The sequence below is a fragment of the Enterococcus quebecensis genome, assembly GCF_001730365.1.
Lineage (GTDB): Bacteria > Bacillota > Bacilli > Lactobacillales > Enterococcaceae > Enterococcus_L > Enterococcus_L quebecensis.
Genome location: NZ_MIKB01000003.1, coordinates 1 through 98124 on the forward strand (window position 1 = coordinate 1; position 98124 = coordinate 98124).

The window sequence follows — 98124 nt, forward strand, 5'->3', positions numbered from 1 at the left end:
GGGAACTCAGGAACAGGTTATACAGTGACAGGTACAGCGCCAGCAGGAGATATTGTAACAATTAAAAATTCTGGTGGTACTGTTATTGGTACAGCAACAGCTGATCCAAGTGGAAACTACACAGTAACTATTCCAACAGGAGCAGCATCACCAAATGAACAATTAACAGCAACAGCGACTGATGGAGCTGGAAATACAAGTGCGGGTACACCATTTACAACACCAGCGGATCCAGTAGTTGTTACTGCCCCAACAGTAACAGGAGTAACAGGTACATCTGCTACTGGTTATACGGTAACAGGAACAGCAACTCCTGGCGATACAGTATCCATCAAGAATACTGGTGGTACAGTGATTGGTACAGCGGTAGCGGATGCAGGAGGCAACTACACAGTAACTATTCCTGCCGGCTTAGCAACACCAGTTGAACAATTAAAAGCTATTGCATCTGATCCAGCTGGAAACCAAAGTACAGCTACACCATTTACAACCCCAGCAGATCCAGCAGTTGTTACTGCCCCAACAGTAACAAGCGTGACTGGAAACTCAGGAACAGGTTATACAGTAACAGGTACAGGGACTCCTGGAGATACAGTAGCAATTAAGAATACAGGTGGAACAGTAATTGGTACAACAACCGTAGATCCGAGCGGAAACTACACAGTAACTATTCCAAGTGGAGCCGCTACGCCAAGTGAACAATTGACAGCTACAGCAATTGATGGCGCTGGAAATTCAAGTACAGGCACACCATTTACAACGCCGGCGGATCCAGCAGTTGTTATAGCACCAACAGTAACAGGAGTAACAGGTACATCTGCTGCTGGCTATACAGTAACAGGAACAGCAACTCCTGGAGATACAGTATCCATCAAGAATACTGGTGGTACAGTAATCGGTACAGCCGTAGCGAATGCAGGAGGCAACTATACAGTAACTATTCCAGCTGGCTTAGCAACACCAGTTGAGCAATTAAAAGCTATTGCATCTGATCCAGCAGGAAATCAAAGTACAGCTACACCATTTACAACCCCAGCGGATCCAGCAGTAGTTACTGCACCGACTGTAACAAGCGTGACTGGAAACTCAGGAACAGGTTATACAGTGACTGGTACAGCGCCAGCGGGAGATATTGTAACAATTAAAAATTCTGGTGGTACTGTTATTGGTACAGCAACAGCTGATCCAAGTGGAAATTACACAGTAACTATTCCGACAGGAGCAGCAACACCAAATGAACAATTAACAGCGACAGCGACTGATGGAGCAGGAAATTCAAGTACAGCTACACCATTTACAACCCCAGCAGATCCAGTGGTTGTTATAGCACCAACAGTAACAGGAGTAACAGGTACATCTGCTACTGGTTATACGGTAACAGGAACAGCAACTCCTGGCGATACAGTAACTATTAAAAATACAAATGGTACTACTGTTGGAACAGCTGTTGCAAATGCAGGAGGAAACTACACAGTAACTATCCCAACTGGGGCAGCAACACCAGTTGAACAATTAAAAGCTATTGCATCTGATCCAGCTGGAAACCAAAGTACTGCAACACCATTTACGACACCAGCAGATCCTGTTACAGTGGCAGCACCAACTGTTCAAAATGTGACTGGGAATTCAAAATCTGGTTATACAGTAACAGGAACAGCAACAGCAGGAAATACTGTGGAAATCAGAAATGCAGCTGGAACAGTAATCGGAACCAGTGTTGCTAACTCTAGCGGCAACTATACAATTATGATTCCAGTAGGTTCTGCAACGGCTCAGGAACAATTAAAAGCTGTGGCAAAAGACGGAAGTGGCAATACAAGTACAGCGACACCGTTTAATACACCAGCAGATCCAGTTGTTATCGTAGCTACACCGACAATAAGTAAAGTAAGTGGAAATTCACTAATTGGTTATACAGTTCTTGGTAAAGCAACTCCTGGAAATAAAGTAGAGATTCGTAATTTAGATGGTACTCTTCTAGGTCAAGCAGTTGCAGGATCAGATGGTGTCTTTGAGATTAAAATCCCTATCGGATTTGCATATCCTAGTCAAGCTTTAAAAGCAATCGCAAAAGATAGTGATAATAATCAAAGTGCGCCAGCTAACTTTAATTTACCACCTGATTCACTTTCAAGATCTGTCACTCCACCAAAAGTAATTAGTGTGGACGGTAGTTCAACAACAGGTTACACAGTAACAGGAACAGCAGATCCTGCCGATGAAGTTAATATTTATAATGAAGACGGCGTATTGGTAGGAACAGCTGAAGTAGGGGATACAGGGAACTATACTGTACAAATACTAATTGGCAAGGTAATGCCTAATGAGAAAGCTACTGCAGTTGCTGTTGATCCAGACGGCAATCAAAGTGTTCCAACAGAGTTTCTCATCCCAGCTGATTCTAATTCTGGAAACGGCAACGGAAATGGTAACAATAGCGGTAAAGGAACGAGTGGTATTTTAACTAGCAATGGCAAATATGGTTCTCAAAAGGATCTCCCTAATAATGGAGAAATAGTTAGCAATTGGGGATTACTTGGAGCATTGTTACTTGGCGGTTTAGGATTATTCACCTTCAAACGTAGAAATAAAAAAGAAGAAGAATAAATCATTAAATTAGCCTTCTATAAGGGGAAACATGAGGTAGGATAAATGTCCTATCTCATGTTTTTTTCAGGTAGCAGCTGATTTTTCAATCTTTAAGTGTTTTTCAGAATGATTCTTTCTTTCTGGTCTTTTTTATCGTAAAATAGCATTATATAAAGAGAAAGGGAGGATATATGCATGCCAATTCGTGTTCCAAAAGAACTGCCAGCAATTAAAGTATTAGAAAGAGAGAAAATTTTTGTAATGGACGAAGATCGTGCTATGCAACAAGATATTCGCCCTTTAGAAATTTTAATTTTAAACTTAATGCCAAAAAAAGTTGAAACAGAAGTACAACTACTACGACTTTTAAGTAATACACCGTTGCAGATTAATGTAGAATTTCTACACATGAGCAGCCATGAAACCAAAAATACGTCTAGTGAACATTTAAAACGTTTTTACCATCAATTCGATAAGATAAAAGAAAAGTTTTATGATGGATTGATTATTACAGGAGCACCTATTGAGCAATTTCCCTTTGAACAAGTTGATTATTGGGAAGAACTACAAAAAATTTTTCAATGGAGTACAACCCATGTTTTTTCAACATTGCATATTTGTTGGGGAGCACAAGCTGGCCTGTATTTTCATCATAATATCGATAAATATTTGTTAGAAGAAAAGTTGACAGGTATTTATCATCATGATGTATTAGAGCCAACTTGGAGCATTTTAAAAGGATTCGATGATATATTTTTTGCTCCACATTCTCGGTATACAGAAGTTAGAAGAAGGGATATAGATAAAATCAGTGAATTAGAAGTTTTGGTTGAGTCAAAAGAAGCCGGCATTTTTTTAATTGGAAATAAAAATAATCGAGCATTTTATGCAATGGGCCATTTAGAATATGATCGAGAAACATTACAACAAGAATTTGAACGCGATCAACTAAAGGGACTCCATCCGAAGCTACCTGAGAACTATTTTCCTAAAAATAATACTGATTATTTCCCGCAATTACGATGGCATATGGCAGCATCATTGTTATTTTCTAATTGGTTGAACTATTCAGTTTATCAAAATACGCCATATGATTTAACTAATTTATTAGTGTAATAGAGGTTATTCAGCTGAGACGAAGCTTGTTTGTTTTAGCTTTGTTCTTGAAGGGATTGGAAACGCTATCTTATTTTGGTTTTTTCACTATAATTCGATGCATTCTCTTTTCTTTTTATTGAAAATAAACGTATTATAGAAAGAAAAGGAGGGAGATTTCAGATTTTTACAGTAGTAGAGATATAATGTTTAAAATCTAGAAAATTTAATTAGCTAGAAAGATTGTTGTGTTAAGTGTTAAATATGATTAAATTAAGTATAGTAAGGAGAATAATTATGAAAATACCAAAAAGGTTTTTAGCGGGTTTAGTAATTGCAATTATGTTTTTATTTTCATTTGTTCCAGTATTCGCACAAGAGATAGGATCTATTACAGCACCGTCAGGGATAAAAGCGGTGATTGTGATCCTTCCATTAATTTTAGTTTTAGTATTGTTATTCCGTAAAGTTGATATGATTATCGCTGGTTTTGTTGGTGGAGTTCTGGCGATGATTATTGGAGGAATTGGGTTAGAACAAGCCAATAAACAATTACTGGAAACGATACCTACAATGTTGGGTATTACTGTTCCAATAATCAATTCAGCAGTCGCGATGGCCGTTTTTAAATCTGGCGGCTACTCGGCAGCATTAACATTAGCTAAAAGAGGGACAAAAGGTAAGGTAGAATATGTTTCAGCTTTCATAGTTGTATTGTTAGCAGCAGCAACGTATATGTCTGGAATTGGAGGTGGCAGCGCAATGGTCATAGCACCACTAGCTTTTGTAGCTGTAGGTGTTGTTCCTGAGTTAATCGCAGCAATGTCACTCGCTGCAGCTGTATCCTTTACAACATCACCAGCATCACTAGAATCAAGTATCGTTTCCAAATTAGGAGATTTTAGTGTTGCGACCTACGTTTCGAATATGCGTCCAATTTGGCTGCTATTTTGTGTTTTAGCAATTATTTTAGCTTTTTGGGGAACAAAAAGACGGAATATCGGATTTAAGGAAAATGCAGATGATGAATATGCAACAATGAGCAATAAACAATTATTCAAACTAACTTTACCAGCTATTTTTTTACTTTTTGCTGTTATTTTCGGCCCTATAGTGAATGACCTTGTAGGATTCCCTTTGTTGACACCATTAGTTTATATGGTCTTAACAATTGCACTGATCTTTATTTGTACACGTTTTACTTTAAACGAGTCTGTTGAAGCTATGGTAGACGGATCAACTTACATTTTAACGAGATTATTTCAAGTTGGGATATTTCTTGCTTTTATCAATATTATTGCTCAAACAGGAACATTCGCTGTAATTGCTGGTATTGCAAGCGCTGCACCAACAATAATCATGGTTCCTGTTGCAATTTTAACTGGGATCTTAATCGGTATTCCAGCTGGCGCATATGTGGGTTCCGTTTTAACATTGGTTTTACCAGTTGCAGTATCATTAGGATTTTCTTCGATTGAGCTAGGATTAGTTGCTGTAGGTGTTGGTTTAGGTAGTCAAATGAGCTTTGTTAATATAACAATGCAGGCACTATCATCTGGTTTCCAAATTCCAATTCTTGAAGTGGTAAAAGGAAACATAAAATGGATAAGCGCAGCCTCTATCATTTTAATCGGTATTGGTTTCTTCATTTAATATAAAAAACGGGGTGGAAAAAATGGATATATTAATTAAACAAGCAAGACTAAACGATGGTGAAGAATTGCAAGATGTTGGAATTAAAGATGGTAAAATTATTGCTATTTCAGAAAAATTGACGACAGATGCAGTTACAGTGATTCATGCTCATGGGCGTGTCTTAATTCCTGGTTTGGTGGAAAGTCATATTCATCTGGACAAAGCATTAATTGCTGATAGAAAACCAAATAAATCTGGTACTTTACAAGAAGCAATCAAAGTTACAGCTGAATTAAAACCAACATTCACCGAAGAAGATATCTATCAACGGGCAAAAAAAGCGTTGGAAATGATTATTTCTCACGGAGTGACTGCTGTCAGAACACATGCGGAATTCGATCCAGCACAAGGTTTTTCGGGTTTTAAAACAATCATGAAATTAAAAGAAGAGTACAAAGATTTAATCGATATGCAAATTGTTGCATTTCCTCAAGAGGGAATTTTTAAAGCGCCAGGCACTGAAAAGATGATGTATGAAGCGATGGATATGGGGGCTGATGTCGTTGGGGGGATTCCTTATAACGATGCACCAGCGGAAAAACATATTGATTTAGTGTTTGAAATCGCAAAAAAATATAATAAAGATATAGATCTTCATCAAGATTTTAGTGACGAAGCAACAGATATTTCCATTGAGTATTTATGTAAAAAAACAATTGCAGAAAATTATCAAGGAAGAGTTTCTGTAGGACATTTAACGGCATTACACGCATTAGAACCAGAGCGATTAGAAGATATTGTAACATTGATGGCAGAAGCAAAAATCAGTGTAATGGCTCTTCCGGCAACTGATTTACATCTTGGAGCTAGAAATGATCAGTACAATGTAAGAAGAGCGGTAACACCAATCAGAAAGTTACGTGATGCTGGAGTGAATATGTGTCTGGCAACAAATAATATCCGTAATGCATTTACTCCATACGGCAACGGTGATTTGATGCAAATTGCAATGTTAGCCATTCCTGTGGGGCACCTTGGCGGAGCAGACGATTTACCTACAGTTTTACCAATGATTACAGCTAATCCTGCAAAAGCATTAGGTCTTAGTAACTACGGTATTCAAGTTGGGAACAAAGCTGACTTAGTATTGTTGGATACAAAAGTTAAAGCTGATGCAATCATTGATATACCTGAGAGGAATTTTGTTATTAAGAATGGTAAAATTACCGTTGAAGTAAAAAAAGAAGTAACTATATTTAAATAATTGATCTCAAATAGCTAACTATAAATATGTTTATAGTTAGTTATTTCTTTATATCAAGATATTAAGTTACTATAAACATATTATGTAAACTGTTAACTTGTAAATAAAAGCTCATCATTCTCAATTAAAAATATCAATTGAGAATGATGAGCTTAAATGCTTGTTAATGCATACGATTATATGATACTCTTTATTATATAATAAAGAATATTGGAGGTATAGGTATGAAAGTTATTGTCTTAGGTTCATCTCATGGTGGTTATGAAGCAGTGGAGGAATTATTAAACCATCATCCAGATGCAGAAATTCAATGGTACGAAAAGGGCGATTTTATTTCTTTTCTGTCTTGCGGAATGCAACTTTATTTAGAAGGTAAAGTAAAAGATGTCAATTCTGTTCGTTATATGACTGCTGAAAACATGGAAAATAGAGGAGTTAGTGTCTTCTCAAATACAGAGATTACTGCTATCAATGCGGAGGAACATCAAGTTACTGTGAAAGACTTATTGACGAATACAGAACGTATTGAAGCATATGATAAATTAATTATCAGTCCAGGAGCAATTCCTTTTGAATTAAACGTTCCAGGCAAAGACTTAGAAAATATCTATTTGATGCGTGGTAGAAAATGGGCCATCAAATTGAAAGCGAAAACAGTTGATCCCGATGTGAATAATGTAGTAGTTATCGGCAGCGGATATATTGGTATTGAAGCAGCGGAATCCTTCGCTAAAGCTGGCAAAAAGGTAACGGTTATCGATATCTTAGATCGTCCATTAGGTGTCTATTTAGATAAAGAATTTACTGATGTTCTGACTGAAGAAATGGAAGCGAATAACATAAAAGTGGTTACAAATGAAACTGTTCAAAGTTATTCAGGAGAAGGACGGGTTCAAAAAGTTGTAACTGACAAGAATGAGTATGAAGCTGATTTAGTTGTGGTCGCAGTTGGCGTCCGTCCTAACACTGGCTGGTTGAAGGAGACATTGGAATTACATCCTAATGGTTTGATCAAAACAGATGAGTTTATGCAAACAAGCGCTCCTGATGTATTTGCAGTAGGTGATGCAACTTTAATTAAATACAATCCTGGTGAAACTGAAGTCAATATTGCTTTAGCAACAAATGCACGAAAACAAGGTCGCTTTGCAGTGAAAAACTTAGTAGCTCCAGTAAAACCATTCCCCGGTATTCAAGGTTCATCAGGTTTAGCAGTTTTTGATTATAAATTCGCTTCAACAGGAATTAATGATGAAATGGCCAAAAAGCTCAATAAGAAAACAAAGTCAAGCTTAGTTGTTGAAGATTATTTAATGGACTTTAATCCAGATAAACAAAAGGCTTGGTTCAAACTTGTTTATGATCCTGAAACAACGCAAATTTTAGGAGCCCAATTGATGTCAAAAGCGGATTTAACAGCAAATATCAATGCTATTTCTTTAGCAATCAAAGCAAAAATGACGATTGAAGATTTAGCTTATGCAGACTTTTTCTTTCAACCATCATTTGATAAACCTTGGAATATTATCAATACAGCTGCTCTAGCGGCAATGAAAAATGAACAATAAATTAGTTTTAAAACCTGATACAAAACCATAAACAGTTTTGTATCAGGTTTTTTTACGGTTTTAATGGAATGAAGTAGTATTATTAATCCAGAAACAATAAAATGGAATTTTAATGATAACAAAAAAGTCGTTAGAATAGATTTGCCAACTCTTGTTTCTCTTTATTATTAATAATTTCCCCATTTTAAATTTACTTAAGTTAAAATATTTCATATATATTGATTTAATAACTCGTATTATTTAATATTAAGATAAACTAATTGTTAGTATTAATTTTATTATCTGTAATATTTGTTCTTTATACTCAATCAAGTAATACAAAAAGTGTATAAGGAGAGATACGATGTTTAAAAAAGTGTTAGTATTGTTTTTCATTACTTTATCTGGAGCAATTATTCATAGTGAGGAGGTTCATGCATCTGAAATAGAAAACAATCAAGTAATCTCAAGTAGAGCTATTCAAAATGATAAGTATGAACCAACGGGTAATCAAGATGTAAGATACCCTCAAATTGTAATTAGAACTAACCGAACACCGGAAAGAACAGATATGAATGATGTGATTAAAAAAGCAGATACTGCGGCAGATCAATATCCATTTGAGGATAAAGAGAATAGAGCTAAAGCTGTAACACAAGAACTTACGAAAGAATTCGGTAGCGGTAGATTTGGTCATACTTGGATTATTATATTTAATAGTAATAAAAAAGGGGATGCAACAACATATGGTTATCACGAGAAATATGGTTTTGTAAAAAATGGAACAGCTGGGGACAGAAACGACAATCCAGAACGTAAATTTCACGTTGAACGTGTATTACCACTTGATGAAAATATGACAACCGAAAAATTAGAAAAAGAAATTATACCAGCACTGAATGAACAAAGTGCTGAGGTTGGAAAAATCATGGGAATTCCTATTGAAAATCCTTCTAATGGTGCGTATACACCAATAAATAACTGTGCTTGGTTTGCTGGTAATGTTTGGAATTCTGCAACAAACAATGGTTTACTTTTTACTCAAAATTTTGATGGAGTGACTCATGGTAATTATTGGGGTATGCCGTTTTTATCAATGGTCAAAGAAATTGCTGACCCTGGAATGGTTGCTGAAAGTTTGGCTGCTTTTTAATAAATAGTAAAAAAACTCAAAAAGTTAGACCTTAAAATCTAACTTTTTGAGTTTTTTTGTATGTCTGAATTTAAACTTAAAATTGTCTATGACTACTTATCTGGTCAAGAAGGCACACTGCATCATTGATTGGGAATTGGCTCAGAATGTATCTCAAAAAACTGCATATCTATAAAAAGTCTAATTTTTTTGGTCACTACAAGAAGAAATTTTTTGTAGTCTTTTATTAGTGTGTTAAGAATGGTAGGATTGAAGTAAATAACTTGAAGTGGTGGGGAAGTTGATGACGATTATACTAAAAGAAATGGACGCAACTGATTATGAAAAATATCTCTCTTTTGCAATTGAAGATTATGCTAAAGATAAAGTAACAGCGGGAACTTGGAATGAAGAAGAAGCAATTGATTTAGCAACGAAAAGTTTTAACAAGCTTCTTCCAGAAGGCAAAGATACTAAAAATGACTATCTCTATTCGATTGAAGATAATTCACTTGATAAAAAAGTCGGATTTTTATGGGTTCATTTGAATAAAACACTTTATGGTTCAAAGTTATTTATTTATGATTTCATTGTGTTTGAAGCATTTAGAAATTTAGGTTATGGCAAACAAACAATCACTTGTCTAGTTGAAAAAGCTAAGAAAATGGATGTATCACAGATTGACTTGCATGTATTCGCTCATAATAAAGGGGCAATCCATTTATATGAACAAACTGGTTTTGTAGCGACAGATATTAGTATGTCAAAACAGATAAAATAAAGAGTCTTTTAAAAATGTTCGTTTGAAATGAGGGAATCAATGAATCAGTATTATTGTAGAAAAATCATAACTGAAGTAATTCAAAAGCAACACTAAAGAAGGAGTGGAAAACAGGTTGAAGAAATTGATCTCACTACTAAAATTAAAAATAGAGGGGAAAACTGAATTAGTTTTAAACCGTACTTGTTTATATTTTAGGGTCACCCTTATTTAGTTTTTTAGGAGAATATGACACTATTTTCGAGCAATCGCTAAACACTAAAATTTCGCTAATAATTTCTTTTTTTTACTCGTAATAAAAGTTTTTACGCTGTATTATGGGTAAATCTTCTCTTTTTATGAGAATGCAAAGGAGACATTTTTATGGAATTTAGTAATTGGCAAGGCTTGACACAAAGTGAAGTAGAAGAACGTCAAAAAGAGTTTGGATTAAATCGATTAGAGGAAAAAAAACAAGAACCCTTTTATTCAAAAGTCGTTAAGATTATTTTGGAACCTATGTTTTTGCTGCTGATCTTAGCTGGTCTTATTTATTTTTTCCTCGGTGACCCATTAGATGGTATAGTTATGTTGACGTTTGTATTTGTTATCATTGCTATTGAAGTGATTCAAGAATGGAAAACAGATCAAACGTTACATGCGTTAAAAGATCTTTCTGCCCCAAAAATAAAAGTTATCAGAAACAATGAATCTATTGAGATTTTGAGCGAGGAACTTGTGCCTGGGGATATTATGCTAATAGAAGAAGGCAACAAAGTGCCTGCTGATGGGTTTGTTGTTAAAGCAAATGATCTTAGAGTAAATGAATCTTCTTTAACTGGTGAAACAGAAGCAGTCTGGAAAAAAATGGCTGAATCTAAAAAGTCTCAAACAAAGGATTATTGGCGTAATGATTATGTCTATACAGGTACTTTAGTCACTACAGGTAGTGCGACTATTTTGGTGAATACTACTGGGACTAATACTGAATTTGGTAAAATTGGAAAGCATCTCGTTACGGTAGAAACTGAAAATTCGCCACTAGATAAGCAAATTGGCAAATTAGTCAAAGTCTCTGCTATTATCGCTTTTCTCTTACTTTGTGTAGTTTCCGTGAGTACTTTTTTTAGTGACACTAGCTTAGAATTAAAAAATCGAATCATCCAAAGTATTCTGTCAGGTATAACAATTGCTATGGCTATGATTCCAGAAGAACTCCCTGTTGTTTTGACTGTATTTTTGTCTATGGGGGCATGGCGATTAGCTAAGAAACAGTCTTTAGTTCGTAAGCTTTCAGCTGTTGAAACGATGGGCGCGATATCTGTTTTAGCCGTTGACAAAACTGGGACAATTACTGAAAATAAAATGACAGTATCGAACGTTTGGGCTTTTGATCCAGATGAGACAGATCGATTAAATGAAGTGATGGGGTTAGCGAGTGAAACTGATCCATATGATCCTATGGAAATAGCTATTTTGGACTATAACGAGAAAAAAGGGTGGAGTAAAGAAAAATTATTCAATAGTCCACTAGTCACAGAGTATCCATTTACAGATGAAATCAAGATGATGGGGCATGTTTGGAAAAGAAATAATCACATAGAAGTTACAGTAAAGGGTTCTCCAGAAAGTGTCTTGCGTGTCTCAGATATAACAACAGAAATGAGAGAAATAATTCAGACTAGAATAGATACTTTCGCCAAAGAAGGGTTGAGAGTCATTGCTGTTGGTGAACAAATTATTGATACAATAGATAAAGTCCCTGAAACAATTGAAGATTGTTCACTAAAATTTCTTGGATTGATTGGATTAGCTGATCCGCCCAGAAGTGGAATTGAAAAGGATATTGAAGAATGTATAGAAGCAGGCATTAACGTTGTCATGATTACTGGTGACAATGGTATGACAGCAACCTCGATTGCAAAAAAGATAGGAATTAGTAATGCTGATAACTTTTTAACTGGTTTTGAATTAGACCAAATGAATGATAATATGCTAGCAAAAAAAGTAGAATCTGTAAATGTTTTTTCAAGAGTTACACCAGAGCATAAAATGAGGATCATCAAAGCTTTCAAGGAAAACGGTGAAGTCGTTGCTATGACAGGGGACGGAGTAAATGACGCTCCAGCTCTTAAATATGCTGACGTTGGTATTGCCATGGGCAAACGTGGTTCAGAAGTCTCCAGAGAAGCAGCAGATATCATTTTACTAGATGATAATTTTTCAACAATTGTGAATACTGTGAAAGATGGGAGAAAGGTTTACGATAATATTAAGAAAGCAATCGGCTATATTTTTGTCATTCACATTCCGATTGCATTGACCGCATTTTTAGGACCTGTTTTGGGAATTCCTCAAGCAGCGTTATTCTTATTACCTGTTCATGTGGTCTTACTGGAACTTGTGATAGATCCGACTTGTTCGGTTGTTTTGGAGCGTCAACCCAGTGAACCCGATGTAATGAAACGTCCACCAAGAGATCCCAATGCCACTATATTATCACAGCGTTTATTAATTCGAAGCATATTACAAGGAATAATGATCTTCTTTGCGTCGTTCTCAGCGTATTATTATACACTACAACAAGTACCGGCCAATGACGAACTGGCTAGAACGATGGGGATGACAGTGCTTATCATAGCAAATCTATTTTTGGTTCAAGTAAACAGTTCGAATAAATTATTGGGTATTCAGACATTTTTGAAGTTACGACATGATAAAGTAACATGGATTATATTAGGTGGAACCATTTTAGGTTTACTAGCTTTGATTTATTCTCCAATAAATAGTTTTTTAGATTTAGCGCCATTATCATTCATGCAATTACTTATTTGTTTGTTTTTAGGGATGGTATCTGTATGTTGGTATGATGTTGTAAAAATCATTAGAAGTAAAAATCAGTAGTGTAATATGTATATATTGTGAGGTGTGTGCATGGTCAAACTTTCAACTGATAGGAGAATTATAGAGAATTGAATTTGAAAAAAATTACAGAAAACGTACTTGACAAGCTTGATTGCTGGTCTTTTCGACATTTTTACTATTTCATTTTAGCAAAAAACGAGTATTTAGTGTTTTAAAGCGTTTGGACTTATCGAATTCACTACTCATAAATCATTAAATAAAAATAGAGTTTTCGCATGATACACACAAAAACATACATGACTAATGAGTATCATGAATTATTGATTGAAATGATAAAATCTCCTGATTATTTGATTGAGTATCAGGGAGACTATACAAAAGTGAGATATAGCGAAGTTAGGTTTGTTGTGCCCGAGTTTTGATTGAGGTTCATTTTAGATTCATATCTACTTTGTATAATGTATATTATGTTAACTAGGATGAAAAGATAAAGAAAATACGTTAATCGCTTTTACTGCACTCCATCGTTTCTACAAATACAAAAAAGACAGGTACAAAGCTCCTGTCTTTTTTGTAACCACTATTTTAAAGTATTGGTGATAATAACCTTGAGAAATTTTGTTTGAACCGCAACCAATGTGACTGATCTTTAATAATTTCATCCGTCAATAAAATGCTTTGTTCCATATCTTGCTCAAATATTTGTGTTAGTTTCCAAGCAATTTTCGTGTCGTAAATAAATGTACTTACTTCAAAATTCAATGCATAACTTCTAATATCCTGATTTGTTGTACCTACCATAGAGATCTCGTTGTCAATGATCATTGTTTTAGCATGTAAGAAACCGTTTTGGTACATATAAATCTTAACGCCTCTTTTATGAAGATAGTTTGCGTAGTACTGAGTTGCACGATAAATAAAAGGATGATCAGGCATGCACGGAATCATAATGCGTACGTCAATACCGGAACGAACCGCAATCAATAAAGCGTTAATCATGCTATCATCAGGGATCAAATACGGTGTTTGGATCCAGACTGATTTTTCAGCAGATAAGATCATTTTAATGAAGCCACTTTTTAAAATTTCCTCTTCAGAATCAGGACCGTCAGAAACGATTTGTAAAGCTAAATTACCAAGTTCGCTATCTTCAGCGATTTGAAAATAATTTTCTAGATAGTCCATTTTTTGTGAAGTATGTTGTACAGATGCGTTCCAATCCATGATGAATATTTCCTGTAATGAAAAAACGGATGATCCAACTAAACGAATATGGGTGTCACGCCAATAGCCAAATTTCTTACTTTCACCTAAATATTGATCACCAACATTAAATCCACCAGTCCACCCTATTTTCCCATCGATGACTACCATTTTTCGGTGTAGATGGTAATTTAAACGAGTTTTGCTGATCATGTTTTTAGAAGTAATAAAAGGTGTTACTTTCCCGCCAAGTTTGACAAAATCTTTAAAAAACTTTTTATTCGCTCCTGGAGAACCCCATGGGTCATAAATCAGATGAACTGATAGACCTTCTTTCACTTTCTCTCCTAGTAAATCTAAAAATTGATTACCTATCTTATCATTGAAAAATGAGTAGTATTCCACATGAACGGTTTCTTTGGCTTGGCGGATATCTTCAAATAATGCAGCGAACTTTTCTTTTCCATCTGTATAAATTTCCAAGCTGTTTCGCTTACTTAATGGCGATGAATCCATATTTCTAAAGTACTTATTAAGTACACGAGCATCGGTCAATAAATTAATATCTAAAGTACCATTCGCTTTTAAATTGTCTTCATCGACTTTATGTTTGATTTCTGTGATTTTTTCTTTATCGTACGTGGTCAAATTGAAAACTTTTTGCCCATTGATTCCTCTTCCACAAAAAATATAAATAATAAATCCAATACCTGGTAAAAATAATAACGTCATAATCCAAGCTAAAACGCTTGAAATGCTTCTTGGTTTTCTAAAAACCGTAATCAGCGCTGCAGTGGTATTTAATAACAATAACCCTAAAAGTATGATGATAAAAATTCTCATCTGTTTTCATGTCTCCCTCTATATACATAATATATTGATTATAGCAAAAACTAGTCATTCATCCAACAAATATAACATCGCTTATAGCTAATAAATTGTATCTAAAAAATAAAGACTACTTTTAAAAATTTACCTATTCCAATTCCCATCAACTTGTACTATAATATGCTGATATATTTAATTGAAAAGAGGCTTACAACACATGGATTTAAAAATGCTTTTCATGATTTTTGTTATAAATTTTTCTTATATAACATTAAACACTATTCGCTTTATGTTGACAATGAAAGGCTATCGATTGATTGCTCCTTTGGTAAGCATGGCCGAAATAACTATTTATGTTTTAGGGCTAAGCATGGTTCTTAATCGATTAGATGATCCTTTGAATCTAGTAGTTTACGCTTTAGGGTATGCTGTAGGAATTAGTGTGGGAATCAAGATTGAGGATTATCTGGCTTTAGGCTATATTATGGTTACCGCTATTTTGCCATCTTCAACTGAACAACTAAATTTACCTGAAATCTTAAGAGAACACGGCTATGGCGTTACTCAAAGTTTTGGACAAGGACGTGAAGGTGAACGTATGATTTTAGAAATTCTTTCGCCTCGTAAAAATGAACGTAGTTTATACAAACTAATCAATGAAACAGAACCTAGAGCGTTTATCATTTCTTATGAACCTAAGTTTATCTCGGGAGGATTTTGGACAAAGAAAGTACGTAAAAGAAATAATTAATCAAACAACGCCTCCTTCTTTTTATCAATTAGGAGGCGTTGTTTTTTTACTTTTCATATTTTAGTTTACATAATAAAATTATGCTCAACCTATCATTTGAAATAATGAAATGAATTTGTATTTGGAAAATAATCACTAAATAATAAGCTGTATAATTGTTTTTTAAAGAGCACTCGTAGATTTTGATCTTCAATCGATTCCCATAATAAGCTCAGCTCTGATTCCAGTGTATCCAATGACTCTTGAACTACTGCTGAAGGCATGTAGTCCTTAAGAATTGGAGTTGAAAAATAAATTTGGCCATCGTTGCTTCTTTTTAGATCTCCAGTTAATAATAATGTCTCTTGAAATATATTCATTTTACTCTTATCAGACTTATTCCGTTTAGCTGATCGAATCACTTTTTGAATTTGAGGGATAAAATAATTGATATCGACATCACCAATTAAGTGTTGCAATGGCTCAAATTGTTTAGGTAATTCAGATCTTTTAGAAAGTAGAAAGAAATAGTTTGCTAAATCAAATGGGATAATATTGTCTGCGAAGATAGAGACAATATTATTATTAGCATCGCCCTCTTCTATTCTGCTGAAAAAAACAGGAAAACTTTCGGAAGAAAATTCCAGGCCGAAAAAATAATCCCCATTTTCTTCTTCAAAAAGTAAGGACCATAACCATTCTCCAAATAGAAAGTAACTTGCATGTATACCTTCGTTTATAATCATTTGTAAAGCTTTTTTGATTGAGTCGCTGACTTGTAGCTGAGTTTCATCTTTGAAATAGATAGGAAATGATAAAGTGTACCTTCTGTTTTCTCGCTCAAGAAGCTTGTGTTTGATTAATTTGTCCAGATATAATTCGAGATTGCTATTTGTTGGGATATCCGACTTTATTTGCCGTAAAATCACTTCTTGTCCTTGTCGTTCAATAAGATAACTCACTATTTTCATGAACAATGGATCAGAAACGATTTTATTTAAGTTTGCTTCATCTGTATTTGATCCAAAATAGTATACTATATTTTCCAAATTTAACGCACTCCTTTTTATCAAAGTATTAGCAAAAACCACAGACGGACTCTAACTTGCTCCATCTGCGGTTTCACTTAAAAGATCTGTAATTTTTAGCTAAATGCTTCAGTTAATTGAGGAACCACTTGTTTTTTACGTGAAACAACCCCGTTTAAGAATGCACGATTATTTTCTAACGTCACATTAAATGCTGCCTCTACCTTGTTTAGTGAGTCACCAATTACTAATAGTTCAGAATCGCTATTTAAAATATTGGTAATGATCAAAACAAATAGATCGTAGTTTTTTGAAGAGTTTTCATTCTCCATAGCCGCTTCTAGTTCTTCTTGGCGATCTAATACTTCGTTTAGGTCTACTGTGTTGACTTGGGCAATTCGAACATTTTTATCCCCCATTGGGAAGCTCTTAGCGTCTAAATCTAGTAATATTTCAGCAGATTTATCACTTAAATTCGTACCAGCTTTTAACATATCTAAGCCATAACCCTCTAAATTAATTTCTGCAATATCAGCTAATTCATTCGCTGCGTTGATGTCTTCTTGTGTACATGTTGGAGATTTGAATAACAACGTATCTGAAATGATCGCTGATACCATCATTCCAGCAATTTGTTTAGGGATAGTAACATTATTTTCTTTAAACATTTTTAAAACGATTGTACTTGTACAACCTACGGGTTCCGCGCGATAATACAATGGATCAGCTGTTTCAAAGTTAGCAATACGATGGTGATCAACAACCGCAAGGATATTTAACTCTCTAATATCGGAAATACTTTGTTGGAATTCATTGTGATCAACTAACATTACTTGATTTGTTTCTCCAGCTGCACTTTCCACCACTCGTGGTGCATCTACATTAAAATAATCCAACGCATATTGAGTTTCTTCGCTTGGTGTACCTAGTGCTACTGCTTCAGTATTTTTACCTAGTTCTTTTTGTAGATAGGCAAAGCTAATAGCAGCTCCTATTGCATCTGTATCTGGATTTTGGTGTCCAAAAACTAGAATTTTTGACATAATCATGGTCCACTCCTTCTTTTTTCTTCATTACTAATAATAACAAAAAATAGAAAAGAAACAACAATAATAGCTGCTCTTTTCTATTTTTATAAACTATCTTTTAGCATAGCCATTGTAGTCATCAACATGGAGTAGCTTTTTAGCATTTGCTACACGATCGTCTGTTGGTGGTTCAATGCCATCTAATGGATAATCTAAACCTAATTCATCCCACTTGTATTTACCCATTGTATGATAAGGTAGCACTTCTACTTTATCAACATTTTTTAAGGTTTTAATAAAGCTATCTAAACGAATCAGATATTCATCATAATCGCTACGTTCAGGGACTAAAACATGACGAATCCAAACAGGTTTACCAATTTCTGAAAGATATTGAGCCATTTCTAGGATGTTCTCATTCCCTAAAGAAGTCAGTAACTGATGTTGTTCATTGTCAATATGCTTAATATCGAACAATAATAGATCTGTATAGTTCATAAGCTCTTGGAATTGACTAAAAAATGGTTCCTCTCTTGTAAATGGTTTTCCACAAGTATCAATTGTTGTATGTATGCCATTTGCTTTTGCTTTTTTAAATAAGTCAGTTAAAAACTCTAGTTGAAGTAATGGTTCGCCACCACTAACAGTGATCCCGCCTTTTTCGCCCCAATAAGAACGATACTTGGTTGCTTCATCTAATAATTCATCCGTAGTTACTTCACGACCGCCAGAACCAATTTTCCAAGTATCCGGATTATGACAAAACTGACAACGCATACGACAACCTTGCGTAAACACAATAAATCGAACGCCAGGTCCGTCAACCGTTCCAAAATTTTCTGTAGAGTGAATTCTACCAATAACAGGAGTTGTCATTCCTTGTTCCTCATTTCTTGTTGTTTTACTTTAAAATAATTCTTGAGCATCAGAATTTGCTCAGTATTTATTTTAAAAAAGGGATGACGCAAAGTCACCCCTTCAATTTTTGTATATTAGAGTTTATCATGTGATGTTCTAGAAATAACATCTGCTTGTTGTTCAGGTGTTAAGTCACGGAATTTCACGGCATATCCAGATACACGGATTGTTAAGTTCGGATATTTTTCTGGATGAGCTTGTGCATCTAATAATAATTCGTTTGTGAACACGTTAACGTTTAAGTGGTAACCACCTTTATCGAAGTAGCCATCCATTACGTTACGTAAGTTATCAATTCTTGTACCATCATCTTTACCTAAACCATTAGGATTGATTGTTTGTGTATTAGAAATTCCATCTAGTGCACTTGTGTACTCTAATCTAGCTGTTGAGTTAAGTGACGCTAAAAGACCATTCTTCTCACCTAAGAATTTACCATCTTGATAACTTGGGTTAGCACCTGGTGCTAATGGTTTGCCTGCACGACGTCCGTCTGGAGTATTACCAGTTGCTTTACCATAAACAACGTTTGATGTGATTGTTAATAATGATGTTGTTGGTTTAGCATTACGGTACGTATGTTGGCGTCTAATTTGAGTCATGAAGTACTCAAGAATCCAGTTTGCTGTCGCATCCGCTTCTTCGTTATCGTTACCATATGTTGGGAACTCATTTTGAGGAACATAGTCAATTGCTAAACCATCTTCGTCACGGATTACTTGTACGTTACCATGTTTAATAGCCATTACTGAGTCAGCAGCATGTGAAATTCCTGCAATACCAGTAGCAAATGTACGTTGTAAGTTGCTTTCCATGAAGGCTAATTGAGCTGCTTCATAAGAATATTTATCATGCATATAATGGATAACGTTTAAAGTATTTACATACAATTCAGCTAACCAATCCATGATGTCTTTATAGCGATCAATAAACTCGTTGTAGTCTAATGTGTCACCAGTCATAGGACGGAACTTAGGTGCAACTTGCATTTTAGTTTTTTCGTCTACTCCACCATTGATAGCATAAAGAACTGCTTTAGCTAAGTTTGCACGAGCTCCAAAGAATTGCATGTCTTTACCCATAACTGTTGCAGATACACAACATGCGATCGCACAGTCATCTGATCCCCAGTTCGAGCGTAGTAAATCATCATTTTCAAATTGGATAGATGAACTTTGTTTTGCGATTTTAGATGCAAATGTTCTAAATCCTACTGGTAAATGTGAAGAATATAACACTGTCAAGTTTGGCTCTGGTGAAGGACCCATGTTTGTAAGTGTGTGTAAGATACGGAAATCACTCTTAGTTACTAGTGAACGTCCATCTAAGCCCATACCAGCGATTGATAATGTTGCCCAGATTGGGTAACCAGAAAATAGTTGGTTATATTCTGGCGTACGAGCAAATTTAACCATACGTAATTTCATGATTAAGTGATCGATCATTTCTTGCGCTTCAAACTCAGTAATTAAACCAGCTTCTAAATCGCGTTGGATATAGATATCTAAAAAGGCAGAGATACGTCCAATAGACATTGCCGCACCATTTTGTGATTTAATCGCACCTAAATAACCAAAGTACAACCATTGGATCGCTTCTTTCGCATTTTCAGCTGGTAAAGAAATATCGAATCCATATGTTGAAGCCATTTCTTTTAAGTCTGCCATGGCTCTGATTTGTTCAGAAATTTCTTCTCTTAGACGAATAACATCATCAGTCATTACTTTGTTACCAGTATTACTTAGATCTTTTTTCTTCTCAGCGATCAAAAAGTCCATCCCATAAAGTGCAATACGACGATAGTCACCGATGATACGACCACGACCATATGCGTCTGGGAGACCAGTGATAATTTTATTTTTACGAGCTGCTCTCATTTCTGGTGTATAAGCATCAAAAACACCTTGGTTGTGTGTTTTTCTCCACTCAGTAAAGATTTTAGACATTTCATCATCTACTTCGTAACCATTTGAAGTTAAAGAATGGTTTGCCATATTGATTCCGCCAAATGGCATAAACGCTTGTTTCAACGGCACATCTGTTTGTAATCCGACGATTGTTTCTTCTTCTTTGATTAAGTACCCAGGTTCATGAGATGTGATTGTTGCAGGAATGCTGTTATCCATGTCGTACACACCATTTTTTTCATGTTGTACTTCAAATAATTCCTGTAATTTTGTCCATAACTTGTCTGTACTTGGCGCGATTGGTTCTAGGAAAGAATCGTCACCAGTGTATTCAGTATAGTTTCTTTGAATAAAATCACGTGTGTCTACTGATGTTTTCCATTTGTCGCCTTTAAAGCCTTTCCATTGTTCCATTGTGGGCCTCCTTAGTATGCTGAAATCTATTGTAACAGCTTTATGTGATTAGTATAACACACGAACGGTTTTATGCAAGTATTTAATTAATATTATTTGAACTAATTCTAGATATATTTACGATAATGATGTAGAAACCCTTTAAAATAAAGGGTTTCTTGTTTGTGATATCTGTAACTAACTATCGTGATTACAATGTGAAGCATATGAACTCTGTAATACAAAAAGAGCTATCTGTACTAGTACAGATAGCTCTTTTTGTTAATTATATAGAACAGAAGAAAGCGTTATATCGTTTGATCAGTCGGTTTTTCTACTAATTCTGATGTATGCATTTCATGAACTTCCAAAATCTCACCATCTTCTTTTTCATCTAGTATAAATGAACCATTTGATGTTCGATCGTTGATTGGATAGCCCTCAGAATCAATCGTGTATTGTTTGCCATTTTGAGTAGTGACTAATAACTCTAAAGGAGTGCTTTCAGACATAAAGGTTACGCGATGAGGATTCTTTTTCAATTCACGAAGTACCATCAGTCCTCTTTTTGCTCTCCCTAGTTGTGGTAGCTCTTGGGCTAGCATTCGTTTGATACTCCCTCTTTGGGTTAAGATAACGACTGGTGTATCGCCTTCTTCATGTACTAGCAAACCGTTAACAACGTAATCTTGATCTTTTAGATTCATAGCTTTTACTCCCGCTGCTTTTGCACCTACGACAGGTACTTCTTCTAACGGATAACGTAAACCAAAGCCACGATGACTTACTAAAAAGACATCTAAGACTTTTTGTTCGTTTGTCAAATAGACATTTACAATTTCATCTGATTCGGATTTTAGTTTCATGCAATTTGTTGGACGGCTCTTATAGGTTCTCCAAGGTTCAAAGTCAGTCATTTTACTTTGTTTGATCATACCTTCTTTGGTCATGAAAACAAATGTTTTCGTTGGAGAAAGTTCTTTATAGGTATGAACGGCAATAATTGATTCGTCAATTGATAAGTTTAAAATAGTTTGTGAAATATGTTCACCTATTTCTTTCCATCTTAAATCAGGAAGTTCATGGACTGGTCTGTAAATCACATTGGCTTTGTTCGTAATTAATAAAATATGATCCAATGTGTTAACTTCTCCTGTGTAAAGAAGAAAGTCCCCTTCTTTCATCCCGATTTCTTCTGGTTTAGATGCACTATAAGATCGTAAACTACTACGTTTAATGTAGCCTTCATGAGTGACAGTAACAACTACATCCTCTTGAGCAACTAAAACTTTTGTATCGATTTTAATTTCTTGTATTTCATCTTCGATCTGTGTTAGACGAGGATTTCCATATTGTTTTTTAACTTCACGTAATTCTTTTTTCATTACGTTGAATAATTCTTTTTCGTCGTTTAGAATTTTTGTTAATTCTGAAACAAGCTGATTCAACTCTTCTGCTTCTTTTTCAAGTTGAGTGATATCTGTATTGGTTAAACGGTATAATTGCAACGTCACAATAGCTTCCGCTTGTTCTTCAGTAAATGCATAGGCTTTTACTAAGTTCATTTTTGCATCTTTTTTATCTTTACTGCCACGGATTGTTTCGATTACTTTGTCTAAAATCGACAAAGCTTTTATCAATCCAGCAACGATATGCTGACGTTTTTTCGCTTTGTTCAACTCAAACTGACTACGGTTCGTAATAACTTGTTTGCGATGGGCAATGTAGCTGTCTAAAATACGTTTTAGTCCAACTTGTTGCGGCGTCATGTTATCGATGGCTACCATATTAAAGTTATAGTTGATTTGTAATTCAGTGTTCTTGAATAGGTAGTTTAAAATACCTTCTGCGTTTGTGTCTTTTTTTAGCTCGATTGCAATCTGTAATCCTGTACGGTCACTTTCATCACGTACTTCAGCAATACCATCGATTTTTTTATTTAAACGAACTTCATCCATTTTTTTAACTAATGTCGCTTTATTGACTTCATATGGAATTTCAGTGACAACAATCTGCTGTTTGCCACCTTTTAGCGGTTCTATTCTTGTTTTTGAACGAAGAATCACTTTTCCGCGACCTGTTTCATAGGCTTTTTTGATTTCTTCTTTTCCTTGTAAGATACCACCTGTTGGAAAATCAGGTCCTGGAATAAATTCCATCAGTTTATCTAAAGTTGCATTTGGGTGATCAATCAAGTAGATTGTACCATCAATAATTTCGGATAAGTTATGGGTAGGAATTTCAGTTGCGTATCCTGCTGAGATCCCTGTTGACCCATTTACAAGTAAGTTAGGATATTTTGCTGGTAAAACAGTTGGTTCTTTTTCAGTATCATCAAAGTTCCAAACGAAATCGACTGTGTCTTTTTCAATATCCTTCAAAAGTTCTCCGCTTAGTTCAGACAAACGAGCTTCTGTATAACGCATCGCAGCTGGCGGATCACCGTCCATACTTCCGTTATTTCCGTGCATTTCGATTAGAACTTCGCGAAGTTTCCAATCTTGGCTTAAACGAACCATCGCTTCATAAATACTGCTATCACCATGGGGATGATAATTCCCCATGATGTTTCCGACAGATTTAGCGGATTTTCTAAAACTTTTTTCAAAGGTGTTTCCATCTTTATTCATAGAAAATAAAATTCTACGTTGTACAGGTTTTAACCCATCACGAATATCAGGTAGGGCACGTTCTTGAATGATATATTTGGAATATCTTCCAAAACGATCGCCCATTACTTCTTCAAGAGTCAATTCTTGAATATCTTGGCGTTTTTCCAAATTCGTCACTTCCTACTCTAAATCAAATAAACTGATTTCTTCTGCTTCTGCATTCTTACGTTCAGCTTCTTCTCTTTTTTCTTCATCTAATACTTCATTTGAAATAGATGGAGAAATTTCTGTTTCTCCGTCTTTTCTATCTAGAATACTGCCATCTTCTTCTAAAGTGAATTGTACATGGCGTTCAATCCATTTTCTTCTTGGTTCTACTTTATCGCCCATGAGTGTCGTTACACGGCGTTCTGCTTGTGCAGCATCATCTATTCGAACTCGGATCAATGTGCGTGTCTCAGGGTCCATAGTGGTCTCCCACAGCTGATCAGCGTTCATCTCCCCTAATCCTTTGTATCGTTGAAGCATATATCCTTTGCCGACTTGTTCTGTTACAGCAGAGAGTTCTTCATCTGTCCAAGCATATTCTGTTACAGCTTTTTTCCCGATACCTTTTGACACTTTATAAAGAGGCGGCAAAGCAATGTATATTTTGCCAGCTTCGATCAAAGGCTTCATATAGCGATAAAAGAATGTTAGTAGTAAAACTTGAATATGGGCACCATCAGTATCCGCATCGGTCATGATAATGACTTTATCATAATTACAGTCTTCAACTGAAAATTCAGGACCCACACCTGCTCCAATAGTATAGATCATAGTGTTGATTTCTTCGTTTTTCAAGATATCCTGCATTTTAGCTTTTTCAGTATTTAAGACTTTTCCTCGTAAAGGTAAAATCGCTTGGAATTTTCTGTCGCGGCCTTGTTTGGCTGAACCTCCGGCAGAATCTCCTTCGACTAGATATAGTTCGTTCTTTTTAGGATTGCGTGATTGCGCTGGTGTTAATTTACCAGATAAAAGAGATTCACCCTTCTTCCGTTTTTTTCCATTACGACTCTCTTCACGAGCTTTACGAGCTGCTTCACGAGCTTCACGAGCTTTGATTGCTTTGCGTATTAATTGTTGGCTCATTTCGCTGTTTTCTTGTAAATAAAAGCCCATTTGCTCACCAACGACGTTATCAACGGCATTACGAGCGGCAGGAGTTCCTAATTTTTCTTTGGTTTGGCCTTCAAATTGTAACAAGTTTTCAGGAACGCGAATGGATAAAACTGCTGCCAAACCTTCACGGAAGTCACTACCTTCAAGATTTTTGTCTTTTTCTTTTAGTAGTCCAACTTTTCTTGCATATTCGTTGTAGGCTTTAGTCATAGATGACTTCATACCAACTTCGTGTGTACCGCCGTCTTTTGTGCGTACATTATTTACGAAGGAAAGAACGTTCTCTGAATAGCCGTCATTGTACTGATAAGATAGCTCAACTTCAATCCCGTCCTTCTCTCCTGAAAAGTAAACAACGGGCGTTAAGGTGTCTTTTTCTTCATTCAGATAGGTAACAAACTCTTTGATTCCTTCTTCATAATGAAAGATCTCTTCTTTGGGTTCTTCACCTCTAAGATCTGTGATGGCTATTTTCACACCTTTTAGTAAAAAAGCAGATTCTCTTAAGCGTTCAGCTAATGTGCTGTATGAAAAATGTATTGTAGAAAAAATAGTATCATCTGGAAGAAAAATCACAGATGTCCCATTCTTTTTGTTTGTTTTACCAACTTTTTTTAATGTTCCAACAGGTTTTCCACCGTTTTCAAATCGTTGCATGTATTCAAAGCCATCACGAACGATACGAACTTCCAGCCAGCTGGACAATGCATTAACTACACTGGCACCTACACCATGAAGTCCTCCAGATGTTTTGTACCCACCTTGGCCGAATTTTCCTCCTGCGTGAAGAACAGTGAAGATTACTTCTACTGTAGGAATTCCAGATGCATGCATTCCTACGGGCATTCCACGACCAGAATCACTAATTTTAATGCTATTGTCTTTTTGAATTGTTACACTGATTTCATTTCCATATCCGGATAATGCTTCATCGACTGCATTATCAACGATCTCATAGACTAAATGATGTAATCCACGGCTGTCTGTGGAGCCGATATACATTCCTGGTCTTTTTCTTACAGCTTCCAATCCTTCTAAAACCTGGATGGAGGCGTCATTGTACTCATTGTTTACTTTTTTCGCCAAAGAAAAAACTCCTTATACTTGAATTATAGGGCTTTTCGCCACATCATTACAATAATACTCTAAAAGCTCTCAAAAAAAAAGAGCTTTCCTATTCGGTAACTCTTTCTTAAGATTATTTGCATCTATTTAGGCATTTCAGCTAATTCAATTTTAATGCAACGATTCATTATAATAGCATTTCTTCCTGCTTTTTTCAATAGTTCTGCCGCTTCTTCATTTTCCAACCCTAATTGAGCCCAGAATACTTTTGCATCTGTTTCTAAGAAATCTTGAGCAACTTCAGGTAAAAACTCGCTTCGGCGGAAAATATCAACAATATCGATCTGTCCAGGGACATCTTGTAATTGTTCATAAACTTTTTCCCCAAGAATTTCTTGTCCTGCCAGAATTGGGTTCACAGGAATGATCTCATAACCTTTTTCTTGTAAAAGTTTCGCTATTTGATAGCTTGTTCGGTCTTCTTTCCCGCTTAGTCCGACTACTGCAATGCGCTTAGCTTGTCTTAAATAGTCAAAAATTTGTTCTTGTGACGGATTTTCTACAGGCATTTTAGTCATCCTCTCTCATTTTTCTTCTATTTCATTATACAACGAATATTTAATTATTGTTAGCTGTTTCTATTCATGATAAAATAAATGCTAGTTTGAACAGAAAGAGGTTGCTCAATGAAATTTTTTGTGCTATTGGTTATAGCCTACTTATTAGGTTCCATCCCTTCTGGCGTTTGGGTTGGAAAACTTTTTTTTAAAAAAGATCTTCGTCAATTTGGAAGTGGTAATACAGGGACGACAAACACGTTTAGAGTTTTAGGAAAAAAAGCGGGGATTGCTGTTTTGTTTATGGATATTTTAAAGGGTACGTTGGCAACTAGCTTGCCTGCATTATTTTCTTTAGATGTTAATCCGCTAGTTTTTGGAGTCGCTGCTGTACTAGGGCATACATTTCCGGTTTTTGCGAATTTTAAAGGAGGAAAAGCTGTTGCGACAAGTGCAGGGATGATCTTAGCTTATAATCCATCATTTTTCGTTTATTCCGCATTAATTTTTATTATTATGCTATACATTACCAGCATGGTGAGTTTGACTAGTATGATCAGTGCTGTGTTGATTACTCTTTCAACGGTTATTCTCCCCTTTGCAATTCCAGCGATTTTGCCTAAATTTGATTGGTTACTAACAACTATTGCTATAGCTTTGACGATTTTTATTTTTATCCGTCATAAAGATAATATAAAGCGAATCAAAGATGGAACGGAAAGTCGGGTTCCATTTGGTCTAGGTGCTAAAAAAATAATTAAATAGTAAGACAAAAGTCAAGATATGAAGTGAATCATTCATGTCTTGACTTTTTTCATTTATTTGGTTGTAAGTGTATAATGTGTTTTGAAAACATCCGCTGCAGATAGTTTGTTAATGCCTTTTTTATCTACAAGATTACCCGATGCATTTACTTCGTCGGCAATACCGCACCAAGGCTCGATACAAACGAATGGCGCTTCTTGCGGATAAGGAGACCAGATACCTACATAAGGCATATCTGTGTAACTTAAACTAATGCTGTGAGGACTTTCGTCCGTTTCAATAGTAAAAGTATTTCCGCCTTTGGTTTCAAAAATAATTGCGTCGTTTTCGAATAGCTCACGACGTAAATCAAGACTCGTATTGGTTTGACCTAATGTTTTATGTTCAAAATCTGTAAAAGGTCCAACTAAGGGAATTTGAGTTCGAGATTTTTTCGGTGAAAAGCTTAAATAATAATCGTTGAACGTCAAATTTTTCTCTAAAGGAACATTAAATGCCGGATGACCACCTATTGAAAAATACATCTCATTTTTACCAGTATTTTCAACTTGATAAGTGACAACCAGATTTTCTTCTTCTAAGGCATAAGAAAGTATTAATTCAAAATCAAAAGGATACACTTTTTTTGTTTCTTTAGTGCTTTTTAAAGATAATGAAACTAATTCAGAACCATGCTCAATTACTTGAAACAGGCTATCTCTAGCAAAACCATGTTGTCCCATAGGATATGTTTGTTTTTGGTAGGTATACCGGTCGTCTTTTAAACGTCCTACAAACGGAAACAACACTGGTGCACGACGTCCCCAAAAAGTTGGATCACCTTGCCAGATATATTCAATGTCATTCTTCTTTGATTTCAAACTGACTAGTTCAGCACCATCTTCAGCAATTGTTGCAATAAGAAATTCATTTTCAATCTTTAACGTCATTTCAAAGCCTCCTACTTGTTGTCTTTTTCCAATTCTTTAATAAATTGTTTGTTTAAAACTTTCAGATAGGTTCCTTTCATCCCGAGAGATCTAGATTCGATAATCCCAGCTGATTCCAATTTTCTTAATGCATTAACAATTACCGAACGTGTAATACCAATTTCATCTGCAATACTTGAAGCAGTCAATCTGCCTTCTTCTCCATCCAAAGCTTCGAAAATCGCTTGAACGGCTTTTAGTTCGCTGTAAGATAACGTATTAATGGCCATTTGCACAGCTGTTGCACTACGAACATCCGCTTCAATGTTTCTTGATTGTTGATAGAGAATCTGCATACCAACAACTGTTGCGCTGTACTCTGCTAGAACCAAATCTTCATCATTAAATGATTGTTTTACTCTAGCCAAAATAATCGTTCCAAGTCGCTTTCCAGCTCCAAACATGGGTACAATCGTTGTTAAACCAAAAGGATATTTTTCACGTAATTCTACTGGGAAAGCTGTTAAATCACTAGTGATGGAAATATTTGCTTCTGTTTTAATTAAATTATCCACTGCATCTGTATAGCTTTGCGGGAAACGTTTTTCCTCAAACATATGCTTCACACGTGCATTGTTAACATCCAATTTTTCGTTATACCCTAACAAAACTCCTTCGTTGCTAATGATATAGGCATTGCTGTCTAAGACATCCCCCAAAATCATCGCCATTTTGTCATAAGGCAACTCTGCTCTTTGGTCAAATGTATTATTCTGTTGTAATAGTTTGTTTATTTGACGGGTTTTTTCTAATAAAGTAGTCATTTTACTCCTCCTAATTTAAAAATGTATTGTACTTGTTCAGTCTCAATAGAAAAATAAGTCATTGTAAAAAAGCTGTTTTTTGCCTCATTAACCAATATTTTATCGAGAAGTTAGCCGTTGAAACGAGATGATATTAAAGAATATAGCGGCTCAAATCTTCGTTTTGGACAATGCTATTCAGCTTTTCATTCACATAAGCTTCAGTAATTGTGATTTCACCCATTTGCATATCTGGTGCTTCAAATAATAGGTCTTCCAATAAACGTTCCAAAATCGTATGCAAACGTCGGGCACCGATGTTGTCAGTGTCACGATTGACGTTAAAAGCAATATTAGCAATTCTTTCTATGGATTCTTTGGTGAAGATTACATTAACATTTTCTGTTCCTATCAGGGCGATATATTGCTTGATTAATGCATTGTTTGGTTCTGTTAAGATCCGTATAAAGTCTTCCGCTGTTAAATCATCTAGCTCTACACGAATCGGAAAACGTCCTTGTAGTTCAGGAATTAAATCACTCGGTTTAGATAAATGGAAGGCGCCAGAAGCAATAAATAAAATATGATCTGTTTGAATTGAACCATATTTTGTATTGACCTGTGATCCTTCAACAATAGGTAAAATATCTCGTTGTACCCCTTCGCGAGAAACTTCTCCTGAATTTTGTTGGCTTTTTGAAGTGATTTTATCAAATTCATCAATGAAAATGATACCACTGCTTTCAGCTAAACGAATCGCTTCACTATGAATGTCAGCTTCTTTGACGATTTTTGCTGATTCTTCTTTTACTAATAATTCTTGGGCTTCTTTAACTGTTACTGTTCGTTCAACTTTTTTCTTTGGAGACAAAGCACCCAATGTCTCATTTAAATCGATACCCATTTGTTCCATACCGTTATTCATAGCGGGCATCGTTTTCTTAGGTTCTTCTATTTCAATCGTTACTTCACGATTGTTTAACAATCCTTTTTCTAGTTGGTCGAGTATTGACTTACGGTTGACTTTGATTTCCTCAGTTACTTCTTCTTGGGTTTCTTGAGGTTGTTGTGCACTATTGAACATTTGCATCATTTGTTCAAATTGGTTGTTTGATGTTTGTTTTTGTTCTTTTTTGATTCCAGGTACAAGAACTTTTACTAGACGATTATTCGCTTTTTTTAAAGCTTGTGAGTAAACTCGGCTGTATTGTTGTTTTTCAACAATTTGAATCGCATTTTCAACAAGATCTCGCACCATCGATTCTACATCACGGCCAACGTAGCCAACTTCTGTAAATTTGGTAGCTTCAACTTTAACAAAAGGTGCATTGACGATTTTTGCCAAACGTCTAGCAATCTCCGTTTTTCCAACGCCCGTTGGTCCGATCATCAGCATATTTTTTGGAGTTACATCTTGTTGCATTTTTTCTTCCAACTGTAAACGGCGGTATCTGTTTCTTAAAGCTACTGCGACAGATTTTTTTGCAGTTTCCTGTCCGATAATATATTCGTCCAATTCTTTGACGATTTCTCTTGGTGTTTTATTCAATTCATTCATGGTCGCTATCCCCCATCTATAATTCTTCAACTATAATATTATGATTTGTAAAGACACAGATATCTGCAGCGATGTTCAACGCATTTTTAGCGATTTCTTTGGCCGACATCTCCTTGTCTCCGTAGTGTTTCATTGCTCGAGCTGCAGAGAGTGCAAAATTACCACCAGAGCCAATTGCTAAAATACCATCATCTGGTGTGATCACTTCACCTGTACCTGAGACTAGCAACATTTCTTTTTTGTTCATCACGATCAGCATCGCTTCTAATTTTTGCATTGATTGTTGAGTACGCCATTCTTGTGCTAGTTCAACGGCCGCTCGAGTTAAATTACCGTTGTATTCATTTAATTTACCTTCAAATTTTTCTTCTAGTGTAAATGCATCTGCTACACTTCCCGCAAAACCTACAACAACTTCATCATTGTATATTCTGCGTACTTTTTTTGCAGTTCCTTTCATAACAACGGATTCCCCCATCGTTACTTGACCGTCACCGGCCATTGCAAATTTCCCATTTTTTTCAACAGCACAAATCGTTGTTGAATGAAATTGTGATTCAACCATTATAGTTCCTCCTAATTCAAAAGTATAACGAGCTCGTTATACTCCAACAGTAAAAGTCGATTGTGGCGCTTTTTACCACAAGTTATTTTCATCTTTTTCTTGTCGAAGTTAGCTCGTGAAGTTAGATAATGTTAAAAGTAGAGCAGGTTCATTTACTCTTGATCAAAAAACAGGAAAGTATGTTTATGTTTTTTCAACGCTTATTTTGTCTTTTTATCGAGAAGCTGACCTGCAAAATTCGTTGTCTACACTTGTTATGCACGAGGATGAAACGTTCGATAATTTTTTTGTAAGCTTTCTTTTGTTACATGGGCATATATTTGTGTAGTAGATAAGTCAGAGTGACCTAATAATTCTTGAACTGTACGCATGTCCGCACCATTATTAAGTAAATGTGTGGCAAATGTGTGGCGTAACATGTGAGGATGGATATCGCTATTCAACGTACTTTTTTTTATCAACTGGTTTAAAACATACTCGATTCCTGTTGGGGTGATCTGCTCACCATGATGGTTAACAAAAACAAAAGCATGCTCTTGTTGGTATCTTTCCATCAAAACCGCACGTCCATTTTCTAGGTATTCTTTAAGAGCATCTTGGGCAAACGACCCAAAAGGTACATAACGATCTTTATTTCCTTTTCCATGAATAAGTAACACATTTGCAGAAAAATCAATCGACTGTAATGTCAAATTTGTACATTCGCTGACACGGATACCTGTTCCGTAGAGAATTTCCAATAATGCTTGGTTTCTTAACTCTAAAGGTTTCGATCCCTTAGCACTTTCAAATAATGCATCCATTTCCTTTTCATAGAAAAAACGAGGAAGACGTAATTGTTTTTTCTTCATGTGTACGTAGGAAAAAGGGTTTTCTTTGATTACTTCGTTTTTAAGTAAAAACTGGTAAAAGGATCGTAAACTAGCGATTTTTCGGCTAATGGAGTTTCGGCTATATTCTTTATCATAAAGAGTACTCAAATAAGTTCGGATATCTAGGTGATCTACACTTAAATAATCCATATCACCAGAATCTTCTAAAAATTTAAAAAAGTTGAGAATATCTTCTTCATAGGCAATTTTAGTTTTTTCAGAATAACCACGTTCAAGGATCAAATATTGTAAAAACAACTCTGGCCAGTTTCTTTCCTGCATAGAAGTTCCCCTCCAATAAATTACAAAGTAACTTTAGCATAACCATTTTCAAAAAACAAATGAATTGTCAGAATTTAATTAATATTTTCAAATTAGGTAACAATTTATTCAAATTTGATTGTAAAGATTGCTCAATTATAAGGAAAATTTAATCTATGAACAAAAAAACCAAAACAAAAATATTGTTTTGGTCGTCTATTTATTTATCTTGTTCGACTAAATTAAGTTCTTTACTAGCTTTTGCCAATGTAGTCAATGCTCTATCGGCAATGGCTTCGTAGCGTTCTTTTTTATCACGAATTCTTTCAGGCAATTCAGGGAATAAACCAAAGTTAGCATTCATTGGTTGGAAATGTTTGCCTTCTGCATGAGTAATATAATACGCCATACTACCTAATGCTGTTTCTCTTGGTAAAACAATAGGTTCTTGGGCTTTAGCTAAACGAGCAGCATTGATACCTGCTAACAAACCGCTAGCAGCACTTTCTACATATCCTTCGACACCTGTCATTTGTCCAGCAAAGAATAAGTTCTCTCTTTTTTGCGATTGATATGTTGGTTTCAATAATTCTGGTGAATTCATAAAGCTGTTGCGGTGCATAACACCATAACGAACAAATTCAGCATTTTCTAAACCTGGAATCATTTGGAAAACACGTTTTTGTTCTCCCCATTTTAGGTGTGTTTGAAAGCCTACTAGATTATATAAAGATGCTGCGGCATTATCTTGACGTAATTGGATCACGGCATATGGTCGTTTTCCAGTCTTAGGATCTTCCAATCCTACTGGTTTTAATGGACCAAATAACATTGTTTTGATTCCGCGTTTGGCCATCACTTCAATTGGCATACAGCCTTCAAAAAACTTCTCTTTTTCAAACGTTTTTAATGGCACAACTTCAGCCGAGATCAAGGCTTCATAAAATGCATTGAATTCTTCTTCTGTCATCGGACAGTTTAAGTAAGCAGCCTCCCCTTTATCATAACGAGACTTCAAGTAAACTTTATCCATATCAATGGTTGATTTATCTACGATTGGTGCTGCAGCATCATAAAAATAAAAACCATCTGAACCATTAAACTCTTTGATTTGTTCAGCCAAAGATTCAGAAGTCAATGGACCTGTCGCAATAATGACGATGCCTTCAGGGATTGCAGTGATTTCTTCATTTTTAACTGTAATTAAGGGATGATTCTTTATTCTATCTGTGATTTCTTGTGAAAATGTATCACGATCCACCGCTAAAGCACCACCTGCAGGTACAGCAGTCTTATCAGCGCTGCTGATAATGATTGAATCTAAACGGCGCATTTCTTCTTTCAGTACACCAACTGCATTGGTTAAGTTATTCCCTCTTAAAGAGTTTGAACAAACTAACTCAGCAAAATTTTCTGTTTGATGCGCAGGTGTATTTTTTACTGGACGCATTTCGTAAAGTGTAACTGGCACTCCTGCTTGTGCCACTTGCCATGCTGCTTCACTGCCGGCTAATCCAGCGCCGATAACTGTTACAGAAGTAGTCATATATTTCCTCTTTTCTTCAAAAAACCAACGGGAAGAACCGTTGGTTTTTAATTTTTCTTTGATAATATGGGTTATTTTTGAACGTTTTCTTCGTAGTCTCCGTTAACACAAACTACTTGCTTGCCACCTTTGACTTTTTTCTCAACGAGATATTGCCCACATTTTGGACATGGACGTCCAATTGGTTTATCCCAAGAAGTAAATTCACAGTCTGGATAGCGACTGCAACCGTAGAATAATCGATTTTTTTTCGATTTCCGTTCAATGACTTGACCTTCTTTACATACTGGACAAGTAACACCGATTTCTTTGACGATTGCTTTTGTATTCCGACATTCTGGGAAGTTACTACATGCATAAAATTTACCATAACGTCCTAGCTTGATCACCATTGGATGGCCACAAAGATCACAGTCGAATCCAGCTGGTTCGTCTTTAATTTGAATTTTTTCAATTTTTTCTTCCGCATTAGTTAATTCTTTTTCAAATGGTTGGTAGAAACGATCAACAACTTCGACCCATTTTTCATTACCAACACCAATTTTATCCAAATCACCCTCCATTGAAGCAGTAAAATGAACATCGACAATTTGCGGGAAGAATTCAACTATTAGTGAATTGACAATTTCACCCAATTCAGTAGGTTCAAATCGTTTATTTGTTAATTTAACATAATAACGTCTTTGTATTGTTTCTAGAGTTGGTGCATAAGTAGATGGACGTCCAACTCCATTTTCTTCTAACGCCCGAATCAAGGTTGCTTCACTAAATCTAGCTGGCGGTTGTGTGAAATGTTGTTTTGGTTCAATGTCAAGAGCATTGACTTTGTCTCCTTGAACTAGATCAGGTAAGATGTTTTCTTTATCCTCTTTACCATCATCACGACCCTCAACGTATACTTGCATGAATCCTTTGAATTTCACTTTAGCGCCATTGGCAATGAAAACTACGCCGTTTTGCTCTAGAGTTACTTTCATTGTGTCCAAAACAGCTGGTGTCATTTGACTGGCAACTAAACGTGACCAAATTAATGTGTAAAGTTTTAATTGGTCTTTATCTAAATATTGTTTGATTTCATTTGGTGTACGTAACACACTAGAAGGACGAATAGCTTCATGGGCATCTTGGGCACCCTGAGCATTTTTTACTTTGCGTCCGCCATGAGCTGAAAACTCACTACCGTATGTTTTTTCAATGTATTCGGCTACTTCGCCTTTAGCTGATTCGGCTATTCTAGTCGAGTCTGTACGCATGTATGTGATCAACCCAACAGTACCTTGTTTTCCTAATGGAATTCCTTCATACAGCTGTTGTGCAACCATCATGGTTTTTCGCGTTCTAAAATTTAATTTTCTGGCTGCTTCTTGTTGTAAACTACTTGTTGTAAAAGGTAACGCTGGATTGCGCTTGCGTTCCTTCTTCTCAACTTTTGTTACATCATATTCTTTGCCTTTAATACGGGTTGTAACTTCTTTTACAGCTTCAGCATTTGGTAATTTTTTCTTCTTGCCATCTAAGCCCCAAAAATTAGCTTTAAACTTTTTCTTGCCCTTTTGGAAGTTACCATCAATACTCCAATATTCTTCAGGTATAAATTTACGAATATCGTTTTCACGATCAATAATGATTTTTAGAGCTACTGATTGTACTCGTCCAGCACTCAATCCTTTTTTGACTTTACGCCATAGAATCGGGCTAAGCGAATACCCAACTAAGCGATCTAAAATGCGACGGGCTTGTTGTGCATCTACTAAGTCTAAATTGATTGTACGTGGTTCTTTAAATGCTGATTTTACAGCTTCTTTAGTGATTTCATTAAATACAACACGGTTTTTATCATTCAAATCCAAGCCAAGAAGAAAAGACAAATGCCAAGCAATCGCCTCTCCCTCTCGATCCGGATCGGCTGCGAGATAAACTTTATCAGCTTTTTTAGCAGCGGCTTTTAAGCTTTTGATTACATCGCCTTTACCACGGATAGATATATAGTGAGGTTCATAATTATTTTCAATATCAATACCCATTTTACTTTTTGGTAAATCTCGAATATGCCCAACACTGGCAACAACCTTATAGTTTTTTCCTAAATATTTTTCAATTGTTTTGGCTTTAGCAGGGGATTCTACAATAACTAGATATTTATACGCCATTCAACGTGTGGCTCCTTTCGGTTTTTGTGTTTCTTCTATTATATATATCAAAATGTAGAGAACTCACAAATCGTACTTCATCATATCTATTCATTACAGGTTTGTCAAGGATTGATACAGTTAAATCGAAAAAAATTGAATTTCTTCTAGGATGTCTTGGGGACAAGTTGTACACTTGGCGCCCTCTTGGATGAGTCCATGACAACCATCTGACTGAGAATTCAACAAATTACCAGGAACAGCAAAAACTTCTCGACCGTATTCTAAAGCTGCTTGTGCTGTGATTAGAGAACCGCTTTTCTTTCGGGCTTCGATCACACAAGTGCCTAGGCTCATACCAGCAATAATTCGATTCCTCATAGGAAAATGATATTTTCGAGGGCCTGTACCATTAGGATATTCACTAATGACTAAATGTTCTTCTTGCATCTTTCGTTGAATATGAGCGGTTTCTTTCGGATAACAAATATCTAGACCTGTTCCAATAACACCAATAGTATTGCCTCCGTGCTCCATTGCGACTTGATGACTGATGCTGTCGATTCCTTTAGCTAATCCACTAATAATAGTTAAGTCGTTACTGATCATTTCTGGAATTAATTGCCGCGCAATATTTATGCCATAGACAGACGCTGATCTTGCTCCAACAAAGGCCAAAGATTTTTTTTCTAGAAGTTTTAGATTCCCCTTGTAAAATAGCAACACTGGACAATTGTATATTTGTTTTAAGCAATGAGGATAGATTGGATCTAAAATTGTGATAAATGTGTGTGCTGACTGATATTTTTTCAGCTGCTCGGAATTGTTTGACCACTGATTCCATGATTCAGAGAATAATTTCTGATAAGTTGTGATTCCAGCTATTTGAATAATTTCTTCTTTTGAAAAATCTGCACTATTATTATATTTCATCGAAAAATCTAATACTTTCAACATACCTAAATTACCAATGCCGTTGCAAACGGCTAATTTAAATAATAAATCTCGTTGTTTTTCTTCCATAAAAAAACCTTCTTTCGCCAATACTTGTTATATTAAGTATTCGCAAAAAAAGGGATTTTTTATTTTTTTAACACATATCTTTGATCGGAGCGAATGTCTTTCTGTGAATCGTACATATTCCTTGTTTTTCTAAACCTAGTAAATGTTCTTTTGTCCCATAACCGGCATTGTTTTCAAATCCGTATCCTGGAAACATTCTGGCATAGTCTTCCATTAAGCGATCACGAATGACTTTGGCTACAATACTTGCTGCTGCAATGGATACAGAGCGAGCATCTCCTTTAATGAGATTTTCTTGAGGAATTTTGACGTCCAATTTCATTGCATCGATCAATAAATAATCAGGAATGAAACAAAGATCTTCAAGTGCTATTCCCATTGCTAATTTTGATGCTTGATAAATGTTTATTTCATCGATCTTATTGTGGTCGACCATTCCAATACCGATAGAAATTGCTTGGTTTTGGATTTCATTATAAAGTTCATCTCTTTTTTTCGCAGATAACTTTTTAGAATCATTTATTCCAAGAAGTTGGAATTTTTCGGGTAAAATAACTGCAGCAGCGACAACAGGACCTGCTAAAGGACCGCGCCCTACCTCATCGATACCGACAATCAAACGATGTCCTTTAGCCCGTGCATTATTTTCAAACAGTTGCATTTCTTCAAGTAATGCTAACTCTTTTTCGTGGCGTTGTATTCTTCTTTCCCATTGTGCAAGAGCCTGCTGAACGCCACTACGTTCATCTTTTTTCCATTGATAGATTCTTTTATCACTTCTTGTATTAATGGTTGCTAAATCAGCTTTAATTTGTTGAATTGACTCAGTTTTCATCTTTTATGACTCCTAATTCTTCCCAACGATCTAATGTGTATGGCCCTAATTTGCTGCTACGTATTTCTTGAATGATCATTTCACTGGCTCGATCATAATCATCTCGATAACCACGTTTTTGACTGATCAACATCAAAAGTTCAGCTGCGGGTAAAAAAGTTTCTTCTTCTGTTAAATGATAGCGTTCAACCAGACGCTCAGGATAGAAACGAGAAAAGAACGACAATCCGTAAATTGCTAAATCGTCCAAATGAAGAAGTTGATCTTTGATTGCTCCTGTCAAAGCTAACTTCTTACCAATTTCTTGATCCTCAAACTTAGGCCACAGGATTCCTGGTGTGTCCAACAACTCTAAGTCAGTACCGGAACGCAACCATTGTTGACCTTTGGTTACTCCGGGTTTATTACCTGTTTGAGCAATTTTTTTTCCTACTAGACGGTTCATTAACGTTGATTTTCCTACGTTTGGAATACCGATACACATTGCACGGATGGGACGTGGTTTCAATCCCTTTGAGCGCTCTCGTTCAAGTTTTTCTTTCAACGCTTTTTTTGCTTCGGGAACAATTTTATTGACACCTTTATTCTGTTGGGCGTTAATCACTAAAGTATGATAGCCTTTTTCTCGAAAATATAGCTGCCACTTCTGGTTCTGTTCTTTATCAGCTAAGTCTCCTTTGTTCAGTAAAACTAAACGTGGTTTTTGTTGAACAATTTGATCCATCATTGGGTTTCTAGATGAAAGGGGCAATCTAGCATCAACTAACTCAAAAACAATATCGACGTATTTTATTTTTTCAGATACTTCTCTTCTGGCTTTTGCCATGTGTCCTGGAAACCATTGTATTGTCATCTTATCACCTATCTTGGTATAAATTTCATATGTTTTATTGGGTAGTACACAAATTGTGCTTTTCCTATAATATATTTGCTTTCAACAGCACCAAAAGACCGGCTGTCTTTGGACATTCGCCGATTGTCTCCTAAAACAAAATAACTATTTTTTGGTAAAATATTTTCTGTAGTAAGATCACTTAAATTAAAATTTGTTGTATAAGGAGCTGTTTCATGATCTTTTTTTATATTTTTTTCTAAAAAAGGTTCTTCAATTGGTTTCCCATTTATATAAAGCTGATCCTTTTCGTACCTAACAGCATCTCCTGGTAATCCAATCACTCTTTTAATGTAGATTGCCCCGTTTGGTAGTTTGAATACAACTACATCAAATCGTTTGATGGATGAGAATTTCTCCATTACAATCATGTCACCTTGACTAAGTGTTTTCTCCATAGAATTGCCATCCACAGGTACAGGAATCAGAATAAAACCCCTTAGTATAAATAACAACACTAAAGAAGGAACGAGTAATTTCATGAAAAAAATAAAATACCCAATATATGATTTTTGCTTTTCCACTCTTTTCTCTCCCTTTCTTTCGTTGATTCTATTATAAAGGAAAAATACTAGAAAAAGCGACTAATTTAAAGGAAAATTTCAAGCAATTAAATAATAAATGAGAAATAGGTATGAAAAATGCTTTTTTCAACTTCGAATGAGCAGTTTTTCACGCCTATTTTTCTTTAATTTCCTTTTTGAAGTTCCTTAATGCCTGTATCATATGCTTGATCGTTTTCTTTGATCTTTTTAGAAACAGATAATTCAATTTGAGCAGCAGTTTCATTGTCTACTTCGCCAGTGCTTGGAAGGTTGTTGGCCGATTGTATAGCGCTGACAGCTGCTTTAGTTTGTTCAGAATAGTCACTGTTATTTGCATTAACATCGTAGTCTAGTGCTTTTAACAGAGCGTTGATATTTTTAACTACAGATGAAGAATCACCTATTTTTAAGGTTTTATCTCTAGAAATAGGCGTTAAATAAGCGTAGTCAGGATAATCCGCTTTAATAGTTGGTTCTAAGCCTTTTTCGTGTATCCATTCACCTTTTGGTGTTAACCATTTTAGAACAGTTAACTTAATCTCACTTTTGCCATTTAGATTTTTAACTGTTTGGACAGTTCCTTTACCGAATGTTTTTGTTCCGATAATTTTTTTATTTCCAGATTCTTTTAAAGCCGCTGCGAAAATTTCAGAAGCACTAGCGCTCCCTTCGTCAACAAGAACTACTGTAGGTTCTGTAACTTTAAACCCACCATCTAATTGGCTGGAAGCAACATCTTCGCTTGTATTCCCATTTTTATCTTCAAATTTGATGATTGTTTTTCCATCTTTAAGAAACATGCTAGCCATTTTTTCTACTTGATCTAGTAACCCACCTGGATTTTGACGTAGATCAATCACAAAAGAAAGAGCTCCTTCTTTTCTCAATTTTTTGATTGTTTCTTGGAGTTCTTTATAGGTATTTTCTCCAAATGAAGTAATTTTGATTGAACCGATTGAGCGGTCAGTTTTATCCAATTCTCCTTTTACTGTTTCGATCGGAATCGTATCTCGAGTGAGTTTTAACTCAAATGTTTCCTGACCTCTTTTAACTGTTAAACGGACTTCTGTCCCTTTTTTCCCACGGATTTTACTAACTACTTCTGCAAGAGTTTTCCCTTTTGTTTCTTCATTATCAACTTTTAAAATTGTGTCATTGGCTTTCATTCCTGCTTTTGCAGCTGGCGAGCCTTCAATGGGTGCTTGAGCAACAGTAGGAAGATCATCTGTCATTGTCATCGTTGCACCAATCCCTTCAAAACTACCTGCAAGGCTTTGATCCAATTCGTCAGCCTCAGGTTCATTCAAGTAAGTGGAATAGGGATCATCCAAAGCTTCCGTCATTCCTTTTAAGGCACCGTCAACAAGTTTTTTTTCATCAACTTTCCCTACATAGTTACTGACGATTTCGTTATATAGATTGTCTACTTTTTTTAAGTCGCTACTTTGAGTGGGGCTTTGGGCCAGTTGTTTTTTGTATTGGTAATCAAAATAAATATAGGAGCTACCGCCAGCTAAAAAAGCAACACAGGCGATAGAAATAATGTATTCATGAAAGGGTACTTGTCGTTTATGTTTCATAAAGTCATCTCTTTCTGTAAATTTCTCTTTGCATATTTCCCAGTTTAACATGAAAAAAAAGGAAGGAAAAGCTTTCTTTTGCTCTTCCTTCCTTTTTTATTTATTATTTTCTACGTATTTTTCCCATAACTCATCAAAAATGTACATATTCTCCAAATAATCTGTATTCATTTCTAAATAGGTTGACAGTTCATGGTAATCTTCTGACTGCTTTGGAAATTGAATATCTTTTGCTGCATCATTTGCAAATTGACTTTCTTTTGTTTTTTTAGGTGCTCTCAATGTCATTAAATAGTGATAAAAACTTCTTCTCATCCATTCACCAATTTTCTTTTATAAAATTTGCTCGATTTGTATGTGACTCTTTATATCGTTCAGGATCTTTTTTGTAAAAATCTTGATGGTAGTCTTCTGCTTCATAAAACGTAGCTGCGGGTTCTATAGTTGTAACGATAGGTTCTGTAAAACGACCACTTTTTTGTAAAGCTTCTCGGCTTTTTTCAGCTGTTCTTTTTTGTTCCTCGCTTGTATAGAAGATTACTGGACGATAATTATCTCCACGATCCTCAAATTGCCCTAAGGCATCTGTAGGGTCTGTTTGTTGCCAATAGATCTCTACTAATTTTTCATAAGGCATTAGAGTCGGGTCAAATTCGATTTTAACAGCTTCTGTATGTCCAGTCGTATGGCTTAAAACTTGTTCATAAGTAGGATTTGGAACGTGTCCTCCGGTGTATCCTGACGTTACTGAAACAATACCAGGTTGTGTATCAAACGGCTGGATCATGCACCAAAAACAACCGCCGGCAAAAATTGCTATTTCACTCAATTAGACCCCTCCTTTTTATCTGTACTGTCTTTCGGTAAGTAAATATTCATACGGATATCATCATCAACTAAATTTATTTTTTCAGCACGTATGAATAATCCATTTTGCATTCTAAATTGATCTAGTCGTAGTAAAACTGTGCTATCATCGGGATTCACTTCTACCCAACTAGGCAGTTTATAATCTCTTTGAACAAACTTTAAGATTTCTTTTATTGGAAGCCCTAAAGTTCCTACAGATAAACTTTTTGCTTTCAATTGAACATTTCCGTTGTCCATTACGTAAGGATCAAAATAAAGATAAAATTGGATTGGATGTCCAAGAACTTCAAAAGTACCATTCAACATCGCTTCATTTTCTAAATAAAATTTATACGTGATCTCAGATCCTTTTTGAAAATCTTCAAGATAAAAATCAATCAAAGCATTTACTTGTTTTTTATTTGATTGAATCGCAATGACTGGGGTTCCTTCTTTTTCTACTAATTCAGGGATAGGTTTGTAGTTTGGTTCCCGAACTTGAGTCACTCTTATAAAAACAAATACAATGCTTCCAATCAAAAATCCAATCAAGACAAGAAAAGCAACTTTCCAATGGTTTATTGATTTTTTCACTTCGGGCGTTTTTTTTCTCCGTCTATTTGTTTTTTTTACTTCTTTTTTTTCTTCTGATTCATTCATCATAGGTCTCGCTCACTTCCTTTATTTAGCCATTTTTCTTTAGTTTTTACCATCTTGTCACGTACTGTGCTTGCCATGATTTGATAGCCTAGATTATTTGGGTGAAAACGATCTTCTTCATACAACGCATTATTTTTGATGTCATGGTCTTCACTGGATGTTGTACTGATGTTTTCATTACTTACAATTCCAACTTGGTCTCCAACTCCTTTATAGAGTAAGTCATTAATTGGAATGAAATAGGCATTTTTTTCAGCTTTTACTATTTCTTGTGTTCCATTATTCCAATTGTCCACGATTTCTTGCATTTCTGTAATGTCAGGGAAATATAGATAAAATGGATTATAGATGCCTAGAACATAGATTGGTGCATCAGTATTATATTCGCGAATTTCCGTAAGTAGTTTTTCGACTTCTTTTTGATAGTTTCTCAAAGGTTTGTTAAATGAATCTTTTGTTAAACGGAACACATCCCCCTTGATTACTTTCATCAAATCATTACCACCTACCGTTAAAGTGATGATATCCGCTGACGCGAACCCTTCTTGAATCTCTGAATTTTTTTTGATCCGTTTAAGAATCTGGTCACTACGATCACCATTTTTCCCAAAATTATCGGTTTGAACACCATTTAAATGGTATTCTTCTTGTAAATCCTTAGCAACTAATGGAACAAAGCCGCCTGAACTAGTTGAATCACCAATCCCTTCGGTTAATGAGTCGCCGATTGCAACATAATGTATTACTTCTTTGGTTTCTTTTTTTACTGCTTGTTTTGTTACGATACCTAAGATTGGTTTAGCCTTGGGAACAGCTACTATCAACAGCGAAAAAGTACCAATAATCATCAGAAAAAAAAGCACAAAACTTGACCAATTTTTTTGTAAAAATAATTTCATTGTATCCCTTCCTTTACTGTAAATCGCTTCAATAATTTACAGTACAAAGTCTCTTAATGAGTCTTTGTTTTTCTATTTACTTAGATTTTAAACCCCTGATCATTAAAATTATCTCTATTTTAAGTGTATTTGTACAGTAAAATTTGCAAAAAAAATAATTTTTTATAAAAAAAAGCAGATCAGTTTGATCTGCTCAAAACTCAGTCTGTGTAATACATGATAGCAAAAGCCCCTTTACCTGTGTGAGTTGCTATCACAGGATTTGTATGCAATACAGGGATTTCCATGTCAGGAAATAGTGCTTGCAGGCCTTCTTTGAATCCGTTGGCTAGTTCTAAACCATCAGCATGAGAAATACCAATTTGTCGTACATTGGATAAATGACTTAACTCATTTTTTAGTTCTTCAAACCACTTATTGAAAGTTTTCATTCCTCGACCTTTAGCCACTGGAATAAGTTCAGTATGATCGAAATCCATGACAACTTTCATATTAAAAATATTAGACAAAAGTCCTGTTGTACGACTGATACGGCCGCCTTTAACGAGATTATCCAACGTAGAGATTCCGATAAATAGTTTAGTGTTTTCTTTGACATGATTGATTTCAGCTAAAATTTCAGGCACACTTGCTCCGTTTTTGGCAAGTTTAGCTGCTTGGATCACTTGGAATGATAAACCTTGATCAGTAAAGTCACTATCGATCACTGTAACTTTGCTAGAACTTAAGTTTCCAGCTTGTCTAGCTGCTTCAACTGTACCACTTAAACCTTTAGTCATGTGGATTGAAACCACCTCACTGCCATCAGCACCTAACCGATCATAAAGCTCAACAAATTCACCAATAGGCGGTTGGCTAGTTTTAGGTAAAGCTTTTGCCTTACTCATCAGATCCATAAAATGTTCGCCTTCTAAATGATCATCATCTGCATAAACAACGCCGTCGATCATCACAGATAGAGGCATCATTTGAATATCCAATTCATCGCGAACACTTTTAAGCATCGTGCAAGAAGAATCAGTTACAATTTTAACATTTGTCATAATTTAATCACTCTTTCTTTAAAAACAACCTCAATTCGTGGTAAAATAGTTTTGAGGCTTGAATGTCTGTATATAGTATAACAGACAAAGAATTATTTTTCACCAAATTAAAATGAAGGAAGTTGATTTCTTGGAAAAAGTTAAATTCTCGAGAAAATATATGATTGTAAATGAAGTACTCAATGCAGTGACCCACGGGATTGGGGTTGGATTAAGTATTGCCGGGTTAGTCTTTTTACTTGTGAAAGGAGTGCGCATGGGCTCTGCTGTTCATGTTGTTTCATATGCTATTTATGGTTCAACGTTGATTCTTTTGTTTTTAGCGTCTACTTTGTTTCATAGTTTGATATTTACTAAGGCGAAGAAAGTTTTTCAAGTTTTTGATCACAGTTCGATTTTCTTATTGATTGCTGGAAGTTATACACCCTTTTGTTTATTAAGTATCAATGGTTGGCTTGGCTGGTTATTGTTTGTTCTTATATGGGTGATGGCGCTCAGCGGAGTTGTCTATAAATCATTGACACTCCACAAACAAGAAACAGTTAAAAATGTTTCTACTGTAATTTATATTATTATGGGTTGGTTATGTATAATTGCTGCTAAGCCTTTATATGACTCTCTAGGCTTCACGGGTATTGCATTATTAGTAGCTGGTGGTGTTTCTTACACTTTAGGCGCTGCTTTTTATAGTTTGAAGAGTATTCGTTTTATGCATGTTGTTTGGCATTTGTTTGTTATGCTAGGTGCAGCATTTATGTACTTTTCAATTTTGCTTTATACGTAAGAGGTTCAACTCACCTTTATTTAAAAAGCTAGTTAAAGCACTTCTTTTTGATTACTCAAAAAAAGAAGTGTTTTTTTATATTTCCCTCTTTACAAACCGAACAAACATTCGTATAATAAGTATACAAACATTTGTTCGATAAAAAATTATGAGGTGATTAAGAATGAAAGCAGTTCGTCGGGGCGGGTTATTATTTTTTGTATTGGTTATAGGTATTTTCTTAGGAACATTAGGGTTACGTTCAGCTTTACTTATTGTTAGCCCTCTATTTATTATATGGTTCATGCTATGGGATGAGAAAAGATACACGCAAGCAAGAAGAAAAAGAGAACATCAACACTATATTTATCGTAAATACCCTTAAAATAAAAAAAGATCGTTGCTCTTAGATTCCTTAGAGCAACGATCTTTTTTAGTATTCCATCAATGTAACTATTTCATAATCCGCAATTTTATCTCGTCCGTGTAAATCCATCAATTCAATCAGGAATGCACAGCCAACGACAATACCACCCAAGGCCTCAATCAATTCTATTGTTGCTTTGATCGTGCCGCCTGTAGCTAGTAAGTCATCACAAATCAATACTCGTTGTCCAGGTTGGATAGCGTCTTTGTGAAGTGTTAATGTATCCGTTCCGTATTCCAGATCATAAGTTACTTCGATTGTTTCACGAGGTAGCTTCCCTTTTTTACGAACAGGAGCAAAGCCTAAGCCTAATTCATAAGCAACTGGACATCCTACAATAAACCCTCGAGCTTCTGGTCCAACTACCATGTCGATTCTTTTTTCTTTCGCATAATCGACAATTTGTTTTGTTGCTTCACGATATGCATCCCCATTTGCCATCAATGGTGAAATATCTCTAAAGATAACACCCTTTTCTGGATAATCAGGAATACTAGCAATATACTCTTTTAAATTCATTTTTTATACTTCCTCCTCATTCCACAGCCATTGTTGTAATGTTTCACGATTGCTGTATAACAAAAACTCTTCAGTTTTGATTCTCTTTAAGCGAGTTTGATAGACCTTACTTTCAGTTAATGGATGATTTTCAGGATTATCGACTTTTCTTAAAACACCGTTTTCTATTGTAACAAATCCTAAGTCAAAAAACACCTGAATCATAAAAATTAATAATTTTTCTTGTATTTTTAGATGCTGAGCGACCACATTTAACTTATAACGAACATCCACTTGTTCTTGTTGTCTCACAAATTTGTATAATTGGGCGTATTGTTCTCTCGTTCCGGTACCGTTCAAGTACGCATCTTCTTGAGAACGCCCTAGCATATAAACGCGCTGGATTTTTCCAAGTTGTGTGATCTGTTTCAGTAAATCAATATCATCTGGACAATCGACAAATACTAATTGTTGAATCGCTCTTTTCTCGATCCGTTCTATGACATCATCTAAATCGTTAAATAGCAGCTGCTCGCTAGTTACATCATCTATCAGCTTTTTACTATCGCTACTAAAATAAATATATAATGTATTTGAAACGGGTATTTCCTTTTGACGTGCATTTTTACCACGAAAATCAAATAATTGAACGCCATCAATCGAAAAATCACTGACCATTAGTTGAGGTTTTTTATTACCATTCCACTCATTGATGGACAATTGACCAGCGACATTAGTTGTTCCTAGTCCAAATTCATCTGCTTGATTCCCCATTTGAAAAGCAATAGCGTCCAATTTAGCCCCCGCTTGACTTAGCTGAAATTTAAGATGACTTTTATCTGCTCCAATTTGACGGATTTGTTCAATGGACACATCTTTAAATAAAAAGTTTGGTACTGGATTATCTGTTCCGAATGGAGCTAGAATTTTTAACTGTTGAATAAATGAAATTGTTGTTTCTTCTACAGTCAATGTTTCATCTATCAGTAATTCTTGTCCTTGGGAAAGGTCGATTTGATTTTTTTCAATATAGCTAATAAGGTGTTTTTTTACTGTATCAATGTTACTAAAAGGCAATGTCATACCTGCAGCCATATGATGTCCGCCAAAATGAGTAAATTCTTCACGGATTTCGCTTAATGCATCAAAGAGATTCAATGCTGAAACACTACGCCCAGATCCTTTTGCGGATTCATTATTTTCGTCTATTGTCAATACAATCGTTGGCTTCCCTGTTTCCTGCATAATTCTTCCAGCAACGATTCCAAGCACGCCTTCATGCCAACCTTGTTTTGCTACAATATGAATGGATTCAGTTGGATCAATAAGTTCAAACGCTTCTTTTGTAATTTTCGCAACGATTTCTTTGCGTTCTTCATTTTGGCTATTGATATAAGTAGCGATTTGTTCAGCTTCTTCTTCATCAAACGTAGTCATCAGCTCAACACCAGGAGCAGCCTCTCCTAATCTGCCTAAGGCATTCAAACGTGGTGCAATTGTAAAGCCGATATTCTCTTCACTTAAGGTCTCTTTTTTGACTTCTGCTAAATGAATCAAGGTGTCTAATCCGATTCGTTCACCATTTCGAAGCATTTCCAACCCCATTTTTACAAGGACTCTATTCTCATCTGTTAATGAAACCAAATCAGCAATTGTACCAATCGCAACTAAATCAAGAAACTCAACAGGCAGCTCTCCAAGTAAAGCGGTAGCTACTTTGAACGCTACCCCTACCCCTGCTAACTCTCCAAAAGGATACTGCCCTTTTGGATGTTTAGGGTGAATGATCGCAAAGGCATTAGGTAATTCTGGAGGCAGTTCATGGTGGTCAGTAACAATCACGTCAATTCCTTGTTCTGCTGCATAATTGATTGCTTCATGACCAGCAACACCATTATCAACGGTAACGATCAATTGTATGCCATTTTCAATCTGTTCTTTAAAAACTGATACATTTGGTCCGTATCCATGAATAAATCTATTTGGCAAGAAGTATTCCACTTCGCCACCAATTAGTTCTATTGCTTCTTTCATGACAGTTGTACTGGTGATTCCATCCGCATCATAATCGCCGTATACGAGAATTTTTTCTCCCTGTGCAACAGCCTGTTGAATTCTATTGACGGATTTTTCCATGTCATGCATTAAAAAAGGATCATAAAGGTTTTCTACTGTAGGGCGTAAAAACCTTTCTAGAGCGTCTTTTGTCTGAATATCTCTATGCCATAAAAGTTGCCCTAGCAATGGATTGATTTTTTCATTTGTTAGTATTTCTGAAAACTCTTCCGACAATTCCGATTTTTCCCGTAATTGCCATGTATATTTTGCTTTTTTCACAACGTCACTCCTAACCAGATAATTATAACAAATAGAATAGGAAAACTAAAGAAAGTATCATAGATGCGCTACTATTTTTCCAAATTAAAAAGCAGAGATAAACTATTTCTGTTTTATCTCTGCTTCTGATGACTTACGCTTCTTCATTACTTCTTGGTTTAGTAAAGTGATCCACACGGCTACCAACAGGGGCTGTGTCCTCTGCAGCGGTTAAAGGTGTATTGACAATAGCTTCATCATATTTTGCTTGCAACTCAGCTAATTGATTTTCGTATGTTCGTTTAACTTTTTCAACTTCTTCTTGTGTTAATTTGTCTGCATCATTTTTGTAAATCTCGATGGTTTTCTCTAATTCTTTCACTTGTTTTTTCTGTTTCCACATTGTCGTGGTTGATGTTAACAAGCCAATTAAAGCTCCTAATATGGCAGAACCAAGAATAATCAGAATTAACGGACCTGAAATTTTTGCAAAACCAAAGCTTACTGGGACTGTTTGATTATTTAGTACAGCAAATATCACAATAATTAGAACCAAAACAAGACCTATAATTACACGCCACTGATTTTTCATTTGTTCTTCCCCCTTATTTTTTGTTTAATAATCCGCCAGCTAATAAATCACCTATGTGAGGAAATAATGTATACAAACGATAGGCTCCTTCCATGACACGAGGACGATTGATTTCACGTTTGAATGTTCCCATGGCATTTACTATTTCTCGTGCTAGTTTATTTGGTTCTAAAACAAATAAATCAACAGAAGCTAAATAGTCACCTGAGGGATCCGCCTTATCGAAAAAGTCGGTTTGGATAGGACCAGGGTTCACGGTTGTAACAGAAATGCCTAAAGGTTTTAATTCTAGTCTTAAAGCATTTGAAAAACCCAAAACCGCAAATTTTGTTGCAGAATAAACAGTTGATTTAGCTGTTGCCATTTTACCTGCCATAGACGCCACGTTGATAATGTGACCTGTACCTCTTTCAGCCATTTGAATCGCTGTTTTTTGTGTAAACACCATCATGCCTAAAACGTTGACTTCAAACATGTTTCTAGCTACCACTAAGTCTATATCCACAAAATTTTCAAAAATTCCAAATCCAGCATTGTTGACTAATACATCGATAGGACCGACTTCTGATTCGATCTTTTCAAAAACAGTTTCTACATTTTCAGGATCTGCAATATCCAATTGAAAAGAAAAAGCTAATTTTCCACTTAACTCTTCACATGTTTCTTTTACTTTGCCAATCAAATTAATTCTTCTAGCACATACAACAACAATAGCGCCTTTTTTTGCTGCTTCATAACAAATTTGTTCGCCTAAACCAGCTGAACCACCTGTTACAACAACAACTTTATCTGTTAAATCTTGTCCTTGATACATTTTATTTCCCCCTTACTGATCTTTGAAAGGTACGTCCACTATTTCCATATCTTTAACAATTTTTGTTCTCGGAAAAATTTCTTTGGCCTCATTTTCTAGTTGAATAATATCTCCAGTCAAATAACGAGCACTAATGTGAGTCAGTACCAGTTTTTCTACATTAGCGTTTAAGGCAACTTGTGCTGCCTGATGACTTGTAGAATGATAATATGCTTTGGCCATTTTTTCCTCATCTTTATTAAAAGTACTTTCATGGACTAGGATATCAGCATTTTCAGCAAGTAGTACACTGTTTTGTGTTTTTCTGGTGTCACCTAAAATCGTTACAATTCTTCCAGATTTACTTTCCCCAACAAAATCTTTGCCATCAATCACTTTCCCATCAGGCAATTCTACTCGTTCTCCTCGCTTGATTTTACCGTAAATCGGTCCTGAAGGAATATTTAAAGCAGCGAGTTTTTCTACTTGTAATTCTCCCTCATGATCTGCCTCAACGATTCTATAGCCGAAGCTTTCGATGCCATGATCCAAGGTTAAGCATGAAACAGTAAATTGCTTATCTGAGAATACGATTCCTTCTTTGGTTATTTCAATAAATTTCAGCTCGTATGAAAGCCGTGTCTGAGAGACTTTCAAAGCAGTTCGGACAAACGCAGCAATTCCAGGCGGCCCATAAATTTCAAGTTTTTCATTTCCTCCTTGAAAAGAACGACTACTTAACAATCCTGGTAAACCAAAAATATGATCTCCATGCAAATGTGTTATAAAGATTTTTTCGATTTTTCTAGGACGAATGTTACTTTTTAAAATCTGTAATTGTGTTCCTTCTCCGCAGTCAAACAGCCAAACTGCATTTCTTTCATCTAGTAATTTTAAAGCGATACTGCTTACGTTACGATGTTTTGCTGGGACTCCAGCTCCTGTACCTAAAAATTGTAATTCCATTGGCTACCTAACTTTCTTTAAACTTCTTCTTTATTTTAGAAGAAAGTCATCACTTTAGCAAATAATATTTATTTTACAGGAAAACGTAAGACAACAGTGGTTCCTTTCGGCAAGGTATCAGTTAATTCTATTTTCCCATGATGTTCTTCTACTATCCATTTTGCAATCGCAAGACCGATTCCATAGCCACCTGTTTTACGATTTCTAGAGACTTCTCCTCGATAAAATCGTTCAAATACTGCTGCTTTTTTCTTATCGGCAATACCGATACCTGTATCACTGATATTTACTACCCATTCGTTATTTTTAACAGTTGAAACGACCATTATTTTCTCATCAGGTGCCGTATATTTCAGTGCGTTATCAAGTAGAATGATCAATAACTGATGGATTCTTTCTTTGTCGAAAACTAATTGCTGTTCTTTTCCTAGCTCAATAATGAATTCTTTTTTCTCTGCTATCGCCAGCTCTTGATACGGGAGCAAGACTTTCTCTAAAAAGGGATTGATTTTTACTGATTGCTTTTCTAAAGTTAGTGAATTTGAGTCTGAGCGAGCAAGTAAGAGTAAATCACTTGTTAACTGGCTCAAACGTTGAACTTCATCTAAAGATAAAGCAATTGTCTCAGATTCTTCTAGAATCGTATGATTCGGTTGGGTAAACAATTTTTCTAGTTTTGCTTGTATAATTGTTAGCGGTGTTCTTAATTCATGAGATGCATTTTCTACAAATTCTTGCTGCTTTTTCCATGAGATTAGGATAGGTTTCATAAACCATTTTGAAAGGAAATAGCTTAATCCTATTGACAACAAACCAAAGATAATCATACAAATAATCAATATTTTCTTAAACTGCTCAACGGTTCCTTTGATTGGATCGATATTTACTAATAGTTGAATATATGCTGTTTGAGATTGATTTTCAACTGGTAAGGTGATCGAGCGAAATTGCAGTGAACGTCCATTACTATCTTTTGTTTGAATACTAATAATGTTCTTTAGATCTTTTGTCGATAGTTTTAAATTTTGAAAATCATAAAAGCGGGAACCCAACTCAACTTCATTGATTATCTTTCCGTCTTTTGACCAAAGGATAACTTGTTGTTGGAAATTATTTGGTGGCGGTGTCGCAAATTTTCTGGTTTTCGTTATTTCTTCCTGTTTCCGTTCATTATTTGTAAGTTGATGCTGCAAAAAGTTCTTGTCCTCATAAAGTCGTTGTAAATCATGGTCAACTGTTTGGTAGATCGAAGTTTGAACTAATTGAAATACAATCCAGCCCAAAATCAGAAAAATACTTGCAAATGAAATCAAGTTCATCAAAAAATATTGGATTCTCTGCCTTCTGTTTAATTGCTTATTCATTGTTTTTCTCCTCTGGTATTTCAAATAAATAACCAACATTACGCAAAGTTTTGATCCAACGATCAATTCCAAATGGTTTCAAATTTTTTCTAAGATTACTCATATACACCTCAACCACTGTTAAGGTAGTGTCAGATTGAAAGCCCCAAATTCGGTCAAATAATTGATCTTTAGTAATAATACGTCCTTGATTTTGCATAAGATAGTGTAAAAGGTCGAATTCTTTCCCTTGTAAAATAAGTTCTTTTTCATTAAAACTTGCCTGACGGTTATCCAAGTCTATTCGTAAATCATGGACGACTAATTCATTTTTCTTATTCAGTCCTAAAGAACGGCGAGCAAGTGCTTGAACTCGTAATAATAATTCTTCCCGATGAAAAGGTTTAGTTAGATAATCATCTCCACCATTTTTAAACCCTTTGACTTTATCTTCCAAAGCATCCTTAGCGGTCAAAATCAGTACAGGTGTATAAATATTTTTCTTTCGTAAAGTGGTTAACACTTGTTCACCAGTCATCAAAGGTAGCATCAAATCTAAAACAATCAGATCATAAATACCTCTTTCAGCTTCATATAAAGCTTCTTCTCCATCGTAAACTTGAACAATTTCGCCTGTTTGGGATAAAACCTCCAAAATACTGTCTGATAATATCTCGTCATCTTCCACTAATAATATTTTTAGCACTTCTATTCACATCCTTATAATCAAAAAAGAAGACGAATGGAAAAAGTTACTTTGTCACGTCTTCTCACTTATCATTTATTTAATTTGAAGAATAGGTTTAAATGGACACTGTTATTATCGTCCATTTAAACCTATTCATTTTATCAATAGCTGCTAATTAATGTTCATTTTTTTCATTTAGGTCTTGTTTTTTATTTCTCCAAGATTTCTCTGCTGAATCTTTTGTTTCTTTTTCTACATCTTTTGCATCGGTGATTTCTTTTTCTACATCGTCAAAATCTAAACGTGTGATTTCACCGCCTAATTCATTCATAATCAATTGGTTCAATGGACGGTTGTCATCTTCTTCTGCAATTAAAATCAGTCCAGTCTCACCTTCGCCGATTTGCTTAGTTACATGTTCAAAGACTGTTTGGGCACCTTGAATTTCTTTAGCATCTTGAGAAGCTCCAAATAAACTACCTGCAAACCAACCTAGCAAGATACCTAATGGACCACCTAAAATACCTATCAACATTCCAATCATACTGTTTGTAGATGTATGGTTATTACCTGTGAAATCAAGAAAATCATCAATTTTGAACTGATGAACACCATCATTTTCATGAGTGACAACAGCCATTTGTTCCCCTTTTATTTTTCTCTCCATATACAATTTTTTTATTTCTGAAAATGCTTGATATGCTTGGCTCTCTACTTCGAAGTGCATGATAATAACTCGTTTAGACATACAACCACCTCATTCTATTTGATATTCTTATTCTAACAATAAACTGGTTATTAAAGCAATGAAAATAATTATCTAGGTGGTTGACCGCCTGGACCGCCACCCATTTGACTTCCGTTAACTTTTGCACCTGATTGATCGACTGAAGTCAACGTATCCTCGATGGTGATTTTTGCTAATTCGGTTCCTTTAGAATAGTTGCTATTGCTATACAATCCGTTTTTCTCAGTACCTGTATCTTGACCCCCAGTAGATAAAGTCACGGTCTCTCCGACTTTTAAATCAGGAGAACTAATTGTTACGTGGGAAAACTCTTTTGCAGGAGCAAATGAAAGGATTGTTTTTCCAGAGCTATTTTTTAAATTGATAAGCGTACCTGCTTTATTTGACTCATCAAAGTAAAGACTAAGTGCTGGTTGAGAAGAAGAATCGCTAACACTCATTGCCATACCTGAACTTCCACTTGCCGCAAACACTCCACCCTCCATTGAAAAAGTACCATCATAATCCAATGCACCGTTTCCATTGTCAGTAGGACCATTTACAATTAATGTGCCCGCAGTCATACGGACATCACCATTACTGTCAATCCCGTCACCATCCGCATTGACATATACTGTTCCGCCATGAATTTCTATAAATTTAGTGCTGTCACCACCAGCACCGGGTTTTCCGCCTTCGTTAGGTCCTCCAAAAGAATCTGCTCCAAATTGTCCATCTTGACCAGATTCTCCTGAACTCCCATTAGCAGCATTAATCCCGTCATCTGTGGATTGTACTGAAATATCACCATCATTAATTGTAACAGTTGATCCTTCCAGCCCTTCATATGAGTGATTGACATTGATTTTTCCTTTATTGATCAGCAAATCTGTATTAGCATGAATCCCATCATCTACACTCGCTAATGAAAAGGTGCCATCATTAATCGTAACAGCTGCGTTGGCATGAATGCTGTCATCTGCCGTGTTTAAATCAAACGATCCGTCGTCTATTATAATATTTCCAGAAGCTTTCAAACCTTTATAACTTGCAGTCGTATCAATTGATTGATCATCATAGCCTTTAGCCGTTTGGATGTTGATATCGGCTTTAGCAATAGATAGATTTGTTTCAGCTTGAATGCCATCGTTACCTGATTGAATTGTAAATGTTCCGCCATCAATTGCAATCCAGCCTTTATTTACATCTGTGCTATTATTCGCTTGCATGCCATCTCCTTCGACCGTTTTTAAAGAAAAAATCCCCTCCGCAATTGATATTGAGTCTTTTCCTTTCAGTGCGTTATTTTTGGCAGTGACATTAATCGTTCCATTGGTGATGATTAAATCATCTTTGCTGCGAATGCCGTTGCTGTAATTTCCAATAATTTCTAACGTGCCAGTTCCATTAATTGTTAAATCATCTTTACTGAAAAATGTAGCGTCTGGTTCAGTTTGATCAGCGGAAGCAAAAACATAATCGGTGCCATCCGATAGACTATTTTTTGAACCCTCAGCTAAAGTAGTGATGACTTTTTTTGCTTGTTCAACATATATAGCAGAAGCTGAATCATTACTTATCGACACATCTTTTAATACCAAATGAACTGTTTCATTATTTGCATTTATTTTGATCTGACCTTTATAGTTTCCAGTTAAAATATATGTGCCTCCTGCAGTAATTGAAATCGTATTGTTTTTTTCAGATACACCTGATCCGTCAATTGTGCTGCCTGCATCTTTTAATGTTATTTTAGTTGCTGTAGTTTCATCGTATGTTTCAACAAAATCATCGTTGTTATAGTCACCATATTTATTTTCTTCTGTTTTTTTCGCTGTTTTAACAGCAAGAATTTGTTCGGTACTTTCTGATGTTGCTTTCAGAGTGTTGGATGTTTCTTTTTTGCACCCAACTAATGGAATGAGTACAATCATTACCATTGTTAAACCGAATTTCATTTTTTTCACTATCAACCACCTACAATTCATCTCTATTTGTTGAAACTTTTCCGAAAACAATAGTTAAGTTTCCGTTTCTTACACGCATAGCATCCATTAGTTCTTTTTCTTGTTGACTATCTTTTAGTTTAATACGGTAACGTAATTCATAAAGGCTACCCATAGTCGTTGTTTTCACTGAATCTAAACTAGCAGAGTAGGTATATTGGCAAAATAAATCGTCGAACACTCCTGGGTAATCTAAATCTTCTGGAATTGTGACCTTCACTTCCCGTTCAGCAACTTTTTGTTTTTCACCAAAATGAATCGTGTTTAAAATTAATAGAAAAATAGCAATAATCAAAGAGAATAATGCAATGTAACTCACATACCCCATTCCAGTTGCTAATCCAATTCCCATTGACCAAAAAATACTTGTAATTTCTCTAGCCCCTCCTGCCACAGATCGGAATCTAATTAAACTAAATGCCCCTAAAACAGCGACTCCTGTTCCTAAGTTGCCATTCACTAACATAATGACTAGTTGAACTAAAACTGGCAAAACAGCTAAAGTAATGACGAAATTTTTACTATAAACATTTCTATACATATGAACGGAAGATACTAAAAGACCTAATAACACAGATGTGACAATACAAAATGATAGTTGTTTGAATGACAAATCAACTGAACTTTCTACTAATAAGCTAGATAACATAACGAAGATCCTCCTTAAATTTAAAAATACAAGTGGCAAGTTCCAGAGTAATTAATTTTTAAAGTTTAGCTTGCAAAGCTAGATACACATAAGTAACGCTGATAGGTTTGAGCATATTTTGAAAAAGATATTGGATAAATACCGAGTTCTGCTAAGATTTCTGAAAACCAGAGCGGATATGCTCCCAAGGCTTTAACTTCCATTAATACATCGATTTCAGGCGCTACTCGATCTCCTCTATCATCTAAGGTATCCGTTAGTTCTTTTTTTCGATAACGGATATTAAAATCAAAAGTTATTCGGAAATCTTCATTTTCAAAACTAAATAATGCTCGTCGATCATAAGCAATCATCACTTTAGGTTCCAGACCTCTTCTAGACACAAGCCAATCAATTTCGTTTTTTATTTGCTTATCTTTAGTTACTTTCAATTTAAACGAATGGGGATATCGTATGTAGTTTTTGGCTGACAGATAAGATAAAGACACCCTTCTTTTGTAAACTACACCACTGACTTTCTTTTTTATTTCCAGGAAAACATCGGAATTTTCTGTTGGTACACCATAGCTTCTAATCCGAAACTTTTCTTTGTACACTGGTTTGGCTATCGAATGGCGGATCATTTCGTAATCCTCAGTATCAAAATAAAGAGAAATAATTGTATGCAACCCATAATCATCTTCACCCATATATGGAAGTAACTTTTCTCTTAATTGATGATACATTTTATTCGTTAGTGCGTATTTTTTTTCTTTCCTTTGAAAACTATTTTTTAATTTAACCATATTATTTCCTCCTTTAACTTCGTTCATTATATAAAGGGAAACATAAATGAAGCTTAAAAATAACGAGAAAAAAACACCTTATCTCTGAACAGTGTGTTCACTTTGAGATACGGTGTTTCATACATTATTTATTTAATTAACTCGCCTATAGGAGTATATTCTTTATTCTGATCTTTTGCGACAGCTTCCATTGTTAAATGTTTTTTATACGTATTGATTCCAGTTGAAACAGTTTCATTTTCTTTCGCTGCTTGAACGATTCCTTTATTTGCGATCATAACAGCATATGGTATCGTTGCGTTTGTTAAAGCAAATGTCGAAGTTCTTGGAACGGCTCCTGGCATATTAGCTACAGCATAATGGACAACACCATGTTTTACATAGGTTGGATTATCGTGTGTCGTAATTTGGTCAGTAGTTTCAAAAATCCCGCCTTGATCAATTGCAATATCAACGATAACTGCTCCTGGCTTCATTTGTTTGACCATTTCTTCGGTCACTAATTTAGGCGCTTTTGCTCCTGGAATCAAGACAGCACCAATTACTACATCGGCTTCTTTGACTTTATTTTCGATATGGTAGGCATTAGAAATCAGCGTTTGGACATTATTGCCAAAAAGATCATCTAATTCGGCTAAACGATGGGGATTAACATCCAAAATGGTGACCTTCGCTCCTAATCCTATAGCAATTTTTGCGGCATTTGTTCCCGCTACACCACCACCAATGATCACTACTTTTCCACGTTCAACACCTGGAACTCCAAATAGTAGAATGCCCTCTCCACCTTTAGGTTTTTCCAAAAATTGTGCGCCAACTTGGACGGACATTCTCCCAGCGACTTCACTCATAGGTGTTAACAATGGCAACGTATGGTTTAAGCTCATTGTCTCATAAGCAACAGCTGTTACGTTATTTTCCATCAAAGAATCCGTTAGTTCGGGTTCTGGTGCTAAATGTAGGTAGGTAAATAAAATCAAATCATCATGAAAATATTGAAATTCTTCTTTTAACGGTTCTTTAACTTTTATAACCATATCAGATTGCCAAACTTTTCCAACGTCAGTTTCAATTTTTGCTCCCACATCTTTGAATTCTTGATCTGTGAAACCAGATCCAATCCCCGCTTCATGTTCAATAACTACTTCATGTCCGTTGTTAATCAGGCTGACGACTCCAGCTGGAGTAATTGCAATTCTATTCTCATTGTTTTTTATTTCTTTCGGAATACCAATACGCATAATTTTCACCTCACTGATTTATTTTATACAACTAATGTTCGTTCATTACTAAATTCTTCATATGTTTTGTTTATTGCAATGTCTTCCAAGGTTGCCACCAATGTATGAACTTCTTCATACGTATTATACAAAGCTATTGGTGCCAAACGGATAACATTCGGTTCTCTGAAGTCTGGAATGATGTTGTTTTTTTTCAACGCCTTGCAAATACGATAAGCTTCTTCGTGTTCTAAACAAACGTGACCGCCTCGCTTACTATCTTCGCGAGGATTTCCAACAGTGTATCCATATTTCGCAAGTTTTTCATCGATTAAATACATTAAATATGCTGTGATGGATAATGATTTCTCTCGAATCTTGTCCATACCTATTTCGTTAAAAATAGTTAATGTTCCTTCTAAAGGAGCCATCGCTAAGAAGCTAGGTGAGCCGATTTGCCAACCACTAGCATCGTGTTGATGTTCAAATTCATGTTTTAATTCGAACTGGGTATCGTCTTTGTTTCCCCACCATCCTGCTAGTCCTGGTGTTTCTTTAAAGTGTTTCCTATTCATATAAAGTCCCGCAATAGATCCTGGGCCTGCAGATAAATATTTATACGTACACCAAACTGCAAAATCAGGATCAACATCCTTAAAATCCATAGGTACTGCGCCAATTGCGTGGCACAAATCCCAACCTATTAGGATACCTCTTTGGTGTGCTGCTTCTGTCACACGTTTCATATCCAATACTTGAGAACTACGGTATAAAACAGTTGGTAAAAGAATGATTGCTACGTCCTCAGTCATCGCTTCAATAACTGCGGATTCATCAATGAGACGTCCGTCCGAACTTTTTACCACTTTTACCGCCTCACTTGGATCATAACCACGTAATCGAACTTGACTATCTATTGCATAACGATCTGTTGGAAAATTTAAATCATCAACTAAAATTTTGTATCGATCTTTTGTTGGTTTATATAATGTACTAATACATTGATGGATATTGGTTGTTGTACTTCCTGTAATTACTATTTCATCTGGATAAGCATTAATCAAAGGTGCTGACATCTCACCTAGTTTACCAGCGTAATGAAACAAAGCATCCCATAATTTAATTCCTTCTTTTTTCCAAATATCTAGCATATTAAGCAATGCTTTTTCGGCATCTTTAGACGCTAAACCTAGTGAATTACCGTCCATGTAGATTTCTCCCGGTTGAACATAAAATCGATCTCTAACGTTTTTAAGCGGGTCTTTACGATCCATTTCTTTTGCAAATGCACTATCTGTTTGAAATATTCTTTCCATTATCTGTCACCTTCCAAGTTTTTTTATTTAAAAGAAGCTATTCTTATACAAGAAAAATACCTCTCATCAGAACAAACTAATTATGATAACCTATTACTTCTGTTGAATTTTGCGAATCCAAAAACTGCTAAGAGTGCCATAAACCCTACACCAACAAGCAAATAGATAGCCACTGTCCACGACCCACTCACCTCACTAACTTTCGTTACTATAGGGGTACCAATGAAAATTCCGATATAATAAAATAAGTTAATAAACGAAATACTTACACCAATCAATCGCTCTTGTTTCACAATTTTCGGGGCTAATATCATCACACATGAAGAAGACAAGCTAGCGCCAGCCGAAAGTGTAAAGAGCTGTGCAATAAATGTGAAACTGCTTGACAAATGTGCCATCCAAAACGTTGCTATCAACATCAGTATAAAAGAACAAACAATAATGCCTCGTCCTTTCTTCGTCCGATCAATCAAAAAGCCAGCCAATGCACCAAATGGAATACCGAACAAACCAAAATAGCCGGCATAACTATTTGCTAAAGGTTCTGATAATCCGTAATTTTGGGTATAAATCAGCGGATAAAGATTGATAAACGCAAACAATATGAAGGCCATACAGCCTTGAGCAAATGCTAACAACCAAATTGATCTATTTTCTATCGCTCTTTTAATTGAATCCTGTTCTTTTTTTTGGTCGGAAATGGGCGTTTTTTCTGGCTCATCTAACAAAATAAGATACAAACATAAAGAGAGAACAGATAAGCCTGCAATAATCCACCAGAGCGAGCGGAGTCCATAGATTTGGGATAAAGGTTTAAACAAATTCATTGCTAACATTGAACCTAATGCAGAAAAGGTTCCCCAAAGACCTGTTGCAATGCCACTTTCTCCATCTTTGAACCAAAAATTGATTAAAACAATTCCTACCATGATAATCATTGAAAATGAGATACCTTCAATCGCTCTTGATAGTAATAACAGCCAAAAAGCATTCGAAAAAGCGCCCATAATATTTCCAATTGCCAAACACCCCATTAAACCTACTAACAATTTTTTTGCACCAAAACGTGTAACTAAGGCACCGCCAGGAATTGCTAGAAAAATACCAGAAACTGTAAAAATTGACATCAACCATGAAACCATTGACAGACTTACACCTAAATCTTGACCTAATTCACTTTGAATCGGTACCAGTTTCAATTGACTCAAGGAAACAATTACTCCACCTGCGTACAATAACAAAAATTTTAACCACCTGTTTCTCACCATAAAGAATACTCCTTTTTGGTCCGTCTTTTTAGTTTGAAGAAACAATAGATTTACTAGTAAACCTTTACCAGCTCTTAAGATAAGATAATCATAACGAATTTTATGAGTTGTTGTATATAGAAATATGAATAAAATGTAAACGTTTTCTTTTCATATTAGAAAATGTATGCCAATTATTTTTACAGTATGAAATAAAATCCTTCATAACTGCTATTTTTTTGCTATAAAGTTCAAAAATGTTCGATAACTCTAAAGCTACTATAGAAAAATGGGCACTTTTCCTCTATAATTAATATACTGATTTAGCATAACAGCATCTAAAGGAGGTATACCATTGGATAAAACTGACCGTAAACTTTTGAAAATTCTCCATGAAAATTCACGAATTTCGATTGTGGAATTGTCTCAAAAAATTAATTTAAGTCGTCCTAGTGTTAAGGAGCGTATCAATAAGCTAGTTGAGCAAGGAATCATCACAAATTTTACAATTCAAGTTTCATTGGAACAAGTCAAACAATCAATAACCTTCTTCACTGAATTAAGTCAAGTAACAATTTCTGTTGAAAAAACCTTAAAATTATTAAAAGACAGTCCTTATGTAAATGAAATTCATATTGTTAGTGGTGATGTGAATTATTTGGTGAAAGCAACTGTCGCTAATACAACTGAAATGAGAGATTTACTTGCTAATTGGATGAAATTTGCTAATGTTAAAAGTTCGATTGTTTTAGAATCAGCACTAGAAAACCGACTCTATTTAGATATGGACTGACCAAATAATTTACTTAGCCTATAATAGTTACTTTCAGCTTCATATTGTGAATATATTCACTTAGATCCTCCGTAAAAAAAAGAGCCATAATATTATCAGCTCTCTTCTCCTATCTATTGTGTTAATCTACAAATTCAAATTCATATTCACCAATTCGAACAATATCCCCATCTTTAGCACCACGAGCACGTAATGCTTCATCAATACCCATGCCACGTAATTGACGTGCAAAGCGCATCACACTTTCATCATGTTCAAAGTTGGTCATCTGGAATAGTTTTTCTAATGATTCTCCAGATAAAATCCAAGTAGCATCTGAATCGCGATCAATCGTAAATTCTGGGCCTTCTGGTTGGAAACCGTAATGAACAGTATCTTCCACAATTTCTTCTTCATATAACGGAAACTCCGGCGTCACATCTAACAAATCAGCAGTTGCGTTAAGTAATGGCTCAATTCCTTTACGTGAAACTCCAGAGATCGGGAAAATAGGTAGATGATCTGCATATTCATCTGTGCGTTCTTTTTCAAGTTGTTCTCTGAATTTCTTCAAATTTTCTTCTGATTCAGGCATATCCATTTTATTTGCTACAATAATTTGCGGACGTTCCATCAAGCGTAGATTATGAGATGCTAATTCTTTGTTGATTGCTAAATAATCTTCGTAAGGATCGCGCCCTTCCATTCCGCTCATGTCTATCACATGCAAAATAACTCTTGTTCGTTCAATATGACGTAAAAACTGAGTCCCAAGACCAACACCTTGAGATGCGCCTTCAATCAAACCTGGTAAGTCAGCTGCAGCGAAACTACGGCCATCACTTGTTGAAACCATACCAAGATTTGGCACCAATGTTGTAAAGTGATAGGCACCTATTTTAGGTCTAGCAGATGAAATAACAGACAGTAATGTAGATTTCCCTACAGATGGGAATCCCACTAAGCCAACATCGGCCAAGACTTTCAGTTCTAATTCGATTTTTCTTTCTTGACCTGGTTCACCATTCTCGGCAATTTCCGGAGCTGGATTTTTAGCTGATGCAAAACGAATATTCCCACGTCCGCCACGTCCGCCTTTAGCTACAGTCAGTGTTTGACCATTTTCGATTAAATCTCCAATTAATGTACCTGTCTCAGCATCACGAACCGTTGTGCCTGGTGGAACTTTAACAAATGTATTTTCAGAGCCACGCCCGTGCATTCCTTTGCTCATTCCATTTTCACCTGGTTGTGCTTTAAAATGACGATTGAAACGAAAATCCATCAGTGTACGTAATCCCTCTTCTACGACAAGGATCACATCTCCTCCTTGACCGCCATCTCCACCAGCAGGCCCGCCGTCCGGCACATATTTTTCTCTACGAAAGGCCACCATTCCGTCGCCACCTTTACCGGCTTTGACATCAATTGTTACCTGATCTAAAAACATGGACATATTTTGTCCTCCTATCTAAAAAGGTTGGGACACAAGTTATTCAGCCTTTTTAAAAAGGACTACTTGCGTCTCACCGTTTATTCTTTTGTAAATGATAAAAGTTGTTTTAAAGCCTTTCTTATTGTAAAGGTTAAACTGAGATTTGTCTAGCCAAATTCGCTTTTATGAGCTAGAATTTGAAGCAACAATTGATGTGGAGATTGCAGCTTCAACCATTGCCTGCTCTTGAGTTATCTTCATTGTAACGGTTAGTACAGATATATTTATATCAATAGTAGATAAAAAATGCATTTCTTCGTTGATTCACAGTCCTAAAGCTAACGATTTGTGAAAAAAACGTAGATTTATTTTTTCTAACTATTCTACTAATGATGAAAAATTAATCTGTTTTAATGAACTTAAAAAAGCTACTATCACAAAGCTATTGTAAACATCTAGTTTACATCAACCACCTAAAATAAAAGACAAGATTTTTGACAAATACTTTAAATGCGTTCATGCTATAAGCATATCGTATGTATCGTTTTTTTAACTTAGCGGTTAGACTGCATTATTTCTTTAAACGTTGTCAAGCTCTATAGGTTCGTTCATAAAATAACGTATAGAGTATCACTTGCTCTTAATTATCAAAGGAGGAAATTTAGTATGACAGTAAAAGTAGGTATTAATGGATTTGGACGTATTGGTCGTTTAGCATTCCGCCGCATCAAAGAAGTTTCCGATGATATTGAAGTTGTAGCAATCAATGATTTGACTAGCCCAACGATGTTAGCACAGTTGCTGCAATTTGACTCTACTCATGGAACGTATCCTGGTAAAGTAACAGCGACTGATGATGCAATTGTAGTTGATGGTCAAAGAACAAAAGTTTATGCAGAAGCTGACGCAAGTAAATTAAAATGGGTCGAAGAAAATGGTGTCGATATCGTTTTAGAATGTACTGGTTTTTATACATCAGAAGCTAAAGCTAAAGCCCATATAGAGGCAGGTGCTAAACGTGTTGTGATTTCAGCTCCTGCTGGTGATATGAAAACGATCGTTTATAACGTTAATGATGACACTTTAACTGCTGATGATACAATTATCTCAGCAGGCTCATGTACTACTAACTGCTTAGCACCGATGGCTTATTTTTTAAACAATGAATTTGGCATTGAAGTTGGTACAATGACAACGGTTCATGCCTACACCTCAACTCAAATGTTACTAGATGGTCCTGATAGAAGCGGTAACTTGAGAGCTGCTCGTTCTGCTGCTGACAATACTATCCCCCATTCAACAGGTGCAGCAAAAGCAATTGGTTTAGTTATTCCAGAATTGAATGGAAAACTGCAAGGTCATGCTCAACGTGTGCCAGTTGTTGATGGTTCATTGACTGAACTAGTTTCTATTTTAAAAACAAAAGTAACGGCTGACCAAGTGAATGAAGCTATCAAAAAACATACGATTGATAACCCTTCTTTTGGCTATGATGATCGTGAAATTGTTTCAGGTGACGTCATTGGAACGACTGAAGGATCGATTTTTGATCCAACTCAAACAGAAGTAACCTCTTCTGGTGATTTTCAATTAGTGAAAACTGTTGCTTGGTACGATAATGAGTATGGATTTACTTGCCAAATGATCCGTTTATTGGAAAAATTCGCAAATTTATAGGAATTAAACTATAAATAAATATACATGTGCATAACCCTTTTTACTAAATAAACGGGCGTCCCTGAATTGCTACTTTAATTCGCGGGACGCTCGTTTTATCTTCTATTCTTGTATTGATTTAACTAAAAAAATTAAACATGTTCAGCGATGTGTTCAACTAATCGTTCAGTTTCATCCCAACCTAAACATGGATCAGTAATTGATTGTCCAAATATTTTTCCGTCTGCTTCTTGACGACCACTTTCAAGGAAACTTTCAATCATAAATCCTCGAACCCATTGTTTCATATCGTCATTCCATGAGCGATTGATCAACGTCTCTTTGACGATTCTGATTTGCTCTTTGTATTGTTTCCCTGAATTATCATGATTTGTATCAATCATGATAAAAGGATTTTTGTAATTGCCAGCTTTATATAGATTGACTACTTTTAATAGGTCCTCGTAGTGGTAATTCGGGATATTCTCACCATATTCCTTTAGCCCACCTCTTAAAACAACGTGTGCTAAAGGATTTGAACTAGATTCCACCTCAAGTCCATTGAAAATAAATTCTTGTTTTTGTTGTGCTGCATACAAAGAATTAAATAAAACCTTGAGATTACCACTAGTTGGGTTCTTCATACCAGTTGGCTGGTCGATTCCGCTAGCAACAAAACGATGCTGTTGATCTTCGACAGAACGAGCGCCAACAGCAATGTAGCTGACTAAATCTTGCACAAATTCAAGATTTTCTGGATAAAGCATTTCGTCCGCTGTTGTTAAACCAGTTTCACTAATTACACGATTGTGTAAACTACGAACAGCAGCAATTCCTTTGATTAAATTACTTTCCCCTTCGGGATTTTGTTGATGTAACAAACCTTTGTATCCGTCACCGTTGGTTCTTGGTTTATTCGTGTAAACACGAGGAACCATAAACACTTTGTCCTGTACTTTTTCTTGTAATTTTGCCAAACGAACTACATACTCCATCACAGCTTCTTCATTATGTGCAGAACAGGGGCCAATCACTAATAGTACTTTATCATTTTTCCCTTCAATGATATCTTTCAGTTCTTGATCACGAATCACTTTTTTCTGTTCTTGCTGTGTTGTTAGTTTAGATAATGATTTGATTTGTTCGAAATTAATTGGTTGACTTAATGGTTTAAAACTCATACGATAACTTCCCTTCATTCTTTCTGATGAACAAACAATAAAAAAACCCGCCCTTTTCATTTCTGAAAAGGACGAGGTTTAAAGACTCGTGTTACCACCTTTGTTTACAATCAGCTCACACTCATTGACTTGACAGGTACAAAATTATACCTTGGCACAATAACGGGTGCACTCGACCGTCACAGCCTACTATATTCGGTGTGAAGTTCAAAGAGGAATTCAGATACATTAGGTTTATGCGCCTCTCAACAACCGGCTGCTTTCTGTACACCTGTAATATCCTACTAGTTCTTATCAAAACTTTTATTGTTTATTGAAGTCATTGTAAGAGATTCTTCAAGCGATGTCAATCATTTTAATCAATAAAATATAAGGTGATGGGGACATACGCCTTTGAGTCAAACCCTATTTACTTAGAAATTGACTATTTTGCTTCAGCCTACTCGGTTGGCTGATTTTTCTTTTTTTGTTGACATTCTTCGCAGATGCCATGAAAAGTTAGTCTGTGATCTTTTACCATAAAACGATAACGTTGTTCAATCACTTGTTCTACTTCTCCCAACAGATCTTCTTCCACTTCTTCGATGTTTCCACATTCCAAACATAAAAGATGATGGTGAAAGTGCTTAGCTCCTTCTTTACGCAAGTCATAACGAGCTAATCCATCATTAAAACTTACTTTGTCGACGACTTTTAAGTCAGTTAATATTTCTAATGTACGATAAACTGTTGCTAGACCGATCTCTGGACTTTTCCGTTTGACTAAAAAATAGATTTCTTCCGCTGATAGATGGTCTTTCTCATTTTCTAGTAACACCAAAACGGTTGCTTCTCGTTGAGGAGTCAGCTTGAAACCAGATTCATGCAATTGTTGTTTCGTTTTCTTTAAAGCAGCAGTAGAATCCATAAACGCAGCTCCTTGTTTAGAATGATTTTAATCTAAAACTATAATTCCTAGTAACAAATTATAATAAGTATAAAATAACTCCACAACATTTGCAAGTCATTCTCAATTAGAATGAAAAAACAATTATTTTTCTTTCGGCTCTTCTTTTAATATCGTGAAACCCTCTTCTTGAGAAATTTTTCCTTGTTTCAGTAAATTACCAATTGCTCGTTTAAACTGTGCTTTACTGATGCCGAAAGTTTGTTTGATTTCCTCTGGATTAGATTTGTCAGTAAATGGAATCTTGTGCTCAGCAGAGCGCTCCAAGAATGTTAATATCATAGCAGCATCATCACTAATCACCTCATACCCACGAGGTTTCAATGAAAGATTCAAAACGCCGTCAGGTCTAACGCCGATTACACGACCATTGACTCTTTCACCTAAACGAGGTTCTTGGTAACGTTCTGACGGATGAATAAAGCCGATACAAAAATCATCTGTTAAAACAAACGATCCAACCATTTTCAATCGGTAAACAACACCACTGATATTTTCATTTTTTAGCTCTTCCGTTCCTTGTTTAGCCATGGCCTTAAAGATTTTTTCATCTGCTAATTGACCCCAGATTCGTTCTTTATTATCCACCTTTAAAGAAACCATCAACTGATCTCCTTTTTTCGGCCATAATTCACGCATCACAGGCAGTTCATCTAAAGAAACAACAACATCCTTATCTTTTAGACCGATGTCTACAAATGCCCCTAAATCTCTCCTAGTTCCAGTAACAGTTCCAAAGGCATATTGCTCCAATCGTGCTGTAGGAATATTCGTAGTCATTTCTGGTTCTTGTTTTTGATTTATATACCCAAAGCCTTCTACAGCTTCACCAATTTCATGTTGACCTTCTTCTTTAGATAATCTCAAGGTAATTCCATTTTTTTGTAAAAAGTAGTAATTCTCATTTTCATCTATAACTAATGCTGTAAATACTTGTGCTAACAGTTCATTCATCTTTTTTCTCCTTCTGGCGCTTAGCCTAAAAAATACGTAATAGGGCGATAGTGATCATCCCTACCAAAACAGTTTTCATTAAATCTTTTGTACGAATAGCAACAAGTAAAGTAGGTATACAACTTATCGCTTCTAACGTTTTTACTTTAGGAAAGCCTGTCGCCTGAACTTCTAAAATACTCTGAAATAAGAGTGCCGTCAAGATGCAAATTGGAATATAAGATAAAAAACGAAGAAACCATTTTGGAAAATCGACTTTTTTTGAGATCAGAAATGGAAAAATCCTTGGAATCCAAGTGACTAATGAACATCCTAAAATAGTTAGTAAAACATAATTGTTACTCATGGTGATTCACCATCCCAACTGCGCAACCTAAAAGTGTAGAAAATAAAACAGAAAGTTCCGATGAAAAAAAGCCCATAAAGAAATATAAAGATACACAAACGGTTCCCAAAACAATCAATGTTTGTTTCGTGCGTTTTTTAATAGGGTTTTCCACTTGGAGAACAAATAAACCTGCAAACATAGCCACTAAGGCAAAATCTAGTCCTAATAGATAAGGATCTGGAATCCATGTTCCTAATAACCCTCCAATGACAGTAGAAACGATCCATGTTAAATACGCCGTGATATTCAACCCATGTGTCCAAGCTGAACTGACACGGTGATCATTATTTAAAGCTGTCATCAACACACCATAAGATTCGTCCGTCAATAATGTGCCAATACCAATATTTGTAATCAACGGCTCCTTTTTGAAATGTGGTGCCACTGACATACTCATTAGAAAGTGTCTCAAATTAACTAAAAATGTTGTAAAAACAATAGCTGAGATCGGCGACTGAATCGCAAGCATCCCACAAATAATAAATTGTGCCCCGCCAGCATAAACTAAAATCGACATCAATGCAATTTCTAAAATTGACAAACCCACATTTTTACCAACGACTCCAGCAGCAATACCTATCCCAAGGTAACCTAAAATTGTTGGTATACAGGCATTCACACCTTCTTTAAATGTTACATACTCTTTTTTTTCCATACCCATATAGTTCTCCTTAAGATACAACGTGGCTTTTAAGCCATCTTTAATTACCAACAGTCTAACCAACAGTTACTTTTAAAATACGATTTCCCCATTCTCTGATTAACAAACCAGACTGGGATATAACTCTACGAGTCATATCCCAGTCTCATGGAATCCAAATAAACAATCGAATTTGAAGTAACTACTTTAAAAATAAACACTCTATCCCAATTTTGTTTTAGCTTTTAAGTTATCTTCCTGCATTTCTGGAAGCATTCCCTTTAAACCAACCAGTTTTTGCATTGATGGTAACTAAATACTGATTGTCTGCTCCGTACAAATTGTAATAACCTTCCCCATTAATGATTCTAGCTGGTTGTAACGAGTATGCTCCAGCTGTAATGTACCCACGTTGAATGGAAGTTGCAATAACTTTTTCTTGAACACCAGGTGCCCAACTCCAAGCAGGATTGCTCATGTCACTAACATCACTTGGATTCACTGAGTAAACGGGATCAGTATATATACCTTGAGCATTTGGCGCCGAAAACGTACTAGAGTCCGGTTGGCTACCATTGGAAGTTTGAGTATTATTTCCTTGGTAATCAGACACTGTATCATTGGTCGTTGTTTGTGCAGATGTTTGGTTTGCGGCAGACGGTTGTGCCACTGCATTTTCTGTGTCTGTCAATGATTTATCCGCTTTTACCAATACATCATTCAACGGTTTACGCAATCCTTCGCTTTTCACTTTATCGACTTCTGTTTTTGCTGCAACATAGGTTTCTCTTGTTAATGCATCCGTTAAGACATTGTTTTTATAAAACACATCCACTGCTGCTTTGGCTTTTTGCAATTGATCATATTGTCCCGTTGCTTGTTCAACTGCTTGATTGATTAGTTTATCAAAGTCATCTTTTTCAGCCCGTTTTGTTAACTCAACTTTTTTATCAACTTTGATTGCTACATCTTTTAATTTGCTTCCATCAATAATTGGCTCAGCAAATAATTCATTTATTTTTGTAATAGCTGCTTGTTTGTCCATGACTTTTTTATACACAGCATCTAGATTTTTGTAGTTTGAATCATTTTTCAACGTATCTAAGTTTTCTTTAATCGTCTTTGTGCTAACACCAACCATTTCTGGTTTGAGAAATAGTTGCTTATCATCTGTAAAGTAACTATTTAATTCTTTTTCAGTTTGAGTTGCTAACTTATCTTGCTTTTGTGCAACTTGTTCTTCAGTTTTAGAATTTTTTTGTGTCTGACTATACGCGAACCAAGATCCTCCAGCGAGTATAACAACTGCAGCTAAAGCGATGGACATCTTCTTATAATCTTTATTGGTTGATTGTTTTTGAGATTCATGTTTAACGACAATCTTATCTGTTGGTTTTTCAAATTGATTATTCGTCTTTTTCCCTTCATCTGCTGGATCTTTAAAGAAAATAGGCGCAGCATCCATCTCAATCTCTTCTGGTTTTTTACTTTTTGACGGAATCTCTGTAGTGCTGCTAGGCAAAGCTTTCGGACCAAAAGTTTTGGTTTCTTCAATCTGGTCATCTGGTTTTGTAAATTTTGTGATTTCTTCTTTTGGCATATTTTTTTTCATTTGCTCAGAATCTTTTTTTTCAGATTCCGTTGTTTTATTTTCAGGCTCCTTTGGATTCACTTTATCTAGTCCTTTGTCGTATGATTCTGATTGTTCAGCAGAAGTTGTTACTTGATGATTTACTTCTGACAGTACATCAGTTTCTTTAGGTGTTTCTTGCTGTATATCTGTCTTAGTTTCTGAAGGAGTTTTCTCAATGGTTTCTGGTTTGTCATTTTTATGTTCATTGATATATTGATTTAATGCTGCAGTATCTGCTAATTTGTCTGTTTCTTTATCAAGAGAAACAGACTCTTTTTCAACGTTATCTGGTGATTCCGTTGGCGTTACTTCTGTTTCAACTTGTTCTTTTTTATTATTTTCAGTTTGTTCGTTGTTTTTTTCTTCTGGTTGTTGCTCATTGAACATGGTCATCACATGACCAATACTCATATCTTTTAATTCAGACCATTCGATATTTTCATTTTGATCTTTATTTAAAAAATCAGAAGAACTTTTTTCTTTTTCGTTATTTTTGTCATTCTCAATCGTTGTTTTAGCTGAAGTTTCCTCATTATCTTGTTGATTTTCAAAAGAAAAACCACACTTTGGACATACTTCGTCTTGGCTGTCTATTTCAGTTCCGCAATTCGGACATTGATTCGTCATTCATTCCGCCTCACATTCTACACATTCATGTAAATCTAATCTACCATAAAATCGTGTTTCTTCCAATATGTAGTATCTAACTTTTTTATTACGATTGTTTAAAAATAGCCCTTTTCGAAAAAATCGAAAAGAGCTGTTCAAATTTTAAAGAAAAACGTCTTATTCTAGAAAATCTTTTAATTGTTTAGATCGAGAAGGATGGCGTAATTTACGTAAAGCTTTGGCTTCGATCTGACGAATCCGTTCACGTGTTACACCAAATACTTTTCCAACTTCTTCCAATGTTCTTGTACGTCCATCATCTAAACCAAAACGTAAACGTAAAACATTTTCTTCACGGTCAGTCAAAGTATCTAATACATCTTCTAGTTGTTCTTTTAATAATTCATAGGCTGCATGCTCAGCAGGACTTGTAGCATCTTGATCTTCGATGAAATCCCCAAGATGAGAATCGTCTTCTTCACCAATAGGTGTTTCTAAAGACACAGGCTCTTGAGCGATTTTTAAAATTTCACGTACTTTTTCAGTCGGCAAGTCCATTTCTGCACCAATTTCTTCTGGTGTTGGTTCCCGACCTAAATCTTGTAGTAATTGACGTTGGATACGAATTAATTTATTGATGGTTTCCACCATATGCACAGGAATACGAATAGTTCTAGCTTGGTCAGCGATCGCACGAGTAATTGCTTGACGAATCCACCACGTAGCATATGTTGAAAATTTAAACCCTTTACGGTAATCAAATTTTTCAACAGCTTTCATTAAACCCATATTTCCTTCTTGAATCAAATCAAGAAATTGCATACCACGTCCTACGTAACGCTTAGCAATTGATACTACTAAACGCAAGTTTGCTTCAGCTAAACGTTGTTTTGCTTCTTGGTCGCCTTCTTCGATTTTTAAAGCTAACTCCACTTCTTCTGCTGCAGTTAATAATTGAACACGTCCGATTTCTTTTAAATACATACGAACAGGATCATTGATTTTAACACCAGTCGGGGCAGATAAATCTTCCATTTGGGCTTTTTCAGCTACTTTTACATCTTTTTTAAGACTATGTTCACTCGGATCCCCATTCTCGTCAACAACACTAATACCAGCATCCTCAACTTTTTGGATCAGTTTTTCCATTTCGTCTGCATTCAATGTAAATGGTGTTGCTAATTTGTTCGTTAAATCATCATAAAAAACACTACCTTTAGGCTTGTTTTCTTTGATAAAGGCTGCCAATGCAGCTGAATATTTTTTTTCTGTTTCTTTTTCCATGAAAGAAGGCCCCCTTCATTTTTCCATTCGGCAAATGTATAAATCATAGTCAAGTACGTTGTCTAAAAAAATTAATTAAGACGCTGTACGACTTTTTTGCAATTGTTTTACTAAGCTGATAACTTCAATGGCTAACTCGTCTACTAATTGTTTGTTGCCAAGTCGTTCTGCTTCTTTCTTTTGCTGCTGCTTTTCAGTAATCAACTCTTCTAAACTGGAATTTGCAATTACTTTCAAAACATCAGCTATCTCTCGTTCAGAACTCTCATCTGAAATAGTTTGTAAAGAAATATCTATTGCTAATTTCTTAATTGCTTCTTCTTTTAAATAATCCAAAAAGTCAGCAAGAAGAAACTCATCATGAATACTCATGTAACTATCTAACAACAAGTAGAGTTCTTGATAATGATCATGGGCAAAATTGAAATCAGGAAGTTGAATCATTTGATTTCGAACACTTTGTTCATTCATTAAACGGTACAATAACGTACGCTCTGCTTTTTCAACTTGTGTTAAAGGCAACTTATTTTGCACAGTTGGAGTAGCAACTTCTTCAAACATCTCAGGCGGCTCCAACATGCCTTCCATCTCAAAATCTTGAGGCGGAGGTGCAATTTGCTGTTGCCGTTCTCTTCTTTTAGTTGAGCGCTGCTGTGTTTCAAGTTGTTTTAATTGCTCCTCTAAAGAATGAAAAGATAACTGAAATTCTTGAGCTAATTGATTCAAATAGCGATCACGTTCTAGCGGTGACTGTACCAAGATCAGTTCCTGCAGTAAGTCATTCACATAGTCTAACTGCTCTTTTTCATTATTCATATTTCTAGTCAAACGATGATATTGCATTTTAAAACTAAACACTGTCTCTCGACCATGTAGTGCTAACTCACGAAATGACGCATCCCCATATTTCCGTAAGTATTCATCTGGATCTAACTTCTCTGGAATGCTCACAACACTCAATTGAAAACGACTGTGTTCGCTTAGCAACGAGATTGCACGATTAGTTGCTTCAACGCCCGCTGTATCGCCATCATAACAAACGACAAGCTCCTTTGCTACTCGTTCAAGCTTGCGAATTTGCTCATTGGTCAAGCTAGTTCCCATTGATGCAACACCGCTTGTAATTCCCGCTTGCCAAGCAGCGATTACATCCATAAATCCTTCAAATAAAAATACAGTATTTTCTTTACGGATTTCTTTACGGGCTTTATCAAAATTAAATAAAGTATCTCTTTTATTAAACAGCACGGTTTCCGGACTATTTAAATACTTAGGCATATCGTCCCCTGAAAAGTGTTCTGTTTTAAGTAATCGTCCTGAAAATGCAATCACATTTCCACGATCATCATTAATCGGGAACATAACCCGCTGATAAAAACGATCCAGAAACTCGCCATTGTCTCTTTGAATAAATAACCCAGATTCTTTAGACAGATTCTCAGCTACTTCTTCATTTTGAAATACTTGACTTAAGAAATCCCGTTTCTGAGGAGCGAATCCAATTTTGAAAGTTTCAATCAATTCTTTTGTTAATCCGCGATCCAGTAAATAATTCAAAGCTGGCTCGCCGATTTGTGTATTCATCAAAACATGATGGTACAAATCCGCAGCTTTTTTATGCAGTTCAATCAATTTGCGATTTTGTAGGTTTTCTTTAGAGTCAGAATCTGTTGCGTTAGTCCAGTCGATGTTTACTGGGATTTGCTCCAATTCAGCGACTCTTCGTACTGATTCCGGGAAATTAATCCCTTCTATTTCCTGCAGAAAATTAAAAACAGTTCCGCCTTTTCCGCAGCCAAAACAATGAAAAATTTGTTTATCTTCTGCTACTGAAAATGAAGGGGAACGTTCTTCGTGAAATGGACATAAACCCATATAATTCTTGCCGGATTTTTTCAATTGAACGTATTGTCCAACCACATCAACAATATTCGTACGTTGCCTTACTTCCTCGATAACCTCTTGAGGAATTCTTTGTGCCACTGTTCTCACCTCCAATAAATAGCTAAAAGCTAATTCACGTGATCAGTCAGTAAAAAAGCACTGAAACTTCCAGCGCGATTTTAAAAAGACACAATTACACATGTTTCATTGTATCATAATACACATAATTTACAAGTACATTGAATCTTTATTTTCATTATTCTCACCTATAAAAAAAGAATCTGAGGTATAACTTTCAATGTTATACTTCAGATTCTTAAAATAAGAACAAATAGTAGCTATAATTTTTTTATAAATCTTTAATTGTTTTCCCTGCTCTTTTCATTTGGAAAAGACCAATTATGATTCGTACAATGATATTAATAAGCATCATCACTGCAAAAATCGGTAATGTTTGACCATTTAAAAAGCCGACTTCTAAGATGCTATGGAAAAGCATCGCTGCTACGTAGATACCGCCCACAGTTGTGATTGCTAAGAAAATCCGCAAAGGGTTAAATGGTAAACAAGCCCTGATAACAGCCATACAGCTAATGCCAATCAATAGATAATACATCAATGTCGTTGTTTCTATTTGAGTGAAAGCCTGATTTGCCCCTATCAAATAAACAGCAACAACGTTCGCTACCACCAACACAGCATTGACAGAAGCATTTTTTAAAGCAGTGGGTAAAAATTTCCCGTTAACTCTTCTCTTGTCACCTTCAAAGGATAAGAAAAATGCTGGGTACCCTTCAATAGCCAAATCGATCAATGTGATTTGAATAGGTATAAATGGAAATGCTACTGTGGTAAACACACAAATCATCGACAAGATAAATGAATAAATTGTTTTAATAAAGAAGATACTTGCCACTTTCGTTACATTATTAACAACACGTCTACCTTCAAATAAGACATCCGGCAAGGTCGTGAAATCGGAATCCAACAAAACTAAATTAGAAATTTGTCTAGTTGCCCCATCACCTTCTGCCATAGCGATACTGCAATCTGCTTCTCTTAAAGCTAAAACATCATTCACACCATCACCTGTCATGGCAACTACATGATCATTGTCTTTCAGTTCTCTAACGATGGTTCTTTTTTGTTGCGGTGTTACACGACCAAAAACAGTATATTCATGAACAGCTTGACGAACCTCTTCTTCTGTTTCCATCGTTGATAAATCAATGTACGATTCATACCCAAATAAACCGGCACGGCGAGCAATATTAGAAACTGTCACAGGGTTATCACCAGAAATAACTTTTAAGTCGATACCTTCTTCACGCAAATACGCTAAAGTTTCATTCGCATTTTGACGAATTGGATCATCGATTTCTAAAACAGCCAATGGTTCTAAGTGAGGCATAGATTTTTCATCCAATGGTGTGTTTTCTGCAATAGCCAACATCAATACACGATACCCATTCTCTTGTGCTTCTACTACTTCATTTGGTAATTGATCCGCTGTTACTAATTTTTCAGGAGCACCAAGATAAACTGTTCCTAATTCTTTAAATTCAACTGCTCCCCATTTTCGCTCAGATGAAAATGGCAGGGTTTTAATCGCACCGTAGCGATTAGATAAGTCAAAGTGATCACGAATGGCTTGCATTGTAATGTTATTGTCTGTACTCTCTGCCAAGTAACTTCCAATAATTTGTGGGAAATTTTCGTGATAATTTGCATGCATAACTTTTACTTTTTGAACTTTCATTTTACCTTCAGTAATGGTTCCAGTCTTATCTAAACAAAGAGTATCTACATGGGCTAAGGTTTCAATTGAATACATATCTTGAACAAGAATACGTTTTTTAGCTAATTTCACAACACCTGTTGTTAGTGCAATACTGATTAAGAGAACCAAACCCTTCGGCAGCATTCCAAGCAAAGCTGCTGCAGAAGCAACTACTGAAGCTTTCATTCCAGAATCTCGAATCATAAATCCTTCTAGGAATAAAATGATCCCTATAGGGATGATCACTAAACTCGTAAACTTAGACACTTTTCGAATCGAATTAACTAATTCAGATTGAATTGGTTTGTGCACTTTTGCTTCTGCTGTAATTTTAACAGCGTAGTTATCAGCTCCAACATGAATAACTCTTGCATACACTTGACCACTCGCAAGAAAACTTCCAGATAACAGAACGTCTCCTTCCGTTTTCTCAATTAAATCAGATTCACCTGTCAATAACGCTTCATTCGCTTCTGATTTACCTTCTATAACTTCCATATCAGATGGGACTTGTTCCCCAGCAGAGATCAAAACGATGTCATCGACCACTAATTCTTTTGTGTCGATTTCCACCTCTTTGCCTTCACGAATGACATGGACACTCTCTTTAGCTACAATTGATAATTTTTGCACTAAATTTCTTGCATGGATTTCTTGGTAGATTCCCATGCCCATATTCACCAATATGATAGCTAAAAACGCCAAATTGGAGTATGCACCTACAAAAAATAAACAAATTGCAATTGCAAAGTTTAAAAAGTTAAACAGTGTCATTACATTATCGTAAATAATATCTTTTGTTGATTTAGCGACATTCTCTTCGTAATCATTTTGCAGTCCTTGCTTTTTTCGTTCCTCCACCTCTATTTGAGTCAAGCCTTGCTTCATGTCGAACTTATTTTCCATGGATTTGATTCCCTACTTTCTCATTGTTAAAAACACATCTTCTTTAGTTTACTTGTAAATAGAAAGAACATCAAGAAAATCCTTAAGAATTCGTAGTTTTTAATAAACGATAATTCCTAAGGATCTGTATTTTTACTATTAAAATTATTTTAACCACTTAATAAATTGCTGATTCATCTTAACGATATCTGCGTAAAACATGTTGCCTCCGTTACTATAAAGAAAGCCGCCATTATATACAAGCGCTTGAGGACGATAATAACGATACGTTTTTTCCTCTGTATTCCCTAACAAAGGAGATAAAATCTCTCTTGAGTATTCTTCTGCAAGGGCAACAGAATTTTTTCCACCACGTTCTTTTACAAATCCAATATAATCTAACCCGAAATTATAGGCCTGCACTGCTGTCCAAATATCACAGCCTGCTTCATTTGCTTTTTCGATAGATTGCGCTAAGAAAGCGACACCTGTATCAATACTTTCCTTAGTACTGCCAATTAATTGCCGTTCGCCATAAGCGCTTTCGCTACTTTGCATCAAATCATCTGACTTACCTTTTGACTCAGTATAAATAATAGCTAAAACTAAATTTTTATATTCAGGGATGTTGTTTTCTTTTACCGCTCGTTCTACTTCCGATTCATAAGTTACCACTTGCTGAACATTCTGGCGGATCTTAAATCCAAAATATCCTATACTGATAACCAACATCAGCAAAAGCAGTAATAGTATTCTTTTAATGATTTTCTTTACTTTGCTCATCTTATCATCCAAACTTTTTTTAGGTAGCTTTTATAATACGTTATTATTCAAAAAAAATCTAAAAAAAAGACGATTCTTTATTATTCTTTAATAAAAATTTGAGCATTATTTCGTCTATTCAGTTTCCAACCACACCAAAAACCGATATACTAAACAGGATAGGTGGTAACCATATGGAAAAAAGAAAAAAAACTTTACTAACTACTGATAACAGCTCAATTTATTATGAAATCTCAGGGCAAGGTTTTCCTTTATTTCTTCTCCACGGAAATGGTGGTAGTGGAAAATATTTTGAAAAACAAGTACCAGAGTTTAGTCGCAGCTTCAATGTTTTTACCGTCGATAGCCGCGGGCACGGTCGTTCGAAAAACAAAAGTAATTTCCTCTCTTTCGAGCAAATGGCAGATGATCTCCATGGGATCATGGAACAAGAAAATATTCTTCAAGCAGATATCGTTGGATTCAGTGATGGTGCTAACTTGGCAATGGTTTTTGCCAAAAAGTATCCTGAGTTCGTTCACCGATTAGTTCTAAATGCCGGTAACACAGTTGTTCAAGGTGTTAGTCTCCCAATAAGAATTGTTACAGTAATAGAATATATCTGCTTTAGGTTTCTCGCTTTATTTAGCAAAAGAGCAAAAAACAAATCACTTGTTGTTGGTTTAATGCTAAGAGATATTGGTATTTCTCCCTTGGACTTACAACAATTATCCGTTAAAACTTTAGTGATAGTTGGTAAATATGATATTATCAAACAGTCTCATTCAATGTTTTTAGCTAAAGAAATTCCTAATGCCTCATTTGTTTTAGTGCCAAAACAAGGACATTCGTTTGCTAAAAAAAATCCTAAGGTATTCAATCAAGAAATTTTGACATTTTTAAAAGAAAAGTAGGTGCTAATAATGAAAAAAATGCTTCAATGGACAAAAGATCATATCAGCTATCTTAAAACAATTTTTATTTTTTCAGTAGTCATTATTATTATTCGTGAATTACTCTCAATTGCTAAAACAATTTCACTAAACCAACTTGCGACTATTTTTCAAGATATTGCATTTTGGAAAATTGGCTTGATGTTTCTAATTGGTTTAATTGCTGTCTTTCCTATGATTGGTTACGACGTAATTCTAAACAAAATTTTGAAACAAAAACCTAAAAAAATCTATCTCCTAGAAAGTAGTTGGATGATTAATACAATTAATAATGTAGCTGGTTTTGGTGGTTTAATCAGTATTGGTTTACGGTCTGAATTTTACGGGAAAGAAAAAGACGGAAAAATGGTTGTCAGAGCCCTTTCAAAAATTCTGATTTTTTTAATGTCTGGACTTTCAATATACAGTCTACTCGCTTTTTTCCTTGTTATGTTCGGACATACAAATGATTATTTACAGCAATATTGGATTTGGCTGATTGCTGGAGGCTTATATTTTCCAGTTGTTTTGATTGCAAGTTTGATTAGAAAAGATGAATATATCGGTGATATCGATAATAAAACGCGAGTTGGACTTATTTTGACTTCTTTTTTAGAGTGGACAGGCGTTTTAGGTAGCTTCTTGTTGATTGGTATGTTGATGGGTATCAAAGCAAATCCAATGCAGATTATCCCTCTTTTCATCGCTGCCTCAGTGATTGGGATCGTCTCTATGATTCCAGGCGAACTTGGTAGTTTTGATATCATGATGATTATAGGCCTATCTGCACTGGGAATTGACCGGGATGTTGTGGTTGCATGGATATTACTTTATCGTTTTTTCTATTATATCTTACCATTCTTTATTGGTGCTATTTTCTTTATAAAAAATCTAAGTCATGGCTTAAATTCAAAATATGCTGGTATTCCCAGAGAACTATCAACGGAATTAGCGCATAAATTTGTGGTGTTTTTGATGTATTTTTCAGGTGTTATGATTGTTCTTTCAGCTACAGTTCCAGAAGCTTTTAGTGAATTTGGTTGGTTAAAACATTTAAACCCACTTTCGTTTCATATCATCACACAATTTCCAGCTATTTTATTGGGTTTTTTATTACTTATCATGGGACGAGGAATTGCAGCGAGAGTTAAACGAGTTTATCTACCCACGATTGGTTTGATTTTAGTGACATTGATTTATACCTTTATCAAAGATTTCAGTTGGGGTGTTATTATTTTCCTTAGTCTGTTATTGGTAATCGTCGTTTTTTCAAAAGGCGAACTAGTTAGAGAACAACTGGTCTACTCTTGGGAAATGATTACTATTGATGGTATTATATTTCTGGCTCTGACTATTTTGTATATTGTAATAGGCGTATATAATTTACCTGCATTTCCTCACCATAATGGTCACTTTATCTCCTTCTTTTTCTTTCCATCTGAAAAAGTTTGGCTTTCCGGATTTATAGGCATTTTATTAGTTACATTGTTTAGTTATTTATTTGTCCGCTACCTAGAAGGCAGTCGATATAAAATGGGTACACCATTAGATGAGGAACGAGCACACACTCTTTTAGAAACATATGGCGGAAATACAGATAGTCAATTAATATTTCTAAAAGACAAAGACATGTATATCTACACCAATCAAGAGCATGAAGATACGGTTTTATTACAGTTTAAAACGTTAAACAATAAATGCATTGTTATGGGAGACCCTTCAGGGAAAAAAGAAGATTTTCCAATTGCCCTTGAACAATTCATTAATGAAGCTGACAAATGGGGCTACCTCCCTGTTTTCTATGAAGCATCTGAAGAAATCGTGATGTTCTTACATGAATTCGGCTATGATTTCATCAAAATGGGGGAAGAAGCTCATGTAGACTTGCCTAATTTTACGTTGTCAGGTAAGAAAATGAAAAGTGAACGAGCAGTTATGAATCGCTTTACAAAAGAAAACTATCAATTTGAAGTCATTCACCCACCTTTTTCAAAAGAGTTGATGCAAGAATTAAAACAAGTTTCTGATGAATGGCTTGGTAGCCGTAAAGAAAAAGGCTTCTCATTAGGATATTTTTCCGAGAGCTACTTACAACGCGGGAAAATAGCAGTTGCTAAAGATCAAGAGAACCAAATTATCGCTTTTGCAAATATTATACCTACGTATACTCAAGATGAAGGTACAATTGATTTAATGAGATATAGTAAAAAAGCCCCTTCTGGTGTAATGGATTACCTGTTTATTTCTTTATTTAACTATATGAAAGACGAGGGATTAACTTATTTTAATCTGGGAATGGCTCCTCTATCAAATGTTGGAACATCTAAAAAAAGCTTTATCCAAGAGCGAATCGCTTATTTAGTCTATGAATTCGGCTCTCGTTTTTACTCATTTCAAGGTTTGAGAGATTACAAAGAAAAGTATGCTGCTGAGTGGTTTTCTAGATACACTTTATATTCCAGAAACAGTTTCATCGCCTATGTGATGATTGCATTGCTGATTATTGATAATGCACCCATTGAGGAACAAAAGAAAATGCACGGTGTACGCCGCATTCTTAGAAATAGGTCTCAACGATAAATAAAAAGAAGGACTGATATTATCTCAGCCCTTCTTTTTATTTATTTTTCTATTTCAATAACAATACCTGATCCGACAGTCCGACCACCCTCGCGAATAGAAAAGGTTGTTCCTTGTTCTACTGCAATCGGATGTATCAGTTCTACATCAATCGTTACATTATCACCCGGCATTACCATTTCGATCCCCTCTGGTAACTTAACAACTCCAGTTACGTCAGTTGTACGGAAATAAAATTGTGGACGATAATTCTCAAAGAACGGTGTGTGACGTCCGCCTTCTTCTTTCGTTAGTACATAAACTTCTGCAATAAATTTTGTATGAGGTGTAATTGAACCAGGTTTTGCAATTACTTGGCCACGTTCGATTTCGTCTCGTGTAGTCCCTCTCAAAAGCACACCTACATTATCCCCTGCTTCTCCGTAATCTAAGGTTTTACGAAACATTTCTATTCCGGTTACTATCGCTTTTTGAGTGTCAGGTTTAATTCCGATGATTTCGATTTCGTCTCCAACGCTTACTTTTCCTCGATCGATACGTCCTGAGGCAACTGTTCCTCGGCCTGTAATTGAAAAGACATCTTCTACTGGCAACAATAGCGGTTTGTCGGTATCTCGTTTAGGTGTCGGAATATAGTTGTCCACCGTATCCATCAATTCCATGATTGCAGCTTCGGCGTTTGGATCACCTTGCAATGCCTTCAGAGCTGAACCTTTAATAATAGGTGTATCATCACCTGGGAAACCATACTCATTTAGTAACTCACGAACTTCCATCTCTACTAAATCGATTAATTCTTCATCGTCAACTAAATCAATTTTGTTAAGAAATACGATTAAATAATTTACACCTACTTGGCGTGACAATAAAATATGTTCTCTTGTTTGGGGCATTGGTCCATCCGTTGCAGATACAACTAAAATTGCTCCATCCATTTGGGCAGCCCCTGTAATCATATTTTTCACATAATCTGCATGTCCAGGCGCATCAATATGAGCATAGTGCCGAAGTTCGGTCTCATATTCTACATGTGCTGTGTTAATCGTAATACCGCGTTCACGTTCTTCTGGCGCTGCATCAATACTAGCATAGTCTTGCGGGTTTGCTAGGCCTTTTTTTCCTAATACACTAGTGATTGCAGCGGTTAATGTTGTTTTCCCATGATCGACATGTCCGATCGTTCCGATATTTACATGCGGTTTACTTCTTTCATAATGTTCTTTTGCCATAATTTACAAACCTCCTATTTTGATTAAAGGTTCAAAGTAAAATCAATTTAACTTGACCATCTCTGACCTTTATAGTGTTATTATATACCTGTTATTAAAATACACAAGTTATTTGCTTACTTTTTATAAGTAAATAAAAATGATGATAACACATGAAAAAGGAAGGGCAGAAATACATCCGCCCTCCCTCTGTTCATTCTTCAATCAATTAGTTATTGTGCTACAAATTGATCCATCTTCTTCTCAACAGCTTCCCCACATACATTGGCAAATTCAGCCGATAATCGTCGAAGTTCTATCGCATCTTCTAAAGAAAGATCTTCCGTTTGAAATTTTCCAATTAATTCCAATAATTGTTCTGTATTGTCATTCATACCGCCACCACCTTATTTATTCATCGATTACTTGTTCATACTCCAATTCATCATAAATAGTTAAAATGAAATTTTTACTATACAAATTAGTTAGGTTCTCTATTTATTATACCAAATAACTTTCATGATCAATGTAAAGAATAATTGATTCAGATTGATCATTCTTCTTTAAAAAAACAAGTTAGATCATCTAATGTAATTGTTTTATAGACAGATATTTGTTTTGCTAGAATAAAATGCTGGGAATTTCTCCAAAATATCCAATAATCGCAACTTTCTTACCAGTCTGCACTTTTTAGTAGTTCTTATTTTTTAACTGCCTTTGGATTATTCCCTTTGATAATAATCATTTGATTTTACTCCCTCATCTGTCTCATCTTCTCTCCAAATGAGACAAATAAACCATATGATTATCAACCAACTTCAATTCGCGACTACTCTTATTCACGCAAAATAATCTTCTTCTAAATAAAAAGCATAATGTGCTCGTTCAGATATGAAGGGAAATAGGCCACTATAACTGAGGTACTTTTTTTCTCATTCATATGTTGTCATTTTTCCAAAACTCAAGCTCATGAAGCTAAAATAAAACAATCACATTCTAACCATATCATAGAAAAAAAATAAAGCAAGAGTATAAAAAAGCTATCCAAGAAATTTCTCGGATAGCTTAACTTTAACTATTTAACAGTTACTTTACCAATTGAATCATTCGCAGATACTGTTTGGTTTGATTTAGTTAAATCGTAGTTTTCAACAACATCTTGATTTGTGAATACAACGATTAAATCAGATTTCTTACCTGCAGTTTCTAGAGCGGCTAAATCAATTGTAGCTACTTTATCACCTTGTTTAAGTACTTGACCTTCTTCAACATGTAAAGTAAATGGTTCACCTTTTAGCTCAACCGTATCTAAGCCCATATGCAACAACACTTCGATACCAGAATCTGTTTGAATTCCTAATGCATGTTTTGTTGGGAAAATACTTGTGATTTTTCCAGCTACTGGTGTAGAGACTTCACCATCAGTTGGAATAACAGCAAAACCATCACCCATCATTTTAGCAGAAAATACATCATCTTGTACTTCTGAAATTGGAATAACTTTCCCATTTGCAACAGCATATAATTCAGTTTCTTTTGCAGTTGCTTTTGGTGTTTCAGCTTTCACCTCAGGCTTTTTTGCAGGTTCACCTGAAACTGGAGCTGCTCCTTTGTGAAGCTTAGTCATTTCATCTGCTACGAATTGTACTTCAGTACCAACGATGACTTGAATATTTTTATCGTCAATTACTTTCACACCTGGTACGCCAGTTGCTTTAATTTTTGCTTGATCAACTTTACTTGTGTCATTAACCGTTAAACGTAAACGAGTTGTACAGTTATCAATTGAAGTAACATTTGCATCAGCGCCAAGACCTTGATAGATTTTATTTGCTAGTACAGCAAATTTATTATCGCCAGTAGTATCAACGTCTGGTGTTTCTTCACCTTCGCCTTCTTCACGTCCTGGAGTCATTAAGTTGAATTTCTTAATTGCAAAATCAAAGATTACAAAGTATAAAACTGCCATTACAATACCTTGAATGATTAACATAAATGGTTGATTTGCAATTGGATTGCGTAAACTTAAAACAAAGTCCACTAGGCCTGCACTAAAGGCAAACCCTGCTGTCCAATGGAAAAATGCTGAAATAAATAATGAGATACCCGTTAATATTGCATGTAAAACATACAATGGCCATGCAACGAACATGAATGAGAACTCTAATGGTTCAGTCACTCCTGTGAAAAATGAAGCAAAAGCTGCGGCAATCATCAGTGAAGCAGTTGCTTTTTTCTTTTCAGGACGTGCATTACGGTAAATAGCATATGCACCAGCTGGTAAACCAAACATCATAACTGGGAAGAAACCAGCTTGGTACATACCAGTAACTCCTTTTTCACCAGCTCCTTTTAAAAAGTTACCAATATCATTAATACCTGCCACGTCAAACCAAAACACCGAATTTAACGCATGGTGCAATCCTGTGGGAATCAACAGGCGGTTAAAGAATCCGTATAAACCAGCACCAACAGCACCTAATTTAGAGATAGACTCCCCGAAAGTAACTAATCCAGAGAATACTACTGGCCATAAGAAGAACAACACGCCAGAAGCAACTAACATTGCTAAGGCTGTCATAATTGGCACCAATCGTTTTCCACTAAAGAAGGATAACGCCATTGGTAGTTTTACTTGACTGAATCGATTATACATCGAAGCTGCAATCAAACCAGACAAAATACCAATAAATGCATTACTGATTTTAGCAAATGATGGATCAACTTGCTCCACAGGAATGCCTTTCATTGCACCAACAGCTGCTGTTGAAAGTAAAGTTGTTACAACCAAAAACGCTACTAATCCACTAAGTGCTGCTGCGCCATCTTTATCCTTAGACATACCTAACGCTAGTCCTACCGCGAATAAAACAGGTAGATTATCGATAATTGCACCACCTGCTTTAACTAAAAAGACAGATAGAAAATTTGGATCTCCCAAACCTGTCATTACGTTAGGGTCAATCCAATACCCAATACCCATTAGAATCGCTGCAGCTGGCAATACCGCTACAGGAAGCATCAACGAGCGTCCCATTCTTTGCATATAAGCTTTCATTTTTGTATCTCTCCTTGTCTTTTATTTGATCATCTTTAGCCGTTCGATATGAATAGCTAGATAACCTAATTCTTCATTTGGTACTTGGTAGTGAAAATTTCTCATTAACAAAACTTGGACTTTTTTCGATATTTCGTAACTTTCTGCATATTTCTTACGCACAATATCCAAAATCTCATCATCTAACACTGCATACTGACTTTGCTGAAAACGATGAATAAACAATCGCAAATGATTGACTAATCGTGAATAACTCAAGCTCATCTTTTCATCATGGATATTGATTCCTAATTCTTGCTCAATTAAATGAATAACTTCTGAAACAATAGTGACTTCACGAATACTTTTACTATTATCCGTTCGTCCGCTGCGAGCACTATGAATATGGATTGCAATATAACCTGCTTCATCATAACTAAACGGAATTCCAAGTGTTTGCGTCAAATAATCCACGGCCCATTGTGCAATTGAGAACTCTTCACTATAAAGAATTTCGATCTCATTTAAAAGTTTATTTCTCACAATGATATTATTTTGGATATTTTCAGCAGCAAACGCAATATGATCACTTAAACCAATATTGATGTGTTCATTCAGTTTCTCACCAAGTACGGTCTCGGCATGAGCGATGATTGCTTCCGTGACAAAAAAATACTTTTCATCAATTTGTGATAATAGAACTTGGAGCTTTTTTAAGCCTTCGGGTTCCATTACAAACATTCGTTCCACTTGCTGTTGGGGTAACAAATCATTTTTCTTTTTGTTAAAACCCACACCCTTGCCAACTGCCACTTTTTCCTGCCCAGCATCCACGACAAGTACTGCATTTTGATTGAGCACCTTTTTGATTTTCATAAACATTCCTCTTCTGCAGAAGTAGATTGTCCATTTTCTTGCTGTAAGACAACAAAAAAGCATAGAACAATCCCGTCAAAATATGAGTATATCATATTTCAATGAAATTCTTCCATGCCTAGTATTATCTAGTCACATGAAAACGCTATTTGCAATTTGTTAACAGTGATAGTTTACAAAGATATAGACCATTTGTCAATCATTTTGATTCTATTTTTTTCTTACTGATGAAAATTAGGCTATTTAAACGTTTATCTTATAAAAAAACAGGAGCGTTCTAACAATGAGAACACTCCTGTTTACTTTTTATTTTTCCTCTTCAGGATCTGCATATTCATCTTCGTCATCAAAGTCATCATCTACATCATCTTCATCAATAATCGTCAGATCTTCTTCGATTCCTGGTAACTCTTCTTCCTCATCATCAGAATCTGCTCCGATTTCTTGAAGATCTGAGTTATATGCTTTGATCTCTTCGTCTTCTTCATCATCGTCATCATCATAAAGAATGTCATCGTCGTCATCCGTCAATTCAGCATCTTCCGGATCGTCATCATTGTAGTCGATCACATCTTCATCATTTGCATCAATAATGAAGGCATTGACTTTCTTACGTTTTCTGCGGCGTGGTTTATCCTCTTCATCTTCTTCTAAACCGTGTGTTACTTCTTCGTCGATAGAATCAATTGGATACCATGAGCGCAAGCCCCAACGGTTATCTCCTAAAGAGATAAAACTGCCATCAATATTTAAGTCAGTATAAAATTGTGCTAAAGAGTCACGAATTTCGCTGTCAGATTTTCCAAGATAATTTTGAATTTGGTTTACTAAATCAGAGAAGTCCATCACATCTTCACGTTGTTCTAAAATTGCGTGCGCAACTTCGATCATGGATAGTTCATCTTTGTTCAACCCGTCAAATACATTAATTTCCAAACGGTACACGTCCTTTCACAGTCTACTCCTTATCATACAAAAACATCAAGAAAAAATCAATTGATTATTGCATAATTACGCAGTAAATTCTAGTTCTAAATGATATTCACCTATTTTTTCCGCTTGAGAGTACAAATCATAATCAATCAAAATGCTTCCTGCAACAGGCTGATCCTTCAAGCTAAAGCGTAAATTACGAGTAAATGTCGTAATTTGGAATAAGCCATAAGGCGTCTTGTAACTAGTATCTAACCGTTCCTGATAAGCAAACTTCAAACGCATTCTAAGTCCACCAGCTCGAATCAATTGGATTTTCCCGTCCGGTTCGACTTTGATCGTCACCGGCACAGGCTCCCCTTCTTCTTGCTCTTCTTTATAACGGATATATAGCGTATCACCGATTTTTACAATTTGACCTTCTAAGTCGAAATAAAAATTTTTCTTTTCCCCAGCTTGATCTACAACTGTTTTCAATTGAATAGATACTGGTGTACCTTGTGATAAATCCATTTAACACACTCTCCTTAATTTAAAAGCGTAGCAGGCTCAAAAAACTCTGACCGAAAAATAGTAAAAATTCAAGAGGACACTTTTTGTCGCATTCAATTTTTGTTTTTTTCCCGAAGAGCTAGCCTGTAAAGCTAAATAATAAAAATGATCTAGTGAATCATTTAAACCAATGCCTCAGCAATCATCTGATCGATTACTAAAATAGTACAGCATTTACCTAATAACAAAGGTTCAATACTTTCTGCTTTTTCTTTACCGCAGCCGATAACCATGACATTTGGGATGTTCACCAAATCTTCCACTTTAATCCCCAGCATTCGATTACTCAGTTCATTGTTCACTGTTTGACCGTTTTTGTCAAATAAGGACGCCACCGCATCTCCTTTGACACCTGTTTCTTTGATTATTTGCATTTCTTTTGTTTCTATATAGCCAAGACGCTTCCAAGTTGAACTTTCATTTGGGTTTCCTACGCCAATAATTGCAAAATCAACATTCTTTGCTTGTTCCATTGCTTTTCCAACTAGTTGTGTATCATTTAAAACCTCCGCTAAGGTAATACTTTCAGCTAATGCAGGAGCATAAAAATATTGACATCGACTATTTAATTTCTCAGCTAAGCGAAAAACTAAATGATTGGTATCAAAATAAAGATGCTCACTAGAAACACCACCCACTAAAGGACAAACATTAGTAGTTGGAAATGAACAGTAGGACATTTCATCGATCATATCAGCTAATGTGGTTCCCCACGATAATCCTACACTCATACCATCTTCTAATCGTTCTTTGAGGTAAAAAGAAGCTGCTCGGCTGACTTCCCGTTGTACTGTTTCTATCAGTCTTTGATCATTTGCAGGTACTACGATTACATCGTCTAACTGATATTTCTTTTCTAAACGCAAACCAAGCTCTACCGCATACGCCGATTCATCTTTGATTGAAATCGATACAATTCCAGCCTCTTTTGCTTGCTGTAAAATTTTAGAAATAACAGGTCGTGAAATCCCCATTTTCTGAGAGATCATCGCTTGAGTCATTCCTTGTTCATAATACATTGTAACAATTTTTAGCATTTTTCTGCGATCTTCACTTATTTTCATAACTACGATCGAACCTCTATCATTAAATTTTCTACCGCTTCAACTAGTGAATCAACTTGAGGTGTTGCAAGGGATTCCAACATTTTTTGCGCAGGCATTGGTACAAATTCCCCACCTAAACGAATAATTGGTGCTTTCAATTGCAGCGCCATTTCTGACTCAGCAATAATTGAGGTGATTTCCCCGCTAAAACCACTGTTTTTAACTGCTTCAGTTACAACAATTACTCGTTTTGTTTTTTCAACAGATCGCAAAATAGTTTCTTTGTCTAACGGTACCAATGTTCTTGGATCTATCACTTCAACAGAAATTCCTTTTTCTTTTAAGATTTCTGATGCTTCCAATGCTTTATTGACCATAATTCCTGTAGCAATGATTGTCACATCATTCCCTATTTGTTTGATATCAGCAACACCAATTGGAAGTGTATAAGGTTCAGATGGAACCTCTGCACTAGTTTTATATAATAGTTTGTGTTCATAGAACATAACAGGATTATTATCCTTTATCGCCGCATGAAGTAACCCTTTTGCATCATATGCATTTGACGGTTGGATGACTTTTAGCCCTGGTATATGTGCCATCCAATTTTCTAAGCTTTGCGAATGTTGAGCTGCTGCTCCTGTACCAGAACCTGCTGCGGTTCGCATCACTAAGGGAACTTTAGCTTTCCCACCGTACATGTAATGAATTTTAGCCGCTTGATTAACAAGTTGATCCATTGCTACAGTAATAAAATCAGAAAACTGCAATTCCATCACCGGACGCATTCCTGTCATAGCAGCGCCCACTGCCGCACCAGCAATTGCACTCTCAGAAATTGGTGTATCTCTCACACGTTTCGCTCCATATTTTTCTTGAAGTCCCTGGGTAGCACCGAAGCCACCGCCATAAACACCAATATCTTCTCCTAAAAGAAAAACACGTTCATCATCAGCTAAGGCTTCATCCATCGCTTCATTGATTGCTTGTAAATAAGTAATTGTTCTCATACTTCATCCTCCGCATAAACATGTGTCCATAAATCATCCACTGTCGGCTCGCTGTCTAACTTCACCGAAGAAATTATATCTGCTAGATCTTTTCGAATCGCGATTTCCAATTGACGAATGTCTATTTCTTGAAGCATCCCTTTTTGAATCAGTTCTTTTTCCAAGCGAAAAATCGGATCATTATTTTCTTGCCATTCTCGACATTCATCTTCTGAACGATAAATTAACTTATCTGACTTAGAATGTCCTTTATGACGATAAGTCAGTGCTTCGATCAATGTAGGACCGTCGCCTTTTCTCGCTTTTTCTACTGCGTTATGAACCGTTCTAGTTACAGCTTCCAAATCATTCCCGTCAATGGTTATTCCTTCAATACCATAACTTTTTCCTCGTTCAGAAAGTTTATCAATATTAACCATCTGCTCAATTGAGCTACTCATACCGTATTGATTGTTTTCAATGAAATATATAACTGGCAACTGCCATATAGAGGCTAAATTTAATGCTTCATGGAAACTACCCTCATTTGTAGCACCATCACCAGCATAACATAATACCACTTGATCCGTTCCTTGCATCTGAGCGCTTAATGCAGCACCTGCCGCAATAGGAAAGCCCGCGCCAACGATACCGTTTGATCCTAAGTTTCCCACATCTAAATCAGCAATATGCATACTACCGCCTTTACCTTCATTTGTGCCAGTTTTTTTCCCAAGCATTTCGGCAAACATACTTCTGATATCTGTTCCTTTAGCAATGCAATGTCCATGATTTCTGTGTGTTGATACGATCCAGTCACTCTGTTTTAAAATCCCTGCTCCCCCAACGGCAGTTGCTTCTTGTCCAGTGCAGAGGTGCATCGTACCATACAGCTCTCCAGTATCAAAAAGTTCTTGAATCATTTCTTCAAAAATACGGATTTCCCACATTTTTTTCAAAGCATCAATCTCATTAATCCATTTAATTTCCTTGTTATCGATCATATTCCGGCTCATTTTCTCACTCCTTTACATTTGTTCTCCTGTTAATCATATGTAAATATTTTATAGTTTTATTTAGCCGATAGCAAGATTTTCTCGGTATTTTTTTGATTTCTTTAAAAATTCCTAGTTTTCCTAGTTTTTTCTATACGGATAAGCATGTTTTTTCTTGTAAATCGTTTATAATAGAATATGGAGGTGGAAACTGATGTTATTTCACGATGAAGAAGCGATGTTATTTTGTATGCATTGCCAAAAAGAAACACTCCATGACATTGAATATATGAACGACATTATTTCGAGCATTGCATGTGAGGAGTGCCATAACCAAATGAGCATCGATATTGATGCAATGAATCATTTTTATCATTATCTATATGAACGCTTAGTCTCTAAACCTGGTCGCTTAACTGAAGAAGCTAGACAAGATTTCAGTAAATTTTTAGCCACCATGCCAATGAGGATTATTAGTAAACCAATGCGTTTTACGAACGAATATAATCGAATGAATAAAGAAGTGAAAGACTACGTCTCTCGCGCAAAACAGGATGAAGAATATGATGACTAATTTAAATCAGCTTTTTACCACCAACCAACTATTCTTATATGATCAGGATTGTTTGACGGAAAAAGATTATTTCCTCCCCTTTGCATTAACAGATACTTTAACAACTTTTTCTGGGATCAATCAACAACCGATCATTCATTTTTGGCAACTTGATCAAGTAATGATACTTGGCATGAAAGATACTCGAGTAACTGATTTAGATAACGGGTTGATTTCTTTAAAACAAGATGGCTATAATGTTGTGGTTCGTAACGCTGGAGGATTAGGTGTGATTTCGGATGAAGGGATTTTAAATGTATCACTAATTCTGCCAAACCCACTTAAGAAAAAAATCAGTATCGACGAGGCATACAGATTTATGTGGAGTTGGATCAAGCGTGCATTTGAGGATTCAACTCATGCTATTGAAGCTTTTGAAATTACTGAGTCTTATTGTCCAGGTACCTTTGATTTAAGTATTGACGGAAAAAAATTTGCCGGCATTGCTCAACGACGTGTAAAAGACGGCATTGCTGTGATGATTTATTTGAGTGTTAATGGAGATCAACAAAAACGTGGCGAAAGTGTTCGTCGCTTTTATCAAGCAAGTTTACATGAACATTTCGGTAAAAATGGCTATCCCCCGGTTAATCCATCTGTAATGGCAAACTTAGAAGACCTGTTGCAACGCCCCTTAACAATCGATGAAGTCAAAAAACAATTAATTGACGTATTGTTAGACGATGTGCCTGTAACTATCGATGAACAAATGTTGCCAAAATTATTAACGTCAGAATGGTTTATGTCTGAAATCGATAAACAAATGAATAAAATGAAACAACGAAACCTGTTATTGAATTAGCTAGATTTAAATGGAACAATAGGATTTCCATCGTTATGTTTAATCATATTCATCTATAAAAAACACTTGCGAGAAAACATCAGCTCATAAAATATTCGCTGTGTTTCACAGCAAAGGAGTGAAACAATGTCAACGCCTTATAAGTATCAAATTTTACCGATTGAAAAAGTCTTTCGAGACCCTGTTCACAATTATATTCATGTACAACACCAAGTGATTTTAGACTTGATTAACTCAGCAGAAGTACAACGTTTGCGCAGAATCAAGCAATTAGGTACCTCTTCATTCACTTTTCACGGCGCAGAACATAGTCGTTTTGCTCATTCTTTAGGTGTTTACGAAATCACTCGACGAATTTGTGATATCTTTCAACGTAATTACTCAAGTGAACACTTAGGAGAGGAAGGCTGGGATGATAGCGAACGTTTGGTTACCCTTTGCGCCGCTTTACTTCATGATGTTGGTCACGGACCCTATTCCCATACTTTTGAACATATTTTCAACACTGACCATGAAGCTATTACAGTAGAAATCATCACTTCTCCTGAAACTGAAGTCTTTCAAATTTTAAATCGTGTTTCAGCAGATTTTCCCGATAAAGTAGCCAGTGTAATCACTAAGCAATACCCTAATCCACAAGTTGTTCAAATGATTTCCAGTCAAATTGACGCTGATCGTATGGATTATTTGTTACGCGATGCTTATTTTACAGGAACTGAGTATGGTACTTTTGATTTAACCAGAATTTTAAGAGTGATCCGACCTTACAAAGATGGGTTAGCTTTTGCTATGAATGGTATGCATGCTGTGGAAGATTATATTGTCAGTCGTTATCAAATGTATGTGCAAGTCTATTTCCATCCTGTTTCTCGTGGTATGGAAGTTATTTTAGATCACTTGCTTCATCGGGCAAAAGAACTGTATGAACAACAACCAGAAGATTACCAACTACACTCTCAATTACTTGTTCCTTTTTTCAAAGGAAACTTTTCTCTGCAGGAATATTTAAGATTAGATGATGGCGTTCTTAACACTTACTTTACTCAATGGACGTCTTTGCCTGATCCGATTCTTAATGATTTAGCTAATCGCTTTTTAATACGTAAACCGCTAAAATCTGCTACATTTTCCGGTAATCGTGATTCTGTGACCATCCGTCACTTAAAATCCTTGATTGAAAAAGTTGGTTATAATCCAAAATATTATACTGCCATCAATTCAAGTTATGACTTACCTTATGACTTTTATCGACCAGAAAAAAATAGCCATCGAACACAAATTGAAATTATGCAAAAAGATGGTACACTGATCGAGTTATCCAAAATTAGCCATTTAGTTGCAGCATTAGCAGGACAAACACAAATTGATGAACGTTTTTATTTTCCAAAAGAAATGGTTGACCCAAAAAGGCAACAGCATTATGATTTGTTTGATGACACTTATCGTGAATTTGCTTCGTACATTCATAACGGTGCATTAGTTGAAGAGAAAAACTAAAATATATATCCACTGGAGGAACTTATGTCAGTCAAATTAGTTGCAATAGATATCGATGGAACCTTGCTTGATTCCAACAGAAAAATCACGCCCAAAGTGAAAGAAACACTAAAAAAAGCCAATGAAAAGGGCATATTTATCGTTTTATGTACTGGACGTCCTTTGCCAGGTGTAAAAGAACAGTTAGCAGAGCTAGAGTTGTATGGAGATAATGATTATGTGATCACTTACAATGGTTCTTTAGTACAATCAACTAAATCTAATGAAATCATTTCCCAATATACATTAAGTTATGATGACTTTTTGGAAATTGAACTAATGTCGCGGAAAGTTGGCGCTCATCTCCATACGATTGATGACCAAGCGATTTATACAGCAAACCGAGACATCGGCAAATATTCTGTACATGAAGCATACCTAGTTGATATGCCCTTGAAATACCGTGCAGTCGATGAAATGACACCTGATCTATCAATTATTAAAATGATGATGATTGATGAACCAGAAGTTTTGGATAATGCGATCAGCCAACTTCCAGAAGCGTTCATTAACAAATATACAACTGTGAAAAGTACCGATTTTTACTATGAAATTTTAAACAAAGAAGCAAGTAAAGGTAACGCTCTAGCTAAGCTTGCGGAACACTTAGGTATTTCACAAGAAGAAACGATGGCTATTGGGGATAATGAAAATGATTTATCTATGATCGAATATGCTGGAATTGGTGTTGCAATGGGAAATGCAACTGAAAGTGTGAAGCAGGCTGCAGACGTTCACACAACCAGTAATGACGAAGATGGAGTTGCGGAAGTTTTATTAAAATACATGTAATGAAATTTCTACAATTTCAATAAAAAAACAAGAAAATAATTTAAAAAAGCCAATTATTTTCTTGGCTTTTTTATTTTTGCGATGTCCATTTTTCTACTGCCCATTTATGACTTCCTCGTTTTAACAAATCAATCCCCTCATTGACAGAAACCCAGCGAATTGTATTTGTTTTTTCTAATGGTTCACAAATTTGTCGCCAATCATCTGCAACAAAAAAATAACCTGGATTATAATAGTCTGTATTGCGATGTCTTGAATGAAAATATTCATCCGCTTGTCCAAGGTATTCACCGATAGTCACTTCAACACCCAACTCTTCAACCATTTCTCGATGAATTGCTTCTTCTTTTGTTTCTCCGTGTTCAATTTCTCCACCTGGTAAAAAATATGCTCCATTTGGCGCTTGAACTAAGACCATTTCTGCCCCTTGACTTCTTGAGACAATAATATATGCCCCTAACCTTTTTTTATATACCAACATTTCCGATTTCTCACCGAATGACGGTGTGCTCATAAAAACAACTCCCTTTTCTTTTAACCTAATATTACATGAGAATTTTCTAATGAACAAGCGATAACTTATCATTTCACTCACAATATCTACAAAGACTATGCTACTATGAACACATCCGCAAATTTTCCCATCAGATTTGCGTATTATCTCCACTTATGAAAGGAAGTTGATTCATATGAAAATGGCTCACACTTGTGTTCGTGTCAAAGATTTAGAAGCATCATTAGAATTTTATCAAAAGGCATTCAATTTTGAAGAAAGCCGCCGTCGTGATTTTCCAGAACATAAATTTACTTTAGTTTACTTAACATTACCTGGTGATGGGTATGAACTAGAGCTTACGTATAATTACGATCACGAAGCCTACAACTTAGGCGATGGCTACGGTCATATCGCTATTAGTACGGATGAAATTGAGAAACTTCACGAAGAACAAAAAAATGCGGGATTCACAGTTACTGACATGAAAGGTTTACCTGGAACTCCTCCATCATACTATTTTATTACTGATCCTGATGGGTATAAAATCGAAGTTATTCGTACGCGTTACTAGTAGAAAACGGTTGTTCATGTTTTAGGTTAATCCTAATCTGTGAATGACTGTTTCTTTTTGACACTTCATAAAAATGTATTTATCCCCTTTTTTTATAAAAAAGTGATAAACTATTATTCTAGAGATTAATTGAGGACGTGATCAAATGAAAAGTGTTATCGGCATAGCAGCCAACCAAATTATTCAATCCGTTGATGTTTTTAACGGCAACCATGTAAGTTATACCCCTCAAGGTTTTGTTACAGCTGTTCAAAATGCAGGAGGATTGCCAATTGTTTTACCTATAGGAGCAGAAGAAACAGCAGAAGCTTATATTTCTAAAATCGATAAATTATTATTAGCAGGTGGTCAAGATATCTCACCAGATTTCTTTGGTGAAGATCCTCACCCGAAACTTGAAGAAACCAATCGCAACCGTGATCTGTTTGAAATAGCCTTGATTAAAGAAGCGGTTAAACAAAAAAAACCAATATTCGCAGTTTGCCGAGGGATGCAATTGCTTAATGTCGTTTTAGGTGGAACTTTATATCAAGATCTTTCTTTATATCCTGATTGGAAAGTTAAACATGGACAGCAACCTACTCAACCTCAATTTGCTACACATGGAATTCAAATAGAAAAAGCTAGCTCTCTTTATCCGCTATTGGGAGAAGACTATCGTGTTAATTCTTATCATCATCAAGCAATTAACAAACTAGCCGCGCCTTTGAAGATTATTGCAAAATCCTCTGATGGTATTGCAGAAGCTATTGAATCAGTCGATGCAAAACAACGAATATTAGGTGTCCAATGGCACCCAGAACTTCGATTTGATATTGAATCAAAAGAATTTAACCTCTTTGATTACTTTGTGAATCAACTATAAAAAAAGAAAGGTAGCAGATTGGTTGACCCCACTCTCTACCTTTCTTTTTTATAACTAAACCAAACTAAAAATCAAATTTTTCGGGATTAGAGCCGAAACGTTCATTTTTATTTAGTTGATTGATCTGTTTTATATCCTCTTCGGTCAATTCAAAATCAAAAACATCAATATTCTGTTTAATGCGATCTTGATGGACAGATTTTGGAATAACAATAATATCACTTTGTAAATGCCAACGAATAATCACTTGTGCTGCCGTTTTATTGTATTTTTTACCAATTTCAACTAAGGTAGCATTTTCTAGAATTTTACCTTGACCTAATGGGGACCAAGCTTCAACAGCAATATTTTTCTCTGCTAAAAACTTACGCAACGGTTCTTGTGTCAATGCAGGATGAAGCTCAATTTGGTCAACCATTGGTACAATTTCAGCGGTAGTTAACAAATCATCAATATGATGCTCATGAAAATTAGAAACACCAATCGCTTTAGCTCGTCCACTACGATAGATCTCTTCCATAGCACGCCAAGAATCTTTATATTTATCTTTTACTGGCCAGTGAATTAAATACAAATCAACATAATCTAAGCCAAGTTTATTTAAACTTTCATCAAAGGCTTTGAGCGTTGTTTCATATCCTTGATCTGTATTCCACAACTTGGTTGTTACGAAAATTTCTTCTCTGGGAACATCAGACTTACGAATTCCTTCCCCTACACCAACTTCATTTTTATAAACGGCAGCAGTATCGATTAAGCGATAACCTGCATCTAACGCCCATTTTACTGAATCAACAGCTTCTTCCCCATCTTTCACTTGCCATACCCCTAAACCTAAACGTGGGATAATCGAACCATTGGCTAATTTTTTTGTTTTTTCAAATGTCATTATTTGTTCATTCCTTTCAAAAAAAGTGTTTACATTCATAGTATACTCCTTAAATAAGCATTTGGAAAACGCCTAAACTATATAGCCAGGGTGTTTTATTCAATTTCGTCATCAAGTATAGAAATCTCATACTCGGTAGCTTATGATAAAGAATGATTCTATCTTATGTATGAAAGGCTGATTCCAATGACACTTGATTTTAAAAAACATATCGATAATTACCTTGAAGAGCGAAAAACATTTAGTAATATTTCCAAAAAAACGTTAAAAGCATACTATTCTGACTTGATCAACTTACACCAGTTTTGCTCTATAAATAATTATTCTTACTCTATTGGTATTTCTAAGTATATCAATGAATTCCAACAAACATTAAAAGCAACAACGTTAAAAAGGAAAATTGTTGTCTTTAAAATGTTTTATCGGTACTTAACAAATGAAAATTTAATGGATATTCAATTGGATTCAAAACCAAACTTTAACTACTATTACATCACTCCGAGAAAATTACCTAAAATAGTATCACCCGATGAAATAAATACAATATTAAAGAAAATGTATTTACTTCAATCAACTAAATTGACACCGTCAAAACGCAGAAATCTTATTCGTGATACCGCATTAATTGAACTCTTAATTGCCACTGGAATTAGAATCGGAGAAGCACATGCTTTAAATATCGTTGATTATAAACCTAAAAGTCGCTTATTGTTGATTAAAGGAAAAAATCATAAAGAACGGTTGATTTATATCTCCCCATTTGAAACAAATCATGCATTAGCTGAGTATCTTAAAGCTAGAGAAGAATATAAGCCTAAATCAAATGCCATTTTTCTAAATAAATATGGGAAACGTCTGTCAATTTATGGTATTGAAAATATTTATTCGAAATACCGAGATTTAGCGAATATCGCCCCTTCCTCTACTCCACATCACTTGCGACATACATTTGCAACAGAACTATTGTCAAATGGAGCGGATATTCGAGAAGTTCAGGAGCTACTTGGGCATTCGAGTATTGTTACAACACAGATTTATACTGCAGTGAGTACAAATCAAAAAATTAAAGTATTGGATACTTATAATTTGAGGAATAAATTACACCCAAAAACCTCCGAATAACTATAAATTATTTGGAGGTTAAAAGTATTGAGTATTCAATTTGATTTTTGGAATAGTAAATTTAATCAATTCAAAAATTCTATAAAAAAAGA

At 35.6% G+C, this 98124-nt stretch carries 84 protein-coding genes and 1 other annotated feature; of the genes, 23 read left to right on the top strand and 61 right to left on the bottom strand.

What is annotated here, in order from left to right; all coding sequences use genetic code 11:
- The 8 genes from BCR23_RS03355 to BCR23_RS03390 all read left to right on the top strand — a co-directional run.
- On the top strand, positions 1-2607 hold a 2607-nt coding region (locus BCR23_RS03355; RefSeq protein WP_069634094.1), incomplete at its 5' end, for an Ig-like domain-containing protein.
- Positions 2608-2784: 177 nt separating this feature from the next.
- Entirely contained in the window at positions 2785-3705 is a 921-nt protein-coding gene (gene metA, locus BCR23_RS03360; protein WP_069634095.1) for a homoserine O-acetyltransferase MetA, read from the top strand.
- 276 nt (positions 3706-3981) lie between these two features.
- Positions 3982-5337: a citrate transporter gene (locus BCR23_RS03365; protein ID WP_069634096.1), complete on the top strand. Its 1356-nt coding sequence runs from the start codon at positions 3982-3984 to the stop codon at positions 5335-5337.
- 22 nt (positions 5338-5359) lie between these two features.
- Complete coding sequence (locus tag BCR23_RS03370; protein ID WP_069634097.1) at positions 5360-6583, top strand: amidohydrolase family protein; 1224 nt, start codon at positions 5360-5362, stop codon at positions 6581-6583.
- A 224-nt stretch (positions 6584-6807) separates the two neighbouring features.
- On the top strand, positions 6808-8151 hold the full coding sequence (locus BCR23_RS03375; RefSeq protein WP_069634098.1) for an FAD-dependent oxidoreductase: 1344 nt from the start codon (positions 6808-6810) through the stop codon (positions 8149-8151).
- 343 nt (positions 8152-8494) lie between these two features.
- Positions 8495-9283, top strand: a complete 789-nt coding sequence (locus BCR23_RS03380; protein WP_205688488.1) for a hypothetical protein — start codon at positions 8495-8497, stop codon at positions 9281-9283.
- Positions 9284-9566: 283 nt separating this feature from the next.
- The gene (locus BCR23_RS03385; RefSeq protein WP_083241878.1) at positions 9567-10043 is read left to right on the top strand and encodes a GNAT family N-acetyltransferase; all 477 of its coding nucleotides are present in this window, start codon (positions 9567-9569) and stop codon (positions 10041-10043) included.
- A 363-nt stretch (positions 10044-10406) separates the two neighbouring features.
- Positions 10407-12926: a cation-translocating P-type ATPase gene (locus BCR23_RS03390; protein WP_069634099.1), complete on the top strand. Its 2520-nt coding sequence runs from the start codon at positions 10407-10409 to the stop codon at positions 12924-12926.
- Between the two features lie 546 nt (positions 12927-13472).
- Here BCR23_RS03390 and cls read toward each other — a convergent pair.
- Complete coding sequence (cls, locus tag BCR23_RS03395; RefSeq protein WP_069634100.1) at positions 13473-14933, bottom strand: cardiolipin synthase; 1461 nt, start codon at positions 14931-14933, stop codon at positions 13473-13475.
- Between the two features lie 202 nt (positions 14934-15135).
- On the opposite strand from cls, the gene BCR23_RS03400 reads away from it, so the two are divergent.
- Positions 15136-15669, top strand: a complete 534-nt coding sequence (locus BCR23_RS03400) for a DUF2179 domain-containing protein (RefSeq protein WP_069634101.1) — start codon at positions 15136-15138, stop codon at positions 15667-15669.
- A gap of 92 nt (positions 15670-15761) precedes the next feature.
- On the opposite strand, the gene BCR23_RS03405 is transcribed toward BCR23_RS03400, so the two are convergent.
- The 7 genes from BCR23_RS03405 to BCR23_RS03435 form a co-directional block, all read right to left on the bottom strand.
- Positions 15762-16697: a DUF1803 domain-containing protein gene (locus tag BCR23_RS03405; protein WP_069634102.1), complete on the bottom strand. Its 936-nt coding sequence runs from the start codon at positions 16695-16697 to the stop codon at positions 15762-15764.
- Positions 16698-16792: 95 nt separating this feature from the next.
- Positions 16793-17719 carry a manganese-dependent inorganic pyrophosphatase gene (locus tag BCR23_RS03410; RefSeq protein ID WP_069634170.1) on the bottom strand — a complete coding sequence of 309 codons (927 nt, stop codon included), beginning with the start codon at positions 17717-17719 and terminating at the stop codon, positions 16793-16795.
- 96 nt (positions 17720-17815) lie between these two features.
- Positions 17816-18580 carry a pyruvate formate-lyase-activating protein gene (gene pflA, locus BCR23_RS03415; RefSeq protein WP_069634103.1) on the bottom strand — a complete coding sequence of 255 codons (765 nt, stop codon included), beginning with the start codon at positions 18578-18580 and terminating at the stop codon, positions 17816-17818.
- A 116-nt stretch (positions 18581-18696) separates the two neighbouring features.
- Positions 18697-20943: a formate C-acetyltransferase gene (gene pflB / locus BCR23_RS03420; protein ID WP_069634104.1), complete on the bottom strand. Its 2247-nt coding sequence runs from the start codon at positions 20941-20943 to the stop codon at positions 18697-18699.
- A gap of 287 nt (positions 20944-21230) precedes the next feature.
- Positions 21231-23702, bottom strand: coding sequence for a DNA topoisomerase IV subunit A (gene parC / locus BCR23_RS03425; protein WP_069634105.1), 2472 nt, complete (start codon positions 23700-23702; stop codon positions 21231-21233).
- 12 nt (positions 23703-23714) lie between these two features.
- Positions 23715-25784 (bottom strand): DNA topoisomerase IV subunit B, encoded by a 2070-nt coding sequence (parE, locus tag BCR23_RS03430; RefSeq protein ID WP_069634106.1) that lies wholly within the window; start codon positions 25782-25784, stop codon positions 23715-23717.
- Between the two features lie 122 nt (positions 25785-25906).
- The gene (locus BCR23_RS03435; protein ID WP_069634107.1) at positions 25907-26332 is read right to left on the bottom strand and encodes a CoA-binding protein; all 426 of its coding nucleotides are present in this window, start codon (positions 26330-26332) and stop codon (positions 25907-25909) included.
- Between the two features lie 117 nt (positions 26333-26449).
- Here BCR23_RS03435 and plsY point away from each other — a divergent pair, with 117 nt between their 5' ends.
- On the top strand, positions 26450-27085 hold the full coding sequence (gene plsY, locus BCR23_RS03440; RefSeq protein ID WP_069634108.1) for a glycerol-3-phosphate 1-O-acyltransferase PlsY: 636 nt from the start codon (positions 26450-26452) through the stop codon (positions 27083-27085).
- Positions 27086-27138: 53 nt separating this feature from the next.
- Here the strand turns inward: plsY and BCR23_RS03445 are convergent, their stop codons facing one another.
- From BCR23_RS03445 to BCR23_RS03525, 17 genes are all read right to left on the bottom strand, one after another.
- The gene (locus BCR23_RS03445; RefSeq protein ID WP_069634109.1) at positions 27139-28014 is read right to left on the bottom strand and encodes an aldose 1-epimerase family protein; all 876 of its coding nucleotides are present in this window, start codon (positions 28012-28014) and stop codon (positions 27139-27141) included.
- A gap of 11 nt (positions 28015-28025) precedes the next feature.
- Entirely contained in the window at positions 28026-28817 is a 792-nt protein-coding gene (gene codY, locus BCR23_RS03450; protein WP_069634110.1) for a GTP-sensing pleiotropic transcriptional regulator CodY, read from the bottom strand.
- A gap of 133 nt (positions 28818-28950) precedes the next feature.
- Complete coding sequence (gene hslU / locus BCR23_RS03455; RefSeq protein ID WP_069634111.1) at positions 28951-30354, bottom strand: ATP-dependent protease ATPase subunit HslU; 1404 nt, start codon at positions 30352-30354, stop codon at positions 28951-28953.
- 16 nt (positions 30355-30370) lie between these two features.
- Positions 30371-30919, bottom strand: a complete 549-nt coding sequence (gene hslV / locus BCR23_RS03460) for an HslVU peptidase proteolytic subunit (RefSeq protein ID WP_069634112.1) — start codon at positions 30917-30919, stop codon at positions 30371-30373.
- A gap of 254 nt (positions 30920-31173) precedes the next feature.
- A complete protein-coding gene (xerC, locus tag BCR23_RS03465) occupies positions 31174-32073 on the bottom strand; it encodes a tyrosine recombinase XerC (protein WP_069634113.1) in 900 nt (299 codons plus the stop codon).
- Positions 32074-32272: 199 nt separating this feature from the next.
- Positions 32273-33598 (bottom strand): FADH(2)-oxidizing methylenetetrahydrofolate--tRNA-(uracil(54)-C(5))-methyltransferase TrmFO, encoded by a 1326-nt coding sequence (trmFO, locus tag BCR23_RS03470; RefSeq protein ID WP_069634114.1) that lies wholly within the window; start codon positions 33596-33598, stop codon positions 32273-32275.
- A gap of 71 nt (positions 33599-33669) precedes the next feature.
- A complete protein-coding gene (gene topA, locus BCR23_RS03475) occupies positions 33670-35748 on the bottom strand; it encodes a type I DNA topoisomerase (protein ID WP_069634115.1) in 2079 nt (692 codons plus the stop codon).
- Between the two features lie 120 nt (positions 35749-35868).
- A complete protein-coding gene (dprA, locus tag BCR23_RS03480) occupies positions 35869-36750 on the bottom strand; it encodes a DNA-processing protein DprA (RefSeq protein ID WP_069634116.1) in 882 nt (293 codons plus the stop codon).
- 67 nt (positions 36751-36817) lie between these two features.
- Positions 36818-37585 carry a ribonuclease HII gene (locus tag BCR23_RS03485; protein ID WP_069634117.1) on the bottom strand — a complete coding sequence of 256 codons (768 nt, stop codon included), beginning with the start codon at positions 37583-37585 and terminating at the stop codon, positions 36818-36820.
- Entirely contained in the window at positions 37575-38438 is an 864-nt protein-coding gene (gene ylqF, locus BCR23_RS03490) for a ribosome biogenesis GTPase YlqF (RefSeq protein ID WP_069634118.1), read from the bottom strand. Before ylqF ends, BCR23_RS03485 begins: the two co-directional genes overlap by 11 nt.
- An 8-nt stretch (positions 38439-38446) precedes the next feature.
- Complete coding sequence (gene lepB, locus BCR23_RS03495; protein WP_069634119.1) at positions 38447-39001, bottom strand: signal peptidase I; 555 nt, start codon at positions 38999-39001, stop codon at positions 38447-38449.
- Between the two features lie 164 nt (positions 39002-39165).
- Positions 39166-40602, bottom strand: coding sequence for a S41 family peptidase (locus tag BCR23_RS03500; protein ID WP_069634120.1), 1437 nt, complete (start codon positions 40600-40602; stop codon positions 39166-39168).
- Between the two features lie 96 nt (positions 40603-40698).
- Entirely contained in the window at positions 40699-40917 is a 219-nt protein-coding gene (locus tag BCR23_RS03505; RefSeq protein ID WP_069634121.1) for a YozE family protein, read from the bottom strand.
- A gap of 4 nt (positions 40918-40921) precedes the next feature.
- Positions 40922-41431, bottom strand: a complete 510-nt coding sequence (gene msrA / locus BCR23_RS03510; RefSeq protein ID WP_071870074.1) for a peptide-methionine (S)-S-oxide reductase MsrA — start codon at positions 41429-41431, stop codon at positions 40922-40924.
- Positions 41428-42111, bottom strand: coding sequence for a YpmS family protein (locus tag BCR23_RS03515; protein ID WP_069634172.1), 684 nt, complete (start codon positions 42109-42111; stop codon positions 41428-41430). Before BCR23_RS03515 ends, msrA begins: the two co-directional genes overlap by 4 nt.
- Positions 42111-43010 (bottom strand): SGNH/GDSL hydrolase family protein, encoded by a 900-nt coding sequence (locus BCR23_RS03520; protein ID WP_069634122.1) that lies wholly within the window; start codon positions 43008-43010, stop codon positions 42111-42113. Before BCR23_RS03520 ends, BCR23_RS03515 begins: the two co-directional genes overlap by 1 nt.
- Before the next feature lie 200 nt (positions 43011-43210).
- The gene (locus tag BCR23_RS03525; protein WP_069634123.1) at positions 43211-44053 is read right to left on the bottom strand and encodes a DegV family protein; all 843 of its coding nucleotides are present in this window, start codon (positions 44051-44053) and stop codon (positions 43211-43213) included.
- A 130-nt stretch (positions 44054-44183) separates the two neighbouring features.
- Between BCR23_RS03525 and trhA the strand changes: the two genes are divergently transcribed.
- Together trhA and BCR23_RS03535 are read left to right on the top strand one after the other, a co-directional pair.
- Entirely contained in the window at positions 44184-44837 is a 654-nt protein-coding gene (gene trhA / locus BCR23_RS03530; RefSeq protein ID WP_069634124.1) for a PAQR family membrane homeostasis protein TrhA, read from the top strand.
- 163 nt (positions 44838-45000) lie between these two features.
- Positions 45001-45201, top strand: coding sequence for a hypothetical protein (locus tag BCR23_RS03535; RefSeq protein WP_069634125.1), 201 nt, complete (start codon positions 45001-45003; stop codon positions 45199-45201).
- A gap of 48 nt (positions 45202-45249) precedes the next feature.
- Here BCR23_RS03535 and BCR23_RS03540 read toward each other — a convergent pair whose 3' ends face one another.
- From BCR23_RS03540 to BCR23_RS03605, 14 genes are all read right to left on the bottom strand, one after another.
- Positions 45250-45762, bottom strand: a complete 513-nt coding sequence (locus tag BCR23_RS03540; RefSeq protein WP_069634126.1) for an adenine phosphoribosyltransferase — start codon at positions 45760-45762, stop codon at positions 45250-45252.
- Between the two features lie 3 nt (positions 45763-45765).
- Positions 45766-48078, bottom strand: coding sequence for a single-stranded-DNA-specific exonuclease RecJ (gene recJ / locus BCR23_RS03545; protein ID WP_069634127.1), 2313 nt, complete (start codon positions 48076-48078; stop codon positions 45766-45768).
- A gap of 133 nt (positions 48079-48211) precedes the next feature.
- Positions 48212-48649, bottom strand: a complete 438-nt coding sequence (locus BCR23_RS03550) for a LapA family protein (protein WP_069634128.1) — start codon at positions 48647-48649, stop codon at positions 48212-48214.
- Between the two features lie 13 nt (positions 48650-48662).
- Positions 48663-49463, bottom strand: a complete 801-nt coding sequence (locus BCR23_RS03555; protein WP_069634129.1) for an SDR family NAD(P)-dependent oxidoreductase — start codon at positions 49461-49463, stop codon at positions 48663-48665.
- Between the two features lie 12 nt (positions 49464-49475).
- Complete coding sequence (gene rnz, locus BCR23_RS03560; protein WP_069634130.1) at positions 49476-50408, bottom strand: ribonuclease Z; 933 nt, start codon at positions 50406-50408, stop codon at positions 49476-49478.
- 68 nt (positions 50409-50476) lie between these two features.
- A complete protein-coding gene (locus tag BCR23_RS03565; protein ID WP_069634131.1) occupies positions 50477-51772 on the bottom strand; it encodes a sensor histidine kinase in 1296 nt (431 codons plus the stop codon).
- Positions 51765-52457 (bottom strand): response regulator transcription factor, encoded by a 693-nt coding sequence (locus BCR23_RS03570; RefSeq protein WP_069634132.1) that lies wholly within the window; start codon positions 52455-52457, stop codon positions 51765-51767. Before BCR23_RS03570 ends, BCR23_RS03565 begins: the two co-directional genes overlap by 8 nt.
- A 157-nt stretch (positions 52458-52614) precedes the next feature.
- The gene (locus BCR23_RS03575; protein WP_069634133.1) at positions 52615-53187 is read right to left on the bottom strand and encodes a DUF1269 domain-containing protein; all 573 of its coding nucleotides are present in this window, start codon (positions 53185-53187) and stop codon (positions 52615-52617) included.
- A gap of 68 nt (positions 53188-53255) precedes the next feature.
- On the bottom strand, positions 53256-55133 hold the full coding sequence (locus BCR23_RS03580; protein WP_069634134.1) for a carbohydrate-binding domain-containing protein: 1878 nt from the start codon (positions 55131-55133) through the stop codon (positions 53256-53258).
- Between the two features lie 10 nt (positions 55134-55143).
- The gene (locus BCR23_RS03585) at positions 55144-55821 is read right to left on the bottom strand and encodes a DUF4956 domain-containing protein (RefSeq protein WP_069634135.1); all 678 of its coding nucleotides are present in this window, start codon (positions 55819-55821) and stop codon (positions 55144-55146) included.
- A 65-nt stretch (positions 55822-55886) separates the two neighbouring features.
- Positions 55887-56606, bottom strand: a complete 720-nt coding sequence (locus BCR23_RS03590) for a polyphosphate polymerase domain-containing protein (protein WP_069634136.1) — start codon at positions 56604-56606, stop codon at positions 55887-55889.
- A 128-nt stretch (positions 56607-56734) separates the two neighbouring features.
- Positions 56735-57847, bottom strand: a complete 1113-nt coding sequence (gene ald / locus BCR23_RS03595; protein ID WP_069634137.1) for an alanine dehydrogenase — start codon at positions 57845-57847, stop codon at positions 56735-56737.
- A gap of 23 nt (positions 57848-57870) precedes the next feature.
- Positions 57871-59142 (bottom strand): kynureninase, encoded by a 1272-nt coding sequence (gene kynU / locus BCR23_RS03600; protein ID WP_069634138.1) that lies wholly within the window; start codon positions 59140-59142, stop codon positions 57871-57873.
- An 80-nt stretch (positions 59143-59222) separates the two neighbouring features.
- Positions 59223-60410, bottom strand: a complete 1188-nt coding sequence (locus BCR23_RS03605; protein WP_069634139.1) for an MFS transporter — start codon at positions 60408-60410, stop codon at positions 59223-59225.
- A gap of 334 nt (positions 60411-60744) precedes the next feature.
- Here BCR23_RS03605 and BCR23_RS03610 point away from each other — a divergent pair, with 334 nt between their 5' ends.
- Entirely contained in the window at positions 60745-61182 is a 438-nt protein-coding gene (locus BCR23_RS03610) for an Lrp/AsnC family transcriptional regulator (protein WP_069634140.1), read from the top strand.
- A 121-nt stretch (positions 61183-61303) separates the two neighbouring features.
- On the opposite strand, the gene obgE is transcribed toward BCR23_RS03610, so the two are convergent.
- Complete coding sequence (gene obgE / locus BCR23_RS03615; protein ID WP_069634141.1) at positions 61304-62617, bottom strand: GTPase ObgE; 1314 nt, start codon at positions 62615-62617, stop codon at positions 61304-61306.
- A 645-nt stretch (positions 62618-63262) separates the two neighbouring features.
- Here obgE and gap point away from each other — a divergent pair.
- Positions 63263-64273, top strand: a complete 1011-nt coding sequence (gap, locus tag BCR23_RS03620) for a type I glyceraldehyde-3-phosphate dehydrogenase (RefSeq protein ID WP_069634142.1) — start codon at positions 63263-63265, stop codon at positions 64271-64273.
- A 131-nt stretch (positions 64274-64404) separates the two neighbouring features.
- Here gap and BCR23_RS03625 read toward each other — a convergent pair whose 3' ends face one another.
- The 10 genes from BCR23_RS03625 to BCR23_RS03670 all read right to left on the bottom strand — a co-directional run bounded on the left by BCR23_RS03625 (position 64405) and on the right by BCR23_RS03670 (position 77219).
- Positions 64405-65433, bottom strand: a complete 1029-nt coding sequence (locus BCR23_RS03625; protein ID WP_069634143.1) for a 3-deoxy-7-phosphoheptulonate synthase — start codon at positions 65431-65433, stop codon at positions 64405-64407.
- 64 nt (positions 65434-65497) lie between these two features.
- Positions 65498-65740 (bottom strand) — a binding site (T-box leader).
- 132 nt (positions 65741-65872) lie between these two features.
- Entirely contained in the window at positions 65873-66340 is a 468-nt protein-coding gene (gene fur / locus BCR23_RS03630) for a ferric iron uptake transcriptional regulator (RefSeq protein ID WP_069634144.1), read from the bottom strand.
- Positions 66341-66463: 123 nt separating this feature from the next.
- Positions 66464-67333, bottom strand: coding sequence for a CvfB family protein (locus BCR23_RS03635; protein ID WP_069634145.1), 870 nt, complete (start codon positions 67331-67333; stop codon positions 66464-66466).
- 25 nt (positions 67334-67358) lie between these two features.
- The gene (locus BCR23_RS03640) at positions 67359-67679 is read right to left on the bottom strand and encodes an AzlD domain-containing protein (RefSeq protein ID WP_069634146.1); all 321 of its coding nucleotides are present in this window, start codon (positions 67677-67679) and stop codon (positions 67359-67361) included.
- Positions 67672-68376: an AzlC family ABC transporter permease gene (locus tag BCR23_RS03645; RefSeq protein ID WP_069634173.1), complete on the bottom strand. Its 705-nt coding sequence runs from the start codon at positions 68374-68376 to the stop codon at positions 67672-67674. The genes BCR23_RS03640 and BCR23_RS03645 overlap by 8 nt, the downstream gene beginning before the upstream one ends.
- 235 nt (positions 68377-68611) lie before the next feature.
- Positions 68612-70621, bottom strand: a complete 2010-nt coding sequence (locus BCR23_RS03650; protein WP_069634147.1) for a cell division site-positioning protein MapZ family protein — start codon at positions 70619-70621, stop codon at positions 68612-68614.
- A gap of 159 nt (positions 70622-70780) precedes the next feature.
- Positions 70781-71887 carry an RNA polymerase sigma factor RpoD gene (rpoD, locus tag BCR23_RS03655; protein ID WP_069634148.1) on the bottom strand — a complete coding sequence of 369 codons (1107 nt, stop codon included), beginning with the start codon at positions 71885-71887 and terminating at the stop codon, positions 70781-70783.
- A 75-nt stretch (positions 71888-71962) separates the two neighbouring features.
- Positions 71963-73870: a DNA primase gene (gene dnaG, locus BCR23_RS03660; RefSeq protein WP_069634149.1), complete on the bottom strand. Its 1908-nt coding sequence runs from the start codon at positions 73868-73870 to the stop codon at positions 71963-71965.
- Between the two features lie 250 nt (positions 73871-74120).
- On the bottom strand, positions 74121-76457 hold the full coding sequence (locus BCR23_RS03665) for a cation-translocating P-type ATPase (RefSeq protein ID WP_069634150.1): 2337 nt from the start codon (positions 76455-76457) through the stop codon (positions 74121-74123).
- A 144-nt stretch (positions 76458-76601) separates the two neighbouring features.
- Positions 76602-77219: a lysozyme family protein gene (locus tag BCR23_RS03670; protein ID WP_069634151.1), complete on the bottom strand. Its 618-nt coding sequence runs from the start codon at positions 77217-77219 to the stop codon at positions 76602-76604.
- A gap of 173 nt (positions 77220-77392) precedes the next feature.
- Between BCR23_RS03670 and BCR23_RS03675 the strand changes: the two genes are divergently transcribed.
- Positions 77393-78112: an alpha/beta fold hydrolase gene (locus BCR23_RS03675; protein ID WP_069634152.1), complete on the top strand. Its 720-nt coding sequence runs from the start codon at positions 77393-77395 to the stop codon at positions 78110-78112.
- 9 nt (positions 78113-78121) lie between these two features.
- The gene (gene mprF, locus BCR23_RS03680) at positions 78122-80710 is read left to right on the top strand and encodes a bifunctional lysylphosphatidylglycerol flippase/synthetase MprF (RefSeq protein ID WP_069634153.1); all 2589 of its coding nucleotides are present in this window, start codon (positions 78122-78124) and stop codon (positions 80708-80710) included.
- Between the two features lie 41 nt (positions 80711-80751).
- Here mprF and tuf read toward each other — a convergent pair whose 3' ends face one another.
- The 9 genes from tuf to BCR23_RS03720 form a co-directional block, all read right to left on the bottom strand.
- A complete protein-coding gene (gene tuf, locus BCR23_RS03685; protein WP_069634154.1) occupies positions 80752-81939 on the bottom strand; it encodes an elongation factor Tu in 1188 nt (395 codons plus the stop codon).
- A gap of 212 nt (positions 81940-82151) precedes the next feature.
- Positions 82152-82313 (bottom strand): hypothetical protein, encoded by a 162-nt coding sequence (locus BCR23_RS14690; protein WP_167352148.1) that lies wholly within the window; start codon positions 82311-82313, stop codon positions 82152-82154.
- Between the two features lie 680 nt (positions 82314-82993).
- Entirely contained in the window at positions 82994-84976 is a 1983-nt protein-coding gene (gene nagE / locus BCR23_RS03690) for an N-acetylglucosamine-specific PTS transporter subunit IIBC (protein WP_069634155.1), read from the bottom strand.
- A gap of 21 nt (positions 84977-84997) precedes the next feature.
- Positions 84998-85831 (bottom strand): PRD domain-containing protein, encoded by an 834-nt coding sequence (locus BCR23_RS03695; protein WP_069634156.1) that lies wholly within the window; start codon positions 85829-85831, stop codon positions 84998-85000.
- Between the two features lie 306 nt (positions 85832-86137).
- Positions 86138-86767, bottom strand: coding sequence for a DNA-directed RNA polymerase subunit delta (gene rpoE / locus BCR23_RS03700; protein ID WP_069634157.1), 630 nt, complete (start codon positions 86765-86767; stop codon positions 86138-86140).
- Positions 86768-86842: 75 nt separating this feature from the next.
- A complete protein-coding gene (locus tag BCR23_RS03705; protein WP_069634158.1) occupies positions 86843-87277 on the bottom strand; it encodes a YwiB family protein in 435 nt (144 codons plus the stop codon).
- A gap of 161 nt (positions 87278-87438) precedes the next feature.
- Positions 87439-88380 (bottom strand): sugar-binding transcriptional regulator, encoded by a 942-nt coding sequence (locus BCR23_RS03710; protein WP_069634159.1) that lies wholly within the window; start codon positions 88378-88380, stop codon positions 87439-87441.
- A gap of 2 nt (positions 88381-88382) precedes the next feature.
- On the bottom strand, positions 88383-89372 hold the full coding sequence (locus BCR23_RS03715; protein WP_069634160.1) for an alpha-ketoacid dehydrogenase subunit beta: 990 nt from the start codon (positions 89370-89372) through the stop codon (positions 88383-88385).
- Positions 89369-90367, bottom strand: coding sequence for a thiamine pyrophosphate-dependent dehydrogenase E1 component subunit alpha (locus BCR23_RS03720; RefSeq protein ID WP_069634161.1), 999 nt, complete (start codon positions 90365-90367; stop codon positions 89369-89371). The genes BCR23_RS03715 and BCR23_RS03720 overlap by 4 nt, the downstream gene beginning before the upstream one ends.
- 193 nt (positions 90368-90560) lie before the next feature.
- Here BCR23_RS03720 and BCR23_RS03725 point away from each other — a divergent pair, with 193 nt between their 5' ends.
- From BCR23_RS03725 to yidA, 4 genes are all read left to right on the top strand, one after another.
- A complete protein-coding gene (locus BCR23_RS03725; RefSeq protein WP_069634162.1) occupies positions 90561-90920 on the top strand; it encodes a hypothetical protein in 360 nt (119 codons plus the stop codon).
- Entirely contained in the window at positions 90913-91761 is an 849-nt protein-coding gene (locus BCR23_RS03730) for a lipoate--protein ligase family protein (RefSeq protein ID WP_069634174.1), read from the top strand. The genes BCR23_RS03725 and BCR23_RS03730 overlap by 8 nt, the downstream gene beginning before the upstream one ends.
- 126 nt (positions 91762-91887) lie before the next feature.
- On the top strand, positions 91888-93258 hold the full coding sequence (locus BCR23_RS03735; RefSeq protein ID WP_069634163.1) for an HD domain-containing protein: 1371 nt from the start codon (positions 91888-91890) through the stop codon (positions 93256-93258).
- Between the two features lie 24 nt (positions 93259-93282).
- Entirely contained in the window at positions 93283-94089 is an 807-nt protein-coding gene (yidA, locus tag BCR23_RS03740; RefSeq protein ID WP_069634164.1) for a sugar-phosphatase, read from the top strand.
- A gap of 70 nt (positions 94090-94159) precedes the next feature.
- Here yidA and BCR23_RS03745 read toward each other — a convergent pair whose 3' ends face one another.
- Entirely contained in the window at positions 94160-94603 is a 444-nt protein-coding gene (locus BCR23_RS03745) for an NUDIX hydrolase (RefSeq protein WP_069634165.1), read from the bottom strand.
- Between the two features lie 175 nt (positions 94604-94778).
- Here BCR23_RS03745 and gloA point away from each other — a divergent pair, with 175 nt between their 5' ends.
- Both gloA and BCR23_RS03755 read left to right on the top strand, forming a co-directional pair.
- Positions 94779-95156, top strand: a complete 378-nt coding sequence (gloA, locus tag BCR23_RS03750) for a lactoylglutathione lyase (RefSeq protein ID WP_069634166.1) — start codon at positions 94779-94781, stop codon at positions 95154-95156.
- Positions 95157-95301: 145 nt separating this feature from the next.
- On the top strand, positions 95302-96021 hold the full coding sequence (locus BCR23_RS03755) for a gamma-glutamyl-gamma-aminobutyrate hydrolase family protein (protein WP_069634167.1): 720 nt from the start codon (positions 95302-95304) through the stop codon (positions 96019-96021).
- 64 nt (positions 96022-96085) lie between these two features.
- Here the strand turns inward: BCR23_RS03755 and BCR23_RS03760 are convergent, their stop codons facing one another.
- Entirely contained in the window at positions 96086-96910 is an 825-nt protein-coding gene (locus tag BCR23_RS03760; protein WP_069634175.1) for an aldo/keto reductase, read from the bottom strand.
- A 186-nt stretch (positions 96911-97096) separates the two neighbouring features.
- Here BCR23_RS03760 and BCR23_RS03765 point away from each other — a divergent pair, with 186 nt between their 5' ends.
- A complete protein-coding gene (locus BCR23_RS03765) occupies positions 97097-98032 on the top strand; it encodes a tyrosine-type recombinase/integrase (RefSeq protein WP_069634176.1) in 936 nt (311 codons plus the stop codon).
- The last annotated feature ends 92 nt before the right edge of the window (positions 98033-98124 follow it).

Excerpts from the sequence above, each read along its gene's own strand:
- BCR23_RS03650 (WP_069634147.1), bottom strand. The coding sequence starts at position 70,621 with ATGACGAATCAATGTCCGAATTGCGGAACTGAAATAGACAGCCAAGAC.
- BCR23_RS03540 (WP_069634126.1), bottom strand. The coding sequence starts at position 45,762 with ATGAATTTAAAAGAGTATATTGCTAGTATTCCTGATTATCCAGAAAAG.
- rnz (WP_069634130.1), bottom strand. The coding sequence starts at position 50,408 with ATGGAATTACAATTTTTAGGTACAGGAGCTGGAGTCCCAGCAAAACAT.
- xerC (WP_069634113.1), bottom strand. The coding sequence starts at position 32,073 with ATGCAGGAAAGAAACTGGCCAGAGTTGTTTTTACAATATTTGATCCTT.
- codY (WP_069634110.1), bottom strand. The coding sequence starts at position 28,817 with ATGACTACTTTATTAGAAAAAACCCGTCAAATAAACAAACTATTACAA.
- BCR23_RS03550 (WP_069634128.1), bottom strand. The coding sequence starts at position 48,649 with ATGAAAAATCAGTGGCGTGTAATTATAGGTCTTGTTTTGGTTCTAATT.
- BCR23_RS03485 (WP_069634117.1), bottom strand. The coding sequence starts at position 37,585 with ATGAAAACTGAGTCAATTCAACAAATTAAAGCTGATTTAGCAACCATT.
- BCR23_RS03720 (WP_069634161.1), bottom strand. The coding sequence starts at position 90,367 with ATGAGCCGGAATATGATCGATAACAAGGAAATTAAATGGATTAATGAG.
- topA (WP_069634115.1), bottom strand. The coding sequence starts at position 35,748 with ATGGCGTATAAATATCTAGTTATTGTAGAATCCCCTGCTAAAGCCAAA.
- BCR23_RS03375 (WP_069634098.1), top strand. The coding sequence starts at position 6,808 with ATGAAAGTTATTGTCTTAGGTTCATCTCATGGTGGTTATGAAGCAGTG.
- BCR23_RS03745 (WP_069634165.1), bottom strand. The coding sequence starts at position 94,603 with ATGAGCACACCGTCATTCGGTGAGAAATCGGAAATGTTGGTATATAAA.
- BCR23_RS03565 (WP_069634131.1), bottom strand. The coding sequence starts at position 51,772 with ATGAATAAGCAATTAAACAGAAGGCAGAGAATCCAATATTTTTTGATG.
- BCR23_RS03670 (WP_069634151.1), bottom strand. The coding sequence starts at position 77,219 with ATGAGCAAAGTAAAGAAAATCATTAAAAGAATACTATTACTGCTTTTG.
- BCR23_RS03665 (WP_069634150.1), bottom strand. The coding sequence starts at position 76,457 with ATGGAAAATAAGTTCGACATGAAGCAAGGCTTGACTCAAATAGAGGTG.
- BCR23_RS03695 (WP_069634156.1), bottom strand. The coding sequence starts at position 85,831 with ATGAAAATCAAAAAGGTGCTCAATCAAAATGCAGTACTTGTCGTGGAT.
- BCR23_RS03445 (WP_069634109.1), bottom strand. The coding sequence starts at position 28,014 with ATGACGTTAAAGATTGAAAATGAATTTCTTATTGCAACAATTGCTGAA.
- BCR23_RS03705 (WP_069634158.1), bottom strand. The coding sequence starts at position 87,277 with ATGGATTTATCACAAGGTACACCAGTATCTATTCAATTGAAAACAGTT.
- trmFO (WP_069634114.1), bottom strand. The coding sequence starts at position 33,598 with ATGACTACTTCTGTAACAGTTATCGGCGCTGGATTAGCCGGCAGTGAA.
- gloA (WP_069634166.1), top strand. The coding sequence starts at position 94,779 with ATGAAAATGGCTCACACTTGTGTTCGTGTCAAAGATTTAGAAGCATCA.
- BCR23_RS03380 (WP_205688488.1), top strand. The coding sequence starts at position 8,495 with ATGTTTAAAAAAGTGTTAGTATTGTTTTTCATTACTTTATCTGGAGCA.
- BCR23_RS03585 (WP_069634135.1), bottom strand. The coding sequence starts at position 55,821 with ATGTTATCTAGCTTATTAGTAGAAAGTTCAGTTGATTTGTCATTCAAA.
- BCR23_RS03370 (WP_069634097.1), top strand. The coding sequence starts at position 5,360 with ATGGATATATTAATTAAACAAGCAAGACTAAACGATGGTGAAGAATTG.
- fur (WP_069634144.1), bottom strand. The coding sequence starts at position 66,340 with ATGGATTCTACTGCTGCTTTAAAGAAAACGAAACAACAATTGCATGAA.
- BCR23_RS03535 (WP_069634125.1), top strand. The coding sequence starts at position 45,001 with ATGAAAGCAGTTCGTCGGGGCGGGTTATTATTTTTTGTATTGGTTATA.
- BCR23_RS03710 (WP_069634159.1), bottom strand. The coding sequence starts at position 88,380 with ATGAAAATAAGTGAAGATCGCAGAAAAATGCTAAAAATTGTTACAATG.
- BCR23_RS03515 (WP_069634172.1), bottom strand. The coding sequence starts at position 42,111 with ATGAATGAATCAGAAGAAAAAAAAGAAGTAAAAAAAACAAATAGACGG.
- pflA (WP_069634103.1), bottom strand. The coding sequence starts at position 18,580 with ATGACAACTCCTGTTATTGGTAGAATTCACTCTACAGAAAATTTTGGA.
- nagE (WP_069634155.1), bottom strand. The coding sequence starts at position 84,976 with ATGAAAGCTTATATGCAAAGAATGGGACGCTCGTTGATGCTTCCTGTA.
- BCR23_RS03590 (WP_069634136.1), bottom strand. The coding sequence starts at position 56,606 with ATGGTTAAATTAAAAAATAGTTTTCAAAGGAAAGAAAAAAAATACGCA.
- BCR23_RS03505 (WP_069634121.1), bottom strand. The coding sequence starts at position 40,917 with ATGAGAAGAAGTTTTTATCACTATTTAATGACATTGAGAGCACCTAAA.
- hslU (WP_069634111.1), bottom strand. The coding sequence starts at position 30,354 with ATGAATGAATTGAATAAAACACCAAGAGAAATCGTCAAAGAATTGGAC.
- ylqF (WP_069634118.1), bottom strand. The coding sequence starts at position 38,438 with ATGACAATACAATGGTTTCCAGGACACATGGCAAAAGCCAGAAGAGAA.
- BCR23_RS03715 (WP_069634160.1), bottom strand. The coding sequence starts at position 89,372 with ATGAGAACAATTACTTATTTACAAGCAATCAATGAAGCGATGGATGAA.
- BCR23_RS03365 (WP_069634096.1), top strand. The coding sequence starts at position 3,982 with ATGAAAATACCAAAAAGGTTTTTAGCGGGTTTAGTAATTGCAATTATG.
- BCR23_RS03765 (WP_069634176.1), top strand. The coding sequence starts at position 97,097 with ATGACACTTGATTTTAAAAAACATATCGATAATTACCTTGAAGAGCGA.
- ald (WP_069634137.1), bottom strand. The coding sequence starts at position 57,847 with ATGCGTATTGGTATTCCGAAAGAAATAAAAAACAATGAGAATAGAATT.
- BCR23_RS03625 (WP_069634143.1), bottom strand. The coding sequence starts at position 65,433 with ATGAGTTTTAAACCATTAAGTCAACCAATTAATTTCGAACAAATCAAA.
- plsY (WP_069634108.1), top strand. The coding sequence starts at position 26,450 with ATGAAATTTTTTGTGCTATTGGTTATAGCCTACTTATTAGGTTCCATC.
- yidA (WP_069634164.1), top strand. The coding sequence starts at position 93,283 with ATGTCAGTCAAATTAGTTGCAATAGATATCGATGGAACCTTGCTTGAT.
- kynU (WP_069634138.1), bottom strand. The coding sequence starts at position 59,142 with ATGGAAAGAATATTTCAAACAGATAGTGCATTTGCAAAAGAAATGGAT.
- obgE (WP_069634141.1), bottom strand. The coding sequence starts at position 62,617 with ATGTCCATGTTTTTAGATCAGGTAACAATTGATGTCAAAGCCGGTAAA.
- dprA (WP_069634116.1), bottom strand. The coding sequence starts at position 36,750 with ATGGAAGAAAAACAACGAGATTTATTATTTAAATTAGCCGTTTGCAAC.
- BCR23_RS03675 (WP_069634152.1), top strand. The coding sequence starts at position 77,393 with ATGGAAAAAAGAAAAAAAACTTTACTAACTACTGATAACAGCTCAATT.
- BCR23_RS03500 (WP_069634120.1), bottom strand. The coding sequence starts at position 40,602 with ATGAAACATAAACGACAAGTACCCTTTCATGAATACATTATTTCTATC.
- BCR23_RS03385 (WP_083241878.1), top strand. The coding sequence starts at position 9,567 with ATGACGATTATACTAAAAGAAATGGACGCAACTGATTATGAAAAATAT.
- BCR23_RS03635 (WP_069634145.1), bottom strand. The coding sequence starts at position 67,333 with ATGAATGAACTGTTAGCACAAGTATTTACAGCATTAGTTATAGATGAA.
- mprF (WP_069634153.1), top strand. The coding sequence starts at position 78,122 with ATGAAAAAAATGCTTCAATGGACAAAAGATCATATCAGCTATCTTAAA.
- BCR23_RS03435 (WP_069634107.1), bottom strand. The coding sequence starts at position 26,332 with ATGCCTGTAGAAAATCCGTCACAAGAACAAATTTTTGACTATTTAAGA.
- BCR23_RS03645 (WP_069634173.1), bottom strand. The coding sequence starts at position 68,376 with ATGGAAAAAAAAGAGTATGTAACATTTAAAGAAGGTGTGAATGCCTGT.
- BCR23_RS03760 (WP_069634175.1), bottom strand. The coding sequence starts at position 96,910 with ATGACATTTGAAAAAACAAAAAAATTAGCCAATGGTTCGATTATCCCA.
- BCR23_RS03755 (WP_069634167.1), top strand. The coding sequence starts at position 95,302 with ATGAAAAGTGTTATCGGCATAGCAGCCAACCAAATTATTCAATCCGTT.
- BCR23_RS03525 (WP_069634123.1), bottom strand. The coding sequence starts at position 44,053 with ATGACAAATGTTAAAATTGTAACTGATTCTTCTTGCACGATGCTTAAA.
- pflB (WP_069634104.1), bottom strand. The coding sequence starts at position 20,943 with ATGGAACAATGGAAAGGCTTTAAAGGCGACAAATGGAAAACATCAGTA.
- BCR23_RS14690 (WP_167352148.1), bottom strand. The coding sequence starts at position 82,313 with ATGAATGACAATACAGAACAATTATTGGAATTAATTGGAAAATTTCAA.
- BCR23_RS03390 (WP_069634099.1), top strand. The coding sequence starts at position 10,407 with ATGGAATTTAGTAATTGGCAAGGCTTGACACAAAGTGAAGTAGAAGAA.
- BCR23_RS03575 (WP_069634133.1), bottom strand. The coding sequence starts at position 53,187 with ATGTCTAAACGAGTTATTATCATGCACTTCGAAGTAGAGAGCCAAGCA.
- rpoD (WP_069634148.1), bottom strand. The coding sequence starts at position 71,887 with ATGGAAAAAGAAACAGAAAAAAAATATTCAGCTGCATTGGCAGCCTTT.
- BCR23_RS03605 (WP_069634139.1), bottom strand. The coding sequence starts at position 60,410 with ATGGTGAGAAACAGGTGGTTAAAATTTTTGTTATTGTACGCAGGTGGA.
- metA (WP_069634095.1), top strand. The coding sequence starts at position 2,785 with ATGCCAATTCGTGTTCCAAAAGAACTGCCAGCAATTAAAGTATTAGAA.
- tuf (WP_069634154.1), bottom strand. The coding sequence starts at position 81,939 with ATGGCAAAAGAACATTATGAAAGAAGTAAACCGCATGTAAATATCGGA.
- gap (WP_069634142.1), top strand. The coding sequence starts at position 63,263 with ATGACAGTAAAAGTAGGTATTAATGGATTTGGACGTATTGGTCGTTTA.
- BCR23_RS03735 (WP_069634163.1), top strand. The coding sequence starts at position 91,888 with ATGTCAACGCCTTATAAGTATCAAATTTTACCGATTGAAAAAGTCTTT.
- BCR23_RS03410 (WP_069634170.1), bottom strand. The coding sequence starts at position 17,719 with ATGTCAAAAATTCTAGTTTTTGGACACCAAAATCCAGATACAGATGCA.
- BCR23_RS03640 (WP_069634146.1), bottom strand. The coding sequence starts at position 67,679 with ATGAGTAACAATTATGTTTTACTAACTATTTTAGGATGTTCATTAGTC.
- hslV (WP_069634112.1), bottom strand. The coding sequence starts at position 30,919 with ATGGTTGAATCACAATTTCATTCAACAACGATTTGTGCTGTTGAAAAA.
- cls (WP_069634100.1), bottom strand. The coding sequence starts at position 14,933 with ATGAGAATTTTTATCATCATACTTTTAGGGTTATTGTTATTAAATACC.
- BCR23_RS03725 (WP_069634162.1), top strand. The coding sequence starts at position 90,561 with ATGTTATTTCACGATGAAGAAGCGATGTTATTTTGTATGCATTGCCAA.
- BCR23_RS03730 (WP_069634174.1), top strand. The coding sequence starts at position 90,913 with ATGACTAATTTAAATCAGCTTTTTACCACCAACCAACTATTCTTATAT.
- BCR23_RS03520 (WP_069634122.1), bottom strand. The coding sequence starts at position 43,010 with ATGAAATTATTTTTACAAAAAAATTGGTCAAGTTTTGTGCTTTTTTTT.
- BCR23_RS03555 (WP_069634129.1), bottom strand. The coding sequence starts at position 49,463 with ATGTATCAAGGACAAGATTTAACAGATAAAGTTGTTGTTGTAACAGGT.
- BCR23_RS03400 (WP_069634101.1), top strand. The coding sequence starts at position 15,136 with ATGGATTTAAAAATGCTTTTCATGATTTTTGTTATAAATTTTTCTTAT.